The sequence below is a fragment of the Nocardioides ureilyticus genome (genome assembly GCF_051280745.1).
Lineage (GTDB): Bacteria > Actinomycetota > Actinomycetes > Propionibacteriales > Nocardioidaceae > Nocardioides.
The window spans coordinates 1-99495 of sequence record NZ_JBNCOG010000014.1 but is presented as its reverse complement, the minus strand read 5'-3'; the positions used below and the strand labels follow the sequence as shown (position 1 = coordinate 99495).

Annotated in this window: 99 protein-coding genes, 1 tRNA gene and 2 pseudogenes; 58 read left to right on the top strand and 44 right to left on the bottom strand. The window is 73.3% G+C overall.

Annotation, left to right across the window (positions count from 1 at the left end):
- Nucleotides 1-192 (bottom strand): annotated as a pseudogene (locus tag ACSMHG_RS10080) (hypothetical protein); the annotation flags it as partial.
- A 163-nt stretch (nt 193-355) separates the two neighbouring features.
- On the opposite strand from ACSMHG_RS10080, the gene ACSMHG_RS10075 reads away from it, so the two are divergent.
- The 6 genes and pseudogenes from ACSMHG_RS10075 (at nt 356) to ACSMHG_RS10050 (ending at nt 7599) form a co-directional block, all read left to right on the top strand.
- Nucleotides 356-1135 carry a 3'(2'),5'-bisphosphate nucleotidase CysQ gene (locus ACSMHG_RS10075; protein ID WP_435744370.1) on the top strand — a complete coding sequence of 260 codons (780 nt, stop codon included), beginning with the start codon at nt 356-358 and terminating at the stop codon, nt 1133-1135.
- Between the two features lie 35 nt (nt 1136-1170).
- Nucleotides 1171-1962, top strand: a pseudogene (locus tag ACSMHG_RS10070) (serpin family protein); the annotation flags it as partial.
- 58 nt (nt 1963-2020) lie between these two features.
- Nucleotides 2021-2497: a serpin family protein gene (locus ACSMHG_RS10065; protein ID WP_435744368.1), complete on the top strand. Its 477-nt coding sequence runs from the start codon at nt 2021-2023 to the stop codon at nt 2495-2497.
- Nucleotides 2498-2615: 118 nt separating this feature from the next.
- A complete protein-coding gene (gene mfd, locus ACSMHG_RS10060) occupies nt 2616-6161 on the top strand; it encodes a transcription-repair coupling factor (RefSeq protein WP_435744366.1) in 3546 nt (1181 codons plus the stop codon).
- A 20-nt stretch (nt 6162-6181) separates the two neighbouring features.
- The gene (locus ACSMHG_RS10055; RefSeq protein ID WP_435744363.1) at nt 6182-6880 is read left to right on the top strand and encodes a hypothetical protein; all 699 of its coding nucleotides are present in this window, start codon (nt 6182-6184) and stop codon (nt 6878-6880) included.
- Nucleotides 6881-6891: 11 nt separating this feature from the next.
- Nucleotides 6892-7599: a MazG nucleotide pyrophosphohydrolase domain-containing protein gene (locus ACSMHG_RS10050; protein WP_435744362.1), complete on the top strand. Its 708-nt coding sequence runs from the start codon at nt 6892-6894 to the stop codon at nt 7597-7599.
- Nucleotides 7600-7617: 18 nt separating this feature from the next.
- Here the strand turns inward: ACSMHG_RS10050 and ACSMHG_RS10045 are convergent, their stop codons facing one another.
- The gene (locus ACSMHG_RS10045; RefSeq protein ID WP_435744359.1) at nt 7618-9093 is read right to left on the bottom strand and encodes an amidase; all 1476 of its coding nucleotides are present in this window, start codon (nt 9091-9093) and stop codon (nt 7618-7620) included.
- Between the two features lie 68 nt (nt 9094-9161).
- Between ACSMHG_RS10045 and eno the strand changes: the two genes are divergently transcribed.
- The 11 genes from eno to ACSMHG_RS09990 all read left to right on the top strand — a co-directional run bounded on the left by eno (nt 9162) and on the right by ACSMHG_RS09990 (nt 16441).
- Complete coding sequence (eno, locus tag ACSMHG_RS10040) at nt 9162-10439, top strand: phosphopyruvate hydratase (RefSeq protein WP_435744357.1); 1278 nt, start codon at nt 9162-9164, stop codon at nt 10437-10439.
- A gap of 20 nt (nt 10440-10459) precedes the next feature.
- Complete coding sequence (locus ACSMHG_RS10035; RefSeq protein ID WP_435744354.1) at nt 10460-11032, top strand: FtsB family cell division protein; 573 nt, start codon at nt 10460-10462, stop codon at nt 11030-11032.
- A 7-nt stretch (nt 11033-11039) separates the two neighbouring features.
- Entirely contained in the window at nt 11040-11549 is a 510-nt protein-coding gene (locus ACSMHG_RS10030; RefSeq protein WP_435744352.1) for a DUF501 domain-containing protein, read from the top strand.
- Nucleotides 11542-12513 carry a Ppx/GppA phosphatase family protein gene (locus tag ACSMHG_RS10025; RefSeq protein WP_435744350.1) on the top strand — a complete coding sequence of 324 codons (972 nt, stop codon included), beginning with the start codon at nt 11542-11544 and terminating at the stop codon, nt 12511-12513. The genes ACSMHG_RS10030 and ACSMHG_RS10025 overlap by 8 nt, the downstream gene beginning before the upstream one ends.
- 76 nt (nt 12514-12589) lie before the next feature.
- Complete coding sequence (locus tag ACSMHG_RS10020; protein WP_435744347.1) at nt 12590-12844, top strand: hypothetical protein; 255 nt, start codon at nt 12590-12592, stop codon at nt 12842-12844.
- A 62-nt stretch (nt 12845-12906) separates the two neighbouring features.
- On the top strand, nt 12907-13749 hold the full coding sequence (locus ACSMHG_RS10015) for a uracil-DNA glycosylase (protein WP_435744374.1): 843 nt from the start codon (nt 12907-12909) through the stop codon (nt 13747-13749).
- Nucleotides 13746-14276, top strand: a complete 531-nt coding sequence (locus ACSMHG_RS10010; RefSeq protein ID WP_435744344.1) for a glycine cleavage system transcriptional repressor — start codon at nt 13746-13748, stop codon at nt 14274-14276. The genes ACSMHG_RS10015 and ACSMHG_RS10010 overlap by 4 nt, the downstream gene beginning before the upstream one ends.
- Nucleotides 14273-14848, top strand: a complete 576-nt coding sequence (gene def, locus ACSMHG_RS10005) for a peptide deformylase (protein ID WP_435744342.1) — start codon at nt 14273-14275, stop codon at nt 14846-14848. The genes ACSMHG_RS10010 and def overlap by 4 nt, the downstream gene beginning before the upstream one ends.
- 25 nt (nt 14849-14873) lie before the next feature.
- A tRNA-Leu gene (locus tag ACSMHG_RS10000) sits at nt 14874-14947 on the top strand.
- A gap of 103 nt (nt 14948-15050) precedes the next feature.
- The gene (locus ACSMHG_RS09995) at nt 15051-15437 is read left to right on the top strand and encodes a response regulator transcription factor (protein ID WP_435744340.1); all 387 of its coding nucleotides are present in this window, start codon (nt 15051-15053) and stop codon (nt 15435-15437) included.
- A gap of 119 nt (nt 15438-15556) precedes the next feature.
- The gene (locus ACSMHG_RS09990; protein WP_435744338.1) at nt 15557-16441 is read left to right on the top strand and encodes a Bax inhibitor-1/YccA family protein; all 885 of its coding nucleotides are present in this window, start codon (nt 15557-15559) and stop codon (nt 16439-16441) included.
- A gap of 93 nt (nt 16442-16534) precedes the next feature.
- Here the strand turns inward: ACSMHG_RS09990 and ACSMHG_RS09985 are convergent, their stop codons facing one another.
- Nucleotides 16535-17581, bottom strand: coding sequence for an SGNH/GDSL hydrolase family protein (locus ACSMHG_RS09985; protein ID WP_435744336.1), 1047 nt, complete (start codon nt 17579-17581; stop codon nt 16535-16537).
- Nucleotides 17582-17660: 79 nt separating this feature from the next.
- On the opposite strand from ACSMHG_RS09985, the gene ACSMHG_RS09980 reads away from it, so the two are divergent.
- The 3 genes from ACSMHG_RS09980 (at nt 17661) to ACSMHG_RS09970 (ending at nt 20766) form a co-directional block, all read left to right on the top strand.
- Nucleotides 17661-19049, top strand: coding sequence for a cystathionine beta-synthase (locus ACSMHG_RS09980; protein ID WP_435744334.1), 1389 nt, complete (start codon nt 17661-17663; stop codon nt 19047-19049).
- Between the two features lie 68 nt (nt 19050-19117).
- Nucleotides 19118-19570, top strand: coding sequence for a Zn-ribbon domain-containing OB-fold protein (locus tag ACSMHG_RS09975; RefSeq protein WP_435744332.1), 453 nt, complete (start codon nt 19118-19120; stop codon nt 19568-19570).
- Entirely contained in the window at nt 19567-20766 is a 1200-nt protein-coding gene (locus ACSMHG_RS09970; protein ID WP_435744330.1) for a lipid-transfer protein, read from the top strand. Before ACSMHG_RS09975 ends, ACSMHG_RS09970 begins: the two co-directional genes overlap by 4 nt.
- Before the next feature lie 49 nt (nt 20767-20815).
- Here the strand turns inward: ACSMHG_RS09970 and ACSMHG_RS09965 are convergent, their stop codons facing one another.
- Nucleotides 20816-21709, bottom strand: coding sequence for a DUF559 domain-containing protein (locus ACSMHG_RS09965; RefSeq protein ID WP_435744328.1), 894 nt, complete (start codon nt 21707-21709; stop codon nt 20816-20818).
- A 56-nt stretch (nt 21710-21765) separates the two neighbouring features.
- Nucleotides 21766-22146 carry a YchJ family protein gene (locus tag ACSMHG_RS09960; RefSeq protein WP_435744326.1) on the bottom strand — a complete coding sequence of 127 codons (381 nt, stop codon included), beginning with the start codon at nt 22144-22146 and terminating at the stop codon, nt 21766-21768.
- Between the two features lie 38 nt (nt 22147-22184).
- On the opposite strand from ACSMHG_RS09960, the gene ACSMHG_RS09955 reads away from it, so the two are divergent.
- From ACSMHG_RS09955 to ACSMHG_RS09925, 7 genes are all read left to right on the top strand, one after another.
- Nucleotides 22185-23597, top strand: coding sequence for a magnesium chelatase ATPase subunit I (locus tag ACSMHG_RS09955; protein ID WP_435744324.1), 1413 nt, complete (start codon nt 22185-22187; stop codon nt 23595-23597).
- Nucleotides 23598-23631: 34 nt separating this feature from the next.
- Nucleotides 23632-25674, top strand: coding sequence for a vWA domain-containing protein (locus tag ACSMHG_RS09950; RefSeq protein WP_435744321.1), 2043 nt, complete (start codon nt 23632-23634; stop codon nt 25672-25674).
- Nucleotides 25675-25697: 23 nt separating this feature from the next.
- Nucleotides 25698-26354 (top strand): AzlC family ABC transporter permease, encoded by a 657-nt coding sequence (locus ACSMHG_RS09945; RefSeq protein WP_435744318.1) that lies wholly within the window; start codon nt 25698-25700, stop codon nt 26352-26354.
- Nucleotides 26351-26665, top strand: a complete 315-nt coding sequence (locus ACSMHG_RS09940; RefSeq protein ID WP_435744315.1) for an AzlD domain-containing protein — start codon at nt 26351-26353, stop codon at nt 26663-26665. Before ACSMHG_RS09945 ends, ACSMHG_RS09940 begins: the two co-directional genes overlap by 4 nt.
- A 284-nt stretch (nt 26666-26949) precedes the next feature.
- Complete coding sequence (locus tag ACSMHG_RS09935) at nt 26950-27729, top strand: TSUP family transporter (protein WP_435744312.1); 780 nt, start codon at nt 26950-26952, stop codon at nt 27727-27729.
- Nucleotides 27730-27733: 4 nt separating this feature from the next.
- Nucleotides 27734-28384, top strand: coding sequence for an IMPACT family protein (locus ACSMHG_RS09930; RefSeq protein WP_435744309.1), 651 nt, complete (start codon nt 27734-27736; stop codon nt 28382-28384).
- A gap of 10 nt (nt 28385-28394) precedes the next feature.
- Complete coding sequence (locus ACSMHG_RS09925) at nt 28395-29123, top strand: VOC family protein (RefSeq protein WP_435744306.1); 729 nt, start codon at nt 28395-28397, stop codon at nt 29121-29123.
- Between the two features lie 28 nt (nt 29124-29151).
- On the opposite strand, the gene ACSMHG_RS09920 is transcribed toward ACSMHG_RS09925, so the two are convergent.
- Nucleotides 29152-30483: an ABC1 kinase family protein gene (locus tag ACSMHG_RS09920; protein WP_435744303.1), complete on the bottom strand. Its 1332-nt coding sequence runs from the start codon at nt 30481-30483 to the stop codon at nt 29152-29154.
- A gap of 42 nt (nt 30484-30525) precedes the next feature.
- A complete protein-coding gene (locus ACSMHG_RS09915) occupies nt 30526-31107 on the bottom strand; it encodes a nucleosidase (RefSeq protein WP_435744301.1) in 582 nt (193 codons plus the stop codon).
- 126 nt (nt 31108-31233) lie between these two features.
- Here ACSMHG_RS09915 and ACSMHG_RS09910 point away from each other — a divergent pair, with 126 nt between their 5' ends.
- Together ACSMHG_RS09910 and ACSMHG_RS09905 are read left to right on the top strand one after the other, a co-directional pair.
- Nucleotides 31234-33162, top strand: coding sequence for a PAS domain S-box protein (locus tag ACSMHG_RS09910; protein WP_435744299.1), 1929 nt, complete (start codon nt 31234-31236; stop codon nt 33160-33162).
- The gene (locus tag ACSMHG_RS09905) at nt 33159-33944 is read left to right on the top strand and encodes a response regulator (RefSeq protein WP_435744297.1); all 786 of its coding nucleotides are present in this window, start codon (nt 33159-33161) and stop codon (nt 33942-33944) included. The genes ACSMHG_RS09910 and ACSMHG_RS09905 overlap by 4 nt, the downstream gene beginning before the upstream one ends.
- A 37-nt stretch (nt 33945-33981) precedes the next feature.
- Here the strand turns inward: ACSMHG_RS09905 and msrA are convergent, their stop codons facing one another.
- Nucleotides 33982-34629, bottom strand: coding sequence for a peptide-methionine (S)-S-oxide reductase MsrA (gene msrA, locus ACSMHG_RS09900; RefSeq protein ID WP_435744295.1), 648 nt, complete (start codon nt 34627-34629; stop codon nt 33982-33984).
- 98 nt (nt 34630-34727) lie between these two features.
- Here msrA and ACSMHG_RS09895 point away from each other — a divergent pair, with 98 nt between their 5' ends.
- Genes ACSMHG_RS09895 through ilvA form a run of 3 tightly spaced genes read left to right on the top strand, consistent with a single transcriptional unit; the run spans nt 34728 to nt 38532 of the window.
- Nucleotides 34728-35900, top strand: coding sequence for a cystathionine gamma-synthase (locus tag ACSMHG_RS09895; RefSeq protein WP_435744293.1), 1173 nt, complete (start codon nt 34728-34730; stop codon nt 35898-35900).
- 20 nt (nt 35901-35920) lie between these two features.
- Nucleotides 35921-37306, top strand: coding sequence for an AI-2E family transporter (locus tag ACSMHG_RS09890; RefSeq protein ID WP_435744290.1), 1386 nt, complete (start codon nt 35921-35923; stop codon nt 37304-37306).
- A complete protein-coding gene (gene ilvA / locus ACSMHG_RS09885) occupies nt 37303-38532 on the top strand; it encodes a threonine ammonia-lyase (RefSeq protein ID WP_435744287.1) in 1230 nt (409 codons plus the stop codon). Before ACSMHG_RS09890 ends, ilvA begins: the two co-directional genes overlap by 4 nt.
- 40 nt (nt 38533-38572) lie before the next feature.
- Here ilvA and greA read toward each other — a convergent pair whose 3' ends face one another.
- Nucleotides 38573-39076 carry a transcription elongation factor GreA gene (greA, locus tag ACSMHG_RS09880; RefSeq protein WP_435744284.1) on the bottom strand — a complete coding sequence of 168 codons (504 nt, stop codon included), beginning with the start codon at nt 39074-39076 and terminating at the stop codon, nt 38573-38575.
- 235 nt (nt 39077-39311) lie between these two features.
- A complete protein-coding gene (locus ACSMHG_RS09875; RefSeq protein WP_435744282.1) occupies nt 39312-39731 on the bottom strand; it encodes a DUF4307 domain-containing protein in 420 nt (139 codons plus the stop codon).
- A 74-nt stretch (nt 39732-39805) separates the two neighbouring features.
- Between ACSMHG_RS09875 and mca the strand changes: the two genes are divergently transcribed.
- The 5 genes from mca to ACSMHG_RS09850 all read left to right on the top strand — a co-directional run bounded on the left by mca (nt 39806) and on the right by ACSMHG_RS09850 (nt 44147).
- Nucleotides 39806-40690, top strand: coding sequence for a mycothiol conjugate amidase Mca (gene mca / locus ACSMHG_RS09870; RefSeq protein WP_435744280.1), 885 nt, complete (start codon nt 39806-39808; stop codon nt 40688-40690).
- Between the two features lie 13 nt (nt 40691-40703).
- Nucleotides 40704-40961: a hypothetical protein gene (locus ACSMHG_RS09865; RefSeq protein ID WP_435744278.1), complete on the top strand. Its 258-nt coding sequence runs from the start codon at nt 40704-40706 to the stop codon at nt 40959-40961.
- 132 nt (nt 40962-41093) lie between these two features.
- The gene (locus ACSMHG_RS09860) at nt 41094-41975 is read left to right on the top strand and encodes an endonuclease/exonuclease/phosphatase family protein (RefSeq protein ID WP_435744276.1); all 882 of its coding nucleotides are present in this window, start codon (nt 41094-41096) and stop codon (nt 41973-41975) included.
- A 112-nt stretch (nt 41976-42087) separates the two neighbouring features.
- Nucleotides 42088-43008 (top strand): endonuclease/exonuclease/phosphatase family protein, encoded by a 921-nt coding sequence (locus tag ACSMHG_RS09855; RefSeq protein ID WP_435744273.1) that lies wholly within the window; start codon nt 42088-42090, stop codon nt 43006-43008.
- 77 nt (nt 43009-43085) lie between these two features.
- Nucleotides 43086-44147 carry an endonuclease/exonuclease/phosphatase family protein gene (locus tag ACSMHG_RS09850; RefSeq protein ID WP_435744271.1) on the top strand — a complete coding sequence of 354 codons (1062 nt, stop codon included), beginning with the start codon at nt 43086-43088 and terminating at the stop codon, nt 44145-44147.
- A gap of 40 nt (nt 44148-44187) precedes the next feature.
- Here ACSMHG_RS09850 and trxA read toward each other — a convergent pair whose 3' ends face one another.
- Together trxA and trhA are read right to left on the bottom strand one after the other, a co-directional pair.
- A complete protein-coding gene (gene trxA / locus ACSMHG_RS09845; protein ID WP_435744269.1) occupies nt 44188-44562 on the bottom strand; it encodes a thioredoxin in 375 nt (124 codons plus the stop codon).
- A gap of 46 nt (nt 44563-44608) precedes the next feature.
- Nucleotides 44609-45334, bottom strand: coding sequence for a PAQR family membrane homeostasis protein TrhA (gene trhA, locus ACSMHG_RS09840; RefSeq protein ID WP_435744267.1), 726 nt, complete (start codon nt 45332-45334; stop codon nt 44609-44611).
- 47 nt (nt 45335-45381) lie between these two features.
- On the opposite strand from trhA, the gene ACSMHG_RS09835 reads away from it, so the two are divergent.
- The 3 genes from ACSMHG_RS09835 (at nt 45382) to ACSMHG_RS09825 (ending at nt 48814) form a co-directional block, all read left to right on the top strand.
- A complete protein-coding gene (locus tag ACSMHG_RS09835) occupies nt 45382-46158 on the top strand; it encodes an isoprenyl transferase (RefSeq protein ID WP_435744265.1) in 777 nt (258 codons plus the stop codon).
- 360 nt (nt 46159-46518) lie between these two features.
- Nucleotides 46519-47883, top strand: a complete 1365-nt coding sequence (phoH2, locus tag ACSMHG_RS09830) for an RNA 5'-3' helicase PhoH2 (RefSeq protein WP_435744263.1) — start codon at nt 46519-46521, stop codon at nt 47881-47883.
- A 244-nt stretch (nt 47884-48127) separates the two neighbouring features.
- Nucleotides 48128-48814: an aggregation-promoting factor C-terminal-like domain-containing protein gene (locus ACSMHG_RS09825; protein ID WP_435744261.1), complete on the top strand. Its 687-nt coding sequence runs from the start codon at nt 48128-48130 to the stop codon at nt 48812-48814.
- 25 nt (nt 48815-48839) lie between these two features.
- On the opposite strand, the gene ACSMHG_RS09820 is transcribed toward ACSMHG_RS09825, so the two are convergent.
- From ACSMHG_RS09820 to ACSMHG_RS09810, 3 genes are all read right to left on the bottom strand, one after another.
- On the bottom strand, nt 48840-49529 hold the full coding sequence (locus ACSMHG_RS09820) for a DUF4396 domain-containing protein (RefSeq protein WP_435744259.1): 690 nt from the start codon (nt 49527-49529) through the stop codon (nt 48840-48842).
- 85 nt (nt 49530-49614) lie between these two features.
- A complete protein-coding gene (locus ACSMHG_RS09815; RefSeq protein ID WP_435744256.1) occupies nt 49615-51018 on the bottom strand; it encodes a class II fumarate hydratase in 1404 nt (467 codons plus the stop codon).
- Nucleotides 51015-51710 (bottom strand): spermine/spermidine synthase domain-containing protein, encoded by a 696-nt coding sequence (locus tag ACSMHG_RS09810; protein ID WP_435744253.1) that lies wholly within the window; start codon nt 51708-51710, stop codon nt 51015-51017. The genes ACSMHG_RS09815 and ACSMHG_RS09810 overlap by 4 nt, the downstream gene beginning before the upstream one ends.
- An 86-nt stretch (nt 51711-51796) precedes the next feature.
- Between ACSMHG_RS09810 and ACSMHG_RS09805 the strand changes: the two genes are divergently transcribed.
- The 3 genes from ACSMHG_RS09805 (at nt 51797) to ACSMHG_RS09795 (ending at nt 53622) form a co-directional block, all read left to right on the top strand.
- The gene (locus ACSMHG_RS09805) at nt 51797-52225 is read left to right on the top strand and encodes a hypothetical protein (RefSeq protein ID WP_435744252.1); all 429 of its coding nucleotides are present in this window, start codon (nt 51797-51799) and stop codon (nt 52223-52225) included.
- 62 nt (nt 52226-52287) lie between these two features.
- The gene (locus ACSMHG_RS09800; RefSeq protein ID WP_435744250.1) at nt 52288-52506 is read left to right on the top strand and encodes a hypothetical protein; all 219 of its coding nucleotides are present in this window, start codon (nt 52288-52290) and stop codon (nt 52504-52506) included.
- Between the two features lie 180 nt (nt 52507-52686).
- A complete protein-coding gene (locus ACSMHG_RS09795) occupies nt 52687-53622 on the top strand; it encodes a putative endonuclease domain-containing protein (protein ID WP_435744248.1) in 936 nt (311 codons plus the stop codon).
- Between the two features lie 78 nt (nt 53623-53700).
- Here ACSMHG_RS09795 and ACSMHG_RS09790 read toward each other — a convergent pair whose 3' ends face one another.
- The gene (locus ACSMHG_RS09790) at nt 53701-55407 is read right to left on the bottom strand and encodes a fumarate hydratase (protein WP_435744246.1); all 1707 of its coding nucleotides are present in this window, start codon (nt 55405-55407) and stop codon (nt 53701-53703) included.
- 37 nt (nt 55408-55444) lie between these two features.
- Between ACSMHG_RS09790 and ACSMHG_RS09785 the strand changes: the two genes are divergently transcribed.
- Nucleotides 55445-56128 carry a DUF1707 SHOCT-like domain-containing protein gene (locus ACSMHG_RS09785; protein WP_435744243.1) on the top strand — a complete coding sequence of 228 codons (684 nt, stop codon included), beginning with the start codon at nt 55445-55447 and terminating at the stop codon, nt 56126-56128.
- 28 nt (nt 56129-56156) lie between these two features.
- Here the strand turns inward: ACSMHG_RS09785 and ACSMHG_RS09780 are convergent, their stop codons facing one another.
- The 5 genes from ACSMHG_RS09780 to ACSMHG_RS09760 form a co-directional block, all read right to left on the bottom strand.
- Nucleotides 56157-57404: an ABC transporter ATP-binding protein gene (locus tag ACSMHG_RS09780; protein ID WP_435744240.1), complete on the bottom strand. Its 1248-nt coding sequence runs from the start codon at nt 57402-57404 to the stop codon at nt 56157-56159.
- A 6-nt stretch (nt 57405-57410) separates the two neighbouring features.
- Nucleotides 57411-58244, bottom strand: a complete 834-nt coding sequence (locus tag ACSMHG_RS09775) for a carbohydrate ABC transporter permease (protein WP_435744237.1) — start codon at nt 58242-58244, stop codon at nt 57411-57413.
- Nucleotides 58245-58249: 5 nt separating this feature from the next.
- Nucleotides 58250-59197 (bottom strand): carbohydrate ABC transporter permease, encoded by a 948-nt coding sequence (locus tag ACSMHG_RS09770; protein WP_435744234.1) that lies wholly within the window; start codon nt 59195-59197, stop codon nt 58250-58252.
- On the bottom strand, nt 59194-60483 hold the full coding sequence (locus ACSMHG_RS09765) for an extracellular solute-binding protein (protein WP_435744232.1): 1290 nt from the start codon (nt 60481-60483) through the stop codon (nt 59194-59196). Before ACSMHG_RS09765 ends, ACSMHG_RS09770 begins: the two co-directional genes overlap by 4 nt.
- Nucleotides 60484-60651: 168 nt before the next feature.
- Entirely contained in the window at nt 60652-61575 is a 924-nt protein-coding gene (locus tag ACSMHG_RS09760; protein ID WP_435744230.1) for an alpha/beta fold hydrolase, read from the bottom strand.
- Nucleotides 61576-61714: 139 nt separating this feature from the next.
- Between ACSMHG_RS09760 and ACSMHG_RS09755 the strand changes: the two genes are divergently transcribed.
- Nucleotides 61715-62566, top strand: coding sequence for an esterase/lipase family protein (locus ACSMHG_RS09755; RefSeq protein WP_435744227.1), 852 nt, complete (start codon nt 61715-61717; stop codon nt 62564-62566).
- On the opposite strand, the gene glpX is transcribed toward ACSMHG_RS09755, so the two are convergent.
- The 5 genes from glpX to ACSMHG_RS09730 form a co-directional block, all read right to left on the bottom strand.
- Complete coding sequence (glpX, locus tag ACSMHG_RS09750; protein WP_435744225.1) at nt 62531-63541, bottom strand: class II fructose-bisphosphatase; 1011 nt, start codon at nt 63539-63541, stop codon at nt 62531-62533. The genes ACSMHG_RS09755 and glpX overlap by 36 nt on opposite strands.
- 85 nt (nt 63542-63626) lie before the next feature.
- Nucleotides 63627-64670 (bottom strand): sulfate/molybdate ABC transporter ATP-binding protein, encoded by a 1044-nt coding sequence (locus tag ACSMHG_RS09745; RefSeq protein ID WP_435744372.1) that lies wholly within the window; start codon nt 64668-64670, stop codon nt 63627-63629.
- Nucleotides 64670-65458, bottom strand: coding sequence for an ABC transporter permease (locus ACSMHG_RS09740; RefSeq protein WP_435744223.1), 789 nt, complete (start codon nt 65456-65458; stop codon nt 64670-64672). The genes ACSMHG_RS09745 and ACSMHG_RS09740 overlap by 1 nt, the downstream gene beginning before the upstream one ends.
- Entirely contained in the window at nt 65455-66201 is a 747-nt protein-coding gene (gene modA / locus ACSMHG_RS09735) for a molybdate ABC transporter substrate-binding protein (protein WP_435744221.1), read from the bottom strand. Before modA ends, ACSMHG_RS09740 begins: the two co-directional genes overlap by 4 nt.
- Nucleotides 66198-66593 carry a TOBE domain-containing protein gene (locus ACSMHG_RS09730; protein WP_435744219.1) on the bottom strand — a complete coding sequence of 132 codons (396 nt, stop codon included), beginning with the start codon at nt 66591-66593 and terminating at the stop codon, nt 66198-66200. The genes modA and ACSMHG_RS09730 overlap by 4 nt, the downstream gene beginning before the upstream one ends.
- Nucleotides 66594-66711: 118 nt before the next feature.
- On the opposite strand from ACSMHG_RS09730, the gene ACSMHG_RS09725 reads away from it, so the two are divergent.
- A complete protein-coding gene (locus ACSMHG_RS09725; protein WP_435744217.1) occupies nt 66712-67275 on the top strand; it encodes a DUF4245 family protein in 564 nt (187 codons plus the stop codon).
- A gap of 14 nt (nt 67276-67289) precedes the next feature.
- Here the strand turns inward: ACSMHG_RS09725 and ACSMHG_RS09720 are convergent, their stop codons facing one another.
- Nucleotides 67290-67499: an exodeoxyribonuclease VII small subunit gene (locus ACSMHG_RS09720; protein WP_435744215.1), complete on the bottom strand. Its 210-nt coding sequence runs from the start codon at nt 67497-67499 to the stop codon at nt 67290-67292.
- Complete coding sequence (xseA, locus tag ACSMHG_RS09715; RefSeq protein ID WP_435744213.1) at nt 67492-68742, bottom strand: exodeoxyribonuclease VII large subunit; 1251 nt, start codon at nt 68740-68742, stop codon at nt 67492-67494. Before xseA ends, ACSMHG_RS09720 begins: the two co-directional genes overlap by 8 nt.
- A gap of 46 nt (nt 68743-68788) precedes the next feature.
- On the opposite strand from xseA, the gene ACSMHG_RS09710 reads away from it, so the two are divergent.
- The gene (locus tag ACSMHG_RS09710; protein ID WP_435744211.1) at nt 68789-69817 is read left to right on the top strand and encodes a 4-hydroxy-3-methylbut-2-enyl diphosphate reductase; all 1029 of its coding nucleotides are present in this window, start codon (nt 68789-68791) and stop codon (nt 69815-69817) included.
- An 8-nt stretch (nt 69818-69825) separates the two neighbouring features.
- Entirely contained in the window at nt 69826-70449 is a 624-nt protein-coding gene (locus ACSMHG_RS09705; protein WP_435744209.1) for an L-threonylcarbamoyladenylate synthase, read from the top strand.
- On the opposite strand, the gene ACSMHG_RS09700 is transcribed toward ACSMHG_RS09705, so the two are convergent.
- Both ACSMHG_RS09700 and ACSMHG_RS09695 read right to left on the bottom strand, forming a co-directional pair.
- The gene (locus tag ACSMHG_RS09700; protein WP_435744206.1) at nt 70446-70901 is read right to left on the bottom strand and encodes a DUF6542 domain-containing protein; all 456 of its coding nucleotides are present in this window, start codon (nt 70899-70901) and stop codon (nt 70446-70448) included. The genes ACSMHG_RS09705 and ACSMHG_RS09700 overlap by 4 nt on opposite strands.
- A gap of 26 nt (nt 70902-70927) precedes the next feature.
- Complete coding sequence (locus tag ACSMHG_RS09695) at nt 70928-71977, bottom strand: DNA recombination protein RmuC (RefSeq protein ID WP_435744204.1); 1050 nt, start codon at nt 71975-71977, stop codon at nt 70928-70930.
- 153 nt (nt 71978-72130) lie between these two features.
- Between ACSMHG_RS09695 and ACSMHG_RS09690 the strand changes: the two genes are divergently transcribed.
- Nucleotides 72131-72964: a formate/nitrite transporter family protein gene (locus ACSMHG_RS09690; protein ID WP_435744202.1), complete on the top strand. Its 834-nt coding sequence runs from the start codon at nt 72131-72133 to the stop codon at nt 72962-72964.
- Nucleotides 72965-73415: 451 nt separating this feature from the next.
- Nucleotides 73416-73886, top strand: coding sequence for a hypothetical protein (locus tag ACSMHG_RS09685; protein WP_435744200.1), 471 nt, complete (start codon nt 73416-73418; stop codon nt 73884-73886).
- Nucleotides 73887-73897: 11 nt separating this feature from the next.
- On the opposite strand, the gene ACSMHG_RS09680 is transcribed toward ACSMHG_RS09685, so the two are convergent.
- Nucleotides 73898-74686: an exodeoxyribonuclease III gene (locus tag ACSMHG_RS09680; protein ID WP_435744198.1), complete on the bottom strand. Its 789-nt coding sequence runs from the start codon at nt 74684-74686 to the stop codon at nt 73898-73900.
- A 22-nt stretch (nt 74687-74708) separates the two neighbouring features.
- A complete protein-coding gene (locus ACSMHG_RS09675) occupies nt 74709-75899 on the bottom strand; it encodes a cysteine desulfurase-like protein (protein ID WP_435744196.1) in 1191 nt (396 codons plus the stop codon).
- A gap of 46 nt (nt 75900-75945) precedes the next feature.
- On the opposite strand from ACSMHG_RS09675, the gene ychF reads away from it, so the two are divergent.
- Nucleotides 75946-77022, top strand: coding sequence for a redox-regulated ATPase YchF (gene ychF, locus ACSMHG_RS09670; RefSeq protein ID WP_435744194.1), 1077 nt, complete (start codon nt 75946-75948; stop codon nt 77020-77022).
- 13 nt (nt 77023-77035) lie between these two features.
- Here the strand turns inward: ychF and ACSMHG_RS09665 are convergent, their stop codons facing one another.
- Nucleotides 77036-77380 carry a VOC family protein gene (locus ACSMHG_RS09665; protein ID WP_435744191.1) on the bottom strand — a complete coding sequence of 115 codons (345 nt, stop codon included), beginning with the start codon at nt 77378-77380 and terminating at the stop codon, nt 77036-77038.
- Between the two features lie 161 nt (nt 77381-77541).
- Here ACSMHG_RS09665 and ACSMHG_RS09660 point away from each other — a divergent pair, with 161 nt between their 5' ends.
- The 4 genes from ACSMHG_RS09660 to ACSMHG_RS09645 all read left to right on the top strand — a co-directional run bounded on the left by ACSMHG_RS09660 (nt 77542) and on the right by ACSMHG_RS09645 (nt 84350).
- Nucleotides 77542-78360, top strand: coding sequence for a GGDEF domain-containing protein (locus ACSMHG_RS09660; RefSeq protein ID WP_435744189.1), 819 nt, complete (start codon nt 77542-77544; stop codon nt 78358-78360).
- The gene (locus ACSMHG_RS09655) at nt 78353-79366 is read left to right on the top strand and encodes a cobalamin B12-binding domain-containing protein (RefSeq protein WP_435744186.1); all 1014 of its coding nucleotides are present in this window, start codon (nt 78353-78355) and stop codon (nt 79364-79366) included. Before ACSMHG_RS09660 ends, ACSMHG_RS09655 begins: the two co-directional genes overlap by 8 nt.
- Nucleotides 79367-79487: 121 nt before the next feature.
- Entirely contained in the window at nt 79488-80279 is a 792-nt protein-coding gene (locus ACSMHG_RS09650; RefSeq protein ID WP_435744183.1) for a L,D-transpeptidase family protein, read from the top strand.
- Nucleotides 80280-80453: 174 nt separating this feature from the next.
- Nucleotides 80454-84350 carry an Ig-like domain-containing protein gene (locus ACSMHG_RS09645; RefSeq protein ID WP_435744181.1) on the top strand — a complete coding sequence of 1299 codons (3897 nt, stop codon included), beginning with the start codon at nt 80454-80456 and terminating at the stop codon, nt 84348-84350.
- Between the two features lie 42 nt (nt 84351-84392).
- Here ACSMHG_RS09645 and ACSMHG_RS09640 read toward each other — a convergent pair whose 3' ends face one another.
- The 3 genes from ACSMHG_RS09640 to ACSMHG_RS09630 all read right to left on the bottom strand — a co-directional run bounded on the left by ACSMHG_RS09640 (nt 84393) and on the right by ACSMHG_RS09630 (nt 89509).
- The gene (locus ACSMHG_RS09640) at nt 84393-85940 is read right to left on the bottom strand and encodes a SulP family inorganic anion transporter (RefSeq protein ID WP_435744179.1); all 1548 of its coding nucleotides are present in this window, start codon (nt 85938-85940) and stop codon (nt 84393-84395) included.
- Between the two features lie 257 nt (nt 85941-86197).
- Complete coding sequence (locus ACSMHG_RS09635; RefSeq protein ID WP_435744176.1) at nt 86198-87769, bottom strand: peptide chain release factor 3; 1572 nt, start codon at nt 87767-87769, stop codon at nt 86198-86200.
- Between the two features lie 54 nt (nt 87770-87823).
- A complete protein-coding gene (locus tag ACSMHG_RS09630; RefSeq protein WP_435744173.1) occupies nt 87824-89509 on the bottom strand; it encodes a ribonuclease J in 1686 nt (561 codons plus the stop codon).
- Between the two features lie 116 nt (nt 89510-89625).
- On the opposite strand from ACSMHG_RS09630, the gene ACSMHG_RS09625 reads away from it, so the two are divergent.
- Nucleotides 89626-90021 carry a MerR family transcriptional regulator gene (locus ACSMHG_RS09625; protein WP_435744171.1) on the top strand — a complete coding sequence of 132 codons (396 nt, stop codon included), beginning with the start codon at nt 89626-89628 and terminating at the stop codon, nt 90019-90021.
- A gap of 27 nt (nt 90022-90048) precedes the next feature.
- Here the strand turns inward: ACSMHG_RS09625 and ACSMHG_RS09620 are convergent, their stop codons facing one another.
- From ACSMHG_RS09620 to ACSMHG_RS09590, 7 genes are all read right to left on the bottom strand, one after another.
- Entirely contained in the window at nt 90049-90984 is a 936-nt protein-coding gene (locus tag ACSMHG_RS09620; RefSeq protein ID WP_435744169.1) for a cation diffusion facilitator family transporter, read from the bottom strand.
- Nucleotides 90960-91688 carry a cation efflux transmembrane domain-containing protein gene (locus ACSMHG_RS09615; protein ID WP_435744167.1) on the bottom strand — a complete coding sequence of 243 codons (729 nt, stop codon included), beginning with the start codon at nt 91686-91688 and terminating at the stop codon, nt 90960-90962. Before ACSMHG_RS09615 ends, ACSMHG_RS09620 begins: the two co-directional genes overlap by 25 nt.
- Nucleotides 91685-92035: an ArsR/SmtB family transcription factor gene (locus ACSMHG_RS09610; protein WP_435744165.1), complete on the bottom strand. Its 351-nt coding sequence runs from the start codon at nt 92033-92035 to the stop codon at nt 91685-91687. Before ACSMHG_RS09610 ends, ACSMHG_RS09615 begins: the two co-directional genes overlap by 4 nt.
- Nucleotides 92036-92113: 78 nt before the next feature.
- Nucleotides 92114-92881 (bottom strand): ABC transporter permease subunit, encoded by a 768-nt coding sequence (locus tag ACSMHG_RS09605; protein ID WP_435744162.1) that lies wholly within the window; start codon nt 92879-92881, stop codon nt 92114-92116.
- A complete protein-coding gene (locus ACSMHG_RS09600) occupies nt 92878-93804 on the bottom strand; it encodes an ABC transporter ATP-binding protein (RefSeq protein WP_435744159.1) in 927 nt (308 codons plus the stop codon). The genes ACSMHG_RS09605 and ACSMHG_RS09600 overlap by 4 nt, the downstream gene beginning before the upstream one ends.
- On the bottom strand, nt 93801-94691 hold the full coding sequence (locus ACSMHG_RS09595; protein ID WP_435744156.1) for an ABC transporter permease: 891 nt from the start codon (nt 94689-94691) through the stop codon (nt 93801-93803). Before ACSMHG_RS09595 ends, ACSMHG_RS09600 begins: the two co-directional genes overlap by 4 nt.
- Nucleotides 94684-95625, bottom strand: a complete 942-nt coding sequence (locus ACSMHG_RS09590) for an ABC transporter ATP-binding protein (protein WP_435744154.1) — start codon at nt 95623-95625, stop codon at nt 94684-94686. Before ACSMHG_RS09590 ends, ACSMHG_RS09595 begins: the two co-directional genes overlap by 8 nt.
- A 438-nt stretch (nt 95626-96063) precedes the next feature.
- Here ACSMHG_RS09590 and ACSMHG_RS09585 point away from each other — a divergent pair, with 438 nt between their 5' ends.
- Nucleotides 96064-97545, top strand: coding sequence for a serine/threonine-protein kinase (locus ACSMHG_RS09585; RefSeq protein ID WP_435744151.1), 1482 nt, complete (start codon nt 96064-96066; stop codon nt 97543-97545).
- A gap of 59 nt (nt 97546-97604) precedes the next feature.
- Nucleotides 97605-97799 (top strand): hypothetical protein, encoded by a 195-nt coding sequence (locus tag ACSMHG_RS09580; protein ID WP_435744149.1) that lies wholly within the window; start codon nt 97605-97607, stop codon nt 97797-97799.
- A 28-nt stretch (nt 97800-97827) separates the two neighbouring features.
- Here ACSMHG_RS09580 and ACSMHG_RS09575 read toward each other — a convergent pair.
- Nucleotides 97828-99495, bottom strand: a 1668-nt coding sequence (locus ACSMHG_RS09575; RefSeq protein ID WP_435744147.1) for a response regulator, incomplete at its 5' end; no start/stop codon positions are given.

The window sequence follows — 99495 nt, the reverse complement described above, 5'->3', positions numbered from 1 at the left end:
GTGCGCGGCCACCCGCAGCTCCAGCTCCGCGACCTGCGCCGCCAAGCGCGTCAGCTCCACCAGCGTCGTGCCGGTCTCCTCAGGCCCCAGGCCGAACAACGGCACCTCGGCCAGCGCGTCCAGCTCCTCACGCAGCCGCGCGACCGCACGCGAGACCGGGTGGTCTCCGCCGGGTCGCAGGTCCTTGGCCATGACCCCACTCAAGCACCCGCCACCGACAGTCCCAGATCACTGTTTCCCCAGGTCAGACGCGGTCCCCGAGCCGTCCACAGGCCCTCGTCCGACGGCGATCTCCGCAGGCGAGCCTGCGAGGTGCCAGCGGGCGAAGGGAAGGGCGGCCTCTAGGGTGGCGCCCGTGACCTTCGACGCCGGTAGCCCGCCCGAGTCCGCCGCCCACGACGACCACGTCCTCGCCACCTGGCTGGCCACGGTGGCCGGCGAGCGCCTGCTCGAGGTGCGCGGGGAGGGGCTGGAGGGCAAGGAGCTCAAGGACGCCGGCGACCGTGCCGCGCACGAGCTGCTGATGCGCCTCATCGCCGAGCACCGGCCGGACGACGCGATCCTCTCCGAGGAGGGCAAGGACGACAAGGCGCGCCTGGAGGCCGACCGGGTCTGGATCATCGACCCGCTCGACGGCACCCGGGAGTTCTCCGAGGTGCCGAGGGAGGACTGGGCCGTCCACGTCGCCCTGTGGCAGGCCGGCGACCTGGTCGCCGGGGCGGTGGCGCAGCCGGCGCTGGGGGAGACCTTCAACACCGGCCAGCCCCCGGTCGTCCCGCCGCGCACCTCGGAGCGGCCGCGGATCGCCGTCTCGCGCAGCCGCCCGCCGGAGTTCGTCGACGCGCTCGCGAAGGAGATCGACGCCGAGCTCGTCGCCATGGGCTCGGCGGGCGTCAAGGTGATGAGCGTCGTCCGCGACCTCACCGACGCCTACGTCCACGCCGGCGGCCAGTACGAGTGGGACTCCGCCGCCCCGGTCGCGGTCGCCCGCGCCGCCGGGCTCTTCACCAGCCGCGTCGACGGCAGCCCGCTGGAGTACAACCAGGACGACGTCTACCTCCCCGACCTCATCGTCTGCCGGCCCGAGCTGGCCGAGCAGGTCGTCGAGTTCGTCAAGCGCCACGGCGTCGGCTGACGGAAGCGCCGGCGTGCCCGTCTCGTCGTAGGGGCATGCCGCACGCCGAGCCGAGCCGCCGCGTCCTCCTGCTGACCGCCCTCGGGCTGGCCGCGACCTCCGCCTGCGGCACCGGCCAAGACCAGCCACGCACGGCCGGCTCCGACGTACGACGCACGCCCGGCGGGACCGCCGAGCCGCCGGCCGGCTCGCTCGCCGGTGCGGCCGCCGGCGTCGCGACGGTCCGGCACCTCGCAGCCGGCCTGTGGAGCCAGCTCGGCACCCCACGGGACGGCCAGCCGGGCAACCTCGCCCTCTCGCCGTGGTCGGTCGCCGTCGCGCTGGCGATGGTGGCGCCGGGCGCCCGGGGCGCCACCGAGGCCGAGCTCCTCGACGTGCTGGGCGTCGGGAGCGCCGAGCAGCTGCTGGACGGGCTGGGTGCGCTGACCGCGGAGGTCGAGGCGCTGGCCGGCGAGCGCCGCCGCGCCGACGGGAGCGCGGCGGAGGTCGAGCTGGCCTCGGCCAACCGGCTCTTCGGTCACGTGGACACCGTGTGGCGCGAGGAGTTCCTCGACAAGCTCGAGCGGGAGCTGGACGCGCCGATGCAGCCGGTCGACTGGGAGGAGACCGAGGCTGCCCGCGCCGAGGTCAACGCGTGGACGGCCGAGCGGACGCACGGCCGGATCGAGGAGATCCTCCCGCCGGGAGTGGTCGACGCCCTGACCCGGCTCGTGCTCGTGCTCGTGAACGCCCTCTACCTCAAGGCGCCCTGGGAGGTGCCGTTCCGCGAGCACGCGACCGAGGACCGGCCCTTCCGGCTGGCCGACGGCACGGAGGTGAGCGTCCCGACGATGAGCGAGCGCCTGCCAGAGCGCCCGGGTCGGCGCCGGGGACGGCTGGCGGTCGGTGCGGATCGACTACGCCGGCCGGGACCTCGCCATGACCGTCGTCCTCCCCGACGAGGGGCGCCTCGAGGACGTCGAGGCGCTGCTGGCGGACGGCGGTCTCGCCGGCCTGCTCGAGGGACGCCCGGAGGGGGTCCAGCTCGAGCTCCCGCGGTGGACCTTCCGCACGCAGGCGCGGCTGAAAGACGCGCTGGCAGCGCTCGGCATGCCGACCGCCTTCGACCGCGAGGAGGCGGACCTGACCGCGATGAGCGAGGAGGAGGGCCTGCACGTCGCCGCCGTCCTCCACGAGGTCTTCGTGACCGTCGACGAGGAGGGCACCGAGGCGGCGGCCGCCACCGCGGTCGTGGTCACGACCGAGTCCATGCCGCCCCCGCTCACGCCGTTCGTGGTCGACCGGCCGTTCCTCTTCGTCGTCCACGACGTACGCCGAGGAGTTCCCCTCTTCCTCGGCCGCCTTGCCGACCCCCGCGGCTGAGCCCTCACCCCGGCGCCCTCACCCCGGCAGAGCTGTCGGAGGCGCTCCGTAGACTGGCGACCGCTCCCCGTGCCGTCCCGGCCCGGGGCGTTCGTGCTGCGACCCCCTCAGGAGCACCGTGAGCCTCACCGGCCTGGCCGACGCCGTCCTCGCCGACCCGACCCTCGCCTCGGCGATGGAGGACGCCCGCGGCGGCGCCGTCCGCGCGCTCGACTTGACCGGCCCCGAGGCGCTGCGGCCGTTCGTGGTCGCGGGCCTGGTCCGCGCCGGTCGCACGGTGCTCGCGGTCACCGCCACCGCGCGGGAGGCCGAGGACCTCGTCGAGTCGCTCGGCTGCTTCCTCGACCCGGCGACGATCGGGTACTACCCGAGCTGGGAGACGCTGCCCCACGAGCGGCTCAGCCCGCGCAGCGACACGGTCGGTCGCCGGCTCGCGGTCCTCCGCCGGCTGCGCCACCCCGGCGACGACGTCAGCAACGGCCCGCTCCAGGTGGTCGTCGCCCCGGTGCGCAGCGTGCTGCAGCCGCAGGTCAAGGGCCTCGCCGACCTGGAGCCGGTCGAGCTGGTCCCGGGCGCGTCCGCATCCCTCGACGACGTGGTCCGCCGCCTCGCGGACGCGGCGTACACCCGGGTGGACCTGGTCGAGAAGCGCGGGGAGTTCGCGGTCCGCGGCGGCATCGTCGACGTCTTCCCGCCGACCGAGGAGCACCCGCTCCGCGTGGAGTTCTGGGGCGACGACGTCGAGGAGATCCGCACCTTCTCCGTCGCCGACCAGCGCACCCTGGACAAGGTCGAGCGGCTCTGGGCGCCGCCGTGCCGCGAGCTGCTCCTGACCGACGAGGTACGCCGCCGCGCCGCCGAGCTCGGCCAGCAGCACCCGACCCTGGTCGAGCTGACCGACAAGATCGCCGCCGGCATCGCCGTCGAGGGCATGGAGTCGCTGGCGCCGGTGCTCGTCGACGAGATGGAGCTGTTGGTCGACCTGATGCCGGCCGACACCCACGTGCTCGTGCTCGACCCCGAGCGCGCCCGGAGCCGGGCCCACGACCTGGTCGCGACCAGCGAGGAGTTCCTCGACGCGAGCTGGGCGGCGGCCGCCAGCGGTGGCACCGCCCCCATCGACCTCGGCGCGGCGTCGTACCGCTCGCTCTCCGACGTCCGCGAGCACGGCCTCGACCAGGCGAAGCCCTGGTGGACGATGAGCCCGTTCGGGCTGGGCGACGAGGGGGGCGGCGGAGCGGTGGTCACCGACGTCGACGCCATCGACGGCGCGGTGCCCAGCCGCGCGCTGCCGATGAAGCCGGTCGACGCCTACCGCGGCGACGTCGAGCGGGCCGTGAAGGACCTCGACACCTGGCGCCAGGAGGGGTTCCGCACCGTCGTCGTCCACGTCGGGCACGGTCCCGCGGAGCGGATGGTCGAGGTGCTCGGCGAGCACGACGTGCCTGCGCGCCTCGACGGCGACCTCGAGCCGGCGGTCGTGATGGTGACCTGTGGATCGCTCAGCCAGGGCTTCGTCGACGAGACGAACCGCCTCGCGGTGCTCACCGGCGAGGACATCTCCGGCCAGAAGTCCTCGACCCGCGACATGCGGAAGATGCCGGCGCGCCGCAAGCGCCAGATCGACCCGCTGGAGCTCAAGGCCGGCGACTTCGTCGTCCACGAGCAGCACGGCGTCGGCCGCTTCGTCGAGATGAAGCAGCGCGAGGTCGGCGGAGCGGTCCGCGAGTATCTCGTCCTCGAGTACGGCGCGTCCAAGCGCGGCGGACCGGCCGACCGGCTCTACGTCCCGGCGGACGCGCTCGACCAGGTCACGCGGTACGTCGGCGGCGAGCAGCCCAGCCTGGACCGCCTCGGCGGCGCCGACTGGGCCAAGCGCAAGGGCCGGGCCCGCAAGGCGGTCCGCGAGATCGCCGCCGAGCTGATCAAGCTGTACGCCGCGCGGCAGGCCACCCAGGGCTACGCCTTCGGGCCGGACACCCCGTGGCAGCGCGAGCTCGAGGACGCCTTCCCCTTCCAGGAGACGCCGGACCAGCTGAGCACCGTCGACGAGGTGAAGGCGGACATGCGCCGCACCATCCCGATGGACCGGCTGATCTGCGGCGACGTCGGCTACGGCAAGACCGAGATCGCCGTCCGCGCCGCCTTCAAGGCCGTGCAGGAGGGCAAGCAGGTCGCCGTCCTCGTGCCGACCACGCTGCTGGTCACCCAGCACCTGTCCACCTTCGCCGAGCGGATGGCCGGCTTCCCCGTCGTGCTCAAGGCGCTCTCGCGCTTCCAGAGCGACAAGGAGGCCGCCGAGGTGATGGCCGGGATGGCCGACGGCAGCATCGACGTCGTGGTCGGCACGCACCGCCTCCTCAACCCCGACGTCCGGTTCAAGGACCTCGGCCTGATCATCGTCGACGAGGAGCAGCGCTTCGGCGTGGAGCACAAGGAGCAGATGAAGCGGCTCCGCACCTCCGTCGACGTGCTGGCGATGAGCGCCACCCCCATCCCGCGCACCCTGGAGATGGCGATCACCGGCATCCGGGAGATGTCGACGATCACCACGCCGCCGGAGGAGCGGCACCCCGTCCTCACCTACGTCGGCGCCTACGAGGACCGCCAGGTCGTGGCGGCCGTCCGCCGCGAGCTGCTCCGCGAGGGGCAGGTCTTCTACATCCACAACCGGGTCAACTCGATCGAGAAGGCCGCGGCGAAGATCAAGGAGCTGGTCCCCGAGGCGCGGGTCGCCACCGCGCACGGCCAGATGGGCGAGAAGCAGCTCGAGCAGGTCATGCTCGACTTCTGGGAGAAGCGCTTCGACGTCCTCGTATGCACGACCTTGGTCGAGTCCGGCCTCGACGTGTCCAACGCCAACACGATGATCATCGAGCGCGCCGACACCCTCGGCCTCAGCCAGCTGCACCAGCTGCGTGGCCGCGTCGGCCGGTCGCGGGAGCGGGCCTACGCCTACTTCCTCTACCCCGGCGAGAAGCCGCTCACCGAGACCGCCCACGAGCGGCTCGCGACGCTCGCCCAGCACTCCGACCTCGGCGGCGGCATGGCGATCGCGATGAAGGACCTCGAGATCCGCGGCGCCGGCAACCTGCTCGGCGGCGAGCAGTCCGGGCACATCGCCGACGTCGGCTTCGACCTCTACGTCCGCCTCGTCGGCGAGGCGGTCACCGAGTTCAAGGGGGAGGCCGAGCCGGAGCTCAACGAGGTCCGCGTCGAGCTCCCCGTCGACGCGCACCTGCCGCACGACTACATCCCCAGCGAGCGGCTGCGCCTGGAGGTCTACAAGCGGCTGGCCGAGGTCCGCGCCGACGAGGACGTCGACCAGGTCCGCGAGGAGCTGGTCGACCGGTACGGCGAGCCGCCCGACGTCGTCGCGTCGCTGCTCCTGGTCGCGCGCTTCCGGGCCCGCGCGCGGCAGGCCGGCATCGGCGAGGTGACCATCGCCGGGAAGAACGTCCGGTTCGCGCCGGTCAGCCTGCCGGAGTCGCGGGTGGTCCGGCTGAACCGGCTCTACCCGAAGTCGATCGTCAAAACGGGGCTCGACACCATCCTGGTGCCCCGGCCGCAGACGGCCGTGGTGGGTGGCAAGCCGATCTTCGGCCCGGCCCTGCTTGAATGGGCCCGCGGTGTGATCGACGCGATCATCGACCCGCCCAGCTGAGCGATCTCCAGGAGAACGACGTGAACCCGACCCGCCCGCTGCTCGCCCTCGCCTCCTCGGCGGTCCTGCTGTCCGGGATGCTGTCCGGGTGCGGCGTGGCCGGCACGGGCTTCTCGCCGGGCGTGGCCGCCGAGGTCGGGGATGCGGAGATCTCGCTCGACCGGGTCGAGGAGCTCGCGTCGGCGTACTGCCGGGCGATCGAGCCGCAGCTCGAGGGCCAGCCGCTGCCGAACAGCTACCTGCTCAGCGGCGTCGCGGGCCAGCTCACCCTCGTCGAGGCGGCCCAGCAGCTCGCCGAGGAGCACGGGGTCGAGCCGGGGCCGGAGCACCGCGCGCGGGTCGCCGAGCTCGAGCAGGAGCCGGCCATCGCCGCACTCCCCGAGGACCAGCGGGAGGCCGTCGTCGAAATCGAGTCGACCTCCTCGCTCCTCGCCGACCTCGTCATCGGCGTCGGTGAGCGCATCGCCTCGGAGGAGGGTCTCGCAGGCGGGAACGCCGAGCAGGTGGCGGCGCTGGGCAACCAGGCGCTGACGGACTGGATCGAGGAGAACGAGGTCGACGTCAACCCCGTGTACGGCGTCGAGCTCCGTGACGCCCAGCCGGTGCCGGCCGACACCTCCACCTCCGTGGCGGTCGGCGACGTCGCCACCACCGCGCTGGCGGAGTCGCCCGATGCCGAGTACGCCGCGTCCCTTCCCGAGTCCCAGCGCTGCGGCTGACCGGACCCACGATGGCCGGCGAGGCTGACGGCGCACCGCTGCTGGAGTTCCTCGCGGTGATGCGGCGACTGCGCGTCGAGTGCGGCTGGAAGCGAGCGCAGACCCACCGCTCGCTCGCGCGCTACCTCCTCGAGGAGACCCACGAGACCCTCGAGGCCATCGACACCGGCGCCGAGACCGGCGACTGGAGCGACCTGCGCGAGGAGCTCGGCGACCTGCTGCTGCAGGTCTACTTCCACGCCGTCGTCGCCGAGGAGGCGGGGGAGTTCACGATCGACGACGTCGCCGCCGACGTGACCGCGAAGATGCGGCGCCGCAACCCGCACGTCTTCCCGCCGGCCGGCGGGCGGGCCACCGGCCCCGACGGGTCCGCCATCGACGCCGACGACCCGGTCGCGGTGAACGAGGCGTGGGAGGCCGCGAAGGCGGCGGAGAAGCAGCGCAGCTCGCTCACCGACGGACTGCCGCCCGGGCTGCCGGCGCTGCTGTACGCCGACAAGGTGCTGGACCGGCTCGAACGCGCCGGCCGTCCGGTCCACCGGCTGGGCGAGGAGGTCGTGCAGCAACCGTCTCGAGACCCCGACGGCGACCCCGACGACGACCCCGACGACGACCTCGGCGACCGGCTGCTCGCGCTCGTCGCCGAGGGCCGCCGGTCCGGCACCGACCCGGAGCAGGCGCTGCGCGACGCCGTACGCCGCCTGCTCGCGCCGTCCTAGTCGGGACCGGCGTCCCGGTCAGAGCTGCGGCACCCGGTCCCACCACGGCGCTGCCCGCTCCAGCTGGGCCGCCAGCCGGAGCATCAGCTCGTCGTTGCCGAGCCGGCCGACGAGCTGGGCGCCCATGGGCAGACCGTCCGCGGTCCAGTGCAGCGGCACGCTCATCGCCGGTCGCCCGGTGAGGTTGGCCAGCTGGGTGTAGGGCACCCAGCCGAGGTTCTCGCTGATCATCTGGTCGACGATGGGGGTGAACCGCAGGACGCCTCCGGCGCCGGCGCGCAGCAGCGCCTTCTGCAGCATCGCCACCGGCGCGGGGAGGTCGAAGGAGCCGACCCGCGGCGGCGGCGTGGCCGTGGTCGGCGTGAGCAGCAGGTCGTGGTCGGCGTGGAACGCCGCCAGCCGGCGCACGTGCGCGTGCCGGCCCTCGACGGCCCGGACGTAGTCGGCGGCGCTGGTGGCGCGGCCGAGCGCGGCCATCACCCGGGTGTCGGGCTCGAAGGCGTCCTCGCCGGCGCCGGAGGCCTCCCGGGCCTCGGTGACCGAGACGGCGCAGTGGACGAACCAGGTGGTGAGGAAGGACTGGGCGAGGGCGGCGTCGTCGACGGGCATCGCCACCTCGACGACCTCGTGGCCGAGCTCGGTGAGCAGCTCCGCGGCGCGCTCCACGGCCGCGCGGGCCTCCGGGTGCGGGTCGGGGTTGATGGAGCTCTGCCAGGTCATGCCGATCCGCAGCCGCCCCGGCTCGCGGTCCAACGCGCCGGCGAACCCGCCGGCGGGCAGCCCGCCGGGGAGGTACGGCGACACCTCGGTCGGCCCCGCGAGCACGTCGAGCATCGCCGCGGTGTCGCGGACGCTGCGGGAGACCACCCCGTCGGTCGCGGTGCCGCTGAGGGGCTCGCCGTAGACGGGGCCGTAGGGGAGCAGTCCGCGGCTCGCCTTGAGCCCGAAGAGGCCGCACGCCGAGGCGGGGATGCGGATCGACCCGCCGCCGTCGCTGGCCGCCGCGCACGGCACGATGCCGGCCGCGACCGCGGCCGCGCTGCCGCCGGACGAGCCGCCCGGCGTGTGGTCGGTGTGCCACGGGTTGCGGCTGGGGCCGAAGAGGTGCGGCTCGGTGATGCCCTTCGCGCCGAACTCGGGAGTGTTGGTCTTGCCGAAGACCACCAGCCCGGACTCGATCCACCGCTGCACGACCGCGGCGGTCTCCGGGGCGGGGACGTCCTTCATCGCCCGGCTGCCACCGCTGGTCGGGACCCCGGCGAGGTGCTGGTGCAGGTCCTTGAGGAGGAACGGGACACCGGCGAAGGGCCGCCCGCCCTCCGGCTCCGGGCCCGACGGTGTCGGAGGGTCGACGTCGCGGACGATCGCGTTGAGGACCGGGTTCACCTCCGCCGCGCGCTCACGGGCCGCGGTGAGCAGCTCCTCGGGGCTTGCCTGACCGGTGCGCACCAGACCGGCGAGGGCAGTGGCGTCGTGCTCGCGATAGTCCTCCACGCGCCGAAGAGTAGCCATCCCCTAGGCTCGACGCCGTCCTCCAGCCCCCGGTCCCCAGGAGCAGCACAGTGGCATCCATCGAAGCTGTCGGCGCCCGCGAGATCCTCGACTCCCGCGGCAACCCCACCGTCGAGGTCGAGGTGCTCCTCGACGACGGCGTCTTCGCCCGCGCGGCCGTGCCGAGCGGCGCCTCGACCGGCGCCTTCGAGGCGGTGGAGCTCCGCGACGGCGGCGACCGCTACCTCGGCAAGGGCGTGGAGAAGGCCGTCGAGGCGGTCATCCAGACCATCGGCCCGGCCATCGAGGGCCTCGACGCCGACGACCAGCGCGTCGTCGACCAGACCATGCTGGACGCCGACGGCACGCCCAACAAGGCGAACCTCGGCGCCAACGCCATCCTCGGCGTCTCCCTCGCGGTCGCCCGCGCGGCCGCCGAGTCGGCCGGCCTCCCGCTCTACCGGTACGTCGGCGGGCCCAACGCCCACCTGCTGCCGGTGCCGATGATGAACATCCTCAACGGCGGCGCCCACGCCGACACCAACGTCGACGTGCAGGAGTTCATGATCGCGCCGATCGGCGCGCCGACGTTCCGCGAGGCCCTGCGCAGCGGTGCCGAGGTCTACCACGCGCTGAAGTCGGTGCTGAAGAAGCGCGGCCTCGCCACGGGCGTGGGCGACGAGGGCGGGTTCGCGCCGGACCTGGCGTCCAACCGGGCGGCGCTCGACCTCATCGCCGAGGCGATCGAGGCGTCGGGCCAGAAGCTGGGCACCGACCTGGTCCTCGCCCTCGACGTCGCGGCCTCGGAGTTCTACGAGGGGGGCAGCTACACCTTCGAGGGCCAGCAGAAGACGGCCGAGCAGATGACCGCCTACTACGCCGACCTCGTGTCGTCCTACCCGATCGTCTCCATCGAGGACCCGCTCGACGAGGACGACTGGGAGGGTTGGAAGGCGATCACCGACCAGCTCGGCGACCGCACCCAGCTGGTCGGCGACGACCTCTTCGTGACCAACGTCGAGCGGCTCCAGCGCGGCATCACCGGCGGCCAGGCCAACGCGCTGCTGGTCAAGGTGAACCAGATCGGCTCGCTCACCGAGACCCTCGACTCCGTCGACCTCGCGCACCGCAACGGCTTCCGCTGCATGATGAGCCACCGCTCCGGCGAGACCGAGGACACCACCATCGCCGACCTCGCCGTGGCCACCAACTGCGGCCAGATCAAGACCGGTGCCCCGGCGCGCTCGGAGCGGGTCGCGAAGTACAACCAGCTGCTGCGCATCGAGGACGAGCTGGGTGACGCGGCCCGGTACGCCGGCCCCGGCGCGTTCCCCCGCTTCTCGGGCTGACCCTGGGGCACGCTTGTCCCATGGCCGACGACCGTCGCAGCTCCCGGGGCTCCAGCCGGCCCCGCGGGCGCACCGGACCCGGGCGCCGCATGCCCCCGGGCCCGGCGCGCGGCGTCCGTCCACCGCAGGGCGGCCGACCCGACCGACCGGCGCCGCGCCGCCCCCGGCTGACCGGCCGGGCGGCGGTGCTGGTCCTGGTCCTCGCCGTCCTCGCGGTCTCCTACGCCTCCTCGATGCGGGCCTTCCTGCACCAGCGGGCCGAGATCGTCGAGCTCAAGGCGCAGATCGCAGAGCGGAAGGCGGCGATCGACGACCTCGAGCGGGAGAAGAAGCGCTGGCAGGACCCGGCCTTCGTGCAGTCCCAGGCACGCGAGCGCGGGTGGGTGATGCCCGGCGAGACGCCGTTCGTCGTGCTGCGCGACGGCGAGCCGCTGACCACCGGGGCCACCCTGACCGACCCCGACGACGTCGCGCCGCAGACGCCGGAGGCCTGGTGGGTCGACGCCTGGGAGTCGGTCGAGCTGGCCGGCCACCCGCCGCGCGACGAGCCCCCGCCCATGACCGAGATCGACGGCACCGAGAGCGAAGAGTGATCGAACAGTGATCGAGCCCCGCGACGAGGCGGCGATCGCCAGCCAGCTGGGGCGCGAGCCGCGCGGCATCCACGAGATCGGCCACCGCTGCCCGTGCGGCAACCCCGACGTCGTCACCACCGAACCGCGCCTGCCGAACGGCACGCCTTTCCCGACGACGTACTACCTGACCTGTCCCCGGGCCGCCTCGCGGATCGGCACGCTGGAGGGCTCCGGCGTGATGAAGCAGATGCAGGACCGCCTGGCCGAGGACCCCGCGCTCGCCGAGGCGTACGCCGCGGCGCACGAGCGGTACCTGGAGGCGCGGGAGGAGATCGGCCGTGCCGCGGGCCTCGACGTGCCCGAGATCGCCGGCATCTCCGCCGGCGGGATGCCCGACCGGGTCAAGTGCCTCCACGTCCTCGCCGGCCAGTCGCTGGCGCAGGGACGCGGGGTGAACCCGCTCGGCGACGAGGTCCTCGACCTGCTGGGCGAGTGGTGGGCGGCCGGTCCCTGCGTGACGCCCTCCGATGGTTGAGTCGGGCCTTCCGCCCGGCGAGTCGGGAGATCCACCGGCCGAGTCGGGAGATCCGGTCGCTGCGATCGACTGTGGCACCAACTCGATCCGGCTGCTGGTCTGCGCGACGCCCGAGCAGCCGCTCGTCCGGGAGATGCGCGTCGTGCGCCTCGGCGAGGGCATCGACGCGACGGGCCGGATCTCCGACGCCGCCCTGGCGCGGACCTTCGACGCCCTCGACGACTACGCGGCGGCCATCCGGGAGCACGGCGCCACCCGCGTGCGGCTCTGCGCGACCTCGGCGACCAGGGACGCGGCCAACTCCGAGGTCTTCGCGGCCGGTGTCCGCGAGCGGCTCGGCGTGGACCCCGACGTGGTGACCGGGGCGGAGGAGGCGGCGCTCTCCTTCGCGGGCGCCGTCCGCGGCCTGCGCGCCACGCCCGCTTGGCCCGTGCTGGTCGCCGACATCGGCGGCGGCTCCACCGAGCTGGTGCTGGGTCATGGGCTGGGCGACGCCGCCGGTCCGACCGCCGCGGACTCCATGGACATCGGGTCGGTGCGCCTGCACGAGCGGCACCTGCACACCGACCCGCCGACGGCCGCCGAGGTCGCGGCCTGCGCCCGCGACGTCGAGGCACACCTCGACGCCTGCCCCATCGACGTCGCCGAGGCCGCGACGCTGGTCGGCGTCGCAGGCACGGTCACCACGGTCGCCGCCGCCGTGCTCGACCTCCCGGCGTACGACGCCGCGGCGATCGACCAGGCGGTGCTGCCCGCCGACGCCGTGCTCGCCGCGGTCGACCGGCTGGTCGCCATGACCGTCGCCGAGCGCCGGGCGCTGCCCTTCATGCATCCCGGCCGGGCCGACGTCATCGGGGCCGGGGCGCTCATCCTCGCCGGGGTCCTGCGGCGCGCCTCGGTCGAGCAGCTGGTCGTCTCCGAGTCCGACATCCTCGACGGCATCGCCTGGTCGTTGCTGGCCTGAGCGGCTCCGGCCGCGTTTCGGCGGGCGACCGATCGGCAACAGGGCGAGCACGAGCCCCACCGACGAAGGAGCACCCATGAAGAAGCTGATCCTCCTCACCGGTATCGGCATCGGTTACGTGCTCGGGTCCAAGGCGGGCCGCGAGCGCTACGAGCAGATCCGGGAACGCGCCAAGAAGGTCGCCGAGAGCCCCACGGTGCAGAGCGCCGCAGGCAAGGCGACCGAGCAGGCGTCGGCCGCGGCCGACGCCGCCAAGGAGAAGGCCACCGAGGCCGCCTCCACCGTCGCCGACAAGGCGCGCCGCGAGGCCTCGATCCAGCCGGCCCCCTGAGCCCGGACAGACCGGGTCCCCTCGGTCCCGGAGCGACCGGACCGGTCGTCGGGAGCGGCTCGCTGCCGCACCCGGCGACCGGTCGGCCGTTCCCGTCCCCGGTCCCCCCGGGCAGCGGCTGGCCCGGGGACCCGGCCGACGCGACCACGCCGGTCGCGACCACCCCGGCTCAGGTACGGCGCCTCGCCCGCGACGCGGAGCTCGCCGACGTCGACGCCCGGGTGAGCGTGTGCCGCGCGTGCCCCAGGCTGGTCCGGTGGCGCGAGGACGTCGCGACCACCAAGCTGGCCTCGTTCGCGGGGGAGCCGTACTGGGGACGGCCGATTCCGGGCTTCGGGTCCGAGCGGCCGGCGGTGCTCGTGGTCGGTCTGGCGCCGGCCGCCAACGGCGCCAACCGGACGGGGCGGGTCTTCACCGGGGACCGGTCGGGGGACTGGCTCTTCGCCAGCATGCACCGCGTCGGCCTGGCGACCCAGGCCGGCAGCGTCCACGCCGCCGACGGCCTGGAGCTGCCGGAGACCCGGCTGGTCGCCACCGTCCGGTGCGCGCCGCCGCTGAACAAGCCCACGCCGGAGGAGCGCGACACGTGCGCGCCGTGGCTGGACCGGGAGGTCACGCTGGTGGCCGACAGCGTGCGGGTGGTCGTCGCCCTCGGCTCCTTCGGGTGGGAGGCGTGCCTGCGGACCTGGCGGCGCCTCGGGCGCGACGTACCCGTGCCGAAGCCGCGGTTCGGGCACGGCGCGGAGGCCTGGCTGGGTGGTTCGCCCGGCGCTCCGGCGCGGGGCGTGGTGCTGCTCGGCAGCTACCACCCCAGCCAGCAGAACACCTTCACCGGCAGGCTCACCGAGGCGATGCTGGACGAGGTGCTCGGTCGCGCGGCGGCCCTTGCGAGAATGCCCGGGTGAGCTCACCCGCGCCCCTGCACGCCATCACCGTCCTCGGCCACGACCGTCCCGGCATCATCGCCGAGGCCACGGGCCGCCTCGCCGACCTCGGGCTCAACCTCGAGGACTCGACCATGACCCTCCTGCGGGGCCACTTCGCGATGATGCTGCTGTGCGCCGGGCCCGCGGCCGTCGCGGAGATCGAGGCCGCGCTCGCCCCGCTCACCTCCGACGGCAGCCTGACGGTCACGGTGCGCGACGTGCCGCAGGAGGACGCCGGCGCCGCGACCGGCACGTCCTGGGTGCTCACCGTCCACGGCGGCGACCGCCCCGGCATCGTCTCCTCCGTCGTGGCGCGCGTCGCCGCGGTCGGCGGGAACATCACCGACCTCACCACCCGCCTCGCCGGCGAGCTCTACCTGCTGGTGGCCGAGATCGACCTGCCGGCCGGCGCGGACGTCCCCGCCCTGGAGCAGGCGGTCTCAGCGGCCGCGGCCGACCTGGGCGTCGGCGCCACGCTGCGGCCCGCGGAGGCCGACGAGCTGTGAGCACCCCACCGGCCCAGACCATCGACGAGCGCGTCCTCGGCTGGTCCGTCGACGAGCTCGGCGTCGACGGGCACGTGCTCGAGGTGGTCCGCGCCCCGGCCCCGGTCCTCTCGACCCCCGGCGAGGCCGTCGACCCGACGGCCCCCGAGGTGGTCCAGCTCGCCGCGGACCTGGTCGCCACCATGCGGGTGAGCCCCGGGTGCGTCGGCCTCGCCGCTCCGCAGGTCGGCGTCTCGGCGCGGGTCTTCTCCGTCGACGTCTCCGAGCACCCCAAGACGCGCGACCACCACGGCACCTTCGTGCTCTGCAACGCCGAGGTGGTCGAGTCCAGCCGCAACGAGAAGGCGCGCGAGGGCTGCATGAGCGTCCCGGACCTCACCGGTGACGTGAAGCGCGCCTCGCGCCTCGTCGTACGCGGACAGCTGCCCGGCACCGGCGAGGAGGTGACCGTCGTGGCCAACGCCTTCGAGGCGCGGGCCCTGCAGCACGAGATCGACCACTGCGCCGGGTACCTCTTCCTGGACCGGGTCGCCGGGGCGCACGCCGTGCATCCGCGCAAGACCTACCTCTGACCCGCGTCCTCTAGGTTGGGCGCCGGCCCCCGTGTCCCAACCGGCAGAGGAAGCCGCCTTAAAAGCGGCGAGGTGCGGGTTCGACTCCCGCCGGGGGCACGCGGCCGGTCCACAACGGTGCCCGTGTCACCCTGGACCTGGTGGCCGCTCGGCGCCATACTGTCCCGGACGTGGCGGGGGCCACGCCGGGAGCGGGGTGGTCGTGGCGCGCGTGCTGGTGGCCGAGGCCGACGACGACATCCGCGACCTGATCGTGTGGCTGCTCGAGCGGGACGGTCACGAGGTGGACGCCGTCGCCGACGGCACGACGGCCCTCGAGCACTGGCGCCGCAGCCCTGCCGAGCTGGCCGTGCTCGACGCACGGATGGCGGGGCTCGACGGCGTCGAGGTGGCCCGGACCATCCGCCGCCACGGGACCGACCAGGCACAACAGTCTCGTCCCGCGATCGTGCTGCTCTCGACGTCCCTCGCCGCCGACGACGTCGAGCGGGGCCTGGCCGCGGGGGCGGACGAGTACGTCGGGATGCCGTTCAGGGTCCGCGAGCTCGGCCGCACCATCGGCCGCCTGCTCGAGGGCGACGTGGCCTGAGCCGACGACCCGGGAACGTTCCGACGCCGCCGGGCGTTGAGGACTACGAGGCCCACTAGGGTGGGTCTCGCGGTGAGCCGTCAGGGAGACGGTCACCACGGCCTCCAGGGAGGAGACCCATGCAGAGCAACAACCCGGTGTTCCGTCGCTCGGAGGAGTTCAACCGCGGCGGCGCGAACCCCTACGGCAACCAGACGTACGCCGGCAACGGCTCCGCCTACCCCGGCTACGGCAGCGACCCGTCGCAGTGGGGCACGGGTGCCCCGGGCGCCCCGACCACCCCGCAGACCACGGGCGGGCCGATGACGATCGACTCGGTCGTGCAGAAGACCGCCATCACCCTCGGCACCGTGATCGTCGCGGCGTTCGCGACCTGGGTGCTGACCCCCGACCTCACCGCCCCGGGCGTGACGAGCGAGGACCTCGGCTCGCTCTACGCGGCGCTGGCGATCGGCAGCCTCGGCGCGTTCGCGCTGTCGCTGGTCAACTCGTTCAAGCGGGTCGTCAGCCCCGCCCTCGTGCTCGCCTTCGCGGTGCTCGAGGGCATCGCGCTCGGCGCGTTCAGCAAGGTGATCGAGGCGCAGTTCGCCACCCCGGACTCCGGAAGCCTGGTCGTCCAGGCGGTCATCGGCACCTTCGCCGCGTTCGCCGGCACGCTCGCGGCGTACAAGTTCTTCGACATCAAGGTCGGCCAGAAGTTCCGCACCTTCGTGATCGGCGCGGTCTTCGGCATGATCGCGCTGAGCCTGATGGAGGTCGTGCTCGGCTTCTTCGGCAACGCGCTCGGCTTCCACGGCTTCGGCATGATGGGCCTGCTGTTCTCCGTCGCCGGCCTGGTGCTCGGTGTCTTCATGCTCATCCTCGACTTCGACTTCGTCGAGCAGGGCGTGGCCAACCGGATCCCCGAGCGGGAGTCGTGGCGTGCGGCGTTCGCGATGACCGTGAGCCTGGTCTGGATCTACACCAACCTGCTGCGCCTGCTGGCGATCTTCCAGCAGGACTGACGTCCACGCTGGTCGAGCGACCTCGCTGGTCGAGCTCGTCGAGACCACCACCAACGAAGGCCCCGGACCTCGGTCCGGGGCCTTCGTGCGTCCTCACGCCTCCGAGGCGGCCGCGCGCTCGGGGCCGGGCTGCTGCTCCTCGTCGGCCTCCGGGGCCGTCCCGTCGGTGGACGGGTGGCGGCGGCGGTGCCGCAGCTCGACCCACAGGCCCCGCACGCCCAGCCGGTTGCCGCCGACCTCGGTGCCGCCGAGCTCCGTGCCGGGGGTGTTGACGGCCTGGAGCGCGGCCGCGGTGATCGGCAGGACCCCTTCGCCGCGGTAGGGCTCCGGCTCGATCTCGTCCGGCTCGAGGAGGCCGAGCGCGGCGAGCGCGGAGGGCAGCAGCACCGAGGCGAGCGAGCGGTAGCCGTGGGAGGAGGGGTGGAACTGGTCGGGGCCGAAGAGCAGCGCCGGCGCCGCGGCGAACTCGGGACCGAGGATGGAGCCCAGGGACACCGTCCGACCGCCCTCCTCGACGACCGCGATCGTCTGCCCGGCGGCCAGCCGTCGCGACCAGGCGCGGGCCACCTGCTTCAGCGGCGGGGCGATCGGCTTCAGGGTGCCGAGGTCGGGGCAGGTCCCCACCAGCACCGCGACACCGGCCTCGCGGAGCCGGCGTACCCCCTCGGCGAGGTGGCGCACCGAGTGCGACGGCAGCACCGTGTGCGTGACGTCGTTGGCGCCGATCAGGATGACGGCGATGTCGGGCTCGATCGGCAGTGCCCGCGAGATCTGCTCGGCGAGGTCCGAGGACATGGCGCCGACCACCGCGAAGCTGCGCAGGTAGACCCGGCGGTCGGCGCGCTCCGCCACGCCGCTGGCCAGCAGCGCGCCGGGGGTCTCCTCGACGCGTTCCACGCCGTACCCGGCTGCGCTGGAGTCGCCGAGCAGCGCCATCTTGATGGCCGGGCCCGGGCGCCCACGGCCGTACCAGCCGGTCGCGTCCGGCGGCGGCTCGTCACGCGGCTCGCCGATCGTCTTGCGCGCGAGGCTCGCCTCGACCCGCATCACGCCGTAGAGCGCGGCGCCGAGCGCAGAGACCCCGCCGCCGCCGAAGGCCGCGGCGGAGGCGAGCTTCCGTGCAGCAGCTGCTTTACCCACGGGTCGCACTCTACGGACCCGCACCTTCGGACCGGCGCGGGGTTTAGACCGCCGTGACGGCCGCCTCTAGCCTGAGGTGGTGCAGTACGTGAACTCGCTCCTGGACCTCATCGGTGACACCCCGCTGCTGCGGCTCGGCCGCACGCTCGACGACCTCCACGGCGCCGAGGGGCCGATCGTGCTGGCGAAGGTGGAGTACCTCAACCCCGGCGGCTCGGTGAAGGACCGGATCGCCACCCGGATGATCGACGCCGCCGAGGCCTCTGGCGAGCTCCAGCCGGGCGGCACGATCGTCGAGCCGACGTCGGGCAACACCGGCGTGGGGCTGGCGATGGTCGCCCAGCAGCGCGGCTACCACTGCATCTTCGTCTGCCCCGACAAGGTCAGCGAGGACAAGCGCAACGTCCTGCGCGCGTACGGCGCCGAGGTCGTCGTCTGCCCGACCGCCGTCGACCCCGACCACCCGGACTCCTACTACAACGTCTCCGACCGGCTCGCCTCGCAGCCCGGCGCCTGGAAGCCGAACCAGTACGCCAACCAGCACAACCCCCGGTCCCACTACGAGACCACCGGCCCGGAGATCTGGGCGCAGACCGAGGGGCGGATCACCCACTTCGTCACCGGCATGGGCACCGGCGGCACGATCAGCGGCGTCGGGCGCTACCTGAAGGAGCGCAACCCGGAGATCCAGGTGGTCGGCGCCGACCCGTCGGGCTCGGTCTACTCCGGTGGCACCGGCCGGCCCTACCTCGTCGAGGGCGTGGGCGAGGACTTCTGGCCCGACACCTACGACCGCGGGGTCGCCGACCGGGTCATCGAGGTGTCCGACGCCGACTCCTTCGCCTTCACCCGCCGGCTGGCCCGCGAGGAGGCGCTGCTCGTGGGCGGCTCGTCGGGCATGGCGGCGTACGCCGCGAAGCAGCTGGCCACCGAGCTCGCCGCCGAGGGCCGCACGGACGCGGTGATCGTCGTGCTGCTGCCCGACTCCGGCCGCGGCTACCTCGGCAAGATCTTCAACGACGGCTGGCTGCGCCAGTACGGCTTCGCCTCCGGCGACCAGCCCGACCGCACGGTCGGCGAGGTGCTGCGGGGCAAGGACGGCCGGCTGCCCGACCTGGTCCACACCCATCCCGGCGAGACCCTCGCCGAGGCCGTGCAGATCCTCCAGGAGTACGGCGTCTCGCAGATGCCCGTCGTCCGTGCGGAGCCGCCGCTCGTCGCCGCCGAGGTGGCCGGATCGGTCTCGGCCCGCACACTGCTCGACGCGCTCTTCGCCGGCCAGGCCCGGCTCACCGACCCCGTCGAGCAGCACATGTCCGCGGCGCTGCCGACCGTCGGGGCCAACGCCGACGCCCGCGAGGCCGTCGCGCTCCTCCAGGACGCCGATGCGGTGCTGGTGCAGGAGGACGGGAAGCCGGTCGGGGTCGTCACCCGGCAGGACCTGCTGTCCTACCTCGCGGGGGCCTGAGACGCGCGGGCTTGGCGGCTGCACTCCGGCGCTAGTGTGTGAGAACACGTTCTAGTTTCGGAGGTTCGATGACGACGACCGCCACGCCCGCGATCGAGGGCTGGTTCACCACCGGGCCGGAGCCCGCCCTGGTCGGCTCGCGGTGCACCACCTGCACGACCGTGTACTTCCCTCCGGTGGCCGGCTTCTGCCGGAACCCCGCGTGTGCGGGTGAGGAGTTCGAGCGCACCGAGCTGGCGCGGCGGGGCCGGGTGTGGTCCTACACCGACGCGCAGTACCAGCCGCCCGCGCCGTACGTCCCGGCGGCCGACCCCTACGAGCCGTTCGCGCTCGTCGCGGTCGAGCTGCCCGAGGGGCTCACCGTGCTCGGCCAGGTGGCACAGGGCTACGGCGTCGACGACCTCCGCGTCGGCGCAGAGGTGGAGCTCGTCGTCGAGACGCTCTACCGCGACGACACCGGCGACCGGCTGATCTGGCGGTTCAAGCCCGTGGTCGAGATGGGCGAGGAGGCCGACCAGTGACCGGGCAGCCAGGACAGGTCGCCGTCCTCGGCGTCGGCATGCACCCGTGGGGCAAGTGGGGCCGGCCCTTCGTGGAGTACGGCGTCCATGCCGCCCGGGTCGCGCTCGCCGACGCGGGGATCCCGTGGACCGACGTCGACCTGGTGGTTGGCGGCGAGACGGTCCGCAACGGCTACGGCGGCTACGTCGCCGGCGCCACCTTCGCCCAGGCGCTCGGGTGGAACGGCGCCCGGGTGGCGACCTCCTACGCCGCCTGCGCCACGGGCGCGCAGGCCCTCGACACCGCCCGCGCCCGGATCCTGGCCGGCCTGTCCGAGGTGGCGCTCGTCGTCGGCGCGGACACCACGCCGAAGGGCTTCCTCGCCCCGAACGCGGGCGAGCGCTGGGACGACCCGGACTGGCTGCGGTTCCGCCTGCTCGGCATGACCAACCCGGCGTACTTCGCGCTCTACGCGCGGCGCCGAATGGACCTCTACGGGGCGACCCAGGAGGACTTCGCCCACGTCAAGGTCAAGAACGCCCGCCACGGGCTGGCGAACCCGAACGCGCGCTACCGCAAGGAGGTCAGCGTCGCCGACGTGCTGGGCTCTGCGGTGGTCTCCGACCCGCTGCACCTGCTCGACATCTGCGCCACCTCCGACGGCGCTGCGGCGGTGCTGGTCACCAGCGTCGAGTACGCCCGCCGTCACGGGATCGCAGACCCCGTCCGCGTCGACGCGATCTCGACGGTCACGCCGACCTTCCCGAACACCGTCATGGACATGCCCAACCTCTCCACCGACTCCAGCGCGGCCACCGGGGAGCCGCAGCGGACCTTCAAGGAGTCGATCGGCCACGCGGCGTACGAGGAGGCCGGCATCTCTCCGGCCGACGTCGACGTCGCCGAGGTCTACGACCTCTCGACCGCGCTGGAGCTCGACTGGATGGAGGACCTCGCTCTCTGCGGCCGTGGCGAGGCCGAGAAGCTGCTCCGCGCCGGCGACACGACCGTCGGCGGCCGGACCCCGGTCAACCCGTCCGGTGGCCTGGCGTGCTTCGGCGAGGCGGTGCCGGCCCAGGCGCTGGCGCAGGTGTGCGAGCTGACCTGGCAGCTTCGCGGGCAGGCCGAGGGGCGGCAGGTCGAGGGCGCCCGCGTCGGCATCACCGCCAACCAGGGGCTCTTCGGTCACGGATCGTCGGTGATCCTCAGCCGCTGAGGGCGGCCAGCGACCGAAGTACTGAGCCAACGGCCCTCCAGCCGCGCCCTCAGGCGGCGTCGTGCCGCCTCGGAGTGCGTTGGCTCAGTACTTCGGCGAGAGCAACAGCACGGAGCAGCACGTCGCGGACCTCCTCGGGGTGGAACATCACGTCCTCGTAGGCGAACCGCAGGACGATCCACCCGGCGACGAGCAGGCGGTTGTAGCGCCGGGCGTCCGAGGCCAGCGCCGACCGGCTCCCGTGCCACTCGAAGGAGTCGGCCTCGCAGACGATGCGCAGCCGCTCGTCCGCGAGGTCCACCCGCGCGCGGAAGCCGTCGTCGCTGACCGTCACCTGCGGCCGGACCGACAGCCCCGGCACGTCGAGGCAGATCGCGCGCAGCGATGACTCGAACGGGTTGGCCGCCAGACCTGTCGCGTGCTCCGCGACCATCCGCACGCGGCGCGATCCTGGCCCGCGGGCGTTCTCGGCCACCCGCTCGAGCAACAGCCGACAACCCGACTCCCGCAACGCCGAGTCGGCGATGGCGAGCCCCTCTGTGAACGGCAGGGAACGGAGGCAGTCGAGGAGCGTGCGGGCCGGGGTGGTGACTCCATCCGCCACCTCGTCGGGAGTGAGCTCGCCGCGATGGACGGCGACCCCGGTGCCGCGCCCCTTGAGCTTCCGACCGCGGCTGACGGTCACGTCCGGCTTGTCGGGCACCGTCCGGACGCCCCAGCCGTGGCGCAGGGCAGCGCTCCTGTGCGACACCACGCCACCGAGCTGGGCGGCGGCGCTGGTGGCCTCGTCGACGGTCGGGAGCGCATAGTGGCCGCGGCCCACACGGGTGACCGTGCCGGCCGACACGGCGGCGTCGAGCGCCCGGCGGTCGACGACCGCGAGCAGCGCGCTCCGGCGGGCGACCCCGCCGAGGTCCGCGAGCAGGTCGACGACGTCCGGCACGGGTCGATGGTGCCCACGGACAGCAGTCGGCGTCGGCGCTCCTCCACAGGGTCGGCTCAGCCCGGTTCGCCGTCGACGTAGACCCACCGGCCGCCGCGGCGCTCGAACCGGGACCGTTCGTGCTGCTGGCCCGGGCCGGCGGGGGAGTCGTAGGACGCGACGAACTCCACCCAGTCCTCGCCCCCCTCATGAGCCGAGCCCAGCACCCGCAGGCCGGTCCACGTGCGGGTGCTGGTGTCGAGCGAGAGGTCGTCGGGGCGGGTGCGGGGGTGCCAGGTGCGCCAGAGGTACGCCGCGTCGCCGACCGCGAACGCGGCGTACCGCGAGCGCATCAGCTCCTCCGCGGTGTCGGCGTGGGCGGCCCCACGGTGCAGCCGCCCGCAGCAGGCGTCGTACGCCTGGCCGGATCCGCAGGGGCAGGTCGGTCGAAGGTCCACGCCCCTACGATGCCTTGCCTGCTGGGTAGCGTGAGGGGGTGACCACCGCTCACTCGACCGCCTCCTCGACCGCGCCCGCCATCACCACCGTCGGCGAGCTCCGGGCATCGGGCCACGAGCACCGCCCGCTGCGCGTCGAGATCCGCGACAACCTCCTCGCCGCGCTCCGCGAGGGCCGCGACCCGTGGCCGGGCCTGCACGGCTTCGAGGAGACCGTCGTCCCGCAGCTGGAGCGCGCGCTCATCGCCGGCCACGACGTGGTGCTCCTCGGCGAGCGCGGCCAGGGCAAGACCCGGCTGCTGCGGACGATGATCAGCCTCCTCGACGAGTGGAGCCCGGTGATCGACGGATCCGAGCTCGGCGAGCACCCCTACGAGCCGATCACCCACGCCAGCCGCCGCCGGGCCGCCGAGCTCGGCGACGACCTGCCGGTGGCGTGGCGGCACCGCGACGAGCGGTACGCCGAGAAGCTCGCGACCCCGGACACCAGCGTCGCCGACCTGATCGGCGACGTGGACCCGATGAAGGTCGCCGAGGGCCGGAGCCTGGGCGACCCCGAGACCATCCACTTCGGCCTCATCCCGCGCAGCCACCGCGGCATCGTCGCCATCAACGAGCTGCCCGACCTGGCCGAGCGGATCCAGGTGGCGATGCTCAACGTGATGGAGGAGCGCGACATCCAGATCCGCGGCTACGTGCTGCGGCTGCCGCTCGACGTGCTGGTCGTGGCGAGCGCCAACCCCGAGGACTACACCAACCGCGGCCGGATCATCACGCCGCTCAAGGACCGGTTCGGCGCCGAGATCCGCACCCACTACCCGACGGCGCTCGAGGACGAGGTGGCGGTGATCCGGCAAGAGGCCGACCTCGTCGCCGAGGTCCCGGACGCGCTCGTCGAGGTCCTCGCGCGGTTCACCCGCAACCTGCGTGATTCCAGCTCGGTCGACCAGCGCTCGGGCGTCTCGGCGCGGTTCGCGATCGCCGGCGCCGAGACCATCGCGGCCGCCGCCCTCCACCGCGCGACGCGGCAGGGCGAGGACGAGGCCGTGGCCCGGGTCGTCGACCTCGAGACCGCTGTCGAGGTGCTCGGCGGCAAGATCGAGTTCGAGTCCGGCGAGGAGGGGCGCGAGGCCGAGGTGCTCACCCACCTGCTCCGCACCGCCACCGCCGAGACCGTCCGCGCGCGGTTCCGAGGCCTCGACCTCGGGCTGCTGGTCGAGGCGATCGAGAACGGCGCCATGGTCACCACCGGCGAGCAGGTCACGGCACGGGACTTCCTCAGCGGCCTGCCGGTGCTCGGCGAGTCGGAGCTGTACGACGACATCTGCGACCGCCTCGACGCGACCAACGACGGGGAGCGCGCCTGCGCGATCGAGCTCGCCCTCGAAGGGCTCTACCTGGCGCGGAAGGTCGGCAAGGACACCGACGGCGCGGAGACGGTCTACGGGTGATCGGCCCGGTGGCGACGGCGGGGAGGGGGTCGGCGTGAAGGACCGGACGCGCTTCAAGCGGTACGAGGGCGGCGACCCGCTCGCGCCGCCGGTCGACCTGGCCGAGGCGTTGGACGCCATCGGCGAGGACGTCATGGCCGGCTACTCGCCCGAGCGCGCGATGCGCGAGTTCCTGCGTCGCGGCCCTTCGACAGGCTCAGGAACCGAGGGACGTGGGCTCGACGACCTGGCACGTCGGGTCGCGGAGCGGCGCCGCGACCTGCTCCAGCGGCACAACCTCGACGGCACCATGCGGGAGGTCAAGGAGCTGCTCGACCGGGCGGTGCTGGAGGAGCGCAAGCAGCTGGCCCGCGACGCGATGATGGACGACTCCGACCGGGCGTTCCGCGAGATGCAGCTGGAGAGCCTCCCGGCCAGCCCCGCGGCCGCGGTGAGCGAGCTGTCGTCGTACGACTGGCAGAGCCGCGAGGCACGCGAGGACTACGAGAAGATCAAGGACCTGCTCGGCCGGGAGATGCTCGAGCAGCGGTTCGCCGGCATGAAGCAGGCGCTGGAGAACGCCACCGACGAGGACCGGGCGCGCGTCAACGAGATGCTCCGGGACCTCAACGAGCTGCTCGAGGCGCACGCCCGGGGCGAGGACACCGGCGAGCAGTTCCAGCGGTTCATGGACGAGCACGGGGACTTCTTCCCCGAGCGCCCGCGGGACGTCGACGAGCTCCTCGACTCGTTGGCGCAGCGTGCGGCCGCCGCCCAGCGGATGCGCAACTCCATGACCCAGGAGCAGCGTGACGAGCTCGACGCCCTGGCCAGCCAGGCGTTCGGCAGTCCCGCCCTCCAGCAGTCCCTGGCCCAGCTCGACGCGAACCTGCAGACGCTGCGCCCCGGCGAGGACTGGGGTGGCTCCGAACGGATGGACGGCGAGGAGGGCCTCGGCCTCGGCGACGGCACCGGCGTCTTCCAGGACCTCGCCGACCTGGACGAGCTCTCCGACCAGCTCGCCCAGTCCTACGGCGGCGCCCGGATGGACGACCTCGACCTCGACAAGCTCGCGCGTCAGCTGGGCGACCAGGCCGCCGTCGACGCCCGCACGCTGCAGGAGCTCGAGCGGGCGCTGCGCGACTCCGGCACCCTCAAGCGCGACTCCGGCGGGCAGCTGCGGCTGACCCCCAAGGCGATGCGCCAGCTCGGCAAGGCGCTGCTGCGCGACGTCGCGCAGCGGATGTCGGGCCGCCAGGGCCAGCGCGAGATGAACAAGGCCGGTGCGGCAGGTGAGCGGTCGGGGGCCACGCGCGAGTGGGCGTTCGGCGACACCGAGCCGTGGGACGTCACCCGGACCATGCTCAACGGTGTGCTGCGCCGTGCCGGCGACCCGTCGGGGCCGGTGCTGGAGATCGGCGACGTCGAGGTGCAGGAGACCGAGGCCCGCACGCAGGCGGCCGTCGCCCTCCTGGTCGACACGTCGTTCTCGATGGCGATGGACGGCCGGTGGGTGCCGATGAAGCGGACGGCGCTCGCCCTGCACACCCTGATCCGCTCCCGGTTCCGCGGCGACCACCTCCAGCTGATCGGCTTCGGCCGGCACGCCGAGGTGATGGAGATCGAGCAGCTGACCGCCCTCGACGCCATGTGGGACAAGGGCACCAACCTGCACCACGCCCTGCTGCTCGCGAACCGCCACTTCCGCAAGCACCCGAACGCCCAGCCGGTGCTCCTGGTCGTCACCGACGGCGAGCCGACGTCCCACCTCGAGCCGGACGGCGAGGTGTGGTTCAGCTACCCGCCGCACCCGCTGACCGTCGCCTACGCCGTGCGCGAGCTCGACAACGCCCGCCGGCTCGGGGCCCAGACGACGTTCTTCCGCCTCGGCGAGGACCCCGGGCTCGCCCGCTTCATCGACTCGATGGCGCGGCGGGTCGACGGCCGGGTCGTCGCACCGGAGCTCGACGACCTGGGCGCCGCTGTGGTCGGCTCGTACCTGGGCACCCGGCGCGGGTCAGCCGGAGCCGGCGCGGCGGGCGACCACGCGGAGTGGTTCGGCCGGTTCGGCGGGCGGGGGTTCTGGGTCGGCGAGTGAGGGCCCGCCCCTACGGTGTCGGGGTGCACGACTCCTTCCGGCGCGGGATCCGGCTCGGCGTCCCCTTCGCCGGTGTCGGGCTGCTGCTGTCACTGTCCTTCGGCGTGCTCGCGGTGCAGACGGGGCTCTCGCCGTTCCAGGCGGTGGTGATGTCGGCGGTCGTGCACGCCGGATCCGCGCAGTTCGCGGCGCTCTCGGTCGTGGCCGCCGGCGGCGGGGTGCTCCCCGCGGTGGCGTCGGGTGGCCTGATGAACGCGCGCTTCCTCGCCATGGGCATCGCCCTCGCGCCCTCGCTCCCCGGTCGGCCAGCGGTGCGCGCCCTGCAGGGCCAGGCCGTCGTCGATCCCTCCTGGGCCATGGCCAGCAACGGGGACGGGACGTTCGACCGCTGGCAGCTGTTCGGCGCCACCGTGCCGCAGTACGCCGGCTGGCTCACGGGCACCGCCCTGGGCGCGTACGGCGGCGATCTGCTCGGTGACACCGACCGGTTCGGCCTCGACGCCGTCTTCCCGACGTTCTTCCTCGCGCTGCTCCTGGCCGAGCTGCGCGACCCGCGCTCGCGCGGCGTCGCCGTCGCGGGGGCGGTCGTCGCGCTGGTCCTCGTGCCGTTCACGCCGGCCGGCGTGCCGGTGCTCGCGGCCTCGGTCGCGGCGCTCGTCGGGCTGGCGAGACGCCGATGACGGGGACCGGCGTCTGGGCGATGGTCTTGGGCCTCGCGGTCGTGACCGCGGCGATCAAGGCGTTCGGCCCGCTCCTGCTGGGCGGACGCGTCCTGCCGCCGTCGGTCACCGCCGTCGTCGCGCTGCTCCCGCCCGCGCTCCTAGCCGCGCTGGTGGTGACCACCGTGGCCACCGAGGGTCGGGGGTTCGCCGTCGACGCCCGCGTGGTGGGGGTGGCGGCCGCCGGGGTCCTGCTCTGGCTGCGGTGCCCGCTGCTGGTGGCCGTGCTGGTCGCGTCGGGCGTCACCGCGGCCGTCCGCGCCCTCACCTGAGCCGCCGCCGTGGTCGGCGGGCAGTCGGAGCTGCGCGTCGAGCGCGTGGCCTCACCAGCTCCGCTGAGCTCGAGGTCGATGAACCCGTGCAGGAGGCTGCCGATCAGCCGTACGGCGTGCACCGAGTCCGCGTCGCCGGCCCCGACGACCGGCTGCCGGGGATCGCGGTGGCTCCGCGCGCCGGACGACCGAGGCAGCAGGGCTCGGCAACCTCCAGGACTTCCTCAGGAGGGTCCGCGGCACCGGCCGCGAGACGCCCTCGGGCCGCGCCTAGGGTGACGTGGGTGGAGGACCCGACGCTCACCGTGCTGGCCCTTCTCGCGCTGGCGGGGCTGACCGCCGGGTTCGTCGACGCGGTGGTGGGCGGCGGCGGGCTGATCCAGCTGCCGGCGCTCCTGGTCGGGCTCCCGGCCGCGACGCCGGTCGAGATCCTCGCGACCAACAAGCTCGGCTCGATCTGCGGCACGACGGTGAGCTCCGCGACGTACTACCGGCGCGTCCGGCCCGATCCACGCACGTTCGGCCCGCTCATGGCGCTGGCGCTGGCCGGGTCGTTCGCCGGCGCGTTCGTGGCCTCGCAGATCCCGCGGGAGGCGTTCGAGCCGATCGTCCTGGTGGCGCTCGTGGTCGTGGGGGCCTACGTCGTCCTCAAGCCGCAGATCGGCGCTGCCACGGCGTTGCGGCACACCGGCGGCCGGCACCTCGGGCTGGCGATGCTCGTGGGCTTCGGCATCGGGTTCTACGACGGCGCGCTCGGCCCCGGCACCGGCAGCTTCTTCGTGATCGCGCTGGTCGGTCTGCTGGGCTACAACTTCCTCGAGGCTTCCGCCAAGGCGCGGATGGCCAACTGGGCGACGAACCTGGGCGCGCTCATGCTCTTCGTCCCCCAGGGCGCCGTGATCTGGGAGATCGGACTCGTGATCGGCGTGTGCAACCTGGTCGGCGGCTACCTCGGCGCGCGGACGGCGGTCCGCCGCGGGGCCGGCTTCGTGCGGATCTTCTTCATCGTCGTCGTCTCCGCCTTCGTGCTCCGCATCGGCGGCGGGCTGGTCGGCTGGTGGTGACCGGGTGCCGCGCTACCTGACGCTCGCCCGCGACGCGGAGGCTGAGATCGAGGTGAAGCGGTCCCGCTTCCTCGCCACCGTCGTCCGGGTCGGCGACGAGGCCGGCGCCCGGGCCGTCGTCGACCGGCTGCGCCGGGAGCACTGGGACGCCCGCCACCACTGCTCGGCCTTCGTGCTCGGGCCACCGCCGGTGCCCGTCGAGCGCTCCAGCGACGACGGCGAGCCCGCCGGCACGGCGGGCGCGCCGATGCTCGAGGTGCTGCGCGGCTGGGACGCCGGGCCGGAGGGACGCGGCGTCTCCGACGTCGTCGCCGTGGTCACCCGCTGGTTCGGCGGCACGCTGCTCGGCGCCGGCGGCCTGGTCCGTGCGTACGGCGACGCGGTGCGGGCCGGGCTCGAGGTGGCCGGCACGCGAGTGCGGGAGCTGCGCCGCGAGCTCGTCGTCGCCGTCGGGCACGCCGACGCGGGCCGGGTCGAGACCGAGCTCCGCGCGCGGGGCGTGGCGGTGCTGGGGTCGACGTACGGCATGGGCGTCGAGCTGACCGTCGGCGTCCCGCCCGACGAGGAGCCACGGCTGCACGCGCTGCTCGCCGAGCTGACCCACGGCGCCGCGACCGCGGTGGCGTCCGGAGAGCGCTGGGTCGACCTTCCGTAGGCTGGCCGCCATGGAGCCGTTCTGGGTCACTGCCTTCCTCGACCTGGCGCCCGACGACCTGGAGCCGGCCGTCGCGCACTGGCGCGCCGTCACCGGCTACGACGTGTCGCCGACGCGCGGCGGCGACGGGGAGTTCGCCACGCTCGTGCCCGCGCGGGGGGAGAGCTACCTGAAGGTCCAGCGGCTCGCCGAGGGACCGTCGCGGCTCCACCTCGACCTCCACGTCAGCGACGTGGAGGCGGGGGCGGCGCGCGCGGTGGAGCTCGGCGCGAGCGTCGTCTCGCGCAGCGGCTACGTCGTCCTGCGCTCGCCCGGCGGGTTCGTCTTCTGCCTCGTCGGCCACCCCACGGGGTTGCGACCGCCGCCCGCGGACTGGGGCGGCCACGCGTCCGCGGTCGACCAGGTCTGCCTCGACGTGCCGCCGCACGCCTGGGAGCGCGAGGTCGACTTCTGGCCGGCGGTGACCGGGTGGCGCGTCGACCGGTCGGAGGGCGAGTACACCTCCCTCGTGCGGCCCGACCACGTGCCGCTCCGGCTCCTGCTGCAGCGGCTCGATGACGAGCAGGAGCAGGTGACCGCCCACCTCGACCTGGCCACGACCGACCGGGCGGCGGAGACCGCCCGGCACGAAGCGCTCGGGGCCCGCGTCGTGGACGTCCGCGACGAGTGGACCGTGCTGCGGTCGCCGACGGGGGCGGCGTACTGCCTCACCGACCGGTCCCCGGGGCCCGGCGGCTGACGCCGGTGCCCGGCGGTGCAGGGCGGTGTCAGTCCGCGAAGCCGGGCAGGTGCTCCTCGAGGACCGCACGGAACGGCGCGGAGGCCTCCAGCTGGCTCAGCACGCCGATGCCGCCGAGCCAGGTCCGGTGGATGAGCAGGTACGACGGGGGCAGGTTGAGCCGCAGCGCGACCGTGTAGGTGGGCGAGCGCGGGTCGTTGATCCGCTGGAACTGGGTGCGCATCCACTCGCGGGAGAAGCGGAAGGAGTCGACCTGGGCGGGCTCGACGAACGGGGCGAGGTACTCCAGGACCAGGTCGGGGTCGACCGTGATGCCCGGCCGGAGGAACCCCTCCTCGCGGAGCCCGGCCACCAGCGTCTGGCCGTCGCGCTCGCAGGCCACCCGGATCAGCCGGCCCATCGCCTCGGGCAGCCCGCCGGCCTCGAGCCGGGCGACCGCGCCGTAGTCCAGGACGCCCATCCGCGCCGGACCGCCGTCGGGGTCCCGGACGACCCGGAAGTTCCCGGGGTGGGGGTCGGCGTGGAGCATCCCGGTGCGCTCGGGCCCTGCGAAGAGGAACCGGGTGAAGAGCTCGCCGAAGTGGTCGCGGTCGGCCCGGCTGCCCTCGGCGATGACGGCGGCGAGGGACGACTCGCTCTCGAGCCACTCGGTGACGAGGACGGTCTCGCCGACGGCGACGACGCCGGGGACGGCGATCTCGGGGTCGTCGGCGAACGCCTCGGCGTAGACCTGCTGCGCGTCCGCCTCGAGCCGGTAGTCCAGCTCGTCGACCGCCCTGGCCTGCAGCTCGGCGATGAGCGGCTTGACGTCCAGGCCGGGCACGAGCGAGCCGGCGGTGCGCGCGACCCGGGAGAGCTGGCGCAGGTCGGAGCGGAGCGCCTCGCCGGCGCCCGGGTACTGCACCTTCACGGCGACCTCGCGGCCGTCGTGCCACCGGCCGCGGTGCACCTGGCCGATGGAGGCGGCCGCGGTGGGGCCGCCGTCGAGCCAGACCAGCTGCTCGCGCCAGTCCGCCCCGAGGTCGCGGGCGAGCGCCTCGCGGACCGTCGAGGTGGGCATCGGGGGAGCGGAGTCCTGCAGCAGGGTCAGCTGCTCCCGGTACGGCGCCGCCAGCTCGTCGGGGAGGGCGGACTCCAGCACGGAGAGCGCCTGGCCGAACTTCATCGCCCCGCCCTTGAGCTCCCCGAGCGTGCGGAAGAGCTGCTCGGCGGTGCGCTGCTGGATCTCGCTCATCACCGCCTCGGCGGGCTGGCCCCCGAGCCGCTTGCCGAGGCCGACCGCGTTGCGACCGGCGAAGCCGAGTGGCAGGGCCGCCAGCCGCGCGGTACGGGCAACCGCCTTGCGGGGGAGATCCGGCATGGCTCCATCATGGCGCGCCGGTGGGCGCGGGCGCGCCGTTCCTCAGTGGGCGGCGGCGGTGCCGTCCAGGAGGGCGACCAGCTCGCGGGCGAGCGCCCGGGCGCTGACGTCGACGACCTGCGGCCAGTCCAGGGCGGACTCGTCCGCGGTGTCGGAGACGTGCTTGAGCAGCAGCACCGGCACGCCGGCCTGGCGGCACGCCCACGCGACGGCGTACCCCTCCATGTCGACCAGGTGCGCCCGCGCGGCGAGCCGGTCCCGCTCGACGGGGTCGCTGACGAACACGTCGCCGGTGGCCAGGACCGTGGCGTCTCCGTGCTCGAGGCGGAGCTCGTCGTGCGGGTCGTGGCCCAGCGCGCGGATCGCGGCGGCGGCCAGGTCGTGGTTGAGCACGGTGCCGGGCCGGTGCAGCCCCGTGAGGCCGGGGCGCAACGCGCCCGCGGTGCCGAGGTTGACCACGAGGTCGACCTGGCCGTGCCGCTGGAGCACCGCGCGAGCGGTGGCTGCCGCCGCCAGGGTCTTGCCGATACCGGTGATGACGAGCGGCACCTCGTCGGGCAGGTGGGCCGCCTCCTCGGGGGTCGCCGCGACGACCAGCACCCGCGCAGGATCCGTCGCGATCACGTCGGAACGGTACCGACCCGGCACCGGCCGGCGCCGCGGAGGTCCTGCGAAGCGGCGGTGCCCGTCGAGATGGCCGTCGCGGTGCGGCCTCACGATCCCTGGCGAAGAGGTCTAGAGTCTCGGGACGTGCCGTCGCTGCCGACCATCGTGCTGGTGGACGATGCCGCCGAGGTGCGGTCGCTCGTCCGGCTGCAGCTGCGTCTGGCCGGTCTCGGCGAGGTGGTCGGAGAGGGCGCTGACGGGCGGGACGCCGTCGTCCTGGCGGCACAGTGGTCGCCCGACGTGATGCTGCTGGACGTCTCCATGCCGGATCTCGACGGCCTGGGGGCACTGCCCCAGGTCCTCGAGGCGTCGCCACGCACGCGGGTCGTCATGTACAGCGGTTTCACGGACCCCGCCCTGGCCGAGGAGGCCGTCCGCCGGGGCGCGGTCTCGTTCGTCCAGAAGTCCACCGACCTCGACGCACTCGTCGGAGAAGTGCGCCGGCTGCTCCCCGGCGAGCAGCCGGCGGCTGCGCCGGATGCCGTCCCCGGCGCCGAGGACCACGACCCACGCGCCGCGGCGCGCGAGCTCGAGCAGCACGTGGAGCGGTTCGCCGGTGTCTTCGACGACGCGGCCATCGGTATGGCGACCCTGACCCTCCAGGGCCGGCTCGTGCGGGCGAACAGCGCACTGGCACGCGTCTTGGGCCGGGAGAGCGCCGACGTGGTCGGAAACCACTACCCGGAGGTCGTGCGGTCCGGTGGGGACGCTGATGGCCGCCTGACCGCGGCGCTCGAGCGAGCCACGAGGGGCGACGACGACGTGGTGGAGGTGGAGCACCGCTACCGCGGCTCGCACCTGCGGACGACCTTCAGCCCCGTGCGTGACCAGCGCGGTCGGCCCCTGTACGTCTTCGCCCAGTGCCAGGACGTCACGCGTCAGCGTCAGGCCGAGGACCAGCTGCGGCAGGCGGAGCGACGGTTCCGCCTGCTGGTCGAGGCCGTCGAGGACTACGCGATCTTCATGCTCGACCCGACCGGGCACATCGCGAGCTGGAACTCCGGCGCCCAGCGCAGCAAGGGGTGGACCGCCGAGGAGATCGTCGGACAGCACTTCCGCGTCTTCTACCCCGTTGAGGTCGCCCGCTCGGGCCACCCCGAGCACGAGCTGATGCTTGCGCTGCGTGACGGCAGCTACCACGAAGAGGGTTGGCGCGTCCGCCGGGACGGCTCCCGGTTCTGGGCGCACGTGACCATCACGGCCGTCCACGACGAGGAGGGCCACCACATCGGTTTCGCCAAGGTGACCCGCGACAACTCCGAGCGCCACCGGCTGCTGGAGGAGCAGGAGCGCTACGCCCGCGCGTTGGCGGAGGCCAACGAGCGGCTCGAACGCGCCAACCACCAGCTGGCGGCGGCAGCGGAGGACCAGGCCCAGTTCCTGGCCGTCACGGCCCACGAGCTGCGCACCCCGGTGAGCGTGCTCAGCATGTCGGGGCGCACCCTGGGCGAGCACTGGCGTGAGCTCGACGAGTCGGAGCGTGACGAGATCCTCGAGGGGATGGAGACCAGCTCGGCGAGGTTGCAGCGACTGCTGGGGGACCTGCTGACGACCTCGCGCATCCAGGCCAGCACGCTCGACCTGCGGCTCGAGGACGTCGAGCTGGCCGCGGCGCTCGCCCCGACCGTCGACGAGCTGCGGCGGGTGCACGTGGGGGCGGAGCTGCGGCTCGAGGTCGAGGCCGGCACCCGGGTGCGCGCGGACCCGGGACGGTTGGCGCAGGTCATCGAGAACCTGGTGGCCAACGCGGTCAAGCACGGCGCCCCGCCCATCACCATCCGGGCGCTGGCCGTCGAGCACAGTGTCGAGATCGAGGTCCGCGACGCCGGCGAGGGGGTCCCCGTCGAGCTGCTGCCGCGGCTCTTCGAGCGCTTCACCAGCCGCGGCGCGGGCGGCACGGGGCTCGGGCTCCACATCGTGCGGGAGCTCTCCCGGGCGCAGGGCGGCGATGCTTGGTACGACCCGGTCCGGACCGCCTTCGTCGTGCGCCTTCCCGCGAGTGGGCCCCCATGACGGCTCGCGTCCTGCTCGTCGAGGACGTCGACGAGGTGCGACGCCTGCTGCGCGTCCTGGTGCGTCGCCAGGCCGGCCTCGAGGTCGTCGGGGAGGCCTCCACCGCCGCGCAGGCACTGCGGCTGGCTGCAGAGAACCAGCCGGACGTCGTGCTGCTGGACCTGGGCCTGCCTGACCTGGCCGGCCGCGAGCTGTTCGCGCGCGTCAGGGACGCCGCGCCGAGGGCACGCATCGTCGTGTTCACCGGTACCGAGCCCGACGACAACGGCTTCTGGGCCGAGCACACCGCGGGGTACGTGCTCAAGGGGGCCGAGCCGGACTACCTCGTGCGGGTCCTCCAGGACGCGGCCGACCAGGGTCCGCCGCCGGGAGGACCTGGCGAGGACGGCGCCGCCTACGCGGCCGCGTCGTTCCCCGACGTGCTCGAGAGCGTGCCCGCCGCCCGGACCTTCGCACTGGAGCACATCGCGCGCTGGGACCTCGGTCGGCACGAGCACGACGTCGCTCTCATCGTCACCGAGCTGGCTGCCAATGCCGTCACCCACGCGGCTTCGCCCTTCGAGGTCCGGCTTCGCAGCGGCGGGGCCCAGCTACGCGTCGAGGTCCGGGACGAGAGCCCCCGGACGCCCGAGCCCCAGCCGTTCAGCGAGACGAGGGAGAGCGGACGCGGGATGCTGCTGGTCTCCGCCCTGTCGACCGCATGGGGCATCGAGCCGATCCCCGGGGCGGGGAAGGTGACGTGGGCCGAGATCGGGACCGTCGGCGACCCGGACGCGAGCTGACCGCCGCGGTGCGTCGCTCCCGGCCCTCGTTCGCCGTCTAGGCCGTCGCGGGGAACTTCACGCCGGTGTTGGCGTGGCAGCGGTAGCCGAACGGGTTCTTGGCGAGGTACTGCTGGTGGGCGTCCTCGGCGTAGTAGTACGTCGGGACCTCGCGGATCTCGGTGGTGATCTCGCCCAGTCCGCGTCGGCGCAGCTCGGCGCCGTAGACGTCGGTGAGCTCCCGGGCGACGCGCTCCTGCTCCGGCGTCGTCCAGTAGATCGCGGAGCGGTACTGCGTGCCCACGTCGTTGCCCTGCCGCATGCCCTGCGTCGGGTCGTGGACCTCGAAGAAGATCTTCACCAGGTCGGCGTAGGAGACGACCGAGGGGTCGAAGACCACGCGGACGGCCTCGGTGTGGTTCGTGGCACCCGAGCAGACCTCCTCGTACGACGGGTGTGGCGTCGTGCCGCCGGCGTACCCGACCGACGTCGACCACACCCCCGGCTGCTGCCAGTAGATCTCCTCGGCGCCCCAGAAGCAGCCGAGGCCGAAGACGGCGACCTCGTGGCCGGCCGGCGCCTGGTCGGTGACGACGGGCGTGCCGAGGACGACGTGCTTGTCGGTGAGGTTGAACCACCGCTCGGTGCGGCCGGGGAGCGTCTGCTCGGGGTCGATCAGCTCGGTCTGCTTGCGGGCGAAGAACACGTCGGGCCTCCTGAGGGGTCGCTCGCCATCGTGGCACCTGCTCCAACAACGGGCGGCGCCCCAGCCTTCCCCGCGGCCGGGATGGGTACCGTGGGCCGGTGAGTGGACAACAGCACAGCAACAAGGCGGGCTTCCAGACGCGTGCGATCCACGCCGGCTACGAGCCCGACGCCGCCACCGGCGCGGTCATCCCACCGATCTACGCGACCTCGACCTACAAGCAGGACGGCGTGGGCGGCCTGCGGGGAGGCTATGAGTACAGCCGCTCCGGCAACCCCACCCGCACGGCGCTCGAGGGCAACATCGCGGCGCTCGAGGAGGGCGAGCGCGGGTTCGCGTTCGCCTCCGGCCTCGCCGCCGAGGACACCCTGGTCCGGGCCCTGCTGCGCCCCGGCGACCACGTGGTCTTCCCCGACGACGCGTACGGCGGCACGCACCGGCTCTTCGACAAGGTCGAGCGGGCCTGGGGCGTGGAGCACACCACCGCACCCGTCTCGGACGTCGACGCGGTCCGCGCGGCGGTGCAGCCCGGCACCACGAAGCTGGTCTGGGTCGAGACGCCCACCAACCCGCTGCTCAACATCGGCGACATCGAGGCGCTGGCGGCCGTGGCCCACGACGCAGGCGCGCTGCTCGTGGTCGACAACACCTTCGCCTCGCCGTACCTCCAGCAGCCGCTGACCCTCGGCGCCGACGTCGTGGTCCACTCGACCACGAAGTACTGCGGCGGCCACTCCGACGTGGTCGGCGGCGCGCTGGTCGTGCGCGACCTCGAGCTGGCCGAGCGGGTCGGCTACCACCAGAACGCCATGGGCGCCGTCGCCGGCCCGTTCGACTCCTGGCTGGTGCTGCGGGGCCTGAAGACCCTCGGCGTCCGCATGGACCGCCACTGCGACAACGCCGAGCGGGTCGTGGAGTTCCTTGCCGGGCACCCCGACGTCACCCAGGTCATCTACCCCGGCCTCGAGGACCACCCGGGCCACGCGGTGGCCAGCCGGCAGATGAAGCGGTACGGCGGCATGGTCTCCTTCCGCGTCGCCGGCGGTGAGCCGCAGGCGCTCGGCGTCTGCGAGCGGGCCGAGGTCTTCACCCTCGGCGAGTCGCTGGGCGGCGTCGAGTCGCTCATCGAGCACCCGGGCCGGATGACCCACGCCAGCGTCGCCGGCACCGACCTCGAGGTCCCGGCGGACCTGGTGCGGCTCAGCGTCGGCATCGAGACCGTCGAGGACCTGCTGGCCGACCTCGACCGCGCGCTCGGCGCCGGCCGCTGAGCACCGGCGGAGACGAGACCGTGACCGAGGGCCCGGCCACCGAGCCCGACGCCCACGCCGATCCCCGGGCCGACCTCCAGGCCGACCTCCAGGCCGACCCCCAGCGGCGCCGACTGCCGCTGCGCCTGCCGCGGATCGCGACCGACGACGACGGCCTGGCCCAGCGACTGGCCCAGCAGTGGTCCCAGATGCGCGAGGAGCGCCGTCCGACGGCGCCGGCGCCGATCGTCGCCGGACCCTCCAACTTCTCCCGCGCCCAGGTGCCGTGGGGGCTGGACCTGGCGGCGGCCTGGTCGTGGCGGCTGCTGGTCATCAGCGCGGCCGGCTACCTGCTGCTGCGCCTGGTCGGCTTCTTCTCCGTCGTGACGATCCCGCTCGCGGTGGCGATCCTCGTGGCGGCCCTGGCCTCGCCGCTCGTGGCGGCGCTCCAGCGCATCGGCCTGCCGCGGGGCCTGGCGTCGGTGGCGGTCGTGGTCACCGGGATCACGACCGTCGCGCTGCTGCTCACCTTCGTCGGCCAGCAGGTGGCCACCGGCGTCACCGACCTCGCGGACCAGACCGTCGCCGGCCTGGGCGAGATCAAGACCTGGCTCAAGGACGGGCCGCTCAACGCCAGCGACAGCCAGATCAACCGCTACATCGACGCCGCGCAGCAGGCGATCACCGAGGGCTCGCAGAGCGGCGGCGTCGTCTCCCAGGTGACCGAGGTCGGCACGGCGGTGACCCACGTCGTCGCCGGCCTCTTCATCGTCCTCTTCGCGACCTACTTCTTCCTGGCCGACGGCGACCGGATCTGGGCCTTCCTGGTCCGGCTCGCGCCGCGGGCGGCCCGCGAGCACGTCGACAGCTCCGGCCGGGTCGCGTGGATCTCCCTCACCCAGTTCGTGCGGGCCACGGTGCTGGTCGCGCTGGTCGACGCGATCGGCATCGCCGTCGTCGCGGCGGTCCTCGACGTGCCGTTCGTCCTGGCCCTCGGCGTCCTGGTCTTCCTCGGCGCCTTCGTGCCGATGATCGGCGCCACCATCGCCGGCTCGGTGGCGGTGCTCGTCGCCCTGGTCGACCAGGGCCCGATCACCGCGCTGCTGATGCTGGCCGGGGTCGTCGTGGTCCAGCAGATCGAGGGTCACGTGCTGCAGCCGTTCCTCATGGGCCGGTGGGTCTCGGTGCACCCGCTGGCCGTGATCGTCGCCATCGCCGGCGGCGTGATCCTCGCGGGCGTCGCCGGGGCGCTGGTCGCCGTGCCGTTGGCCGCCGCGGGGAACGCCGTCGTCCAGCACCTCGCCAGCAACACCGCGGTCGGCAAGGACCCGGTGGAGGAGCTCACCGAGGACTACGAGGAGAAACGGGCGGAGGTCGACGTCCCGGAGCAGCGCGACGCACCGGGCCCGGGAGAGGAGGGCCGGTGACGATCACGCTGGCCGACATCGAGGCCGCCCGCGACCTGCTCGAGGGGGTCGCCGTGCGCACCCCGATGGAGGAGTCGCGCTGGCTCTCCGAGCTCGCCGGCGGACCGGTGTCGTTGAAGTGCGAGAACCTCCAGCGCACGGGGTCCTTCAAGACCCGCGGGGCCTACGTCCGGATCGCCCGGCTCAGCGACGAGGAGCGGGCCCGGGGCGTCGTCGCCGCCTCCGCCGGCAACCACGCCCAGGGCGTCGCGCTCGCCGCGCGGATGCTCGGCACCCGGGCCACCGTCTTCATGCCCGAGGGCGCTCCCATCCCCAAGGAGCGCGCGACGCGGGGGTACGGCGCGGACGTCGTCTTCGAGGGCCGGCACCTGGGTGAGTCGCTCGCGGCGGCCCGGCGGTTCGAGGAGGAGACCAGCGCGGTCCTCATCCACCCGTTCGACCACGCCGACATCGTGGTGGGGCAGGCCACGGCCGGCCTGGAGATCCTCGACCAGGCGCCCGAGGTGCGGACCGTGCTCGTGCCGACCGGCGGCGGGGGGCTGCTCGCGGGCATCGCGCTCGCGGTCAAGGCCGTGCGCCCCGACGTCCGGGTGGTCGGCGTCCAGGCCGCCGGGGCGGCGGCGTACCCGTCGTCGTTGGCAAAGGGCCGGCCGGTCGGCCTGGAGTCGATGAAGACGATGGCCGACGGCATCGCCGTGGGGATGCCGGGCGAGCTGACCTTCGCGGCGGTCCGGGACCACGTCGACGAGGTGCGCACCGTCTCCGAGGACTCCCTCGCCCGCGCGCTCCTCGCCCTGCTGGAGCGGGCGAAGATGGTGGTCGAGCCGGCCGGTGCCGCGGCCGTGGCCGCCCTCCTCGACGACCCGACCGGCTTCGGCACGCCCGCGGTGGCGGTCCTCTCCGGCGGCAACATCGACCCGCTGCTGCTCGGCAAGGTCATCCGTCACGGCATGGCCGCGGCGGGCCGCTACCTGAACCTGACGGTGACCATCCGCGACGTCCCCGGCGGCCTCGCCGAGCTGCTCGGCGAGGTCAGCGCCGCGGGCGCGAACGTCCTCGAGGTCGTGCACGAGCGGATCTCGCCGTCGCTCCACCTCGACGAGGTGGAGGTGCACCTCCAGCTGGAGACCCGGGGCGCTCCGCACGCCGAGCAGCTGCTCGCCCGGCTGCGCGAGCGGGGCCACCGGATCGCCGGTCACCCCGCCGCGGGTCGCGCCGGCGAGTGAGGGGAGGACCGGCCGGGGCCCAGCGGGGCCCAGCCGGGGCTCAGCCGGTGTAGGGGACCGCGTCGACGATGACCACCTCGAGGGTCTTGCCGTTCGGGGCCTCGTAGGCGACGGTGTCGCCCTTCTTCTTGCCGTTGATGGCCGAGCCCAGCGGCGACTGCGGGGAGTAGGCCGTGAGGCCCTCCGGCTCGATCTCGCGGGCGCCGAGGAGGAAGGTCTCGACCTCGTCGTCGTCGTCGCCGACGAACTTGTAGGTCACCACCATGCCGGGCTCGACGACGCCGTCGTCGGCCGGCCGCTCGCCGACCTCGGCGCGCTGGAGCATCTCCTCGAGCTGGCGGATCCGTCCCTCGACCCGGCCCTGCTCCTCGCGGGCGGCGTGGTAGCCGCCGTTCTCCTTCAGGTCGCCCTCGTCACGGGCGGCGGCGATCCGCTCGATGACCTCCTGGCGGACGGGGCCCTTGAGGTTCTCGAGCTCCTGCTGGAGCTTGTCGTAGGCGTCCTGGGTCAGCCAGACGGTGCCCTGCTCGGTCGACTGCGTCATGGGGAACTCCTGTGGTGCGTGCGGGTACGGCGGGGGGTACCCGCTCGTGCGTACGTCGTGCGTGCGTCGGGATGGACCGCCCCGGTCGGTCCGGCCTCGGAGTGTGGCCGTACGCCGCGCCGGTGATCCGGCGTCGCGGGCCCTCTCCTCTGGACGGCCCGGGTGGGACGGTCAGATCGGCCACTGTAACAACCGACCCGCGCGGACGCAGGTCAGCGACCGGCGAGCGGCCGGGTCAGCGGTAGCGGGCGTCCTCGGCCGTGCGGCAGCCGACGACCTCGACGGCGGTGGCCCGGCGCTCGGTGCGGACCTCCACCGTGTGCCGCGGTCCGTCCTGCGGGTCCGGCACGAACTCGACCTCGCCGACGTTGGTGTGGTCCTCGGCGAACGCCCGGACCAGGCAGGTCGCCTCGACCTCCGGGTCGCGGAGGTCCACCACGGCGGTGACGGTGGCCGAGTGCTCGCCCTGGATCTCGAAGCTCTCGGTGTTGGAGCTGACCGCCGGGGCGGTGTGCGCCCAGCCGGCCCAGAGCACCCATGCGGCCGCCACCAGGGCCAGGACGACGCTGGCCACCAGCAGCGCGCGGCGCCGCCACGGCGCGGGCGCGCCGTACCGCTCGGCCATCCGCTGGTCCTGGGCCGGGTCCGTGCTCACCGCTCCATGGTCGCACCGCGGCGGTGACCGGCTGGCATCCGGGACCGTCGGGGGGTGCTCCTAGGATCGGGGCCATGTCGCAGCGCCCCCGGTCGGGATACCGGCTGATGCACGTCCACGCCCACCCCGACGACGAGTCGAGCAAGGGGGCGGCGTCGACCGCCATGTACGTCGCGCAAGGCGTCGACGTGCACGTGGTGACCTGCACCGGCGGCGAGCGCGGCTCGATCCTGAACCCGAAGATGGACCGCCCGGACATCGCCGCGAACATCACGGAGATCCGGCGCCAGGAGATGGAGCGCGCCCGCGACATCCTCGGCGTCACCCAGGACTGGCTCGGCTTCGTGGACTCCGGCTGGCCCGAGGGCGACCCGAAGCCGCCGCTGCCGGAGGGCTGCTTCGCGCTCGTGCCCCTGGAGGAGGCCGCCGCCCCGCTGGTGCGGCTGATCCGGGAGCTGCGGCCGCACGTCGTCACGACGTACGACGAGCGCGGCGGCTACCCGCACCCCGACCACATCAAGTGCCACGAGGTCACGGTCGAGGCCTTCCACGCGGCCGGCGACCCCGCGCGCTACCCGGGGCTGGGCGAGCCGTGGCAGGCGTTGAAGCTCTACTACCACCACGGCTTCAACCGGCCGAAGACCCAGGCCCTCCACGACGCGATGCTCGCCCACGGCCTGGAGTCGCCGTACGCCGAACGGCTGGAGCAGTGGAAGCCGGAGCCGGAGTGGGACGCCCGGATCACCACGCGGGTGCCCTGCTCGGAGTTCTTCGGTGTCCGCGACCAGGCGCTGCTGGCCCACGCGACGCAGATCGACCCCGACGGCATGTGGTTCGCCATCCCGCGCGAGCTGCAGGAGGAGGCCTGGCCGACCGAGGACTTCGAGCTCGTCGTGAGCCACGTCCCGTCGACCCTGCCGGAGGCCGACCTCTTCGCCGGGATCGACGACCCGGCCTGAGAGGATGGGCGGCATGACCCTCGACCTCGTCCCGCTGCTGGTCCGGGCCGCCGAGCAGGCCCCCGAGCCGGAGGACGTCACGGCCGGGTGGGCGGCGTTCGCCATCTTCATCGCCCTCGCCGTCGCCGTCGCCCTGCTCGGGTGGAGCCTGTCCAAGCGCCTGCGAGGCGCCCAGCGCTCCGCCGACGAGGGACGCTACGACCCGTCGGGTCCGCAGCGCGGCACGACCGACCGGCCGACCGACCGGCCGACCGACCGACCGGCCGACTGATCGACTGACTGATCGACCGACCGACTGACCGACCGACGGGGCGATGACCCGCTCGGGCCATCCCTCCGCGCGGACGGTCGGCGCCGGGACGGAGCCGCCACGCGGAGCGGCGCGCGCCCGTACCGTGATCGGGTGCTGCCCTCCGTTCGCCCTGCTGCTGCCGCGCGCCCTGCCGCCGCGCTGGTCCTGACCCTCCTGCTCGCGCTCGCCACCGTGGGCACCTCGCTGGCCGCGACGCCGGGGCCGGCCGCCGCGGCCCGGGCCGTGCCGACCAACCCGAGCTTCCAGATCGCCACCTTCAACCAGCTGGGCAGCCAGCACACCGAGCGCGGGAGCGTCTTCGGCCCCGGCCGGATGCGTGCCCGGCTCACCGCCCAGGTGGTCCAGCAGCAGGGGATCGACCTGATCGGCTTCCAGGAGGTCCAGGAGGACCAGCTGCGGGTGCTGGAGAACCGTCTGGACGGCTACGCGATGTGGCCGGCCCGCGAGCTCGGCGGCGGGGGCATGCGCCTGCAGATCGCGTGGAAGAAGTGGCTCTTCCGGCTGCTCGACCACGGCTCGGTCATGACCGCCTTCGACCGGCAGGTCCGGCCGGTGCCGTGGGTGCTGCTGGAGCACAAGGCCACCGGCCGTCAGCTCTACGTCGTCGACGTGCACAACTCCGCCCGTGAGCTCGAGGACGAGCGTGACTCCGCCACCCGCAAGGTGATCCGCCTGGTCGAGGAGCTCCGCGCCACGCGCCGGTCGGTCTTCGTCGTCGGCGACATGAACGAGCACACCGAGACCTTCTGCAAGCTCGTCGGCCGCACCGACCTGGTCGCGGCCAACGGCGGCGAGGCGGCCTCCCCCCGCGAGTGCAGCCCGCCGCCGGGCCGCCTCTACATCGACTGGATCTTCGGTGCCGGACCGATGACCTTCAGCCGGTACCAGCCGCTGGCCGACTCCCTGGTCCAGCGCGCGAGCGACCACAACCTCATCAAGGCCACGGTCACCATGCGGCCGCGCCGCCGCTGAGCCCGCCGCTCAGCCGCCGCTGAGCCCGCCGCTGGGCCCGCCGCAGTCACGAAGCCGGAGGGGCCGGCCCGGCTGATTGGTGGTCTGGACCAGTGCTGACTACGGTGCCCCGATGCCCGGACCACAGACGGCACCGACCGCACGCACCGCAACCATCGCCCAGATCGGCAGGGCCGGCCTCGTCGCCCTCCTCGTCGGCGCGCTCCTGACGACCGGCGCGCTCGTCGTGTCGGTCGCGGGGACCGCGGCCGGCCCGCTCGGCGAGTCGGCCTCCGCCGCCGAGCGCCGCAAGCCAAGCGGCTTCGGCTTCAAGCTCGCGACCTACAACATCCTCGGCAGCCAGCACACCCGTGGCCGAGGCGGCTACGGCCCGGGAACCCACCGGGCCCGGCTGGCTGCGGCGGCCATCCGCCAGCGAGGGATCGATGTCATCGGCCTGCAGGAGGTCCAGCGGGACCAGCTGCGGGTGCTCCGCAAGCGGCTCGACGGCTACCGCATCTGGCCGGGGAAGCGCCTCGGCAACCAGGGCGTCCGGCTCCAAATCGCCTTCCGGACCCAGGAGTTCGCCCTGGTCGGCCACGGCTCGATGCAGACCCGCTTCCACCGCCAGACCCGGCCGATCCCGTGGGTGAAGCTCCGCGAGCGCCGTACCGACCGCCGGATCTACGTGGTCGACATCCACAACTCCCCGCGCGGGCTCGAGCGGGAGCGGGACTCCGCGACCCGCAAGCAGCTGCGGCTGATCGATCGACTGCGGCGCCGCGGTCACCCGGTGTTCGTGACGGCGGACGCCAACGAGAAGCGCGAGTTCTACTGCAAGGTCGTCGGGGCGACCGACCTCCGCGCGGCCAACGGCGGGAAGCCGGCCGCCGACCGGTGCCGGCCCCCGCAGCGCCGGCTGCGGATCGACTGGGTGCTCGGTGGGCGACGGGTCGACTTCTCCCACTACCAGGAGGACCGGGGGCCGCGGCTGCGTCGTGCGAGCGACCACGAGCTGGTCCACGCCCGGGTGCGGGTACGCCGCCGCGGGTGACCGGCCTCACCGGGTGGCGAGGCCCTCGATCCGGCAGTCCGTCGGCGGCGGGGGCGCCGGCTCGGTATCCTCGTCCGGTGCGTCGCCGTCCTGCTGTCCCCCTGATCCTGGCCGTCGCGCTGCTGCTGACCGGTCTCGCCGTGGTCGCCGGTCTGTCGCTCGCACCGCGAGAGGTGCGCGTGCCGATCGCCGTCGGTGCTCCGGCGGAGGTGGCCGGCGCCGAGGTGCAGGTGCGCGCTGACCGGCTCTCGCGCGACGCCGTCCGGGAGAGCATCGCGCGCCCCGAGCCCCCGGCGTACCGGGTCGTGGAGGCGGGCGAGCCGCTGCGCCGGGCGACGGGCACGTCCTCCCGCCGCGCGGTGGCGGCCCTGGGCGAGACGGCCCAGGCGGCTGAGGCGGCTGCCGGCGACCTGTCGGTGACCTCCACCCTCGCGCCCTTCACCTTCCAGATCGGCACGCTGAACGTCCAGGGCAGCCAGCACCGGCCCAACGGCACCGGCCGGGCAGCGATGCACGCCTCGACGATCATCGGCCGCGGGGTCGACCTGGTCGGGCTGCAGGAGGTCCAGGACGACCAGCTCGCGGTGCTCCAGGCGCGGCTGCCCGGTTGGACGATCTGGCCGGGGCAGTCGCTGGGCAACCAGGGGGTCCGGCTGCAGATCGGCTGGCGCAACGACCTCTTCGCGCTGGTCGACACCGGTTCGATCATCACCCGCTTCGACCACCAGCTGCGGCCGATCCCCTACGTCTTGCTGCGGGACCTGGCGACGGGCGGGCAGTTCTGGGTGATCGACATCCACAACTCGCCCCGCGACCAGGAAGCCGACCGCGACAGCGCGACGAACGCGGAGATCGCGCTCGTCAACCAGCTGCGCGCGACCGGGCACCCGGTGCTGCTCGTCGGGGACACCAACGAGAAGACCGAGTTCGGCTGCCGGGTGTCGGCGGCGACCGGGATGGTCGGCTCGAACGGCGCCACGCCGGCCTCCTGCGTGGGTGCCGGGCCGATCAAGATCGACAAGATCATGGGCGTCGGGGGAGTGACCTTCAGTGGCCACGTCGTCGACTACGGCGCGCCGATCCCCGCCTCGACCGACCACGCCTTCATCCGCGCCACGGTCACCGTCGACCCGTCCTGAGCCGGGTCCGCGGGCCCGGCGTCGGCCGGGCCCGTGATCGTCAGGACTCGGCGCCGCCCTGGTCGGCGGCCACCTTGCGGCGCACCTCGTCCATGTCGAGACCGCGCACCGCGCTGATCAGCTGCTCGAGCCCCTGGGGCGGCAGCGCCCCGGGCTGGGCGTGGACCAGGATGCCGTCGCGGAACGCCATCAGGGTCGGGATCGAGGTGATCCGCGCTGCCGCGGCCAGCTCCTGCTGGGCCTCGGTGTCGACGGAGCCGAAGGTGATGTCGGTGTGCTGCTCGGAGGCGGCCTCGTAGGTCGGCGCGAACTGCCGGCACGGACCGCACCAGCTCGCCCAGAAGTCGACCAGCAGGATGTCGCTGCCGGTCACCTGCTCCTCGAAGTTCGCCGTGGTCAGCTCGATGGTGGCCATGCCTGCCACGGTACGCCGCGACGGGTGGCGCACCCCAGCGGCGGACTCAGCGCAAGGCGTACGTCGCCATCGAGACGCCCACGTAGTGCGCGATGAAGGCGAGGATCGTGAAGCTGTGGAAGACCTCGTGGAAGCCGAACCACCGCGGCCAGGGGTTCGGCCGCTTGAAGCCGTAGACGATGCCGCCGAGGGTGTAGAGGGCGCCACCCACGACGATCATCACGAAGGTGGCCACGCCCACGCCCACCCCGAGCTCCAGCGCGCCGCTGAGCAGGTCCGGGATGAAGAAGATCGCGGCCCATCCGAGCGCGATGTAGATCGGGACGTAGAGCCCCCGCGGGGCGCCCGCCCAGAACACGCGGAAGCCCACGCCGAGCAGGGCGCCGGCCCACACCACGGTCAGCAGCACCCTCCGCTCGGTCCCCTCGAGGAGGATCAGCGCGAAGGGGGTGTACGAGCCGGCGATGAGCAGGAAGATGTTGGAGTGGTCGAAGCGCCGCAGGAACGCCCACACCCGCGGTGACCACGTGCCGGTGTGGTAGATCGCCGACACCGTGAACAGCAGCAGGGCGGTCCCGGTGAAGATCGCCGAGCCGATCTTCGTGACCGCGGTCGGCGAGAGGGCGACCAGGACGATCCCGGCCGCGAGGGTCAGCGGGGCGGTGGCCAGGTGCAGCCAGCCACGCAGCTTGGGCTTGATCTCCGCGACCCTGTCGTGGATCTGGTCGCCCAGGTGCTCGAAGCCGGCGCGCACGTCGTCTGCTCGAGTCATGCCTCAAAGTTACCGGCCGGTGCTCCGACGGCCGATAGCCTGCTGTCGTGGCGGACTGGAAGCGGGGCCTGCGGCGGGTGCTCTACCCGGCGTACGAGGCCCGGATGATGCGCCGACTGCCCGCTGAGCAGCTCCCCAAGCACGTGGGCGTGATGCTCGACGGCAACCGCCGGTGGGCCCGGGCCGTCGGTCGCGACACCGCCCACGGCCACCGCGCCGGGGCCGCCAACATCGAGCCGCTGCTCGGCTGGTGCGACGAGGTGGGGATCGAGGTGGTCACGCTGTGGCTGCTCTCGACCGACAACCTGAACCGCCCCGCGGCGGAGCTCGCGCCGCTGCTGGGGATCATCGAGGAGGCCGTCGACGCCCTGGTCGCCCAGCGGCGCTGGCGGCTGCACCCCGTGGGGGCGCTCGACCTGCTGCCCACCTCGACCTCTGAGCGGCTCAAGGCCGCGGCCGAGGCGACCCGCGAGGTCGACGGCATGCTCGTGAACATCGCCGTCGGGTACGGCGGCCGGCGTGAGATCGCGGACGCGGTCCGTTCCCTCCTCCATGAGCACGCCGAGCGCGGCACGACCCTCGAGGAGCTCGCCGGGATCATCGACGTCGAGCACATCGCCGACCACCTCTACACCAAGGGCCAGCCCGACCCGGACCTCGTGATCCGCACCTCCGGAGAGCAGCGGCTCGGCGGCTTCCTGCTCTGGCAGAGCGCGAAGTCGGAGTTCTACTTCTGCGAGGCCTACTGGCCCGACTTCCGGCGCGTCGACTTCCTCCGCGCCATCCGCGCCTACGCCCAGCGCGAGCGCCGGTTCGGTTCCTGAGCCTGTCGAAGGGCGGTTCCTGAGCCTGTCGAAGGGCGGTTCCTGGCCGTCGAGGTGGCACCCCCGCACGGTCGAGGTGGCGCTCCCGCACGGTCGCTGGTCACCCAAGGTTCACCCCGCAGACGGGCGTGTCGCCGGACACGATCGGCGCAGCGGCGTACGTTCACGGGCAGTGGCGAGTGGGGAAGCTCGCAGCTTCGGGAGGCCCGATCGTGAACGTTCACGACTGCAGTGCACGTCAGGATGACCCCTGCCGTGCGCAAGGGGGCCGGCACTCCGGTCCTCGGGCCCGGTCCCGGTCCGTCTGCAACAGCTAGGGCCGGGCGTCGAGTGCGCGTGCCGGTCCATGAGGGGTGAACCGTGCCGACCACGACGGCCCAGCAGAAGGCTCAGAAGTCCCGGACCACCAGCACGCCGGCGGAGGTCCCCGCCATCCGCACCTACGTCCTCGACACCAGCGTCCTGCTGGCCGACCCGGGGGCCATCCGCCGGTTCGCCGAGCACGAGGTGGTCCTCCCGGTGGTGGTGATCACCGAGCTCGAGGGGAAGCGGCACCACCCGGAGCTCGGGTACTTCGCGCGCAGCGCGCTCCGGATGCTCGACGAGCTCCGGATCACCCACGGGCGGCTCGACGAGCCGGTGCCGGTCGGCGACGAGGGCGGCACGGTCCGGGTGGAGCTCAACCACACCGATCCGGCCTCCCTGCCCTCGGGCTTCCGCCTCGGCGACAACGACACGCGCATCCTCGCGGTCGCCAAGAACCTCGCGGAGGAGGGCCGCGACGTCTGCTTGGTCTCCAAGGACCTGCCGCTGCGGATCAAGGCGTCCGCCGTCGGGCTCGACGCGCAGGAGTACCGCGCCGAGTCGATCAGCGACTCCGACACCGGGTACTCGGGCATGGCCGAGCTCGACGTGGCCGCCGCCGACCTCGACGAGCTGTACGACGACGGCGTCATCGACCACGACGCGGCCCGTGACTTCCCCTGCCACCAGGGGCTCGTGCTGCTGTCCGACCGGGGCACCGCCCTGGGGCGGGTCGGCCCGGACAAGCGGATCCACCTGGTGCGAGGCGACCGCGAGGCCTTCGGCGTCCACGGCCGCTCGGCCGAGCAGCGGATCGCCCTCGAGATGCTGCTCGACCCGGAGGTGGGCATCGTCTCCCTGGGCGGACGGGCCGGCACCGGCAAGTCGGCGATGGCCTTGTGCGCCGGGCTGGAGGCGGTGCTCGAGCGTCGCCAGCACCAGAAGGTCGTGGTCTTCCGGCCGCTCTTCGCGGTGGGCGGCCAGGAGCTCGGGTACCTGCCCGGCTCGGAGGCCGAGAAGATGGGCCCCTGGGCGCAGGCGGTCTTCGACACCCTCGGCGCGATGACCACCCGCGACGTGATCGAGGAGGTCCTCGACCGCGGGATGCTCGAGGTGCTCCCGCTCACCCACATCCGCGGCCGCTCGCTGCACGACGCCTTCGTGATCGTCGACGAGGCGCAGTCGCTGGAGCGCAACGTGCTCCTGACCGTCCTCTCGCGGATCGGCGCCAACTCCAAGGTGGTGCTCACCCACGACGTCGCCCAGCGCGACAACCTCCGCGTCGGGCGGCACGACGGCGTGGTCGCGGTCATCGAGAAGCTCAAGGGGCACCCGCTGTTCGCCCACGTGACGCTGACGCGCTCGGAGCGCTCGCCGATCGCCGCCCTGGTCACCGAGATGCTGGAGAACGTCACCCTCTAGGGAGGCGGAAGCGCCCGTCGTGGTGGGGGCCGGTCCGATGCGTACGACGCATCGGGCCGGCCCCCCGCGGGTGGCAGTGGTCGAGCCTGCCGAGCCTGATGGGGAAGCTGTGACTGGTGTGGCGTGGCCGATCGTCGTCCCTCCTGGCCTGGTGGGGTGATCTCGGCCGGTTCCTTTTGCGGGCCCGCGCCAAGTGCGGCATGGTGTCGCCGTCACCAGGCCTCTACCTCCCGGATACCTTCCTGTGTCGAAAGCGCTGCCCAAGCACGTCAAGCACGTCCCGAAGCACCGTCGCGCACCGGAGCCTCGGCTCACGCGGGCTCCGCGCCAGGCGCTGCGCACCACCGCGGTGCTCTCCGGGGTCGCCGTCGCCGCGACCGGCGCTGCGGTCTCCAGCGGTGTCCTGAGCAGCCCGGGTGCAGTGAGTGCGGCCACGGACGTCTCGGCTCCCGGTGACGACGCCACGCTGGCCGCCGCGGACCAGCGTGCCGGTGCCGGCAGCGGCCTGCTCGAGGACCGTGCGGCCGGGACGGTGTCGCGCTCCTCCGACCGGCGCGAGGGCACGGACCCCGCCAAGGAGGCGGCGCTGGGAGATGCCACGCCCAGGGCCATGACGGCCACGGAGGACCTCTCCGACGCCGACCCCCGCGAGATCGCCCGCGCGATGCTGCCCGAGTTCGGGTTCTCCGCCGACCAGTTCGGTTGCTTGGACTCGCTGTGGGTCAGCGAGAGCGACTGGCGCATCGACGCCGACAACCCGACGTCCTCGGCGTACGGCATCCCGCAGGCGCTCACCCAGCTCCACGACCTGCCGGCCGACTACATGACGTCCGCCGCGTCGCAGATCCGGTGGGGTCTCGGCTACATCCGCGACTCCTACGGCTCGCCGTGCAACGCGTGGTCCTTCAAGCAGGGGAACAACTGGTACTGAGCGGCACTCGGCCGTGACGTGAGCGTCAGGGCCGCGCCGACATCGAGGCGTGACCCCCGCGGTCCTCGCCCTCGTCGCCGGTGCCCGCGGCGACGGACACCACCAGGCCGCCGAGCAGGAACGCCACGATCGCGGCGACCAGGGCGGGCGTCGCCAGTGACGGGATGAACCGCCGTGCGCCCGTCGCCTCGGCAGCGCCGTGGTGGTAGTGGTGGGTGAGCGCGTGCCCCTTGCCCCGCTGCAACAGGTACTGGTTGACCGGGAGGGCGGCGAAGAACGCGACGGTGAGGGCGACCATCATCCCGAGCCAGAACGCCGGGTTGACCAAGCCGGCTTCCATCGCGCCGGGGAACACGGCCATGACCAGGTTGTCGACGACCTCCATGGTGGCGATGGAGAGCGTGTCGGCGGCGAAGACGACGCTGAGCGCGGCGCCGAGCCCCAGGCCCGCCTTGACCAGCGGCAGCGTCGAGAGCAGGTAGCCGAAGAGGAAGGCGAGCGAGACGGCGAGCGCGATCGTCCAGCCGGTGCTCAGCCCGATGGCGGTGCCGATCATCAGGCCCGCGATCTCGCCGATGGCGCACCCGGTCAGGCAGTGCAGGGTCGCCGAGACGGCCATGGTGCGGTTCGAGCCGGCGCCCTGGGCGGCGTGCTCGTGGGTGCCGTGCTCGTGGGCGGCGTGGCCGTGGTGCGTCGCGGCGTCGTGATCGGTCATGGCAGTCGGGCCTCCTTCTCGTGCGTGGGATGACGCCACAACCGGTACCCCCAGGGGGTATATTCCCGGCGGTGGCGGGCCCATCTCACGGATGGGTCATCGACTCCACGTCGAGCGCCTCGTCGAGCTGTGCCTCGGTCAGCTCGCCCCGCTCGACGTACCCGAGCCGGAGGACCGTCTCCCGGATCGTCGCGCCGTCGGCCAGCGCCTGCTTCGCCACCTTCGCGGCGTTCTCGTAGCCGATGTACTTGTTCAGCGGCGTGACCACCGACGGTGAGGACTCGGCGTACTGGCGCATCCGTTCGGCGTTCGCGGTGATCCCGTCGACACAGCGGCGAGCCAGCACGGTGCTCGAGGCGGACAGCAGGCGGACGGACTCCAGCACGTTGCGCGCCATCACCGGCATCGCGACGTTGAGCTCGAAGCTGCCGCTCGCGCCGGCGAACGTGACGGCCGCGTCGTTGCCGACGACCTGCGCGCAGACCATGAGCGTGGCCTCCGGCAGGACCGGGTTGACCTTGCCCGGCATGATGCTCGACCCCGGCTGCAGGTCCGGGAGGTGGATCTCGGCCAGGCCCGTGGTCGGGCCCGAGGACATCCAGCGCAGGTCGTTGCAGACCTTCGTGAGGCCCACCGCGATCGTCCGGAGCACGCCGGACAGCTCGACGAGGGAGTCGCGGGTGCCCTGCGCCTCGAAGTGGTTGCGGGCCTCGGTGAACGGGGCGCCCGTCGTCTCGGCCAGCACCTGGATCACCCGGGCGGCGAACCCGGGCGGGGTGTTGATGCCGGTGCCGACCGCGGTGCCGCCCAGCGGGAGCTCGCGGACGCGGGGCAGCACCGACTCGAGCCGCTCCGCGGCGTACCGGACGGTCGCGGCGTAGCCGCCGAACTCCTGGCCGAGCATCACGGGGGTCGCGTCCATGAGGTGGGTGCGACCGGACTTGACCAGCCCGGCGAACTCCTCGGCCTTGGCCTCCAGGCTGCTGGCCAGCGTGTCGAGCGCGGGAAGCAGCTCGCCGGTCACCGCGAGGGCGGCGGCGACGTGGATGGCCGTCGGGAAGGTGTCGTTGCTGGACTGGCTGGCGTTGACGTGGTCGTTGGGGTGGACCTCCGTGCCGGCGCGGGTCGCGAGCGAGGCGATGACCTCGTTGGCGTTCATGTTCGAGCTGGTGCCGGAGCCGGTCTGGAAGACGTCGACGGGGAACTCGGCGTCGTGGCGCCCCTCGGCCACCTCCGTCGCGGCCGCCTCGATGGCCTCGGCCTGCGCGGCCTCCAGGACGCCGAGCTCGCCGTTCGTGCGGGCGGCGGCCGCCTTGACCCGGCCGATCGCGTGGATCAGCGCCGGCTCGATCGGTGTGCCCGAGATCGGGAAGTTCTCCACTGCCCGCTGGGTCTGGGCGCGCCACAGGGCATCGCGAGGCACCTGGACCTCGCCCATGCTGTCGCGCTCGGTGCGGTGGTCGCCGGGGCTGGAGTTCGCGTCGTTCACGTGCCGGCCGGTACCCGCGCGACGTAGAGCCAGTAGTGCTCGTCGCGCTCCTGCAGGCTGACGCCGTGGGGGCGGGCCTCGGCGTCGCCGAAGACGGCGGTCAGCGCCCGCTCCAGCTCGGGCGCCTCGTCGGCCGACCAGACCACGACCGCGCCGCCGGGCCGGACCACCCGGCGGACGGTGTCGAGGAACGGCTCGCGGTAGAGGGCGGCGTTGGCGTCGTGGACGAGGTAGCCGGGCCCGTTGTCGACGTCGAGCAGCACCAGGTCGTACGACGCTGCGCCGGCCGCCGCGAGGGCGACCGCGATGTCGGCCACGACCACCTGCACCCGCTCGTCGGCGAGGAGCGCCGGCCCGTGGGGGACCGTGCCGTCGCGCAGCCAGCCGACGAGGGACTCCTCGATCTCGACCACCGTGCAGCGCTCGACCCGCGGGTCGGTGAGCACCTCCTGCAGCGTGAAGCCCAGCCCCAGGCCGCCGACCAGCACGGTCCGTGGCTCGTCGACGAGCGCGAGCGCGGCCGAGGCGAGCGCCCGCTCGGTGGTCGTCTCGGCGGTGTCCATGACGAAGACGCCGTTGGCCCGCAGCTCCAGCACCGCCGGACCGCCCTCGCGTCGCTCGCGGAGCACGAGCTCTCCGCGGGCGGACTCGCTGCGGGCCACCTCGACGGGCCCTCCGGGTGCCGGTTGCATCTGGGGCGTTGCTCCTCCGCGACTCGTTCGTTGTACCCGCGGGCGCGAGGCACGGGCCCGCGCAACGCCGTCGTCAAGGAGTCATCGTGGCACGCTTCCTCCGGACCCTCGTGGCCCTGGTCATGCTCGTCGTACCCACCGTCGGACTGGTCGGGTCGAGCCCGGCCGCGGCGGCGCCGTCGTACGGCCCCTGGAGCAGCCCGGTGGGTGACCTGCAGGGCCGCGTCTCGCCGCCCGCGGCCAAGCAGGCGCGCGCCTTCGTGCAGCTCCGCCGGGTCGAGGACTCCGACGGCGAGCGCCAGGTCCGCCTCGCCTACCGGATGGGCGGCAAGCAGAAGACCGTCTACCGCGGGGCACGAGACCTCGCACCCGGGGCGCGCACCCGCTACCACACCGCCAAGGTGCGGTGCGGCGGATCGGTCCTGGTGATCGCCCAGGCCCGCTACCGCGCGGACGCCTCGGCCGACTGGTCGCAGTGGTACGAGGTGAGCAGCCGGTTCAGCCGCGCCTGCTGAGGCTCGCTGAGGAGCGTGCCGGGAGCCCGCCTAGCAGCGGGCTCCGGGGGTACTAGACCGGCATGACTGAACAGAAGCCGACCAGCGAGCAGACCGAGCGCGACGGGGGCCAGGTCTCCGAGGTGGCCTCGATGGACCCCGCCGCGCAGGACCAGCCGATCTCCGACGACCAGGGTGTCGCCGGCAACCCGGACCAGCCGCACGACGCCGACGGCGAGGGCGTCGAGGCCGGCCCGAACGCCAAGCCGCGCGCCAACAAGGAGTCTAACCGCCACGCGTGACCGGGTGGCCTCCGCCGAGGCGCTCTCCGGGACGTCATGCGGACGGAGCACCCGCTGGCTCGATCTGGATGACATCCGGTGGGGGCCCGGACCCGTCCACCACGCGCGTCCGCGCACCACCACCCACAGCCGTGCCGCCAGGGCGCCCACGGTGGGGGTGGACGGCACGAGGGTGCGGGCATGCCCGCTGCCACGTCGCCCGACACCCCGGCCGTCGCCGCTGCCCTCGCGCTGGCAGCCCAGCAGGGTGGCGTCGTGTCGCGGCGGCAGGTCTACCGCCTGGGTGTCACCCGGTGGCAGCTCCGCGGGCAGGTCCGTGCTCGGCGGTGGCAGCTGATCGGGGACCAGTCCGTCTGTCTCCACAACGGCGTGGTGAGCGACGTCGGGCACCGGTGGGCGGCGGTGTTCCAGGGCGGTCCCCGGGCGTGCCTGGACGGGGCGGCAGCCCTGGTCGCCGGCGGCCTGCAGCGGTACGAGGTCGAGCGGATACGCGTGTCCGTGCCGCGCGGCGCGCGAGTGCGCAGGACGCCGCTGTACGACATCAGGCAGACGCGCCGCTGGTCCGCGGAGGACCTGGTGAGGGCCGGGGTCCCGCGCACCCGACCGGCCACGGCGGCCGTCCGTGCCGCGCTCTGGGTCGCGACCGACCGGCAGGCCACGTACGTCCTCACGTCGACGGTGCAGCAGGGGCTCGCGACCGCCGAGATGCTCGGTCGGGAGGCGCTCCGCATCCGACGTGACCGCCGACGAGCGCTCGTCCACGCCGTCGTGGCCGACCTCCTCGATGGCGCGCGGACCCTCGACGAGGCAGAGGTCGTCCGCGAGCTCGCCAGACGAGGCATTCCCGCACCGACCCGCCAGGTGCTGCGGCGGGGGACCGGAGGCCGCTACTACCTCGACCTCTGCTGGCCCGACCACGGTGTCGTCGTGGAGATCGATGGGATCCACCACGGCTGGGTCGAGCAGGTGGTCCCCGACGCCGTGCGGCAGAACGACCTCGTCCTCGCCGGCGACCGGGTGCTCAGGGTCCCTCTGCTCGGGCTCCGGCTCGAGCCGGACGTCTTCTACGGGCAGATCGAGCGGGCGTTGGCCGCCGGGAGCCGTCCCGCTGCGTGAAATCTCTCCACTGACGGCCGACTGGGACGTCATACGGACGGAGCACCCGCTTGCTCGGCCCGTATGACGCCCCGCCGGCTACTGCGCCGAGCGCACTCGCAGCCCGGAGACCGGCACGGTCACCGCGCCCGAGGGGTCGCTGAAGAAGTCGTTGCCCTGGTCGTCGACGACGATGAACGCCGGGAAGTCCTCGACCTCGATCTTCCAGACGGCCTCCATGCCCAGCTCGGGGTACTCGAGGACCTCCTGGCTCTTGATGCAGTCCTGGGCGAGCCGCGCGGCCGGGCCGCCGATCGAGCCGAGGTAGAACCCGCCGTGGGCCTGGCAGGCGTCGGTGACCGCCTTCGAGCGGTTGCCCTTCGCGAGCATCACCATCGACCCGCCCGCGGCCTGGAACTGCTCGACGTAGGAGTCCATCCGCCCGGCCGTGGTCGGGCCGAAGGAGCCCGACGCCATGCCGGACGGCGTCTTGGCGGGGCCGGCGTAGTAGACCGGGTGGTCGCGCAGGTACGCCGGCATCTCCTCGCCTGCGTCGAGGCGCTCCTTGATCTTGGCGTGCGCGATGTCGCGCGCGACGACCAGCGGGCCGGTCAGCGAGAGCCGGGTCTTGACCGGGTGCTTGCGCAGCTCGGCGAGGATCTCGCTCATCGGCTGGTTGAGGTCGATCGGGACGACCTGCCCGCCGGCGATCTCGTCGGCGATGCCGGCGTCGGGCATGTACTGCGCCGGGTCGGTCTCGAGCTGCTCGAGGAAGACGCCGTCCGGGGTGATCTTCCCGAGCGCCTGCCGGTCGGCCGAGCACGAGACGGCGATCGCGACGGGGCAGGACGCGCCGTGGCGCGGCAGCCGGACGACCCGCACGTCGTGGCAGAAGTACTTGCCGCCGAACTGCGCGCCGATGCCGAAGGACTGGGTCAGCTCGAAGACCTGCTGCTCCAGCTCGAGGTCGCGGAAGCCGTGCGCGGACATCGACCCCTCCGTCGGGAGGTGGTCGAGGTAGTGCGCCGAGGCGTACTTGGCGGTCTTCAGGGCGTACTCCGCCGATGTGCCGCCGATGACGACCGCCAGGTGGTACGGCGGGCAGGCGGCCGTGCCGAGCGAGCGGATCTTCTCGTCGAGGAACTCCAGCATCCGCGTCGGGTTGAGGACGGCCTTGGTCTCCTGGAAGAGGAACGACTTGTTGGCAGACCCGCCCCCCTTGGCCATGAAGAGGAACTTGTACTCCGGCTGCTTCTCGCCGGTCGAGCCGGTCGAGACCTGCGGGGTGGAGTAGATCTCGATCTGCGCCGGCAGGTTGGTGCCGGTGTTCTTCTCCTCGTACGTCGTGAGCGGCGCGAGCTGCGAGTAGCGGAGGTTCAGCTGTGTGTAGGCGTCGTGGACGCCCCGCGAGATCGCCTCGCCGTCGTCGATGCCGGTGAGCACCCCCTCGGACTTCTTGCCCATCACGATCGCGGTGCCGGTGTCCTGGCACATCGGGAGCACCCCGCCCGCGGAGATGTTGACGTTCTTGAGCAGGTCCAGCGCCACGAAGCGGTCGTTGCCCGACGCCTCGGGGTCGTCGATGATCCGACGCAGCTGCGCCAGGTGCGCCGGCCGCAGGTAGTGGGCGATGTCGTGCATCGCCTCGCGGGTGAGCTGCTGGATCGCCTCGGGGGAGACCTTGAGGAAGGTCTGGCCGTCGACCTCGACCGTCGAGACGCCCTCGGTCGTCACCAGCCGGTACGGCGTGTCGTCGGGCCCGAGGGGGAGGAGGTCGGAGTATCGGAACTCAGCTGCGTCGGCCACGAGCCGCAAGGATAGGCCTCGGTCTAGGCTGAGCCGCATGGAGGACCGCACCGAGGACGCCGGCATGTCCGATCCCTCGCGGCTGCGCGTCTCCGACGCCGACCGCCACCGGGTGGCGGAGGTGCTGCGTGACGCCGCGGGCGAGGGCCGGCTCGACCTCGAGGAGCTCGACGAGCGGCTGGAGTCCGCCTATGCCGCCAAGGTGTACGCCGACCTCGTGCCGCTCCTCGCCGACCTGCCGACCGCCGCCACGCCGGTGCTGCCGGACACGGCGGGCGTGCCCGCTCGGCGTCCGCGTCCGACGGTGCCCTCGACCGCGCCGCAGCACGACACCTCGATCGCGATCATGGGTGCCTGTGACCGCAAGGGCGTCTGGCAGATCGGGCCGACGCACCAGGCCTACGCCGTGATGGGCGGCATCCAGCTCGACCTGCGCGAGGCGGTCTTCTCCGCGCCCGAGACGGTCATCAACTGCGGCGCCTTCTGGGCGGGGATCGACGTCATCGTCGACGAGCGGACGCACGTGGTGGTCGACGGCATCGGCATCATGGGCGCCTTCGAGCAGGGCCGGGACCGGGTGGAGGCGCAGCTGGACGCCGACTCCCCGGTCGTGCGGATCAAGGGCGTCGCGCTGATGGCCGGCGTGACGGTGACCCGCAAGGGCCCGCCCAAGGAGCGCCGTAGCCGGCTGAAGGGCCCCGAGCGGCCGCCCCTGCCCTGACCGAGGCCCTGACCGAGGTTCTGACGGGTCAGTGCGCGGCGGCCTCGGCGGCGACCTCCTCGGCCTGTGCCATCGCCTGCGGGTCCTCCTTGGCCGGCACGCGTCCCGCCCGCTCGAGGTCGATCGTGAGGTTGTCGCCGGTCTCGGGGTCGAAGAGGTGCATCTGCCGCGAGTCGACCCAGATCTCGGCCTCGTCGCCCTCGGCGACCCTGCTGGAGCCGTCGAGCGAGACGACCAGCTGGTTGCGCACGGCCTCGCCGTCGAGGTCGCGCTCGAGCTGGGTGAGCTGCTCCCGCACGGCGTCGTCGGCCTCGAAGGGGATGTAGGCGTAGGCCTCGTTGCCCAGCCACTCGACGACGTCGACCGTGGTCCGGAAGGTCGACCCGCTGCTGCGGCGGGAGTCCTCGAGCACCGAGGCGTCCTCGAAGTGCTCGGGCCGGATGCCGGCGATGAGCAGCTTGCCCTCGGGCACGCCCTCCAGCTTGGAGGCCGGGACCTCGACCGTGCCGAAGGGCAGCTCGACCGACGAGCCGGAGACCGTCGCGGGCAGGAAGTTCATCGGCGGGGACCCGATGAAGCCGGCGACGAACAGGTTCGCCGGGTTGGTGTACAGCTCCCTCGGGGAGGCGAGCTGCTGGAGCACGCCGCGCTTGAGGACGGCGACCCGGTCCCCGAGCGTCATCGCCTCGGTCTGGTCGTGGGTGACGTAGACGGTGGTGATGCCGAGCCGCTTCTGCAGCCGCGAGATCTCCGTGCGCATCTGGCCGCGGAGCTTGGCGTCGAGGTTGGAGAGCGGCTCGTCGAAGAGGAAGGCGTCGGCGTCGCGGACGATGGCGCGTCCCATGGCGACGCGCTGGCGCTGGCCACCGGAGAGGTTCCCCGGCTTGCGGTCGAGGTGCTCGTCGAGCTCCAGGGTGGCGGAGGCTTCGCGGACCTTGCGGTCGACCTCGTCGTCGGACACCCCCGCCAGCCGCAGCGGGAAGGCGATGTTCTCGAAGACCGACAGGTGGGGGTAGAGCGCGTAGTTCTGGAACACCATGGCGAGGTTCCGGTCGCGGGGCGCCAGGTCGTTGACCCGGCGGTCGCCGATGAGCATGTCACCGTCGGTGATGTCCTCGAGACCGACGATCATCCGCAGCAGCGTCGACTTGCCGCACCCCGACGGGCCGACGAGGATCATGAACTCGCCGTCCTGCACGTCGATCGACACGTCGTTGACGGCCGGGAAGCCGTCGCCGTACTTCTTCACGATGTTCTTCATGGTGATGGCAGCCATGGCGGATCAACCCTTCACTGCGCCGGAGGTGAGGCCGGCGACGATCTTGCGCTGGAACAGCAGGACGATGACGATGATCGGGACCGTGGCGACGACCGCGCCGGCCGCGAGGAGCGACGCGGGGCGGCTGAACGGGTCGGGCCCGACGAAGAACGACAGCGCCGCCGGGATCGGGCGGGCCTGCTCGGTCGAGGTGAGCGAGATGCCGAAGACGAAGTCGTTCCAGGCGAAGAAGAAGGTCAGGATGGCGGCGGTGAAGACCCCGGGCGCCGCCAGCGGGACGATCACCTTCCGGAACGCCTGCCACGAGGTCGCGCCGTCGACCTGGGCGGCCTGCTCCATCTCCCAGGGGATCTCCCGGAAGAAGGCCGACAGCGTCCAGATCGCCAGCGGCAACGTGAAGGACATGTACGGGATGATCAGCCCGATCCAGGTGTCGTAGATCCCGAAGGTCCGCCACATGTCGAACAGTGGGCCGACCAGCGAGACCACCGGGAACATGGCGATCACCAGGGCCGTGGTGAGCACGAACTTCTTGCCCTTGAACTCCAACCGCGCGACGGCGTACGCGGCCAGGGTCGCGATGATGACCGAGAGCGTCGTGGCGATCAGCGAGATGCCGAGGGAGTTGAGGATCGCCCGGCGGAACTGGTCGTCGGCGAGGACGTCGGAGTAGTTGCTCCACCCGGCGAACGTGCCCTCGGACGGCAGGAAGCCGGGGTTGCCGTTGGTGATCGACTGCTGGGACTTGAACGAGAGCGAGATGATCCACGCCACCGGGAGCAGGCACCAGAGCAGGACGAGCGTGATGCCCAGGATCAGGCCGATGCGGTTCTTCACGTCCATCACTCCTGTCGGGCCGAGGCCAGGTCGACGCGGAACAGCTTCACGATGAGGAAGGCGACCACCAGCACCGAGAGGAACAGCAGCACCGACAGTGCCGAGCCGATGCCGAGCTGGAACTGCTCGATCACCTGCCGGTAGGTGAGGAAGGAGATCGACTCGGTGCCGTTGGCGCCGGCGGTCATCACGTAGATGTTGTCGAAGATGCGGTAGGCGTCGAGCGCCCGGAAGAGCACCGCCACCATGATCGCCGCCTTCATGTTGGGCAGGATCACCTTGAACAGCCGCTGGAACCAGGTCGCACCGTCCACCTTCGCCGCCTCGAGCATGTCCTCGGACACCTGCGCCAGGCCGGCGAGCAGCAGCAGCGACATGAACGGCGTGGTCTTCCAGATCTCCGAGACCATGATCGCGATCATCGAGGACCCGTACTCGCCGAACCAGTTGAAGTTCTCCTCGATGAACGGCAGCCAGCCGTTGACGAAGCCGTTGGTGTTGGAGAAGGCGAACTGCCAGGCGAAGCCGGAGACGACGGTGATGATGCCGTAGGGGATGAGGATCGAGGTCCGGACCACGCCCCGCGCGAAGATCAGCCGGTGCATCACCATCGCGAACGCGAAGCCGATCACCAGCTCGACGGCCACGGTGATGACCATGATCATCACCGTGTTCAGGGTGTCGCGCCAGAACAGCTGGTCGGTCAGCGCGACGAGGTAGTTGTTCAGCCCGACGAACTCCCGCTCCTCCGGCGCGGTGAGGGTGTACTGGAACAGGGACAGGTACAGCGCCCGCAGCATCGGGAAGGCGGTGACCAGGAGCATCAGCACGATGGCCGGTGCCACCAGCTTGTGGCCGAGGGAGTTCTCGGCCTTCGCGCGGTCGGACTCAGGAGCGCGCGGCGCGGTCTCCTGGTCCTCCCGGGTCGCGGTCTGGATCGCAGTGGTGCTCACAGCAGTGCCTCCCCACTGAGGACCGAGTTGAGGAACTCCGCCGACTCATCCGGCGTGGTGTCGGGCTCGACGCCCTCGGGGGAGTGCCACGAGGACTGCACAGCGCTCGAGATCTGGGAGTAGAACGCGCTCTTCGGCCGCGGTCCGCCCGTGTCGATGCTGGTGCGGTAGAGGTCGAGCAGGTCGGCCGGGTAGGCCTCGGTCAGCTGGTCGGAGTCGTAGACCGAGGCGCGCGAGGGCATCAGTCCCTCGTTGACCGCGAGGGCCGTCTGCGCTTCCGGCGAGGTCAGGCAGGCCGCGGCCTCCTGGGCGAACTCGGGGTTCTCGGTGTAGGCCCCGACGCCGACATGGATCCCGCCGATCGGGGGCCTGGACTCCTCGCCCTCGACGGTCCGGGGGTAGCGCGCCCAGCCGAGGTCCTCGAAGGCCTCCTGGCCCGCGGGGCCGCCGGGCTGGCCGATGAGGCCCTCGTAGTTCTTGTAGACGAACGTCCAGTTCACCATGAACTCGCCGGGTCCGTCGTCGGGGTACATCCGGCCGAGGCTGGTGCCCTCGTTCGACGTGGTGAAGTCGGGCTGCCGGGCCTCGGAGTCGGCGAGCTTCGCGACGACCGCGGCGGCTTCGCGGCCCGCCTCGGAGTCGATGGTCACGTCCGCCTCGCGGCCGGCCTCGGTGTCCTCCACGATGGCGCCCCCGGCTCCCTCGACGAGCGCGTTGATCCAGACGACGTACCCCTCGTAGCGGTTCGCCTGGACGCCGACGGAGCCGCCCTCGGTGGCCGCCGCCTCGATGACCTGGTCCCAGGTGACCGGCTGGCTCATGTCGAGCCCGGCCGCCTCGGCCAGTGACTTGCGGTACCAGAGCACCTGGGTGTTGGCCCACTGAGGAGCCACCACGACCTCGTCCTCCCAGACCGCTGTCTCGGCTGCGCCGTCGAGGACGTCGTCGCCGAGCACCTCGTCGGCCACGTCGCCCTCGAAGGGCAGCAACCATCCGGCGTTGGCGAACTCCGGCACGAAGACGGGGTCGAGGTTCATCAGGTCGGTGGAGCTGTCCTTCGCCGCGAGGCGGCGGGCCAGCTGGGTGCGTTGGTCGGTGGCACTGGTCGGCAGCAGCTGGACCGCGATGTCGTACTGGTCGGTGCTGCACTTCTCGGCCAGCTCGCCCTGGGTCGCCTGGCCGTCGGGGTTGATGTACCAGTTCAACGTCGGCTTGCCCTCGTCGCCGCCCGAGCACCCCGCGAGGAGGGCAGAGGCGCAGGCGAGGGCGGCCGTGCCGGCGAGCACGCGCCGGGCGCGTCGCGGGCGTGGTGGGTGTGGCGTCATGGGGCCTCCGTCCGTCCTGTGAAGAACGTTGTGCCCCGCTGTGCCGGTCCTCACACCTATGGGTGGCCCCGGAGTGGCCCTGGACTGGTCCGGCGGGCCAGCTGCGGAGGCCCCGGTCAGCGCGCCCGGTCAGTGCGCCCGGTCAGCGGTACGCCGGATGCCCGCCGCGAAGGTCTCCTCCAGGGCGGGCGGGAGGTCGTGCCCCATGCCGTCGATCAGCAGCAGCTCCGCGCCCGGGATGGCGGCCGCGGTGGCGCGGCCGCCGGAGACGTGCACCATCCGGTCGGCGAGCCCGTGGATGACCAGGGCCGGCACGCGCACGCTGCGCAGCCGCGCGCTGCGGTTCGGCTGGGTGACGATGGCGAGCATCTGCCGCATCACCCCGGCCGTGGTGACGCCGCGGTCCCAGGTCTCCTCCGCACGAGCGGTCGTCTCCTCCTCAGGCTCCGGGAACCCGGGTGACCCGATCAGCTGCCACATCTGCCGACTGGCCTTGACGTAGGCCTCGCGGGAGCCGCGCCTGTTGCCGATCAGCGCGGGGAGCAGGTTCGGGTGCTGCCAGCCGACGGTCCGCTTGCCGGTCGTCGACATGATGCTGGTCAGCGACAGGACCCGCCGGGGCTCCTCGATCGCCATGGTCTGCACGATCATGCCGCCCATGGAGACCCCGGCGACGTGCGCGGCGTCGATGCCCAGGTGGTCCAGGAGCCCGAAGCCGTCGGCGGCCAGGTCGGAGATGGTGTACGGCGGGCGCACCCGGCCGCCGGCGAAGGCCCGCGCCAGCGTGACCCGGCCGACGCGGCCCTCGACGCGGGAGGAGCGGCCGGCGTCGCGGTTGTCGTACCGGATGACGTAGAAGCCCTGACGGGCCAGCAGCTCGCACAGGTCGGCGCGCCACCAGGTCATCGGGCCGCCGAGGCCCATGACGAGGAGCAGCGGCTCGTCGTCGGGGTCGCCGAAGGTCTGGTAGCAGAGCTCGACATCGGGGCGTACCGGCGCGAACAGCTCCGCCGAGGTGTCCACGGCACGGTCACGGGACGATCTGGCAGGCATGCCTGTCAGTCAACCAGAGCGCGCCAGGGGTGCCCAGGTGGGCCATGGCGACCCCCCGACCGGGGGATTCTGGTCCACAGCGGACGCGAGTCGTCCGTTGAAACCCATACTTCCGCTGACTTCTGGGTAACGTAAAAGTGTGACCCAGACGACATCGCGCCAGGCGTTGGGAGCGTTCCTGCTTCCCGACGGGTTCTCCCCGCCGCCGATCGTCGCGGTGCTGCGGGAGGCCAGCCTGGTCGCCGAGGCAGGGCGCTACGCCGTCCGGTCGCGGGCGGCGCGCCGGTCGCGCCGCGCGACGCCGTACGCGACGCGGGTCCCCGCCCGCCTGGCCGACCCGGTGCTGCTGGTGCCGGGCTTCCTCGCCGGTGACACGTCGTTGTCGTTCATGGGCCGGGCCCTTCGCGACCAGGGCTTCCGGACCTACCGCTCCCAGATCCACGCCAACATCAGCTGCACCCTCGAGGCGGCCGCGCAGCTCGAGGCGCGGCTGGAGTCGATCGCCGCACGCCGCGGCACGCGCGTGCAGATCGTCGGCCACAGCCTCGGCGGCATGCTCGCCCGCGGCGTCGCCGTACGCCGGCCCGACCTCGTCTCCGGGATCGTCACCATGGGCAGCCCGATGCTCGCGCCGGGCGCCCACCACGGCTTCCTCACGCGCAGCGTCGACGTCCTCGTGCGGCTGAGCCAGGCCGGCGTCCCGGGACTCATGTCGGCGGACTGCGTCGCCGGCGACTGTGCGCGCCAGAGCTTCGAGGAGAGCCGCGCCGCGGTCCCGGACGACGTCGCCTTCACCGCCATCTTCTCCCGCCGCGACGGCATCGTCGACTGGCGCGCCTGCATCGACCCCTCCGCGGAGGAGGTCGAGGTGACCGCCTCCCACATCGGGATGGCCGTCGACCCGCGGGTCATCGACCACGTGGTCTCGGCGCTCAAGCGCCGGACCGCCCTCGCCTCAGTGGTCGAAGTCGATCGCGGAGTAAGCGCGTAGCTTCTCGAGACGGTGCTCGCTGGTGATCGAGCGGATCGTGCCGCTGCGCGAGCGCATGACCAGCGAGTGCGTCGTCGCGCCCCCGGCGCGGTAGCGCACCCCGCGCATCAGCTCACCGTCGGTGATGCCGGTGGCCACGAAGAAGCAGTCGTCGCCGGTCACCAGCTCGTCGGTGGTCAGCACGTGGTCCGGGTCGAGGTCGAGGCCGGCGTCGATCGCCCGCTGGCGCTCCGCGTCGTCGGTCGGCCAGAGCCGCCCCTGGATGGTCCCGCCCAGGCACTTCATCGCACAGGCCGCGATGATGCCCTCCGGGGTGCCGCCGACGCCGAGAAGCAGGTCGATGCCGGTGTCGGGACGGGCGGCCATGATCGCGCCGGCGACGTCGCCGTCGCTGATGAACTTGATCCGCGCGCCGGTGGCACGGACCTCCTCGACCAGCTCGGCGTGGCGCGGGCGGTCCAGCATGACGACGGTGACGTCGCTGGGCTGGCTGCCCTTCGCCTTGGCCACCGCGTGGATGTTGTCGGCGACCGGCTGGCGGATGTCCACGACGTCGGCGGCCTCGGGGCCGGTCACGAGCTTCTCCATGTAGAAGACGGCCGAGGGGTCGTACATCGACCCGCGCGGCGCCACGGCGAGGACCGACACGGCGTTGCTCATGCCCTTCGCGGTCAGCGTGGTCCCGTCGATCGGGTCGACCGCGACGTCGCACTCGGGGCCGGTGCCGTCGCCGACCTGCTCACCGTTGTAGAGCATCGGCGCGTTGTCCTTCTCGCCCTCGCCGATGACCACGACGCCCTGCATGCCGATGGTCGAGATCATCACCCGCATGGCGTTGACGGCCACGTCGTCGGCGCCGTTCTTGTCGCCGCGTCCGACCCACCGGCCGGCCGCCATCGCGGCGGCCTCGGTGACGCGGACGAGCTCGAGGGCGAGGTTGCGGTCGGGCGACTCGGGGGCGACGTCCAGGCTCATGGCTGCACCCTAGTGGTCCGTACCAGCCGACCGGCACCCCGTCGAGGTGGCGCTCGCGCACGGTCGAGGTGGCGCTCGCGCACGGTCAGCGGCCGTAGACGGAGACCTCCGTGGCCTTCATCGTGAAGATCACCGGCGTGCCGGGGACCAGGTCGAGCTCGGCGGCGGCGTGGGCGGTGACGTCCGCCGCGAGGTGGCCGGCCCGGACCCGGACCTGGTCGCCGTGCGGCTCCAGGTCCGTGACCACCACCGGGAGGGCGTTGCGGGGGCTGCCGCCGGGGGTGTCGCGGTAGACCGCGACCGCCCGGGGGCGGAAGACGGCGACGGCCGGGTCGCCGTCGCGCAGGGCCGGTCCGCTGGGGGTGCCGGCGACCACGACGCCCGTGTCGGTGCGGACGCCGGCGGCCGGCCCGTCGGTCCACCGGCCGGGCAGCAGGTTGAGGCCCGCCACGCGCGCCGCGAAGGCACTGCGGGGTCGGGCCAGCACCTCCGAGGTCGGCCCCTGCTCGGCGACCCTGCCGTCCTCGAGCACGACGACCCGGTCGGCCAGCAGGAGCGCATCGAGGACGTCGTGGGTGACCACGAGCGCGGTCCGCTCCTCGAGCACCCGTCGCAGGACCTGTCGCAGGGCGGGTGCGACGGCGACGTCGAGCGCGGCCATCGGCTCGTCGAGGAGGAGCAGGCGGGGCTCCGCCGCGAGCGCTCGGGCGACGGCCACCCGTTGGGCCTGCCCGCCGCTGAGCCCGGCGGGGCGACGGTCCGCGAGGTCGGCGACGCCGACCTCCGCGAGCCAGCCCTGCGCCCGCTGCCGCGCCGTGCGCCGGGGCACGCGGGCGCACCGCAGGCCGAACGCGACGTTGTCGACCGCGGACAGGTGGGGGAACAGCAGCGGGTCCTGCGCCAGCAGAGCGGTACGCCGGGCGTGCGGCGGCACCTGCCGGGTCCCGGTGAGCTCCGCTCCCTCGAGCACGACCTGCCCGGCCGCGGGCCGCAGCAGCCCGGCGGCGACGGCGAGCACCGTGGACTTGCCGGCGCCGTTCGGGCCGAGCAGCGCGACGGTCTCGCCCTCGGCCACCTCGAGCGACACGTCGACACCGCGCTCGGGGACGCGGGCCTCCAGCTGCAGCATCACGGGGCGCCGCGTCCCTGGCGGGCGAGGCCGATCACCAGGACCGCGACGACGACGAGCACCAGCGAGAGCGCGACGGCGCCGTCCGCGTCGGTCTCGCGGAGCAGGTAGATCTCGGTCGGCATGGTCCGCGTGACGCCCTGCAGGCTGCCGGCGAAGGTGACCGTCGCGCCGAACTCGCCGAGCGCGCGGGCGAAGGCGAGCACGGAGCCCGACAGCAGGCCGGGGAGGACGAGCGGCAGGGTCACCCGGCGGAAGACCGTGCCGGGCCGGGCGCCGAGGGTGGCGGCCACGACGTCGTACCGCTCGCCGGCCGTGCGCAGCGCTCCCTCGAGGCTGACGACCAGGAACGGCAGCGCGACGAAGGTCTGGGCGAGGACCACCGCCGCGGTGGAGAAGGCGAGCTCGAGGCCGAGGACCTCCAGGGTCTCGCCGAGCAGGCCCCGCTTGCCGAAGGTGTAGAGCAGCGCCAGCCCGCCCACCACCGGCGGCAGGACCAGGGGCAGCAGCACGAGGGACCGCAGCACGCCCTGGCCGGGGAAGCTGGTCCGGGCCAGGACGAGCGCCATCGGGACACCGAGCAGCACGCAGAGCAGGGTGCTCGCGGCGGAGGTCCGCAGGCTCAGGAGCAGCGCGGCCCGGGAGGACTCGGAGGTGACCAGCTCGCCGAAGTCGGTCCAGGGGACCCGGGCGACGATCCCGACGAGCGGCAGCAGCACGAAGAGGGCGCCGACCGCCGCGGGCAGGAGCATCCAGCGCGGCAGCCCGACCGCCGGGGGGCGGCTCACGGCCGCCCGAACCCGGCGTCGTCGAGGACCTGCCGGCCCTCCTGCCCCAGCACCAGCCCCACGAACTCCTGCGCCAGCTCCGGGTGGTCGGAGGCGCGGAGCGCGACGATGGGGTAGGAGGTGACCACCTCCCCGGCCCGGGGGAGGGCGACCTCCTCGACGGCGTCACCCGCGGCCCGCACGTCGGTGACGTAGACCAGGCCGGCGTCGGCCTGGCCGGAGCCGACCTTGCCCAGCACGTCGGTCACGGACCGTTCCTCGCTGACCGGGTCCAGCGGCACGCCCTCGAGCTCGGCGACGCGCTCGGCTGCGGCGCCGCACGGCACCTCGGGCGCGCAGACGACGACGTCGATCCCGGGGGCGGCGAGGTCCTCGATGCTCCGGACGCCCGCGGGGTTCCCGGCAGGCACCGCGATGGTGGGGATGTTGGTTGCGAACGCCCGTGGGGGCGTGGTCAGGTCGGCACCGACCACCGACGCCATGGTGATCTCGTCGGCCGTGGCGAGCACGTCGGCGGGCGCGCCGTCCCGGACCTGGGCGGCGAGGTCGGAGGAGCCGGCGAGGTTGAGCTGCACGTCCACGCCCGGGTGCGCGGCCTCGAAGTCGGTCGCGAGCTCCTCGAACGGCGCCGCGAGCGACGCCGCCGCGAAGACGAGCAGCACCTCGCTGTCGCCGCCGTCGTCGGCGCAGCCCGCCGTCGTGGCGGCCATGAGCAGGGCCGCGGCCGCCAGGCCGCGCCTCACGGGCGCTCCACGACGACGTTGGTCGACTTCACCGAGGCGATCGCCCGCACGCCGGGCTCGAGGCCCAGCTCGTCGGCGGCCTCGGCGCTCATCAGGGAGACCATCCGGTAGGGGCCGCAGACCATGTCGACCTGGGCCATCACCGTGTCGCGCACGACGCGGGTGACGATGCCGGAGAGGCGGTTGCGGGCGCTGACCGCTGCCGCGCGGGTCTGCTCCCGGTCGGGGTGCTCGGCGAGGGACTCGGCGAGCGCCGCGAGCTCCCGGCCGGGGACGACGGTCCGGCCGCCCTCGATGGTCGCGCTCAACCGACCGGCGTCCACCCAGCGCCGGAGGGTGTCGTCGCTGACCCCCAGCAGCTCCGCCGCCTCGGCGACCCGGTACGTCGTCATGGCCGCATTCTGCCGCAGGTGCGGTAAGAAGGGAGCCTTCGGTGCCGCAGGTGCGGCCGTTCGCGGGTGTGCCGCATCCTGCGGTGCGCGTACGTCGGCCGGCTGAGAGGATCGTCGGGTGAGTGAGACGGGCAAGCCGGGCCGCTACCAGCGCACGACGAACGGTCTCGTCGGGTCGATGATCGTCGTCGTCCTCGTGGTCATCGCGTTCGTGGTCGTCCGTTCGTTCGTCGGCCGCGACCTCGAGGTCCAGCCGGAGCCGGTCGACTACCTGGAGGCCGTGCGCGCGGCCCAGGCGGCCGGGGACGTCGTCGTCTACCCGCCGGCGCTGCCCGCGGGCTGGATCGCCACCAACGCGCGCAGCGGGGCGGTTTCCGCCACCGGTGGTGAGGACTCCCCGTGGTTCCTCGCGCTGCTCACCGACGAGGGCAGGTTCATCGGAGTGCGGCAGGAGGACGACAGCGTCGAGGACCTGCTGGAGGAGCACGTCGACAGCGACACCGACGAGCTGGGCCCGGTCTCCGTCGACGGGCTGGTCGAGGAGTGGCAGGCCTACTCCGACGACGGCGGCGACCGGGCGTACGCCGCCGAGCTCGGCGAGGACACCCTGCTGGTCTACGGCTCCGCGTCCGAGCGTGACCTGCAGACCGTCCTCGGGCTGCTCGCCGTCGACGCCCTCTGACCGACGCCGCGGGGTCAGTCCTCCTCGAGCACCTTGTCGAGCCGCTCCCGTGCGCCGTCGAGCCACCGTTGGCAGGCCGCGGCGAGGTGCTCGCCGCGCTCCCACAGGGCGAGCGACTCCTCCAGGGTCGTGCCGCCGGCCTCCAGGCGCCGCACGACCTCGACCAGCTCCTCGCGGGCCGCCTCGTAGGACAGCTCCTGTCCCGGGTCCTCGGTCTCAGTCATCGCTTCCTTCGCTCCTCGGGAGGGGGTCGGCCTCGACCGACGTGGTGGTGGCGTGCAGCCGGCCGTCGGCGACCCGCACGCTGACCGCGGCCCCCGACGCGACGCCCGTGACGGAGGTGACCACGTGGCCGTCGGCGTCCTGGAGCACGGCGTACCCGCGCTCGAGCGTCGCCAGCGGCGACAGCGCCCGGGCCCGCGCGCGCTGGTGGCCGATCTCGTCGGCGGCCCGGTCCAGGCAGTGCCCGAGGGTACGGCGGGCGCGGGCCCGCAGCGCGAGCACCTCCTCGGTCCGCGCGTCGACCAGGGAGCGCGGGTCCGCCAGCGCGGGCCGCGACCGGAGCGCGTCGAGGCCGGCCTGCTCCCGGGCCAGCCAGCCGGCCAGCACGTCGCGGAGCCGGTCGCGCGCGGTCTCGACCCGGCGCAGCTCCTCGGCCACGTCGGGCACCACGATCTTCGCGGCGTCGGTCGGGGTGGAGGCCCGGACGTCGGCGACCAGGTCGAGCAGGGGCTGGTCGGGCTCGTGGCCGATCGCGGAGACGACCGGCGTGCGGGCGCGCGCGACGGCCCGGACGAGCGCCTCGTCGGAGAAGGGGAGCAGGTCCTCGACCGAGCCGCCGCCGCGGGCGATGACGACCACGTCGACGTCGGGGTCACGGTCGAGCCGGTCGAGCGCCTCCATCACCTCCGCGCACGAGCGCGGGCCCTGCATCGCGGCGTACGCCACCTCGAACCGGACGGCCGGCCAGCGCCGGCGCGCGTTCTCCAGCACGTCGCGCTCCGCGGCGCTGCCGGGCGCGGTGACCAGGCCGACGCAGGTGGGGAGGAACGGCAGGCGCCGCTTGAGCTCCAGCGCGAAGAGGCCCTCGGCGGCCAGCAGCTGCCGCCGCCGCTCGAGCCGCGCCAGCAGCTCGCCGAGCCCGACCATCCGGATCTCGCGCGCCTGCAGCGAGAGGGTGCCGCGGTTGGCGTAGTAGGACGGCTTGGCGTGGACGATGATCGACGCGCCCTCCACCAGCGGGGTGGCGAGGGAGTCGAAGAGCGTGCGCGCGCAGGTCACCGTCACGGAGATGTCGGCCACCGGGTCCCGCAGCGTCATGAAGACCGTCGCCATCCCGGGCCGTCGGTTGACCTGGGCGACCTGCCCCTCGACCCACACCGCGCCCAAGCGGTCGACCCAGCCGGAGATCGCGTTGGCGATCTGCCGCACCGGCGCCGGTGCCGCCGGGGAGGTCTCCAGGGCCATGGCCGCGAGATTAGGGGATGCCCCCGACACACCTAGACTGGAGCGCATGAGCACCGACATGGGCATGCCCCCCGTCCTGTCGCCGGAGGAGGCCGACAAGGCCGTCCTCCTCGCGGCTCCCCGGGGCTACTGCGCCGGTGTCGACCGAGCGGTCGTCACCGTGGAGCAGGCCCTCGACCTGTACGGCGCCCCGGTCTACGTGCGCAAGCAAATCGTCCACAACAAGCACGTGGTCTCCGACCTGGAGTCCCGCGGCGCGGTGTTCGTCGAGGAGCTCGACGAGGTGCCGCCGGGCCGGACGGTGGTCTTCTCCGCCCACGGCGTCAGCCCCGAGGTGCACCGGCAGGCCGCCGAGCGGGAGCTGAAGACGATCGACGCCACCTGCCCGCTGGTCACGAAGGTGCACCACGAGGCGAAGCGGTTCGCCGCCGACGACTACGACATCCTGCTGATCGGCCACGAGGGCCACGAGGAGGTCGAGGGGACTGCGGGCGAGGCGCCCGAGCACATCCAGCTGGTCCAGGGCCCCGAGGACGTCGCGGGCATCGTCGTGCGCGACCCCGAGCGCGTCGCCTGGCTCTCGCAGACCACGCTCAGCGTCGACGAGACCCTCGAGACCGTCGCCGCGATCCGGGAGCGGTTCCCCAAGCTGCTCGACCCGCCGAGCGACGACATCTGCTACGCCACCCAGAACCGCCAGCTCGCGGTCAAGGAGATCGCCCAGGGCTCCGACCTCCTGATCGTCGTCGGCTCCGGCAACTCCTCGAACTCGGTGCGGCTGGTCGAGGTCGCCCTCGAGGCCGGCGCCAAGGCGTCCTACCGCGTCGACGACGCCTCCGAGATCGACGAGGCGTGGCTCGAGGGCGTCCGGACCGTGAGCGTCACCTCCGGTGCGAGCGTCCCCGAGGAGCTGGTGCAGGGCGTGCTGGCCTACCTCGCCGAGCGCGGCTACCCCGACGCCAAGGCGGTCCACTCCGCCGAGGAGAGCCTGATCTTCGCGCTTCCCAAGGAGCTGCGGCGCGACCTGAAGGCCGCCGCGGCCTCGGGTCGGGCACCCTCCGCCGGATCGGTCTGAGCAGCGCCGTGGCCCGTTTCGTCGACGTCCACCCCGACAACCCGCAGCCGCGGATGCTGCAGCAGGTCGTCGACGCCCTGAACGACGACGCGCTGATCGCCTACCCCACCGACTCCGGCTACGCGCTGGGCTGCCGGGTCGGCAACCGCGACGGACGCGACCGGATCCTGCGCATCCGGGGGCTCGACGACCGGCACCACTTCACGCTGGTCTGCCGGGACTTCTCCCAGCTCGGCCAGCTGGTGCACGTCGACAACTCGGCGTTCCGGGCGATCCGGTCGGCGACGCCGGGGCCGTACACGTTCATCCTCCCGGCCATGCCGGAGGTGCCCCGCCGCCTGCTGCACCCGAAGAAGAAGACCGTCGGCGTCCGCATCCCCGACCACGTCTTCGTCCAGGCGCTGCTCGAGCAGGTCGGCGAGCCGCTGCTGAGCAGCACGCTGATCCTGCCGGGCGAGACCGAGGCCCGGACCATGGGCTGGGAGATCAAGGAGGAGCTCGACCACGAGGTCGACGTCGTCGTCGAGTGCGGCGAGACCCCTGCCGAGCCCACCACCGTCGTCGACTGGTCCGAGGGCGTCCCCGAGGTGGTACGCCGCGGCGCGGGCGATCCGGACCGGTTCGAGCTCTAGTCCGTGCGGTAGACCGGCGCGTCGCTGCGGGGCTCCCCAGGGTCCGCTCCGGGCCCGGCCAGCACGGCTCGCTGGCGCACGAAGAGGCAGGTCAGGCAGAGCAGGTAGCCCACGACCAGGGCGACGCTGTGGCCCGACAGCCCTGAGACGACCGCCTGGACCGCACCGTCCTCCGGGCGCGCGATCGTGGCGGGGTGGGTGCTGCCGAGCATCGTGAAGACGACGACCATCAGCAGGGGCGGCAGCACGCCCACGGCGAAGAAGTCACGCGGCCGCACCCGCAGCGCGAGCGTCACGCAGAGGGCCACGAAGCAGAGGTCGAAGAGGAGCCCCACGTCGTCGAAGAGCCAGACGTCGACGACGACGGCGCTGAGCGCGACGGCCATGCCGAGAGCGACGACCTGGAAGGCGGGCTCGCGCCCGGCTTCCCACAGCGTCCGTGGTCGCTCCACGACACCTCCTCGCGCGGTCGACGCCCTCATGCCACCGTAGGGCCGCGGTCGGCGTCCTCCGGGGCGGCACGCCGGTCCACCGCTCGCAGCTCGACCGCTCGTGGGCTGGGCAGCTCCTCGTCGGTCACGGCAAGGTCCTGGAACCGACGCGCGGCCACCAGCACCCGGGACTCCAGCGACCCGACGGCGGAGTTGTAGTGGCCGACGGCGGCGTTCAGCGAACGGCCCACCGAGTCGAGGTGGCCGCCGAGGGTGCCGAGCCGCCCGTGCAGGTCGCGGCCCAACCGATGGATCTCGCGCGCCTGGTCGGCCAGGGCCTCGTGGGTCCATCCGTGGGCCACCGTGCGCAGCAGCGCGATGAGCGTGGTCGGGGACGCCAGGACGACCTGGCGGGTGGCGGCGTGCTCGAGCAGGCCGGCGTCGGTCTCCAGCGCGGCGGCGAGGAACGACTCGGCGGGCACGAAGAGGACGACGAACTCCGGCGACTCCGGCAGGGAGCGCCAGTAGGACTTCGAGCCGAGCTGGTCGACGTGGGACCGCAGCTGGCGGGCGTGCCGCACCAGGTGGTGCTGGCGCTCGGCGCCGTCCTCGCAGGACGTCGCGTCGAGGTAGGCGTCGAGCGGCACCTTCGCGTCCACGACCACCTGGCGCCCCCCGACCAGGTTGACGACGAGGTCGGGCCGGAGGGCCCCGTCGTCCAGACGCACCTGCTCGGCGAAGTCGCACCGGTCGACCAGGCCGGCGAGCTCCACGGCCCGCCGCAGGTGCAGCTCGCCCCAGCGGCCGCGCACCTGCGGCTTGCGCAGCGCGGTCGCCAGCGACTGCGTCTCGCGGCGCAGGTCGTCGACCTGCTGGTGCAGCCGACCGGTCCAGCCCTCGCGCTGCAGGTCGAGGTGGCGCAGCTGGTCGCTGAGCCGGTCGAGCCCCTGCATCACCTCGGCGGACTCCAAGGCCCCCTCGACGACCGCCGGCCGCGACCGTGCCCACAGGACGCCCATCGCGGCGCCCGCGGCGGCGCCCAGGGCGAGGCCGACGACGAGCACCACCAGCACGGTCACGAGGGTCGAGGTCTCCATGACCACCAGCGTGGCGGTGACCACCGACGGTCCGCGGTCAGACGCGCCCGGTGGCGACGCCGAGCCGTTCCTGGACCCGTCCGGTCGCCGTTGCGGCGGCCTCGAAGGGGGCACCTGTTCGTGAGCCCAGCCGACCCGCGAGAGGTGCTACGCATGGACAACGACGTCGACCAGGCGAGCGATGACCGTCGCGCCATCGGGGAGACCGACGGGCCGCTGGAGGACGCACTCGACCGGTCGTTCACCCGCCAGGTGGAGGAAGGCACGCAGCGGCTGAGCAGGCCCTGGCGCGAGGTCCTGGTCACGGGGTTCGTGGGCGGCACCGAGGTCGCGGTCGGGGTGCTGGCGATGCTGGTCGTCGTGGACGAGACGGGCAGCCAGCTGCTGGGTGGGCTGGCCTTCTCGATCGGCTTCATCGCCCTCCTCCTCGGGCGCTCGGAGCTGTTCACCGAGGGCTTCCTCGTCCCGGTCGTGACCGTCGCCGCCAAGCGCGCGAAGCTGCGTCACCTGTTGAAGCTCTGGTCCGGCACCCTGCTGGCGAACCTCGCCGGCGGGTGGCTGGTCATGTGGCTGGTGGTGTGGGGCTACCCCGGCCTGCACGGGCAGCTGGTGGAGTCCGCCGCCCACTTCGCCACGGCACCGGTCGGCCTCGACACCCTCTCCCTCGCCGTGCTGGCCGGGGCCGTCATCACCCTGCTGACCCGGATGCAGCACGGGACCGACGACATGATGGCCAAGATCGTCGCGGCGGTCGCCGCAGGCTTCCTCCTCGCGGGGACCGAGATGTTCCACTCGATCCTCGACTCGCTGCTGATCTTCGGCGCGCTGCACACCGGGGACGCGCCCTTCGGCTATGACGAGTGGGGCCGGTTCCTCGCCCTCGCCCTGGTCGGCAACATGGTGGGCGGGCTCGGCCTGATCACGCTGCTCAGGCTCGTCCGGAGCAAGGACCGGCTCGTCGACGAGCGGCAGGACCACCCCGGCTGACCTGGCACACCGCCTGCCGGCCCGGGCGCTCCTGAGCACCTGACGCAGCTTCTGCCGGCAGCCGATGTCGAGCTGGGTGTGACGTGACGCAGGGGTACTCGACCGCACTCGGGCACAGGAAGAGCACGGATGCGGCCTCTCGCGTGGCGTGGTGAAACCGGCACATCGAGGCCGAGACCGTGAGCACGACGTCCAGGTGCGGCACCGGCTCGAGCGCTACGGGGCCGGCGGCCGCCGCCTCTTGTACGCCAAGGCCTGCGACCCGCACCTGCTGGCCGACGCGCTCCTTGTCGAGCCGGAGTCGTCCGCGGTCCCCTCGCCGGTCGACGGCGGGGGGCGGCGCGTGCGGCGGAGATGCTTTCGACCTCCTCTGACCAGCCGTCGCGACAGGCCGCTGCAACCGGAGGAGCGGGGTACCTGACCGAGGACCTGCCCCGACCGAGGAGTGACCATGAACCTGACCCACGTCCCGCTCCGCGTCGCCACCGGAGCCTTCATCCTCAACTCCGGCGTCAGCAAGCTCGGCGCCGACGAGGGGACCGCGCAGTTCCTCCACGGAGCCGCGGCCGGCACGTACCCGGCCGCCTTCAAGGACATGGAGCCGGCGACGTTCGCCAAGCTGCTGGCTTACAGCGAGATCGCCGTCGGCGCCGCGCTGCTGACCCCCAAGGTGTCGGCGACGGTCGCCGGTGCGGCGCTCACCGGCTTCGGAGCGGGCCTGATGGGCATGTACCTCAAGACCCCCTCCATGACCCAGGACGACGGCATCCGGCCCAGCCAGGAGGGCACGGCCGTGGCCAAGGACGTGTGGCTCGTCGGGGCCGGGCTGACGCTGCTGAGCCAGGGGATCACCGGGGCCGCCAAGTCGGGCGTGAAGAGCTCGAAGCGCGCGGTCCGCAAGGCGTCCCCGCTGTCGCGCTGACCCGCGGCCGTTCAAGCCAGGTCGACCACGACGGGCGCGTGGTCCGAGGCGCCCTGGCCGGCCCGCTCGTCGCGGTCGACGAAGGCGGAGGTGACCCGGGCAGCGAGGGGCGGCGAGCCGAGCACGAAGTCGATCCGCATGCCGCGGTTCCGCTCGAACCGCTGGCGGTAGTAGTCCCAGTAGGTGTAGCCGTCGGCACCCGGCACGTGCGGCCGCACGACGTCGACGTACCCGTCGTCGAGGAAGCCCTGGAAGGCGGCACGCTCCGGCGGCGTGACGTGGGTGGACTTCGCGAACTGGGCGATGTCGAAGACGTCCTCGTCGGTCGGCGCGATGTTCCAGTCGCCGACCAGCGCGGTCGGTACGTCGCACCACGCGCCCGCCGCCGCCCGCAGCCGGGCGAGCCAGTCGAGCTTGTAGACGTAGTGCGGGTCGTCGACCTTCCGCCCGTTGGGCACGTAGAGCGACCACACCCGCACCCCGCCGCAGGTCGCCCCGATCGCCCGGGACTCCATCACGGGTGGGGCAGCCGCCGGGTCGCCCCACCCGGGCATGTCGGGGAAGCCGACCTCGACGTCCTCGAGCCCGACCCGGCTGACGACGGCGACGCCGTTCCACTGGTTCGTGCCGGCGTGGGCGACCTCGTAACCCATCGACTGCAGCCCCATCAGCGGCAGCTGGTCCTCGCGGGCCTTGGTCTCCTGCAGCGCGAGCACGTCGACGTCGTGGCGCTCGAGGAAGGCCTCGACGCGACCGATGCGGGAGCGGAGCGAGTTGACGTTCCAGGTCGCGAGGCGCACGCCCCCAGCCTAGGTGCGCCGGTCAGGAGGACGTCAGCGAGGCGACGGCGGCGAGCAGGCGGTCGACGTCGTCCTCGGTGGTGTACGCCGCGAGCCCGGCGCGGACGCCGCCGGTCTCGCCGAGGCCGGCGTGCCGGGAGGCCTCGATCGCGTAGAAGTGGCCCGCGGGCGCATGCACCCCCGCGCCGGCGAGGTGGCGGCTCACGTCGGCCGGCGCGTGGCCGGCCACGGTGAGGAGCACCGTCGGGGTCCGCCGGACCGGGCGCCCGTGCACGGTGACGCCGTCGATCCCGGCGAGGCCGTCGAGCAGGCGGTCCACCAGCGACGCCTCGTGGGCCTCGAGCCCGGCCATGGACGCACCGAGCCGGGCACGGCGATCGCCCTCGCCCGGCTCGAGGGCGGCGAGGAAGTCGATCGCGGCGGTCGTGCCGGCGAGCAGCTCGTAGGGGAGCGTGCCGAGCTCGAACCGCTCGGGCACGGCGTCGGTGGAGGGCACCAGCTTGTCGGGACGCAGGCCCTCGAGGAAGTCCGGGTCGGCCGCCTGCACGCCCAGGTGGGGGCCGAAGAACTTGTACGGCGAGCACGCCACCACGTCGGCACCCAGCTCCGCCCGGTCGACGAGGGCGTGCGGCGCCAGGTGCACCGCGTCGACGTGGACCACCGCGCCGACCTCGTGGGCGGCGTCGGCCACCCGCCGTACGTCGGGGCGGGTGCCGAAGAGGTTGGACGCGGCCGTGACCGCGACCAGGCGGGTGCGCTCGGTCAGCAGGGGAGCGACGTCGCCGAGCTCGGCGGTCACCGGGTCGAAGCCGAGCCAGCGGACCGTCGCGCTGGCGCGCTCGGCGGCGAGGACCCACGGCCGGATGTTGGCGTCGTGGTCGAGGCGGGTCACGACGACCTCGTCGCCGGGGCCCCAGCTGCGGGAGAGCGTGCGCGCCAGGTCGAAGGTCAGCTGGGTCATCGAGCGGCCGAACACCACGCCCCGCGGGTCGGAGCCCAGCAGGTCGCCGGCCGCCGACCGGGCCGCAGCCACGACCTGCTCGGTGCGCCCCTCGCCGGGGGTGAGCGCTCCGCGGTTGGCCAGCCCGGCCGTCATCGTGGCGGCGACCGCCTCGGCGACCGGGCGCGGCACCTGTGAGCCGCCCGGCCCGTCGAGGCGGACCTCGCCGAGCTCGAGCGCGGGGAAGGCTGACCGGATCCGTTCGACGTCCACGCCGCGATGCTGCCACCCCCGCTCCACCTCCGTAGACTCGCCGCCCGTGGCTCTCACCATCGGCATCGTCGGCCTCCCGAACGCGGGCAAGTCGACGCTCTTCAACGCGCTGACCAAGAACGACGTCCTCGCGGCGAACTACCCGTTCGCCACCATCGAGCCGAACGTCGGCGTCGTCGGCGTCCCCGACGACCGGCTGCCGCGGCTGGCCGAGGTGTTCGGGAGCGCGAAGGTGCTGCCGGCGACGGTGGAGTTCGTCGACATCGCGGGCATCGTCCGCGGCGCCTCGGAGGGTGAGGGGCTGGGCAACAAGTTCCTCTCCCACATCCGCGAGTCGGCCGCGATCTGCCAGGTGACCCGCGTCTTCCGCGACGAGGACGTCACGCACGTGGACGGCGAGGTCAACCCCGGCAACGACATCTCCACCATCCAGACCGAGCTGATCCTCGCCGACCTGCAGACGGTGGAGAAGGCGATCCCGCGGCTGGAGAAGGAGGCGCGCGGCAAGAAGGAGCTCGCCGCCAACCTCGCCGCGGCCAAGGAGGCGCTCGGCCACCTGGAGGCAGGTACGCCGATCATCGCGACCTCGGTGGACCGCGAGCTGATCCGGGAGCTGTCGCTGCTGACGGCCAAGCCGTTCATCTACGTCTTCAACTGCGACGCCGAGGAGCTGGCCGACGAGGAGCTCAAGGACCGGATGCGGGCCCTGGTCGCGCCGGCCGAGGCGATCTTCCTCGACGCGAAGTTCGAGTCCGAGCTCGTCGAGCTCGGCGACGATGACGAGGCCCGCGCCATGCTCGCCGAGATGGGCGTCGAGGAGCCCGGCCTCGACGTGCTCGCCCGGGTCGGCTTCGACACGCTCGGCCTGCAGACCTACCTGACCGCCGGTCCCAAGGAGACGCGGGCCTGGACGATCAAGAAGGGCGCCACCGCCCCCGAGGCGGCCGGCGTCATCCACACCGACTTCCAGCGCGGCTTCATCAAGGCCGAGATCGTCTCCTTCGACGACCTGATGGAGGCGGGCTCCATGCAGAAGGCCAAGGAGGCCGGCAAGGTCCGCATGGAGGGCAAGGACTACGTCATGTCCGACGGCGACGTCGTGGAGTTCCGCTTCAACGTCTGACGCCTGGGCCCCGTCAGGCGTGGGACCCGACGTTGACGACGCGCCCCGCGGCGTCGCGGTAGAAGAACCGCCGAACGCCCCACACCTCGGTGGTGAGCGGGTGCACGATCTCGACCCCGGCTGAGTGCGCGGCATCGTGCGCCGCCTGCACGTCGTCGACGAACACCGACACGTCCGGATTGACCGGGGCCGTCGCGTCCTGGGTCATCAGGCTCAGCTGGTGGCCGGCCTCGTCGCTGAGGGTGACGATCCAGCCGTGGTCCATCACCACCTCGAGCCCCAGGACGGCGGTGTGCTGACGGACCGCCGCGGCGAGGTCGGTCACGGTCAGGTCGGGGACGATCCGCTCGATCTGCATGCGACCAGTGGACCAGCCGCGGCGCTCCGAGGGCCAGAGGTCATCAGCCGGGAGCGAGACGTTGCCCGGCCCCGCCGCGGCACCCCTCAAGTTCGGGTCGCCGCCGTGCCGATAGAGGTATTTCGGGGGAGAGCGAGGGTGTGGTGGATCAAGCAGCGGCCGTGAACGGCCGATTCGCAGGTGAGGTCGACACGGACGAGGACGTGGTGATCTTCGCCCTGCGGGCGCTCCTGCGCGCCCCGAGCCGTGTCGAGGCCGCGCGGATCCTCCAGGCGGCGGTCACCCGGCTCGGTGGCCGGCTCGTGCCCGCGGGCGACGCGCACCCCGACGCGATCCTGGCCGACGTCTCGCTGGGCATCGGCGAACCGCTCGTCGTCGTGCCCCGGTCGTCCCGGTCGGACCGGCGGCGGCTGCAGGGACACGTGGCGCTCCTGCTCGAGGACGCCGGCTGGTCGGCCAGGAGGAGCGACGTCCTCCTCCTCGAGGCTCGACGAGCCAGCATCGACCCGCTGACGAGGGTCGCCAGTCGTACCGAGATCGGCCCCGCCCTCGGCCTCGCCCGGCCGGGCGACGCCGTCTGCCTGCTCGACCTCGACGACCTCAAGTCGTTGAACGACCGCGCCGGCCACCCGGCCGGCGACCGTGCCTTGCGCGAGTTCGGCGAGGCGCTGACGACAGGGACACGGGACGCCGACTTCGTCGGACGCTACGGCGGTGACGAGTTCCTGATCCTGCTCCCGTCCACACCGTTGGCCGTCGCCGTCCAGCGGATGGAGGAGCTCCGGCAGAGCTGGGGCCGCCGGGAGAACGGCACCGCGGTGTCGATCGGTGTCGCCGAGGTGGACGAGGCCGGCGGGGCAGAGGCCGTCGTGGCGGCCGACCGGGCCCTCTACCGAGCCAAGCGGCAGGGCAAGGGACGCGTCGAGCCGGCGCCCGCGGAGCCTGCGCGGTCGGGCCCGGAGGAGTCCTGCGGTGCCTGAGGCCGCCTTCGCTCCCTACCTCGACGCGCTCCTCCGCGCCGACGCGGCCGCGGCCGTCGGGGCGGTGCAGACGGTCCTGTCACGGGGCGTCCCACCCGCCCGCCTGCTGACGGACCTCATCGGTCGCGCGCAGCGCGAGGTGGGCCGGCGCTGGGAGCTCGGCCACCTGACGATCGCCGAGGAGCGTGCCGCCACCGCGGCGGCCGAGCAGGCGCTCCTGGTCGTCGCCACCAGCATGCGGAGCGACACGGGCGGTCCCTGGGTGGTCTTCGCGTGCACCGAGGACGAGTGGCACACCATGCCCGCGCGGCTCGCCGCCGAGGTGGCCCGCGCGAGCGGACTGCGCGTGCGCATGCTCGGCCCGAGCGTCCCCGTCTCGTACCTGTACCGCTACCTCGCCTCCGAGCGGCCCGCGGCACTCGCACTGTCGACCACCCTGCCCGCCAACCTCGTCGGAGCCGCGCTCAGCATCGACGCCGCGCACCGTGCGGGTGTCCCGGTCGTCGCCGGCGGCGCCGCCTGGGGGCCGACCGACGCACGCGCCGTCGCCCTCGGTGCCGACGCGAAGGTCGACGACCCCCGGGACCTGGCCCAGGCGGTGGCGGAGCTCGCGGGGCGCGGGACGTTCCGGGACGCCGGTGTCCCCGACCCGGAGGTGGCCCTGCTCGGCCGGGCGCCCCGAGAGCTCGCCGAGGCGGCTCTGAGGCGTCACCGCGCCGCCGACGCGGCGGCCCGGTCGCTGCCCGCCGTCCAGCCCGAGCAGTCGGTGCGCGACCTGCAGTCGGTGATGCGACACGCGGCAGCCGCGCTGCTCTGCGGCGACCACTCCATCCTGTCCGAGCTGCTCGCCCGGGAGGTCGCGACGCAGGGACGACGAGGGTTGGCGGCGCAGCACGTCGTCGACGATTGGCACCACCTCGCGCACGTGCTCGCTGCGTCGGCTCCCGCGGGCAGCGCTGCGGTGCGCCACTGCGCGGACGGCCTCGGCCACCCCTCGGGTGGGTGAGCGGTCACACCGACGTCTCGGCGCAGGCGGGACCGGGCGCAACCTCCGGGGCTCCTCGAGCGTCTCGTAGACGTGGATGCCGCAGTGGCGTCCCACCTCGTGGAACGTGGAGGGAGACCTCATGCAGTGGGTGAGTCGGTTCGTGGCATCGACGTGTGCCGCCGGTGTCCTCGGTGTGCTCGGCGTCCTGGGCGCCGGACCGGCCCCGGCCGCGACGGGCGGGAGCCCGCCGCCCGAGGCGTCCGCCGCGTCCGCGGTGGCGACGAGGGCGGCCACGGACGTCGTCGCGGAGCACGGCGACCAGAGCCGCAGGGTCCGGGTGATCCAGGCGCGCCTGCGCCAGATCGGCTGGTTCGCCGGCGACGTGACCGGCTACTTCGGCGATCGGACGCGCGCGGCGGTCCGTGGTTTCCAGGCCAAGCGCGGCGTGGCCGTCACCGGGGTCGTCGACCGCCGGACGTGGCGGCTGCTCAAGCAGATGACGTCGGCGCCCACGAAGGCGGAGCTCGCCAACGGTCGGGTGCGCCCGTCCGCGGAGAACCTCGACGACCGCTGCACGGCCGGCCGGGTGCTCTGCGTCGACAAGACGACGCGGAGCCTGCGCTGGGTGGTCGACGGGGTCGTGAAGGTCACCGTCGCCGCGCGGTTCGGCGGGCCGTCCACGCCCACGCGGGAGGGCTCCTTCGAGGTCTACCGCAAGAGCCGCGACCACGTGTCGTCGCTGTACGGGTCGCCGATGCCCTTCGCCGTGTTCTTCTCCGGTGGGCAGGCCGTGCACTACTCGCCGGACTTCGCGGCGAACGGCTACGCCGGGGCCTCGCACGGCTGCGTCAACGTCCGGAACCGCGCGGCCGTCGCTGCCCTCTTCGACCGGGTGCGCCTGGGCGACGAGGTCGTCGTCTACCGCAGCTGACGGTCCCCGCGGACCGGCGCACCCTTGCGCGGACCCGACTGGTCCGGACAAAGTGGGCTAGACCATCGGCTCGCCGGGTGGGGCCTTGGGTAGGGACCCAGGCAACGCCCTCGCTCAGGTCGACGTGATCCGCCCGTCGCGGCGCGGGCGGCGACATCCATGGGGGGATGAGCGATGACCGAGCACATGCGGGACGGCAGGGGACGGGCACGAGGCATGGCCCGGACGCTGGCCGGTGCGCTGGCGATCACCGTCGGCGCGCTGACCGGGGTCGGCGTCGCCGTCGTTCCGGCGTACGCCGACCAGGCGGTCGTCGTGAGCCCGCAGCCGGACCAGAGCCACCCGAGGGTGATGAACGGGCGGGTCTACGCGATCGACACCCACGGCCCGCTCGTGGCGGTCGGCGGCAGCTTCACGCAGGTCCGCGAGGGCACCCCGGGCTCGCCCGACCAGGCCCGCCAGTGGCTGTTCCTCTACGACTCCGACACCGGCCGCATCGTGCAGTCGTTCGACCCTCGGCTGCTCGGCCCGACCCCGGTGACCACCGGGCTCGTGCCGGACCAGCCGGGAGTCGAGGCGGTGCAGTTCGCGCCGGACGGGCAGTCGCTCTACGTGGCGGGCTGGTTCACCTCCGTCAACGGCGAGCCCCGGCAGCGGGTCGCGCGCCTGCGGCTCGACGGGTCGGTGATGCCGTCGTTCACGGCGACGCTCAACGGCAGGGTCCAGGACATGGCGCTGGTCGGCGACCGCCTGGTCATCGGCGGCAAGTTCGGCCGGGTCAACGGCCAGCCGGTCCAGCGCCTGGCCTCCCTCGACCCCGAGACGGGCCGCACCCAGACGGACTTCAACCTCCCGGCCACCGAGTCGCGCGACGAGTACGCCAGCCACGTGCAGGAGCTCGAGGCCTCTCCGGACGGCCGCTGGCTCGTCGTGTCGGGCAGCTTCCAGCGGATCGGCGCCGAGGCCCGCAACCAGCTCGCCCTCATCTCGCTCGAGGGGCGGCCGTCGGTCGCGAACTGGGCCACCGACGCCTACGCCTCCGACTGCTCCTCGGTCACCGACGACACCTACATCCACGGACTCGCCTTCGACCCGGACAGCAGCTACTTCGTGGTCAGCACGACCGGCGCCTACATCGCCTACGACAACATGTGCGACACCGCGACCCGGTGGGAGCTCCCACCGAAGACCCAGGGCGAGAACGTCCCCTGGACCTGGCGCGCCCAGACCGGCGGCGACACGTTGTGGGCGACCGCCGTCACCGACGCCGCGGTGTACGTCGGCGGGCACCAGCGCTGGATGAACAACCCGTGGCCCTCGCCGAGCGGCGACAACGACGGTCCCGGCTCGGTCGCGCGGCCGGGCATCGCCGCGCTCGACCCGCTGACGGGCGTGCCGCTCAGCTGGAACCCGGGCCGGGACCGCGGCCGGGGCGCGGAGGCCATCCACCCCACCGACGAGTACCTCCTCGTCGGCAGCGACACCGACCTGTGGGGCGGGGAGGTCCGCCAGCGCTTGGCTGCGCTCCCGGTCGCCGGTGGGACGCCCAACCCGCAGCCGGTCGACGTCGAGCTGCCGGTCACCCTCTACTACACCGTCGGCGACCGGCTGATGGCCGCACCGTTCGACGGTGCGCGGCTCGGGACCCCGTCGGGGGTCACGCAGGCCCCGACCGGGTGGAGTGATCTCCGGGACGGCTTCGTCCAGGCCGGCCGGCTGCACTACTTCGGCTCGGGCGGGAACTTCTGGAGCCGGCCGTTCACCGGCACGGGGATCGGTGAGCCGGTGAACCTCTCCGAGACCGTGGGGTACGTCGACCACGACCACGCCCGGACCCCCGACGACCAGCCGTACGGCGTCGCGGAGACCACCGTGGCGACGTACCACCAGGGCCGGATCTACTACGTCAAGAGCGGCGACCCGAAGCTGTACCAGCGTGGCTACTCCCTGGAGAGCGGCATCGTCGAGGCCTCGGAGTACGTCGCGTCGAGCCGCTCGTTCGCCGGGGCGCGGGCCCTGGACCAGATCGGCGACTGGCTCTACGCGGCATGGGAGGACGGCCGGCTCTACCGGTTCCACGCGCCGGGCGGCCGGGTGGACTACAGCAGCCGCACCCTCGTCGACGACGGCTCCCGCGTCGACTGGCGCAACGTCGGGGGGCTGTGGTCCCGGCACGTCGCCGGTGCGGCCGCCGCACCGACGGCGCCGGCGCCGGTGACCTGCTCGGGCAGCACCCCGTGGAAGGCGGAGTACTGGGCCGGCACCGCCCTCGAGGGCGCGCCGAGCACCGTCCGCTGCGAGGCCGAGGTGTCCTACACCTGGGGCATCTTCGCGCCGCCAGGTGCGGAGGTGCCGGCGGACGGCTTCTCCGCGGCCTGGACGCGCACGGTCACGACGACGGAGCCCGGCTCGATCCGGGTGAGCGCCACCACCGACGACGGGGTCCGGGCCTACGTCGACGGGCGCCGTGTCGTCGACTCCTGGATCGACACCGCCGCCGCGACCCGGACGGGGACCTCCCGGGCCCTCGAGCCCGGCCGGCACACCGTGCGGGTGGAGTACTACGAGCGCAGCGGTGCCGCCAGCGCCGACGTGGACGTCGACGTCGTGGCCCCCGTCGCCCCGCCCCAGGAGCCGGACAACCTGCCCGGCGAGACGACGGTGACGGCCCCGGCCGCCGGCGCCAGCGTGCCCGTGGGCGACCTCACCATCGCCGGGCAGGCCACCGACGACCGCGCCGTCGGCGAGGTGCGGGTGGCCGTGAACAACCGGGACGACGCCACCCACCGCTGGCTGCAGCCCGACGGGACGTGGGGACCGGCGTACGCCTACCGCACGGCGACGCTGGCCGCTCCCGGCACGGGCAGCACCGGCTGGTCGCTCGACGTGGAGCTGCCGGAGGGCAGCTACGCGGTCGACGCCCGGGTCTTCGACGAGGCGGGGAACGAGGACCAGTCGCCGGTGTGGCAGCCGTTCACCGTCGGCGCGGCCGACGACACGGCTCCGCCGACCGTCGCCGTGGCCTCCCCGTCCGCCCACGCGGAGCTGGCCTCCTCGGCGGTCGAGGTGACCGGTACGGCGGCCGACGACGCGGCGGTCGACCAGGTGCGGGTGGCCGTCTACGACCGCGGCGCCGACAGCTCCGCCCGGTGGTTGCAGGGCGACGGCACCTGGGGAGCCACCTACGCCTACCGGACGGCCACCCTCGGGCGGGCGGGCACGGCGTCCACTTCCTGGCAGCTCGACCTCGACCTGCCCGACGGCGCCTACGCGCTGGACGTCAAGGCCGTCGACGCCGGTCGCCGGCAGTCCGACGGGGTCTGGAGGCCGTTCGTGGTGCGGACGGTGTCGGCCGACACGGTCGCACCCACGGCAGCCGTCACGGGGCCCGAGAAGCACTCGGTCGTCAGGTCGACCGACGTCGAGGCCGTCGGCACCGCGGAGGACGACCGCGACGTCCGCGCGGTGCGGGTCGCGGTCTACAACCGGGACCTGCCGGACACCCCGTGGCTGCAGGCCGACGGCTCGTGGGGCGCCGACCACCGCTACCGGGAGGCCACTCTCGCGCGGACCGGCTCGGGACCCGGGTCCGCCAGGTGGAGCATCGGCGTGCCGCTCGACGACGGCCGCTACGCGCTCGACGTACGCGCGCAGGACGCCGCCGGCAACGTCGGCCCGTCGGTGTGGTGGCCCTTCGTCGTGCGGGACGCGGTGGCGGACACGGTGGCACCGACGGCGGCGGTCACCAGCCCGGACAAGCACGCCGTGGTGGCCTCGAGCCAGGTCGACGCGGCCGGCACCGCGCAGGACGACCGGCAGGTCAGGGGTGTGCGGGTGGCCGTCTACAACCGGGACCGCCCGGAGACGCCGTGGCTGCAGGCCGACGGCTCCTGGGGCGTCGACTACGCCTACCGGGAGGCCACCCTGACGGAGGCCGGCGCCACCACCACCGGGTGGAGCCTCGGGGTGCTGCTCGCCGACGGCCGTTATGCCCTCGACGTGCGCTCCGAGGACGCGGCGGGGAGCTTCAGCCCGTCGGTGTGGTGGCCGTTCGTCGTCGACGCACCCTGACGGTCGTCATCGGCTCACGCCGGTGGGCCCTCGGGTCGGCGCTCAGTGCGCGGAGAGCCGACCGGAGAGCCGGCCGTGCATCTGCGAGCTGTGCTCGTTGAGGCCTTCGATCTCCACCGTCTTGCCCTTGCGCTGGTACTTGGTGGTGATGGCGTCGAGGGCGGCGACCGTCGAGGCGTCCCAGACATGTGACTGGCTCAGGTCGATGACCACGCGGTCCGGGTCCTCGGCGTACGCGAACTGGGTGTAGAGGTCGTTGCTGGAGGCGAAGAAGAGCTCCCCGGTGACCCGGTAGCGGGCGTGCGAGGTGCCGTCCTCGCCCTCCACCAGCTCGCGGTCGACGGTGGCCAGGTGGGCGACGCGGCGCGCGAAGAGCGTCATCGCGACCACCACGCCGACGACGACGCCGATGGCGAGGTTGTGGGTGCCGACGGTGAAGGCCACCGTCGCGAGCATGACCGTGGTCTCCGACTTCGGCATCCGGCGCAACGTCCGCGGGGCGACGGAGTGCCAGTCGAAGGTGCCGACGGCGACCATGATCATCACCGCGACGAGGGCCGCCATCGGGATCCGGGCGACGAGGTCGCCGAAGCCGACGACGAGGACGAGCAGCAGCACGCCGGCGGAGAAGGTCGAGATGCGCGTGCGGGCGCCGGAGACCTTCACGTTGATCATCGTCTGGCCGATCATCGCGCAGCCACCCATGCCGCCGAAGAAGCCGGTGATCACGTTCGCCGCTCCCTGGCCCCAGGCCTCGCGGGTCTTCCCGGAGTGGGTGTCGGTGATGTCGTCGACCAGCTTCGCGGTCAGCAGCGACTCCAGGAGGCCGACGAGCGCCATCGCCAGCGCGTAGGGCGCGATGATGTTGAAGGTCTCGAGGGTGAGCGGGACGTCGGGGACGAAGAGGCTGGGGAGCGTGTCCGGCAGCTCGCCCTCGTCGCCGACGTCGGGCAGGCTCCAGCCGGCCAGCAGCGCCGCTGCGGTCAGGATGACGATCGCGACCAGCGGACCGGGTACGGCGGTGGTGACCCGCGGCAGCAGCACCATGACGACGATGCCGACGGCGATCATGGGGTAGACGAGGAACGGCACGTCGACCATGTGCGGCACCTGGGCGAGGAAGATCAGGATCGCCAGGGCGTTGACGAAGCCGACCATCACCGAGCGCGGGATGAAGCGCATCAGCCGGGCCACGCCCAGGAGGCCCAGCACGACCTGGAAGACGCCCGCCAGGATCACGGTGGCGATGAAGTACTCCAGGCCGTACTCGCGCGCGACCGGCGCGATCACGAGGGCGATCGCGCCGGTGGCCGCGGAGATCATCGCCGGGCGGCCGCCGAGGAAGGCGATGGAGACCGCCATCGTGAAGGACGCGAAGAGGCCCAGGCGGGGGTCGACTCCGGCGATGATCGAGAAGGAGATGGCCTCCGGGATGAGCGCCAGGGCCACGACCAGGCCGGCGACGACCTCGCGGCGCAGGACGGCCGGCCGGCGCAGCGCGCCCCGCACGGTGTGGTCCTCGGGAGGCGGCGGCAGGGGACGCTCGGGACCGCCGACCGGGGGGTGGACGGGGGTGGCGTCGTGCGTCACGAATCTCTCCTGGATGGTGCGGGGCGGGTCTGCAGGCGGCCGGTCTCGCGGCGGCTGGCGCGCGCGGCGCTGCGGCTGGCGGTCAGGCCGGCGGTGAGGCCAGCACTGCGCGGCCGTACGCCGCTGCGGTGGCGCCACTGGCCCAGTGGCGCCCCGGTGACCGGCGGTGCGTGACGCGCCGGGCCGACGGAGACGACTCTACCGTTACGTCAGGGTTCCGCGGCAATCGGCGCCGAGGGGGACGCCGGTGATCTCGCTCACCGGCCGCTCGCCGGCAGCTGCGCCAGCCGGAGGTGGGGGTGGAGCCGCTCGATCGCCTCGGCCCGCCACCGGTCGGGGAAGAGCGCGAGCCGCGTGCCGTCCCGTCGGGCGAGCACCTCGACGTCGCGCAGTGCGGCCACCTCGTCGGCCTGGTCGGGGTCCACCCCTCGGGCGACGGTGAAGCCGAGCGGCTCGAGGCGCACGGGGGCGCGGTACTCGCTCTCCATCCGCGCCGCGACCACCTCGAACTGCATCGGCCCCACGGCGGCGAGGACCGGGGCGTGCTCACCGCGCAGCTCGGAGCGGAGCACCTGGACGACGCCCTCCTGGTCGAGCTGGTCGATGCCCTTGCGGAACTGCTTCCAGCGGCCGGCGTCCGCGACCGTCGCGGTGGCGAAGTGCTCGGGCGCGAAGCTCTCGATCGGTGGGTACTCGATCGACGTCCCGGCGTAGATGGTGTCGCCGACGCGCAGGGCGTTGGCGTTCACCAGGCCGACGATGTCCCCGGGGAACGCCTGCTCGACCGAGGAGCGCTCCCGCCCGAAGACGACCTGGGCGTACTTGGTCGAGAACGGTCGGCCGGTCGCCGCGTGGGTCACCGCCATCCCGCGCTCGAAGACGCCAGAGCAGACCCGGGCGTAGGCGAGCCGGTCGCGGTGCGCGGCGTCCATGCCGGACTGGACCTTGAAGACGAAGGCGCTGAAGTCGTCGTCCACCTCGCGGCTCCGGCCGTCGACCCCCTGGCCCGGTCCCGGACCGGGGGCGAGGTCGATGAGGACCCGCAGGATGTGGCTCACGCCGAAGTTCAGCAGGGCGGAGGCGAAGAGGACCGGCGTGGTCTTCCCGGCGAGGTAGGCGGCCTGGTCGTGGTCGGCGCCGTCCGCGCTCAGCAGCTCGTGGCCCTCGCACGCCTCGTCCCAGAGCTCACCCACCACGTCGGCGGCCCGCCCGGCGGGGATCCGCTCCTCCGGCGCCCTGGTGGCACCACCGGCCGTGCGGGTGTAGCTCACCAGCTCCCCGGTGCGGCGGTCCAGGACGCCGTGGAAGTCCCCGGCGACGCCGACGGGCCAGGTCAGCGGGGTCGGCCGCAGGCCGATCTGCTGCTCGATGCCGTCCATCAGCTCGAACGGGTCGAGACCGGGCCGGTCCCACTTGTTGATCACCGTCACCACCGGGATCCCGCGGTGGGCGCAGACCTGGAAGAGCTTGAGGGTCTGCGGCTCGAGCCCCTTCGCGGCGTCGACGAGCATGACGGCCGAGTCGACGGCGGAGAGCACCCGGTAGGTGTCCTCCGAGAAGTCCGCGTGGCCGGGGGTGTCGACGAGGTTGACCACGTGACCGTCGTACTCGAACTGCAGGGCGGCGGAGGTGATGGAGATCCCTCGGGCCTTCTCCATCTCCATCCAGTCCGAGACCGTCGCCTTGCGGTTGCCCTTGCCGTGCACGGCGCCGGCCTCGTGGAGGGCCTCGGCGTGCAGGGCGAGGGCCTCGGTCAAGGTGGACTTTCCCGCATCCGGGTGGCTGATCACCGCGAAGGTGCGGCGGGGTCGTTCGTCGACGATAGGCATCACGACGACCCTAACGCGGCGTCATGGTGGCCCTGGCGGCCGTCGGCGCGCGGCTCAGGCGTCGATGACCACCGGGATGACCAGCGGGCTCCGGCCGAGCGCCTTGCCGAGCCACCGGCCGACGTCGCGGGCGATGCGCTGCTCGAGCTGGTGGACGTCCCCGACGCCCTCGGCCGCGGCCGTGGCGAGGGCCTTGTCGACGACCGCCTCGGCCTTGTCGAAGAGGTCCTTGTCGGGGGCGAACCCGCGCACCAGGAAGTCCGGCCGGTCCGCGAGCCGCCCGGTGTCGGCGTCGACGATGGCGAGGACGGTGACGACACCCTCCTCGGCCAGGGTGCGCCGCTCCTTGAGGTGCGCGTCGGTGACGCTGCCGACCGTGCGGGCGTCCACGTAGACGTACCCGGCACGGACCTTGCCCGCGACCTTCGCGCGCCCGTCGACCAGGTCGACGACGACGCCGTCGTCGACCACGACCACGCGCTCGGGGTCGACGCCGGTGTCGACGGCGATGTCGGCGTTGGCGCGGAGGTGGCGCCACTCGCCGTGGACCGGCATCACGTTCTTGGGCTGGACGATGTTGTAGCAGTAGGCGAGCTCGCCGGCGCTGGCGTGCCCCGAGACGTGGACGCGCGCGTTGCCCTTGTGGACCACCTTCGCGCCCCACCGGGTCAGGCCGTTGATGACGGCCGAGATCGCGTTCTCGTTGCCGGGGATGACCGAGCTGGCCATCAGGATGGTGTCGCCCTCGGCCACGCGGATGCGGTGCTCGCGCCCCGCCATCCGCGACAACGCCGCCATCGGCTCGCCCTGGGAGCCGGTGCAGACGAGGACCACCCGGTCCGGCCGCATCTTCTCCAGCTGCTCCAGCGGCACGATCAGGTTCGGCGGGACGGTGAGGTAGCCCAGGTCCTGGGCGACGCCCATGTTCCGCACCATCGACCGGCCCACGAAGGCGACCTTCCGTCCGTGGGCGGCCGCCGCATCGAGGACCTGCTGGATCCGGTGCACGTGGCTGGCGAAGCTCGAGACGATGATGCGTCGCGGGGCGGTCCGGAAGACCTGCTCGATCGCGGGGGCGAGGTCCCGCTCGGACATGGTGAAGCCGGGGACCTCGGCGTTGGTGGAGTCGGTGAGGAAGAGGTCGACCCCCTCCTCGCCCAGCCGCGCGAACCCCCGGAGGTCGGTGATCCGCTGGTCGAGCGGGAACTGGTCCATCTTGAAGTCGCCGGTGTGCAGGACCAGTCCCGCGCCGGTACGGATGGCGACGGCCAGACCGTCGGGGATCGAGTGGTTGACGGCGAGGAACTCGCACTCGAACGGTGCGAGGTCGGTGCGGTCGCCCTCGGACACCTCTCGCAGGACGGGCTTGAGCCGGTGCTCCTTGCACTTCTCGCGGACCAGCGCGAGGGTCAACCGGGAGCCGATCACCGGGATGTCCTCGCGCTCGCGGAGGAGGTACGGCACCCCGCCGACGTGGTCCTCGTGGCCGTGGGTGAGGACGAGCCCGACGATGTCGTCGAGCCGGTCCCGGATCGAGGTGAAGTCGGGAAGGATCAGGTCGACGCCGGGCTGGTGCTCCTCGGGGAAGAGCACGCCGCAGTCGACGATCAGCAGCTTCCCCTCGTGCTCGAAGACGGTCATGTTCCGACCGATCTCCCCGAGTCCTCCCAGCCCGACGACGCGCAGGGCCCCTCGGGGCAGGGCTGGGGGCGGTGCAAGGTCCGGGTGCGGGCGACTCATGAGGACCGACCGTACCCAGGTGCCGGGCCGGTCCGCGCGCCGGTGGGCCTCCGTCGGCGCCCGGACGCGCCGGGACGGGCCGATAGCCTGTCGGCGACCGGCCGGGAACAGGAGCCATGAACAGTCAGCACATGCAGATCGGCGAGGTGGCCCAGCGCACCGGCCTGAGCCTCCGCACCATCCGCTACTACGAGGAGATGGAGCTGGTCACCCCCTCCGCGCGGAGTGCCGGTGGCTTCCGGCTGTACACCGAAGAGGACGTGGCCCGGTTCACGCTCATCACGAGGATGAAGCCGCTCGACTTCAGCCTGGAGGAGATGAGGGACCTGCTGGCCATCACGGACGCGCTGGAGGCGGCCTCCGGCGAGGACCGGGACGCCCTGGTGGAGCGGTTGCGCGGTTACCTCGAGGCGGCCCGCGCGCGGGTGGTCTCGATCCGGGCGCAGCTGGAGACGGCCGAGCGGTTCGCCAGCGAGCTCCAGGCCGAGGTCACCCGCCACCAGCGTCCGTAGCAGCCCTCGCGGTCAGACCGCCGCGGGTCACCAGTCCAGCTCGTCGCAGGAGCGGTCGGCGCACGCCTCGACCTGCAACGTGGCGTGCTCGACGCCGTGGTCGCGGGCCAGCACCGTCCGGGCCGCACCCAGCACCTCCTGACCGGCGCGGGTGCCGTCGGTGACCAGGTGCGCCGTCGCCACGTTCATCCCCGAGGTGAGCGTCCACAGGTGGAGGTCGTGGAGGTCGGCCACGCCGTCGATGCCGCAGAGGTCCGCGGTCACCTGCTCGAGGTCGACACCGGCCGGGGCGTGCTGGCCGAGCACGGCGAGCACCTCGCGGCCCAGGAGGACGGCCCGTACGGCGACGAAGAGGCCCACCGCGACCGCGACGCCGGTGTCCCACGCGCCCTCGCCGGTGGTCGCCACCAGCACACCGGCGACGACGACGCCCACCGAGCCGGCGGTGTCCGCCATCACCTCGAGGTAGGCGCCCTTGACGTTGAGGCTCTCCTGCGCGCCGCCACGCAGCAGCAGCATCGCCACCACGTTCGCTGCCAGCCCCAGTCCGCCGACGACCACCATGGGGCCCGCCTCGACCTCGATCCGCTCGCCGATGCGGCCCACGGCCTCCGCCACGACGTAGGCGGCGACGCCGAGCATCAGCAGCACGGCCAAGCCGGACGCGAAGACCTCCGCGCGGTACGAGCCGTAGGTGCGCCGCCCCGAGGCGTCCGGCCGGGTCGCGACCCGGGTGGCCACCAGTGCGGCGCCGAGAGCCACCACGTCCGCGGCCATGTGCCCGGCGTCGGAGAGCAGGGCCAGCGAGCCGGACCACAGGCCGGCGGCGAGCTCGACGACGAAGAACGCCGCGATCAGCCCGAACGCCGCCGCCAGTCGCCAGCGGTGCCGCCCCGACGCACTCGGCCCGCCGGACGCGTGGCCGTGACCGGCGCCCATCAGGCGGGGGTCCCGCCGCAGCACCCACCCGAGCATCCGTCGGCCGCTGCCCCGGCTTCCGCCGCGGACCGGTCGTCGGCACCCGACCCGATCGGCCCGCAGCAGCCCTCGCCACGCCAGGCCTCGAGGCCCTCCCGGACGGCGACCGCGGCGATGACGAGGCCCGCGAGGGGGTCGGCCCACGACCAGCCGAGGGTCGCGTTGAGCACCAGACCCACCAGCAGCACCGCGGAGAGGTAGGTGCACAGCAGGGTCTGCGTGGAGTCGGCCACGACCGCGTTCGAGCCCAGCTGCCTGCCGGTGCGCCGCTGCGCCCACGACAGCAGCGGCATCACGACCAGCGAGGCGGTGGCCAGGGCGATCCCGACCCGGGACGTGTCGGGGTCCGCGCCGGTGACCAGGGCCCGCGCCGACTCGAAGCCGACGTACGCCGCGAGGGCGAAGAACGACCACGCCATCAGGCGCAGGGCCTGCTGTTCGCGGGACTCCGGCAGGCGGTGGCGGAACTGCCAGAGGATGATCAGGCCGCTGCTGACCTCCACCGTCGAGTCCAGGCCGAACCCGACGAGCGCGACCGAACCGGCCGCGACCCCGGCCGCGATGGCGATGACGGCTTCGACCAGGTTGTAGGCGACCGACGACGCGGCCAGCAGCTGGGCGCGGCGGCCGAGCCGCGCGCGGTCCGTCGTGGACGGCGGGGAGCCGGCGGCCCTGGTGGGGGCGCTCATCCGGCCACCTCGACGTCGGTGCCGTGGTTGGGGCACAGAGTGACGGCGTCACCGGTGAGCTCGAGGAGCTCCTCGGCGGCCGACCACAGGTTCATCAGTGCGCCGGCGTGGTTGAGCGAGTAGACGGTGGCCCGGCCGACGGGTCGGGCGCTGACCAGGCCGCAGTCGCGCAGGCAGGCCAGGTGCTTGGAGACCGTCGACTGTGCCAGGCCGAGGTGCGCCGTCAGGTCGACCACGCGGTGCTCGCCGAGGGCCAGGTGGCGCAGGATCGCGATCCGCGAAGGGTCGGAGAACCCGTGGAAGAGACAGGCGGCCGCCGCCAGTCCGTCGGTCGGTGCGTGGGTCATCGATGAAGCCTTTCCGCTATGTCATCGCCGATCGGCGATGCTAGCGAAGATCGGCGGCCCACGCCACCGCCGGGCGCGTCAGGACTCGTCGTGCAGCCGGAGCGTCTCCAGCCGGCGGCCGGCGTAGGCGGTCGCGGCGACGGTGACGAGCACCAGGAGCGTGAGACCGGTGCCCAGGGAGACGGCCGCACCGACGCCCAGGCCGCCGGCCGCATCGCCCAGGACCGCCTCGACGACCGCCAGCGACCACTGCTGCACGCTGAGCGCCTGCGCGCCCGGCACGAGGCCGCCGACCAGCGACTCCCAGATCAGTGCGTAGATCAGCCCGATCACCACCGCGTTCCGGCTCACCACCGCGAGCACCAGGAAGAGCGCGGCGTACGCGACACCGGCGGCCAGCGCTCCCAGCGTGAAGGCGACCGTCACCGAGCCGACCTCGCCGGTCAGCACGACGCCGGCGACGGCGACCGGCAGCACGCCGAAGACCACCACGACCCCGGTGGCCACCAGCAGCTTGGTGAGCACGATGGAGTACCGGTTGAGCGGCTTCGCGAGGAGGTAGACGATCGAGCCCTCGTCGATCTCCGGGCCGATCGAGCCGGTGCCGGCGACCAGGCTCAGCAGCGGCATCAGGATGGCGATGCCGAACGCGGTGAGCAGGTTCGGCGGGAGCGAGCCGTCGAGCGCGCGGTCGAGCTCGGCGTCCATCCCCGCGAGGACGCGCGCCAGCGCGCACAGGGCCAGCAACGCCAGCGGCAGGAGGAGCAGCACCAGCGTGCGCTTGCGTCCCAGGAGGCTGCGGCGGGTCAACGCCGCGACGGTGCGGTTGGGCAGGAGGTCGGTCATCGGGCCACCAGGTAGGAGAAGACGCTCTCGAGGGACTCGTCGGCGGGACGGACCTCCAGCAGGCGGATGCCGTGCTGCGCCGCCAGCCGGGGGAGGGCGTGGACGAAGGCGGAGAAGTCGGTCGCCTGCACCTGCACCGAGGTGCCGCCGCCGGGCTCGGCGACCAGCTCCACCGCTGACGTGCCGGGCTCGGCGATGACGGCCGCGGCGAGCGCCCGGTCGTCGGTCGAGCGGAGCGTGTACTGGTGCGGACGCTGGGTCATCAGCCGCCGGATCTCCCGGAAGTCCCCGGACGCGGCGTGACGGCCCGCGACGACCACCTCGATCCGGCCGGCGATCTGCTCGACCTCCTCGAGGATGTGGGAGCTGAACAGGATGGTCCGCCCCTGGTCGCCCAGGTCGTGCAGGACCTGCATCAGGTGCAGCCGCTGGCGGGGATCCATGCCGTTGAAGGGCTCGTCGAGCAGCAGCACCTCCGGGTCGTGCACGATCGCGGTCGCCATCTTGATCCGCTGCTTCATGCCCTTGGAGTAGCCGCGGATGTCCCGGTCCTCGGCGGCCGCCATGTCGACGGTCGCGATCGCCCGGCGCGCGGCTCCCTCGGGGTCGCGGAGCTTGTGGAGCTTCGCGTTGGCGAGCACGAAGTCCCAGCCGGTGACCGCGTCGTACATCTCCTCGCGCTCCGGGACCAGGCCGAGCACGCGGTAGATGTCCGGGTCCCGGTGCAGCGGACGCCCGTCGAGGGTGACGGAGCCGGCCGACGGCGCGAGGAAGCCGGCCATCATGTTGATCAGCGTCGACTTCCCGGCGCCGTTCGGGCCGAGCAGTCCGGTGACCCCCGGCCCCAGCCGCATCGTCACGTCGTTGACCGCGACCACGTTGCCGAACCAGCGCGACACCTGGTCGAGCTCCACGGTGCTCATGAGAGGGCCTTCCGGTAGCGGGCGACGAGGGCGGCGTAGCAGCCGGCGATGAACAGGGCGGTGACCGCGACGAAGACGGCGGTCCCGAGCGCTCCCGGCGGGCCGTGGCCGATCGAGGACTCGGCGCCGAGGACGCCGGCGACCACCCCGTCCACCAGCGTGTACGGCGAGAGCAGGCCGGTGTAGCCGAGGAAGGTCGGGCTGCCGAAGGCCGCCGCCATCTCGCTCACCGCCAGCTCGAAGCCGGACAGGATGAGCAGCACACCGACCACCGCGGCGACACCGAGCCCCCGCCGTGGCGTCATCGCTGCCACCACGAGCCCCAGGCCCGCCAGCACCAGGGCGTGCAGGGCGGCGCCGGCCATCGCGCGCAGGTAGTCGGGCAGCTGCTCGCCCAGCGGCAGCTCCGCGAGCAGTGCACCGGCGAGCAGGACGGTGATGGGAAGACCCATGAGCAGGAAGAGCGCGACCGCCATCCCGGCGTACTTGGCCTGGACGTACTGCTGCCGGCTCAGCGGCCGGGAGAAGTACAGCGACGCGACGCGGAACCGGAGGTCGCGCGACATGACCGCCGGGGACTGTGCGCCGAGGAAGATCGTGATCGCCACCTGGAGCACCAACGCGTACTCGGTGTAGCCGACGGGGATCTCGGAGAACCCGAAGTAGCCGGTCACGATGCCCATCACGACCGCGGGCAGCAGCATCACCATCAGCAGCAGGAACGGCATGACCTTCGACCGCGCGGAGCGGCCGAGCCCGTAGGCGCCGCGGAGCGTCTCGACGAAGAGCGAGCGGCGGATGTAGCCGGTGCCGAGGCGGGGCCCGTCGTAGCGGCGGTAGCCGATGTCGTGGATGGCGCCGGTCGGCGCGGGGCTCGGCTCAGGCACGGGCACCTCCCGGGGTGGCGTGGTCGTCGGTCGCCCGGGGGGCGTCGGTGAAGATCTCGGTCATCCGGTGGCGCTGGCGCTCCATCCGCACCAGCCCCAGCCGGAGGTCGGCCGCGGCGTCCCGCACGAAGTCGTACGCCGTCTCGTCGGCGACGTCGACGTGGAGGAGCCTGCCCTCGGACCGCACGGGGACGCCGGCGTCGGACAGTCGCCGGGCCAGCTCGCTGTGGTCGCCGTCGACCTCGACCGCGACCACCGGCGTCTGTGCGGTGACCGAGGCCGTGCTGGAGTGGCGCAGCAGCCGGCCGCCGTCGATCACGACGATGCCGTCGCACACCCGCTCGAGCTCGCCCAGCAGGTGGGAGGTGACGATGACGGAGATGCCGAACTCCGTGCCGATCCGGCGGATCAGGCCCAGCATGTCCTCGCGTCCGGCCGGGTCCAGGCCGTTGGTCGGCTCGTCGAGCAGCACCAGTGCGGGATCGTGGACGAGCGCTTGCGCCAGCTTCACCCGCTGGCGCATGCCGGTGGAGTAGCCGCCCATCGGTCGGTAGCGCTCCTCGTGGAGGCCGACGTGGCGCAGGGTGTCGGCTGCGCGCTCGCGGGCCGACGTGGTCGGCAGCCCCGACATGCGCGCCATGTGCACGACGAACTCCGTGGCGGACACGTCCGGCGGCAGGCAGTCGTGCTCGGGCATGTAGCCGAGCCGCTCGCGGATCGCCGCGCCCTCGGTGACGATGTCGAGACCGGTCACCCGCGCGCTGCCCTCGGTCGGCGGAAGCAGGCCGAGCAGCATCTTCAGCAGGGTGGACTTGCCCGCACCGTTGGCGCCGACGAGGCCGGTCACGCCGGTCCCGACGTCGACGCTCAGCTGGTCGACGGCCGTGAAGGAGCCGAACCGCTTGGTCAGCCCCTCGGTCTGGATCAACGCCACGCTCTTCCTCCCGTCCCGCGCCGTGCTGCGGCGCCCGCCGCGGTCAGCCCCACCCTAGGGACATCGGCGGGGCCGGCGCCCGGTTCCGGGGGTGGGGCCGGGGTCGGCTCCGGGGTGCCTCGGGGACGTGCCGGACGACCGCATCCATCCGAAGGCGCGGACCACTCCGAACGACGTGCGCCGACCCCGCCCCCCATGCTGGGGCGGGGCCGGCTCTCAGCGGTCGTCCAGGTGCCGGTGACGCTTCACCCCGTTGGGCTGGCCGCCTCCGCGATGGTAGGAACCGCGCGCTCGCGGCGTCTTCATCCCGCAGGGGGAAGTAAAGGCCGAGCTCGGGCGGTACGCCGGCTCGTCGTGGCGCGGCCTACCGACCCCGCGCGCTTGGCCGGGCGCCCGGGCGGGTAGCGGTACGCGAGACCGCGAAGAGGAGGAGGGCCGATGCCCCCGTCGAGCATCGCTGGTCGCTACGACGTCGTCCGGGAGGTCGGCCGTGGCGGCATGGGCGCCGTCTGGCTCTGCACGGACCGCACGCTCGGACGGGAGGTGGCGGTCAAGCAGGTCGGCGGGCTGCCCGGTGAGTCGACCCCGCACCTGGCCCGTGCCCTGCGGGAGGCGCGGTCGGCGGCGGCGCTCAACCACCCGAACGTCGTCTCGATCTACGACGCGATCGAGGACCACGGCCACGTCTGGCTCGTGATGGAGTACCTGCCGTCCCGCAACCTCTCCGAGCTGCTGCGTGACGGGCCCCTCGACCCCCGCCACGCGGCGGGCCTCGGCGCACAGGTCGCCGACGGGCTCGCAGCCGCGCACGCGCGCGGGACGGTCCACCGTGACGTGAAGCCGGGCAACATCCTGGTCACCGACGACGGGGTCGCGAAGATCTCCGACTTCGGCATCGCCCGCACGATCGGGGACGAGCAGCTGACCCAGACCGGGATGGTTTCGGGCACCCCGCTCTACTTCTCGCCGTCCCTGGCGCGAGGCCAGCGGGCCACGCCCGCCGACGACGTGTGGGCCCTCGGGGCCACGCTCTGGACCGCGGTGGAGGGGCAGGCCCCCTGGCCGCCGCAGGAGAACTCCATCGCGATGCTCATGCACATCGCCAACCACGAGCCTCCCGCGCCGAAGCGCGCAGGCCCGCTGGCCGCGCCGATCCGCCGGATGATGCAGTCCGACCCGGCGGCGCGCCCATCCATGGCCGAGGCCGCCGCCGCTCTGCGCGCCGTCGCGAGCGGCACGGCGGACGCCGACGAGACCGCGCTCGTCCCGCCTGCCCGCTCGACGCCGCTCGCGGCGGAGCCGGCCGCCGAGCCGCCCGCCCGCGTGGCAGACGGGCGCCGCCGTCGTACGGCTCCGGTCGCGCTGGTGGCGGGCGTGGTCGTGCTGCTCCTCGCCCTGGGCGGGGCCTTCCTCGCCGGCCTCCTGGAGGACGACGGCGCGGGTGACCCGGTTGCCGGCGAGCCGACCGCCCAGCAGTCGACGGGGGGTGAGCAGACCCCGGAACCGGCGCCGTCCGCGAGCGAGGAGGACAGCCCGGAACCGGAGCCGACCCCGCAGGAGCCGGAACCAGAACCAGAACCAGAACCGGAACCAGAACCGAAACCAGAACCAGAACCGAGCCCGCCCGACGTGTCGGCACGCAACGCCCAGCAGCTCGTGCGGGACTACTACGACTTGCTGCCCGGGGACATCGACGCCGGGTGGTCGCTGATCGCTCCTGCGCTGCAGGAGGAGATCGGCTACGGCAGCTACCGGGGATTCTGGTCCACCGTCGAGTCGGTCACCGTCCGTGGCGTCCGCCCCCAAGGTGGCGGCACCGTGCTGGCGGACGTGGTCTACAACGGCGGCTCCGACCGGGAGACCCGCCGGATCACCGTCCGCGACGGGCGGATCGTCGACGACGGCGTGGTCGGGCAGTAGGTCGGGTACCGGTCCCAGATCGGACCCGGCACCGTGCCGGGACGGGAAGGGAGACGATCATGCTGACCGGGATCCTGAGCCGAGTGATGGGCGGACGACGCGGAGCCGGCCGTGGCATGGCCGGGGGCCGTGGCATGAGCCGCGGCATGGGTGGCGGCATGGGTGGCGGCATGGGTGGCGGCACGGGTGGCCGTCGTACCCAGGACCAGGCGCTCGGCCACGGCGTGCGCTCGCTGCTGCGTCGGGTCCGCTGAGCGGCCCCGACCCACACGACGGCCGTGGTCAGGCCGGTGACCCGACCCATCGACGCAGCACGTCGTCGAGCTCGTCGGGGTTCACCGGCTTGGCCACGAAGTCGTCCATCCCTGCGGCGAAGCACCGCTCCCGTTCGCCGTCGGTGACGCCCGCGGTGACGGCGACCACCGGGGTGCGCCAGCCCTCGCCCTCGCGCCGGCGCAGCTCGGCGGTGGCGTCGTACCCGTCCAGCACCGGCATCTGGCAGTCCATGAGCACGGCGTCGTACGCCCGCTCGGCGAGCATCGCCAGTGCCTCGGCGCCGTCGCTCGCGACCTCGCACGTGTAGCCGCGTGCGCTGAGGATCCCGACGGCGACCAGCTGGTTGATCTCGCTGTCCTCGACGACGAGGACGTGGCCACGGCTCGAGCCCTCCACGGGGACGGCCGGCCGCACCGGTCCTCCGCTCGTGGACCGCTTCTGCTCGGTGGCCTGCTCGGTGGCCGCGCGCAGCTGCGCCATGTGCAAGGGCTTGGTGAGGACGGTCCGGATGCCTGCGGCCCGTGCCTCGCCCAGGTCGACGTCGGGGTCCGAGGTGAGCAGCAGCATCGGCGGAGCCGCGCCGCGTGCGGTGATCCGGCGGGCGAGCTCGAGGCCGTCGACGTCGGGCATGCAGAGATCGAGCATGACGACCGAGGGGCGGAGGCCCCCCTCCATGGCGTCGAGGGCGCTGGCTGCGCTCTCCGCTGCGGAGACCTTCAGGCCCCAGGCGCCGAGCTGGCCTTCCAGGACGAGGCGGTTGGTGGCGTTGTCGTCGACGACGAGGACGTGCTGGCCGGCGAAGGTGGCACGCGGGGGACCCTCGGCAGCGGCCGGCGGCTCGGCCGCCGTGGCGAGCGGCACGCGGAACCAGAAGGTGCTCCCGACGCCCTCCTCGCTCTCCACCCCGATCGTCCCGCCCATGGCGGCGACCAGCTCGCGGCAGATCGCCAGGCCGAGGCCCGTGCCGCCGTACCGCCGGGTGGTCGAGGAGTCTCCCTGCGAGAACGGCTGGAAGACCAGGTTCCGCGCGGCCTCGCCCAGGCCGATCCCGGTGTCGCGCACCTCGAACCGGACGTGCACGGCGTCCTCTGAGCGTTCGTCGAGGTGCGCGGAGATGACGACCTCGCCGGCGTCGGTGAACTTCACCGCGTTGGCGGCGAGGTTGAGCAGGATCTGCCGGAGCCGCGCCGGGTCGCCGCGGAGGGCGGTGGGGAGGTCGGGTGAGCAGTAGGCGAGCAGCTCGAGGTTCCGCTGACGTGCCGGGTCGGCGACCATCTCAGCGGCGCTCTCCACGACGGCGACGAGGTCGAAGTCGACCACCTCCAGCTCGAGCTTGCCGGCCTCGACCTTGGAGAAGTCCAGGATGTCGTCGATGACGGTGCGCAGCGCCTCACCGGCGCCCCGGGCGCCCTCCACGTACTGCCGCTGTCGCGGGCCCAGCTCCGTGCCGAGGAGCAGCCCGGTGAGGCCGATGACGCCGTTGAGCGGCGTGCGGATCTCGTGGCTCATCGTGGCGAGGAACGCCGACTTCGCCGCCGAGGCGGCCTGCGCGTCGAGGCGCGCCTGGGCCTCCCACCGCACCTGCCGCGTCGTGCGGACGACGGCCAGCCCGGCGAGCAGCACGGCGGCCGCTCCCGCGACCAGGGCGTTGCTGTCCCGGCCGAGCAGCTCCTC

Excerpts from the sequence above, each read along its gene's own strand:
- ACSMHG_RS09820 (WP_435744259.1), bottom strand. The coding sequence starts at position 49,529 with ATGACCGATCACGACGCCGCGACGCACCACGGCCACGCCGCCCACGAG.
- trxA (WP_435744269.1), bottom strand. The coding sequence starts at position 44,562 with ATGGCCACCATCGAGCTGACCACGGCGAACTTCGAGGAGCAGGTGACC.
- ACSMHG_RS09600 (WP_435744159.1), bottom strand. The coding sequence starts at position 93,804 with ATGAGCACCGTGGAGCTCGACCAGGTGTCGCGCTGGTTCGGCAACGTG.
- ACSMHG_RS09975 (WP_435744332.1), top strand. The coding sequence starts at position 19,118 with ATGACGACGACCGCCACGCCCGCGATCGAGGGCTGGTTCACCACCGGG.
- ACSMHG_RS09925 (WP_435744306.1), top strand. The coding sequence starts at position 28,395 with ATGGAGCCGTTCTGGGTCACTGCCTTCCTCGACCTGGCGCCCGACGAC.
- glpX (WP_435744225.1), bottom strand. The coding sequence starts at position 63,541 with ATGAGCCTGGACGTCGCCCCCGAGTCGCCCGACCGCAACCTCGCCCTC.
- ACSMHG_RS09760 (WP_435744230.1), bottom strand. The coding sequence starts at position 61,575 with ATGCCTGCCAGATCGTCCCGTGACCGTGCCGTGGACACCTCGGCGGAG.
- ACSMHG_RS09940 (WP_435744315.1), top strand. The coding sequence starts at position 26,351 with ATGACGGGGACCGGCGTCTGGGCGATGGTCTTGGGCCTCGCGGTCGTG.
- ACSMHG_RS09865 (WP_435744278.1), top strand. The coding sequence starts at position 40,704 with ATGACCCTCGACCTCGTCCCGCTGCTGGTCCGGGCCGCCGAGCAGGCC.
- mca (WP_435744280.1), top strand. The coding sequence starts at position 39,806 with ATGTCGCAGCGCCCCCGGTCGGGATACCGGCTGATGCACGTCCACGCC.
- ACSMHG_RS10020 (WP_435744347.1), top strand. The coding sequence starts at position 12,590 with ATGAAGAAGCTGATCCTCCTCACCGGTATCGGCATCGGTTACGTGCTC.
- ACSMHG_RS09585 (WP_435744151.1), top strand. The coding sequence starts at position 96,064 with ATGCCCCCGTCGAGCATCGCTGGTCGCTACGACGTCGTCCGGGAGGTC.
- ACSMHG_RS09605 (WP_435744162.1), bottom strand. The coding sequence starts at position 92,881 with ATGACCGACCTCCTGCCCAACCGCACCGTCGCGGCGTTGACCCGCCGC.
- trhA (WP_435744267.1), bottom strand. The coding sequence starts at position 45,334 with ATGACTCGAGCAGACGACGTGCGCGCCGGCTTCGAGCACCTGGGCGAC.
- ACSMHG_RS09665 (WP_435744191.1), bottom strand. The coding sequence starts at position 77,380 with ATGCAGATCGAGCGGATCGTCCCCGACCTGACCGTGACCGACCTCGCC.
- ACSMHG_RS09855 (WP_435744273.1), top strand. The coding sequence starts at position 42,088 with ATGCCCGGACCACAGACGGCACCGACCGCACGCACCGCAACCATCGCC.
- ACSMHG_RS09795 (WP_435744248.1), top strand. The coding sequence starts at position 52,687 with ATGCCCGCTGCCACGTCGCCCGACACCCCGGCCGTCGCCGCTGCCCTC.
- ACSMHG_RS09630 (WP_435744173.1), bottom strand. The coding sequence starts at position 89,509 with ATGAGTCGCCCGCACCCGGACCTTGCACCGCCCCCAGCCCTGCCCCGA.
- ACSMHG_RS09615 (WP_435744167.1), bottom strand. The coding sequence starts at position 91,688 with ATGAGCGCCCCCACCAGGGCCGCCGGCTCCCCGCCGTCCACGACGGAC.
- ACSMHG_RS09580 (WP_435744149.1), top strand. The coding sequence starts at position 97,605 with ATGCTGACCGGGATCCTGAGCCGAGTGATGGGCGGACGACGCGGAGCC.
- ACSMHG_RS09745 (WP_435744372.1), bottom strand. The coding sequence starts at position 64,670 with ATGCTGCAGCTGGAGGCCCGCGTCCCCGAGCGCGGTGTCGACGTGTCG.
- ACSMHG_RS09800 (WP_435744250.1), top strand. The coding sequence starts at position 52,288 with ATGACTGAACAGAAGCCGACCAGCGAGCAGACCGAGCGCGACGGGGGC.
- ACSMHG_RS09645 (WP_435744181.1), top strand. The coding sequence starts at position 80,454 with ATGACCGAGCACATGCGGGACGGCAGGGGACGGGCACGAGGCATGGCC.
- ACSMHG_RS09720 (WP_435744215.1), bottom strand. The coding sequence starts at position 67,499 with ATGACTGAGACCGAGGACCCGGGACAGGAGCTGTCCTACGAGGCGGCC.
- ACSMHG_RS09810 (WP_435744253.1), bottom strand. The coding sequence starts at position 51,710 with ATGCAACCGGCACCCGGAGGGCCCGTCGAGGTGGCCCGCAGCGAGTCC.
- ACSMHG_RS10035 (WP_435744354.1), top strand. The coding sequence starts at position 10,460 with ATGGCCGACGACCGTCGCAGCTCCCGGGGCTCCAGCCGGCCCCGCGGG.
- ACSMHG_RS09695 (WP_435744204.1), bottom strand. The coding sequence starts at position 71,977 with ATGGAGACCTCGACCCTCGTGACCGTGCTGGTGGTGCTCGTCGTCGGC.
- ACSMHG_RS09650 (WP_435744183.1), top strand. The coding sequence starts at position 79,488 with ATGCAGTGGGTGAGTCGGTTCGTGGCATCGACGTGTGCCGCCGGTGTC.
- ACSMHG_RS10025 (WP_435744350.1), top strand. The coding sequence starts at position 11,542 with ATGGTTGAGTCGGGCCTTCCGCCCGGCGAGTCGGGAGATCCACCGGCC.
- ACSMHG_RS09785 (WP_435744243.1), top strand. The coding sequence starts at position 55,445 with ATGGAGGACCGCACCGAGGACGCCGGCATGTCCGATCCCTCGCGGCTG.
- ACSMHG_RS09905 (WP_435744297.1), top strand. The coding sequence starts at position 33,159 with ATGACGGCTCGCGTCCTGCTCGTCGAGGACGTCGACGAGGTGCGACGC.
- ACSMHG_RS09710 (WP_435744211.1), top strand. The coding sequence starts at position 68,789 with ATGAGCACCGACATGGGCATGCCCCCCGTCCTGTCGCCGGAGGAGGCC.
- ACSMHG_RS09625 (WP_435744171.1), top strand. The coding sequence starts at position 89,626 with ATGAACAGTCAGCACATGCAGATCGGCGAGGTGGCCCAGCGCACCGGC.
- ACSMHG_RS09990 (WP_435744338.1), top strand. The coding sequence starts at position 15,557 with ATGCAGAGCAACAACCCGGTGTTCCGTCGCTCGGAGGAGTTCAACCGC.
- ACSMHG_RS09610 (WP_435744165.1), bottom strand. The coding sequence starts at position 92,035 with ATGACCCACGCACCGACCGACGGACTGGCGGCGGCCGCCTGTCTCTTC.
- ACSMHG_RS09690 (WP_435744202.1), top strand. The coding sequence starts at position 72,131 with ATGGACAACGACGTCGACCAGGCGAGCGATGACCGTCGCGCCATCGGG.
- ACSMHG_RS09780 (WP_435744240.1), bottom strand. The coding sequence starts at position 57,404 with ATGGCTGCCATCACCATGAAGAACATCGTGAAGAAGTACGGCGACGGC.
- xseA (WP_435744213.1), bottom strand. The coding sequence starts at position 68,742 with ATGGCCCTGGAGACCTCCCCGGCGGCACCGGCGCCGGTGCGGCAGATC.
- ACSMHG_RS09920 (WP_435744303.1), bottom strand. The coding sequence starts at position 30,483 with ATGCCGGATCTCCCCCGCAAGGCGGTTGCCCGTACCGCGCGGCTGGCG.
- ACSMHG_RS10050 (WP_435744362.1), top strand. The coding sequence starts at position 6,892 with ATGGCCGGCGAGGCTGACGGCGCACCGCTGCTGGAGTTCCTCGCGGTG.
- ACSMHG_RS09685 (WP_435744200.1), top strand. The coding sequence starts at position 73,416 with ATGAACCTGACCCACGTCCCGCTCCGCGTCGCCACCGGAGCCTTCATC.
- ACSMHG_RS09635 (WP_435744176.1), bottom strand. The coding sequence starts at position 87,769 with ATGCCTATCGTCGACGAACGACCCCGCCGCACCTTCGCGGTGATCAGC.
- greA (WP_435744284.1), bottom strand. The coding sequence starts at position 39,076 with ATGACGCAGTCGACCGAGCAGGGCACCGTCTGGCTGACCCAGGACGCC.
- ACSMHG_RS09730 (WP_435744219.1), bottom strand. The coding sequence starts at position 66,593 with ATGACGACGTACCGGGTCGCCGAGGCGGCGGAGCTGCTGGGGGTCAGC.